General features: G+C 72.0%; 99 protein-coding genes (2 of these 99 only partly in view). 56 read left to right on the top strand and 43 right to left on the bottom strand.

From position 1 onward, the window contains the following. The 6 genes from QSK34_RS02575 to sucB all read left to right on the top strand — a co-directional run. On the top strand, positions 1-3 hold the 3' portion of the coding sequence (locus tag QSK34_RS02575) for an SCO2322 family protein (RefSeq protein ID WP_285579443.1). The gene continues 654 nt to the left of window position 1, outside the view; only the last 3 of its 657 coding nucleotides appear in the window; its start codon lies off the left edge, out of view; the stop codon is at positions 1-3. A 170-nt stretch (positions 4-173) separates the two neighbouring features. Further along, positions 174-1,145, top strand: coding sequence for a bifunctional adenosylcobinamide kinase/adenosylcobinamide-phosphate guanylyltransferase (locus tag QSK34_RS02570; RefSeq protein ID WP_285579440.1), 972 nt, complete (start codon positions 174-176; stop codon positions 1,143-1,145). Continuing rightward, entirely contained in the window at positions 1,142-1,912 is a 771-nt protein-coding gene (locus QSK34_RS02565) for an adenosylcobinamide-GDP ribazoletransferase (RefSeq protein WP_285579438.1), read from the top strand. The genes QSK34_RS02570 and QSK34_RS02565 overlap by 4 nt, the downstream gene beginning before the upstream one ends. A gap of 37 nt (positions 1,913-1,949) precedes the next feature. Then, positions 1,950-3,476 (top strand): leucyl aminopeptidase, encoded by a 1,527-nt coding sequence (locus QSK34_RS02560; protein ID WP_502875346.1) that lies wholly within the window; start codon positions 1,950-1,952, stop codon positions 3,474-3,476. 67 nt (positions 3,477-3,543) lie between these two features. Further along, the gene (gene lpdA / locus QSK34_RS02555; RefSeq protein WP_285579433.1) at positions 3,544-4,926 is read left to right on the top strand and encodes a dihydrolipoyl dehydrogenase; all 1,383 of its coding nucleotides are present in this window, start codon (positions 3,544-3,546) and stop codon (positions 4,924-4,926) included. A gap of 29 nt (positions 4,927-4,955) precedes the next feature. After that, complete coding sequence (sucB, locus tag QSK34_RS02550) at positions 4,956-6,446, top strand: 2-oxoglutarate dehydrogenase, E2 component, dihydrolipoamide succinyltransferase (protein ID WP_285579430.1); 1,491 nt, start codon at positions 4,956-4,958, stop codon at positions 6,444-6,446. Positions 6,447-6,666: 220 nt separating this feature from the next. On the opposite strand, the gene QSK34_RS02545 is transcribed toward sucB, so the two are convergent. Continuing rightward, positions 6,667-7,644: a PLP-dependent cysteine synthase family protein gene (locus QSK34_RS02545; RefSeq protein WP_285579428.1), complete on the bottom strand. Its 978-nt coding sequence runs from the start codon at positions 7,642-7,644 to the stop codon at positions 6,667-6,669. Positions 7,645-8,015: 371 nt separating this feature from the next. Here QSK34_RS02545 and QSK34_RS02540 point away from each other — a divergent pair, with 371 nt between their 5' ends. The 11 genes from QSK34_RS02540 to lipA all read left to right on the top strand — a co-directional run bounded on the left by QSK34_RS02540 (position 8,016) and on the right by lipA (position 19,167). Further along, complete coding sequence (locus QSK34_RS02540) at positions 8,016-8,909, top strand: TIGR01777 family oxidoreductase (protein WP_285579425.1); 894 nt, start codon at positions 8,016-8,018, stop codon at positions 8,907-8,909. 58 nt (positions 8,910-8,967) lie between these two features. Then, positions 8,968-9,717 carry a Type 1 glutamine amidotransferase-like domain-containing protein gene (locus tag QSK34_RS02535; RefSeq protein ID WP_285579422.1) on the top strand — a complete coding sequence of 250 codons (750 nt, stop codon included), beginning with the start codon at positions 8,968-8,970 and terminating at the stop codon, positions 9,715-9,717. After that, on the top strand, positions 9,714-10,382 hold the full coding sequence (gene lipB / locus QSK34_RS02530; protein WP_034382636.1) for a lipoyl(octanoyl) transferase LipB: 669 nt from the start codon (positions 9,714-9,716) through the stop codon (positions 10,380-10,382). The genes QSK34_RS02535 and lipB overlap by 4 nt, the downstream gene beginning before the upstream one ends. Positions 10,383-10,453: 71 nt before the next feature. Continuing rightward, positions 10,454-10,702 carry a hypothetical protein gene (locus QSK34_RS02525; protein WP_156045140.1) on the top strand — a complete coding sequence of 83 codons (249 nt, stop codon included), beginning with the start codon at positions 10,454-10,456 and terminating at the stop codon, positions 10,700-10,702. 46 nt (positions 10,703-10,748) lie between these two features. Further along, positions 10,749-13,529, top strand: a complete 2,781-nt coding sequence (locus QSK34_RS02520) for an NEW3 domain-containing protein (protein WP_285579414.1) — start codon at positions 10,749-10,751, stop codon at positions 13,527-13,529. 82 nt (positions 13,530-13,611) lie between these two features. Further along, positions 13,612-15,894, top strand: coding sequence for a sensor histidine kinase (locus QSK34_RS02515; RefSeq protein ID WP_285579412.1), 2,283 nt, complete (start codon positions 13,612-13,614; stop codon positions 15,892-15,894). Then, positions 15,887-16,288, top strand: a complete 402-nt coding sequence (locus QSK34_RS02510; RefSeq protein ID WP_285579410.1) for a roadblock/LC7 domain-containing protein — start codon at positions 15,887-15,889, stop codon at positions 16,286-16,288. The genes QSK34_RS02515 and QSK34_RS02510 overlap by 8 nt, the downstream gene beginning before the upstream one ends. Then, positions 16,278-16,637, top strand: coding sequence for a DUF742 domain-containing protein (locus QSK34_RS02505; protein ID WP_161480204.1), 360 nt, complete (start codon positions 16,278-16,280; stop codon positions 16,635-16,637). The genes QSK34_RS02510 and QSK34_RS02505 overlap by 11 nt, the downstream gene beginning before the upstream one ends. Beyond that, entirely contained in the window at positions 16,618-17,199 is a 582-nt protein-coding gene (locus QSK34_RS02500) for a GTP-binding protein (RefSeq protein ID WP_285579406.1), read from the top strand. Before QSK34_RS02505 ends, QSK34_RS02500 begins: the two co-directional genes overlap by 20 nt. A gap of 48 nt (positions 17,200-17,247) precedes the next feature. Next, positions 17,248-18,216, top strand: a complete 969-nt coding sequence (locus QSK34_RS02495; RefSeq protein ID WP_161480206.1) for a M48 family metallopeptidase — start codon at positions 17,248-17,250, stop codon at positions 18,214-18,216. 21 nt (positions 18,217-18,237) lie between these two features. Continuing rightward, entirely contained in the window at positions 18,238-19,167 is a 930-nt protein-coding gene (gene lipA, locus QSK34_RS02490) for a lipoyl synthase (RefSeq protein ID WP_161480207.1), read from the top strand. A gap of 111 nt (positions 19,168-19,278) precedes the next feature. On the opposite strand, the gene QSK34_RS02485 is transcribed toward lipA, so the two are convergent. Genes QSK34_RS02485 through QSK34_RS02460 form a run of 6 tightly spaced genes read right to left on the bottom strand, consistent with a single transcriptional unit; the run spans position 19,279 to position 26,480 of the window. Then, a complete protein-coding gene (locus QSK34_RS02485; protein WP_285579401.1) occupies positions 19,279-20,997 on the bottom strand; it encodes a GH39 family glycosyl hydrolase in 1,719 nt (572 codons plus the stop codon). Continuing rightward, positions 20,994-22,484, bottom strand: a complete 1,491-nt coding sequence (locus QSK34_RS02480) for a glucoamylase family protein (RefSeq protein ID WP_285579397.1) — start codon at positions 22,482-22,484, stop codon at positions 20,994-20,996. The genes QSK34_RS02485 and QSK34_RS02480 overlap by 4 nt, the downstream gene beginning before the upstream one ends. A gap of 11 nt (positions 22,485-22,495) precedes the next feature. Beyond that, positions 22,496-23,305 carry a carbohydrate ABC transporter permease gene (locus QSK34_RS02475; protein WP_285579395.1) on the bottom strand — a complete coding sequence of 270 codons (810 nt, stop codon included), beginning with the start codon at positions 23,303-23,305 and terminating at the stop codon, positions 22,496-22,498. Beyond that, a complete protein-coding gene (locus QSK34_RS02470) occupies positions 23,302-24,231 on the bottom strand; it encodes a carbohydrate ABC transporter permease (protein WP_285579391.1) in 930 nt (309 codons plus the stop codon). Before QSK34_RS02470 ends, QSK34_RS02475 begins: the two co-directional genes overlap by 4 nt. A gap of 3 nt (positions 24,232-24,234) precedes the next feature. Next, the gene (locus tag QSK34_RS02465) at positions 24,235-25,479 is read right to left on the bottom strand and encodes an extracellular solute-binding protein (RefSeq protein WP_285579387.1); all 1,245 of its coding nucleotides are present in this window, start codon (positions 25,477-25,479) and stop codon (positions 24,235-24,237) included. Continuing rightward, entirely contained in the window at positions 25,476-26,480 is a 1,005-nt protein-coding gene (locus QSK34_RS02460; RefSeq protein ID WP_285579385.1) for a LacI family DNA-binding transcriptional regulator, read from the bottom strand. The genes QSK34_RS02465 and QSK34_RS02460 overlap by 4 nt, the downstream gene beginning before the upstream one ends. Positions 26,481-26,630: 150 nt before the next feature. On the opposite strand from QSK34_RS02460, the gene QSK34_RS02455 reads away from it, so the two are divergent. Beyond that, positions 26,631-27,308: a DUF4191 domain-containing protein gene (locus QSK34_RS02455; protein WP_285579383.1), complete on the top strand. Its 678-nt coding sequence runs from the start codon at positions 26,631-26,633 to the stop codon at positions 27,306-27,308. Then, complete coding sequence (locus QSK34_RS02450) at positions 27,305-28,081, top strand: class I SAM-dependent methyltransferase (protein ID WP_285579381.1); 777 nt, start codon at positions 27,305-27,307, stop codon at positions 28,079-28,081. The genes QSK34_RS02455 and QSK34_RS02450 overlap by 4 nt, the downstream gene beginning before the upstream one ends. 92 nt (positions 28,082-28,173) lie before the next feature. On the opposite strand, the gene QSK34_RS02445 is transcribed toward QSK34_RS02450, so the two are convergent. Then, positions 28,174-28,626, bottom strand: coding sequence for an RDD family protein (locus QSK34_RS02445; protein ID WP_285579379.1), 453 nt, complete (start codon positions 28,624-28,626; stop codon positions 28,174-28,176). Between the two features lie 188 nt (positions 28,627-28,814). Between QSK34_RS02445 and glnA the strand changes: the two genes are divergently transcribed. Then, positions 28,815-30,239 carry a type I glutamate--ammonia ligase gene (glnA, locus tag QSK34_RS02440; protein WP_030450515.1) on the top strand — a complete coding sequence of 475 codons (1,425 nt, stop codon included), beginning with the start codon at positions 28,815-28,817 and terminating at the stop codon, positions 30,237-30,239. Here glnA and QSK34_RS02435 read toward each other — a convergent pair. From QSK34_RS02435 to QSK34_RS02425, 3 genes are all read right to left on the bottom strand, one after another. After that, positions 30,227-30,994 carry an NUDIX domain-containing protein gene (locus QSK34_RS02435; protein ID WP_285579374.1) on the bottom strand — a complete coding sequence of 256 codons (768 nt, stop codon included), beginning with the start codon at positions 30,992-30,994 and terminating at the stop codon, positions 30,227-30,229. The two genes, glnA and QSK34_RS02435, sit on opposite strands and share 13 nt — an antisense overlap. Positions 30,995-31,104: 110 nt before the next feature. Continuing rightward, on the bottom strand, positions 31,105-31,404 hold the full coding sequence (locus QSK34_RS02430) for a hypothetical protein (RefSeq protein WP_285579371.1): 300 nt from the start codon (positions 31,402-31,404) through the stop codon (positions 31,105-31,107). Then, entirely contained in the window at positions 31,401-32,576 is a 1,176-nt protein-coding gene (locus QSK34_RS02425) for a hemerythrin domain-containing protein (protein WP_285579369.1), read from the bottom strand. The genes QSK34_RS02430 and QSK34_RS02425 overlap by 4 nt, the downstream gene beginning before the upstream one ends. 49 nt (positions 32,577-32,625) lie before the next feature. Between QSK34_RS02425 and QSK34_RS02420 the strand changes: the two genes are divergently transcribed. Further along, positions 32,626-33,267 (top strand): TetR/AcrR family transcriptional regulator, encoded by a 642-nt coding sequence (locus tag QSK34_RS02420; RefSeq protein ID WP_285579367.1) that lies wholly within the window; start codon positions 32,626-32,628, stop codon positions 33,265-33,267. Here the strand turns inward: QSK34_RS02420 and QSK34_RS02415 are convergent. Together QSK34_RS02415 and QSK34_RS02410 are read right to left on the bottom strand one after the other, a co-directional pair. Beyond that, complete coding sequence (locus tag QSK34_RS02415; RefSeq protein ID WP_285579365.1) at positions 33,264-34,403, bottom strand: Fic family protein; 1,140 nt, start codon at positions 34,401-34,403, stop codon at positions 33,264-33,266. The genes QSK34_RS02420 and QSK34_RS02415 overlap by 4 nt on opposite strands. Before the next feature lie 38 nt (positions 34,404-34,441). Further along, positions 34,442-35,611 (bottom strand): hypothetical protein, encoded by a 1,170-nt coding sequence (locus QSK34_RS02410; protein WP_285579363.1) that lies wholly within the window; start codon positions 35,609-35,611, stop codon positions 34,442-34,444. A 173-nt stretch (positions 35,612-35,784) separates the two neighbouring features. Here QSK34_RS02410 and QSK34_RS02405 point away from each other — a divergent pair, with 173 nt between their 5' ends. Next, positions 35,785-36,273: a hypothetical protein gene (locus tag QSK34_RS02405; RefSeq protein ID WP_285579361.1), complete on the top strand. Its 489-nt coding sequence runs from the start codon at positions 35,785-35,787 to the stop codon at positions 36,271-36,273. Here the strand turns inward: QSK34_RS02405 and QSK34_RS02400 are convergent, their stop codons facing one another. Together QSK34_RS02400 and QSK34_RS02395 are read right to left on the bottom strand one after the other, a co-directional pair. Next, the gene (locus tag QSK34_RS02400; RefSeq protein WP_285582008.1) at positions 36,274-39,219 is read right to left on the bottom strand and encodes a bifunctional [glutamine synthetase] adenylyltransferase/[glutamine synthetase]-adenylyl-L-tyrosine phosphorylase; all 2,946 of its coding nucleotides are present in this window, start codon (positions 39,217-39,219) and stop codon (positions 36,274-36,276) included. A gap of 185 nt (positions 39,220-39,404) precedes the next feature. After that, positions 39,405-40,109 (bottom strand): type 1 glutamine amidotransferase, encoded by a 705-nt coding sequence (locus tag QSK34_RS02395; RefSeq protein WP_285579359.1) that lies wholly within the window; start codon positions 40,107-40,109, stop codon positions 39,405-39,407. Between the two features lie 43 nt (positions 40,110-40,152). Here QSK34_RS02395 and QSK34_RS02390 point away from each other — a divergent pair, with 43 nt between their 5' ends. The 8 genes from QSK34_RS02390 to QSK34_RS02355 all read left to right on the top strand — a co-directional run bounded on the left by QSK34_RS02390 (position 40,153) and on the right by QSK34_RS02355 (position 53,294). Next, entirely contained in the window at positions 40,153-41,016 is an 864-nt protein-coding gene (locus tag QSK34_RS02390; RefSeq protein ID WP_285579358.1) for an alpha/beta fold hydrolase, read from the top strand. Positions 41,017-41,095: 79 nt separating this feature from the next. Further along, the gene (locus tag QSK34_RS02385; protein ID WP_030450525.1) at positions 41,096-41,572 is read left to right on the top strand and encodes a nucleotide exchange factor GrpE; all 477 of its coding nucleotides are present in this window, start codon (positions 41,096-41,098) and stop codon (positions 41,570-41,572) included. After that, on the top strand, positions 41,572-43,155 hold the full coding sequence (locus QSK34_RS02380; protein WP_285579356.1) for an Hsp70 family protein: 1,584 nt from the start codon (positions 41,572-41,574) through the stop codon (positions 43,153-43,155). The genes QSK34_RS02385 and QSK34_RS02380 overlap by 1 nt, the downstream gene beginning before the upstream one ends. 7 nt (positions 43,156-43,162) lie before the next feature. Then, the gene (locus tag QSK34_RS02375; RefSeq protein WP_285579354.1) at positions 43,163-45,619 is read left to right on the top strand and encodes a fibronectin type III domain-containing protein; all 2,457 of its coding nucleotides are present in this window, start codon (positions 43,163-43,165) and stop codon (positions 45,617-45,619) included. Beyond that, the gene (locus tag QSK34_RS02370) at positions 45,616-46,710 is read left to right on the top strand and encodes a TRAFAC clade GTPase domain-containing protein (RefSeq protein WP_285579352.1); all 1,095 of its coding nucleotides are present in this window, start codon (positions 45,616-45,618) and stop codon (positions 46,708-46,710) included. The genes QSK34_RS02375 and QSK34_RS02370 overlap by 4 nt, the downstream gene beginning before the upstream one ends. A gap of 3 nt (positions 46,711-46,713) precedes the next feature. Next, the gene (locus tag QSK34_RS02365) at positions 46,714-48,891 is read left to right on the top strand and encodes a GAP1-N2 domain-containing protein (RefSeq protein WP_285579351.1); all 2,178 of its coding nucleotides are present in this window, start codon (positions 46,714-46,716) and stop codon (positions 48,889-48,891) included. After that, a complete protein-coding gene (locus QSK34_RS02360; protein WP_285579349.1) occupies positions 48,892-50,520 on the top strand; it encodes a TRAFAC clade GTPase domain-containing protein in 1,629 nt (542 codons plus the stop codon). A 413-nt stretch (positions 50,521-50,933) separates the two neighbouring features. Continuing rightward, positions 50,934-53,294, top strand: coding sequence for a protein kinase domain-containing protein (locus tag QSK34_RS02355; RefSeq protein WP_285579347.1), 2,361 nt, complete (start codon positions 50,934-50,936; stop codon positions 53,292-53,294). Between the two features lie 56 nt (positions 53,295-53,350). Here QSK34_RS02355 and glnA2 read toward each other — a convergent pair whose 3' ends face one another. Then, positions 53,351-54,712 carry a gamma-glutamylpolyamine synthetase GlnA2 gene (gene glnA2, locus QSK34_RS02350; RefSeq protein WP_161480232.1) on the bottom strand — a complete coding sequence of 454 codons (1,362 nt, stop codon included), beginning with the start codon at positions 54,710-54,712 and terminating at the stop codon, positions 53,351-53,353. A 142-nt stretch (positions 54,713-54,854) separates the two neighbouring features. Between glnA2 and QSK34_RS02345 the strand changes: the two genes are divergently transcribed. From QSK34_RS02345 to QSK34_RS02335, 3 genes are read left to right on the top strand one after another with little or no spacing between them, the layout of a single operon-like run. Next, a complete protein-coding gene (locus QSK34_RS02345) occupies positions 54,855-55,760 on the top strand; it encodes a terpene synthase family protein (protein WP_161480233.1) in 906 nt (301 codons plus the stop codon). 43 nt (positions 55,761-55,803) lie between these two features. Next, positions 55,804-56,565 carry an expansin EXLX1 family cellulose-binding protein gene (locus QSK34_RS02340; RefSeq protein WP_285579343.1) on the top strand — a complete coding sequence of 254 codons (762 nt, stop codon included), beginning with the start codon at positions 55,804-55,806 and terminating at the stop codon, positions 56,563-56,565. Between the two features lie 32 nt (positions 56,566-56,597). Beyond that, positions 56,598-58,484: a sensor histidine kinase gene (locus QSK34_RS02335; RefSeq protein WP_285579341.1), complete on the top strand. Its 1,887-nt coding sequence runs from the start codon at positions 56,598-56,600 to the stop codon at positions 58,482-58,484. 98 nt (positions 58,485-58,582) lie between these two features. Here the strand turns inward: QSK34_RS02335 and QSK34_RS02330 are convergent, their stop codons facing one another. Continuing rightward, positions 58,583-59,551, bottom strand: a complete 969-nt coding sequence (locus tag QSK34_RS02330) for a DUF5937 family protein (RefSeq protein ID WP_285579339.1) — start codon at positions 59,549-59,551, stop codon at positions 58,583-58,585. Positions 59,552-59,648: 97 nt separating this feature from the next. Here QSK34_RS02330 and QSK34_RS02325 point away from each other — a divergent pair, with 97 nt between their 5' ends. Genes QSK34_RS02325 through QSK34_RS02310 form a run of 4 tightly spaced genes read left to right on the top strand, consistent with a single transcriptional unit; the run spans position 59,649 to position 66,155 of the window. Beyond that, positions 59,649-60,869, top strand: a complete 1,221-nt coding sequence (locus QSK34_RS02325) for an MDR family MFS transporter (RefSeq protein ID WP_285579337.1) — start codon at positions 59,649-59,651, stop codon at positions 60,867-60,869. 22 nt (positions 60,870-60,891) lie between these two features. Next, complete coding sequence (locus QSK34_RS02320) at positions 60,892-62,889, top strand: sensor histidine kinase (RefSeq protein ID WP_285579335.1); 1,998 nt, start codon at positions 60,892-60,894, stop codon at positions 62,887-62,889. 24 nt (positions 62,890-62,913) lie between these two features. Continuing rightward, on the top strand, positions 62,914-64,350 hold the full coding sequence (locus QSK34_RS02315) for a BTAD domain-containing putative transcriptional regulator (protein ID WP_285579333.1): 1,437 nt from the start codon (positions 62,914-62,916) through the stop codon (positions 64,348-64,350). Positions 64,351-64,406: 56 nt separating this feature from the next. Beyond that, positions 64,407-66,155, top strand: a complete 1,749-nt coding sequence (locus QSK34_RS02310) for an NAD+ synthase (protein WP_285579331.1) — start codon at positions 64,407-64,409, stop codon at positions 66,153-66,155. Between the two features lie 20 nt (positions 66,156-66,175). Here QSK34_RS02310 and QSK34_RS02305 read toward each other — a convergent pair whose 3' ends face one another. Beyond that, complete coding sequence (locus QSK34_RS02305; protein ID WP_285579329.1) at positions 66,176-67,117, bottom strand: SDR family NAD(P)-dependent oxidoreductase; 942 nt, start codon at positions 67,115-67,117, stop codon at positions 66,176-66,178. Positions 67,118-67,220: 103 nt separating this feature from the next. On the opposite strand from QSK34_RS02305, the gene QSK34_RS02300 reads away from it, so the two are divergent. Together QSK34_RS02300 and QSK34_RS02295 are read left to right on the top strand one after the other, a co-directional pair. Further along, entirely contained in the window at positions 67,221-68,078 is an 858-nt protein-coding gene (locus QSK34_RS02300) for a helix-turn-helix transcriptional regulator (protein WP_285579327.1), read from the top strand. 198 nt (positions 68,079-68,276) lie between these two features. Further along, positions 68,277-69,650, top strand: coding sequence for a glycoside hydrolase family 43 protein (locus QSK34_RS02295; RefSeq protein WP_285579325.1), 1,374 nt, complete (start codon positions 68,277-68,279; stop codon positions 69,648-69,650). On the opposite strand, the gene QSK34_RS02290 is transcribed toward QSK34_RS02295, so the two are convergent. The 3 genes from QSK34_RS02290 to QSK34_RS02280 form a co-directional block, all read right to left on the bottom strand. After that, a complete protein-coding gene (locus QSK34_RS02290) occupies positions 69,620-70,243 on the bottom strand; it encodes a TetR/AcrR family transcriptional regulator (RefSeq protein WP_285579323.1) in 624 nt (207 codons plus the stop codon). The genes QSK34_RS02295 and QSK34_RS02290 overlap by 31 nt on opposite strands. Before the next feature lie 9 nt (positions 70,244-70,252). Next, positions 70,253-71,809, bottom strand: a complete 1,557-nt coding sequence (locus tag QSK34_RS02285) for a DHA2 family efflux MFS transporter permease subunit (RefSeq protein ID WP_285579321.1) — start codon at positions 71,807-71,809, stop codon at positions 70,253-70,255. A 90-nt stretch (positions 71,810-71,899) separates the two neighbouring features. Then, positions 71,900-73,102, bottom strand: a complete 1,203-nt coding sequence (locus tag QSK34_RS02280; protein ID WP_285579319.1) for an MFS transporter — start codon at positions 73,100-73,102, stop codon at positions 71,900-71,902. Positions 73,103-73,255: 153 nt separating this feature from the next. Here QSK34_RS02280 and panB point away from each other — a divergent pair, with 153 nt between their 5' ends. Next, positions 73,256-74,080: a 3-methyl-2-oxobutanoate hydroxymethyltransferase gene (panB, locus tag QSK34_RS02275; RefSeq protein WP_285579317.1), complete on the top strand. Its 825-nt coding sequence runs from the start codon at positions 73,256-73,258 to the stop codon at positions 74,078-74,080. A 250-nt stretch (positions 74,081-74,330) separates the two neighbouring features. On the opposite strand, the gene QSK34_RS02270 is transcribed toward panB, so the two are convergent. After that, positions 74,331-75,230 (bottom strand): threonine/serine dehydratase, encoded by a 900-nt coding sequence (locus tag QSK34_RS02270; RefSeq protein ID WP_285579316.1) that lies wholly within the window; start codon positions 75,228-75,230, stop codon positions 74,331-74,333. Between the two features lie 33 nt (positions 75,231-75,263). Next, on the bottom strand, positions 75,264-76,436 hold the full coding sequence (locus QSK34_RS02265) for a trans-sulfuration enzyme family protein (RefSeq protein ID WP_285579314.1): 1,173 nt from the start codon (positions 76,434-76,436) through the stop codon (positions 75,264-75,266). Between the two features lie 89 nt (positions 76,437-76,525). Here QSK34_RS02265 and QSK34_RS02260 point away from each other — a divergent pair, with 89 nt between their 5' ends. Continuing rightward, positions 76,526-77,971, top strand: coding sequence for an aminotransferase-like domain-containing protein (locus QSK34_RS02260; RefSeq protein ID WP_285579312.1), 1,446 nt, complete (start codon positions 76,526-76,528; stop codon positions 77,969-77,971). Positions 77,972-78,035: 64 nt separating this feature from the next. Then, a complete protein-coding gene (locus QSK34_RS02255) occupies positions 78,036-78,713 on the top strand; it encodes an alpha/beta fold hydrolase (protein ID WP_285579310.1) in 678 nt (225 codons plus the stop codon). On the opposite strand, the gene npdG is transcribed toward QSK34_RS02255, so the two are convergent. Both npdG and QSK34_RS02245 read right to left on the bottom strand, forming a co-directional pair. Next, on the bottom strand, positions 78,714-79,376 hold the full coding sequence (gene npdG, locus QSK34_RS02250; protein ID WP_285579308.1) for an NADPH-dependent F420 reductase: 663 nt from the start codon (positions 79,374-79,376) through the stop codon (positions 78,714-78,716). Between the two features lie 57 nt (positions 79,377-79,433). Then, positions 79,434-80,579: a lipase family protein gene (locus tag QSK34_RS02245; protein ID WP_285579306.1), complete on the bottom strand. Its 1,146-nt coding sequence runs from the start codon at positions 80,577-80,579 to the stop codon at positions 79,434-79,436. A 165-nt stretch (positions 80,580-80,744) separates the two neighbouring features. On the opposite strand from QSK34_RS02245, the gene QSK34_RS02240 reads away from it, so the two are divergent. After that, a complete protein-coding gene (locus QSK34_RS02240; RefSeq protein ID WP_285579304.1) occupies positions 80,745-81,323 on the top strand; it encodes a hypothetical protein in 579 nt (192 codons plus the stop codon). A 32-nt stretch (positions 81,324-81,355) separates the two neighbouring features. On the opposite strand, the gene QSK34_RS02235 is transcribed toward QSK34_RS02240, so the two are convergent. Beyond that, the gene (locus tag QSK34_RS02235; protein ID WP_285579302.1) at positions 81,356-82,306 is read right to left on the bottom strand and encodes a LysR family transcriptional regulator; all 951 of its coding nucleotides are present in this window, start codon (positions 82,304-82,306) and stop codon (positions 81,356-81,358) included. 75 nt (positions 82,307-82,381) lie between these two features. Here QSK34_RS02235 and QSK34_RS02230 point away from each other — a divergent pair, with 75 nt between their 5' ends. Beyond that, the gene (locus QSK34_RS02230) at positions 82,382-82,639 is read left to right on the top strand and encodes a CBU_0592 family membrane protein (RefSeq protein ID WP_161480255.1); all 258 of its coding nucleotides are present in this window, start codon (positions 82,382-82,384) and stop codon (positions 82,637-82,639) included. Further along, positions 82,636-83,265 (top strand): cyclase family protein, encoded by a 630-nt coding sequence (locus tag QSK34_RS02225; protein WP_285579299.1) that lies wholly within the window; start codon positions 82,636-82,638, stop codon positions 83,263-83,265. Before QSK34_RS02230 ends, QSK34_RS02225 begins: the two co-directional genes overlap by 4 nt. A gap of 171 nt (positions 83,266-83,436) precedes the next feature. Here the strand turns inward: QSK34_RS02225 and QSK34_RS02220 are convergent, their stop codons facing one another. Further along, positions 83,437-83,625, bottom strand: a complete 189-nt coding sequence (locus tag QSK34_RS02220; RefSeq protein WP_235966816.1) for a hypothetical protein — start codon at positions 83,623-83,625, stop codon at positions 83,437-83,439. Between the two features lie 43 nt (positions 83,626-83,668). On the opposite strand from QSK34_RS02220, the gene map reads away from it, so the two are divergent. Continuing rightward, a complete protein-coding gene (gene map, locus QSK34_RS02215) occupies positions 83,669-84,517 on the top strand; it encodes a type I methionyl aminopeptidase (RefSeq protein WP_285579295.1) in 849 nt (282 codons plus the stop codon). Here the strand turns inward: map and QSK34_RS02210 are convergent. The 5 genes from QSK34_RS02210 to QSK34_RS02190 form a co-directional block, all read right to left on the bottom strand. Beyond that, positions 84,504-84,923, bottom strand: a complete 420-nt coding sequence (locus tag QSK34_RS02210; protein WP_030450579.1) for a sensor histidine kinase — start codon at positions 84,921-84,923, stop codon at positions 84,504-84,506. The genes map and QSK34_RS02210 overlap by 14 nt on opposite strands. Before the next feature lie 103 nt (positions 84,924-85,026). Beyond that, positions 85,027-87,045, bottom strand: a complete 2,019-nt coding sequence (locus QSK34_RS02205) for a bifunctional copper resistance protein CopD/cytochrome c oxidase assembly protein (RefSeq protein WP_285579293.1) — start codon at positions 87,043-87,045, stop codon at positions 85,027-85,029. An 8-nt stretch (positions 87,046-87,053) separates the two neighbouring features. After that, the gene (locus tag QSK34_RS02200; RefSeq protein ID WP_285579291.1) at positions 87,054-87,605 is read right to left on the bottom strand and encodes a copper resistance CopC family protein; all 552 of its coding nucleotides are present in this window, start codon (positions 87,603-87,605) and stop codon (positions 87,054-87,056) included. A gap of 83 nt (positions 87,606-87,688) precedes the next feature. Beyond that, entirely contained in the window at positions 87,689-88,963 is a 1,275-nt protein-coding gene (locus QSK34_RS02195; protein ID WP_285582006.1) for a helix-turn-helix domain-containing protein, read from the bottom strand. A gap of 991 nt (positions 88,964-89,954) precedes the next feature. Next, complete coding sequence (locus QSK34_RS02190; protein WP_285579289.1) at positions 89,955-91,424, bottom strand: PucR family transcriptional regulator; 1,470 nt, start codon at positions 91,422-91,424, stop codon at positions 89,955-89,957. A gap of 108 nt (positions 91,425-91,532) precedes the next feature. Between QSK34_RS02190 and QSK34_RS02185 the strand changes: the two genes are divergently transcribed. Next, positions 91,533-93,761 (top strand): molybdopterin cofactor-binding domain-containing protein, encoded by a 2,229-nt coding sequence (locus QSK34_RS02185; RefSeq protein WP_285579287.1) that lies wholly within the window; start codon positions 91,533-91,535, stop codon positions 93,759-93,761. A gap of 342 nt (positions 93,762-94,103) precedes the next feature. On the opposite strand, the gene QSK34_RS02180 is transcribed toward QSK34_RS02185, so the two are convergent. Continuing rightward, entirely contained in the window at positions 94,104-95,018 is a 915-nt protein-coding gene (locus tag QSK34_RS02180) for a SecDF P1 head subdomain-containing protein (RefSeq protein WP_285579285.1), read from the bottom strand. A gap of 135 nt (positions 95,019-95,153) precedes the next feature. After that, a complete protein-coding gene (locus QSK34_RS02175; protein ID WP_030450586.1) occupies positions 95,154-95,885 on the bottom strand; it encodes a thioredoxin-like domain-containing protein in 732 nt (243 codons plus the stop codon). A gap of 97 nt (positions 95,886-95,982) precedes the next feature. Between QSK34_RS02175 and QSK34_RS02170 the strand changes: the two genes are divergently transcribed. Together QSK34_RS02170 and QSK34_RS02165 are read left to right on the top strand one after the other, a co-directional pair. After that, on the top strand, positions 95,983-96,618 hold the full coding sequence (locus QSK34_RS02170) for a DUF305 domain-containing protein (protein WP_285579283.1): 636 nt from the start codon (positions 95,983-95,985) through the stop codon (positions 96,616-96,618). A gap of 70 nt (positions 96,619-96,688) precedes the next feature. Then, positions 96,689-96,982 carry a DUF3467 domain-containing protein gene (locus QSK34_RS02165; protein WP_030450588.1) on the top strand — a complete coding sequence of 98 codons (294 nt, stop codon included), beginning with the start codon at positions 96,689-96,691 and terminating at the stop codon, positions 96,980-96,982. On the opposite strand, the gene QSK34_RS02160 is transcribed toward QSK34_RS02165, so the two are convergent. Both QSK34_RS02160 and QSK34_RS02155 read right to left on the bottom strand, forming a co-directional pair. Beyond that, positions 96,979-97,752, bottom strand: coding sequence for an MBL fold metallo-hydrolase (locus QSK34_RS02160; RefSeq protein WP_285579280.1), 774 nt, complete (start codon positions 97,750-97,752; stop codon positions 96,979-96,981). The genes QSK34_RS02165 and QSK34_RS02160 overlap by 4 nt on opposite strands. Beyond that, a complete protein-coding gene (locus QSK34_RS02155; RefSeq protein ID WP_285579279.1) occupies positions 97,749-98,729 on the bottom strand; it encodes a cyclic nucleotide-binding domain-containing protein in 981 nt (326 codons plus the stop codon). The genes QSK34_RS02160 and QSK34_RS02155 overlap by 4 nt, the downstream gene beginning before the upstream one ends. 125 nt (positions 98,730-98,854) lie before the next feature. Between QSK34_RS02155 and QSK34_RS02150 the strand changes: the two genes are divergently transcribed. The 6 genes from QSK34_RS02150 to QSK34_RS02125 are packed head-to-tail and all read left to right on the top strand — an operon-like array spanning position 98,855 to position 108,945. Further along, the gene (locus QSK34_RS02150) at positions 98,855-100,150 is read left to right on the top strand and encodes an adenylate/guanylate cyclase domain-containing protein (RefSeq protein ID WP_285579276.1); all 1,296 of its coding nucleotides are present in this window, start codon (positions 98,855-98,857) and stop codon (positions 100,148-100,150) included. Beyond that, the gene (locus QSK34_RS02145; RefSeq protein ID WP_285579274.1) at positions 100,150-100,824 is read left to right on the top strand and encodes an ABC transporter ATP-binding protein; all 675 of its coding nucleotides are present in this window, start codon (positions 100,150-100,152) and stop codon (positions 100,822-100,824) included. The genes QSK34_RS02150 and QSK34_RS02145 overlap by 1 nt, the downstream gene beginning before the upstream one ends. Further along, complete coding sequence (locus QSK34_RS02140; RefSeq protein ID WP_285579271.1) at positions 100,821-103,190, top strand: ABC transporter permease; 2,370 nt, start codon at positions 100,821-100,823, stop codon at positions 103,188-103,190. Before QSK34_RS02145 ends, QSK34_RS02140 begins: the two co-directional genes overlap by 4 nt. Beyond that, a complete protein-coding gene (locus QSK34_RS02135) occupies positions 103,187-105,526 on the top strand; it encodes an FtsX-like permease family protein (protein ID WP_285579269.1) in 2,340 nt (779 codons plus the stop codon). The genes QSK34_RS02140 and QSK34_RS02135 overlap by 4 nt, the downstream gene beginning before the upstream one ends. 37 nt (positions 105,527-105,563) lie before the next feature. Next, on the top strand, positions 105,564-107,528 hold the full coding sequence (locus tag QSK34_RS02130; RefSeq protein ID WP_285579268.1) for a sensor histidine kinase: 1,965 nt from the start codon (positions 105,564-105,566) through the stop codon (positions 107,526-107,528). Then, positions 107,521-108,945 carry a phytoene desaturase family protein gene (locus QSK34_RS02125; protein WP_285579267.1) on the top strand — a complete coding sequence of 475 codons (1,425 nt, stop codon included), beginning with the start codon at positions 107,521-107,523 and terminating at the stop codon, positions 108,943-108,945. The genes QSK34_RS02130 and QSK34_RS02125 overlap by 8 nt, the downstream gene beginning before the upstream one ends. Here the strand turns inward: QSK34_RS02125 and QSK34_RS02120 are convergent. Genes QSK34_RS02120 through QSK34_RS02100 form a run of 5 tightly spaced genes read right to left on the bottom strand, consistent with a single transcriptional unit; the run spans position 108,831 to position 113,710 of the window. Beyond that, positions 108,831-109,250 (bottom strand): response regulator, encoded by a 420-nt coding sequence (locus tag QSK34_RS02120; protein ID WP_161480274.1) that lies wholly within the window; start codon positions 109,248-109,250, stop codon positions 108,831-108,833. The two genes, QSK34_RS02125 and QSK34_RS02120, sit on opposite strands and share 115 nt — an antisense overlap. Before the next feature lie 42 nt (positions 109,251-109,292). After that, entirely contained in the window at positions 109,293-109,961 is a 669-nt protein-coding gene (locus tag QSK34_RS02115) for a response regulator transcription factor (protein ID WP_285579266.1), read from the bottom strand. Between the two features lie 14 nt (positions 109,962-109,975). Continuing rightward, positions 109,976-111,028, bottom strand: a complete 1,053-nt coding sequence (locus tag QSK34_RS02110; protein ID WP_285579265.1) for a threonine aldolase family protein — start codon at positions 111,026-111,028, stop codon at positions 109,976-109,978. Continuing rightward, the gene (locus tag QSK34_RS02105; RefSeq protein WP_285579264.1) at positions 111,018-111,680 is read right to left on the bottom strand and encodes an SDR family NAD(P)-dependent oxidoreductase; all 663 of its coding nucleotides are present in this window, start codon (positions 111,678-111,680) and stop codon (positions 111,018-111,020) included. Before QSK34_RS02105 ends, QSK34_RS02110 begins: the two co-directional genes overlap by 11 nt. A gap of 2 nt (positions 111,681-111,682) precedes the next feature. After that, positions 111,683-113,710: a DUF6421 family protein gene (locus tag QSK34_RS02100; RefSeq protein WP_285579263.1), complete on the bottom strand. Its 2,028-nt coding sequence runs from the start codon at positions 113,708-113,710 to the stop codon at positions 111,683-111,685. Between the two features lie 172 nt (positions 113,711-113,882). On the opposite strand from QSK34_RS02100, the gene QSK34_RS02095 reads away from it, so the two are divergent. After that, positions 113,883-114,584, top strand: coding sequence for a hypothetical protein (locus tag QSK34_RS02095; protein WP_161480278.1), 702 nt, complete (start codon positions 113,883-113,885; stop codon positions 114,582-114,584). Here QSK34_RS02095 and QSK34_RS02090 read toward each other — a convergent pair. Continuing rightward, entirely contained in the window at positions 114,527-115,192 is a 666-nt protein-coding gene (locus QSK34_RS02090) for a response regulator (protein ID WP_161480279.1), read from the bottom strand. The genes QSK34_RS02095 and QSK34_RS02090 overlap by 58 nt on opposite strands. Further along, positions 115,189-115,343, bottom strand: the final stretch of a protein-coding gene (locus QSK34_RS02085; RefSeq protein WP_285579262.1) for a sensor histidine kinase. 994 nt of this gene lie beyond the right edge of the window; 155 of the gene's 1,149 nt are visible here — the last part of the coding sequence; its start codon lies beyond the right edge, outside the window — the gene reads right to left on this strand; it ends in the stop codon at positions 115,189-115,191. Before QSK34_RS02085 ends, QSK34_RS02090 begins: the two co-directional genes overlap by 4 nt.

Raw genomic sequence — 115,343 nt, 5'->3', positions numbered from 1 at the left:
TGAAACCTGTTCCCCCAGCCCCGAACCCGCGCACGGCGACCGCCGCCCGGCCCTCTAGGGTTTCGGGCGGCGGTCTCGTTTCCGGTACGGATCGCGCCACCGCCCCAGGTCTCCAGGGCTGACGGAGTGCTCCGGGGTGGGCTCATGGGTTCACGCATGAAGGGGAGACGGGGTTGAAGGTCGAGCTGAGCGGGACGGGCGGGCCCGGGGGGTGGCCGTCCGACGGGTGCGCGTCGTGCCGGTCGGTGCGGCGCGAGCGGCGGCCCCTGTCCGTGGTCGTCGACGACAACGCCCCTCTCGACGGCTACGAGCTGACCCGGACCGACGACGGCGACATCGTCGTGGGGCCCGACGGGGGCAGTCTGCTGTTCGCCAACGGGCCCGGTGGAGCGGGTCCCGGGCCGGCGTTCGACCTGGTGCTGATCGATCTGCTCGACGACCCCTTCCGGCTCGGGGCGCTGCGCGCGCGGGGCCTGGTGAACCGGGCCACCCAGGTGGTGGCCGTGGGACTCGACCACCGGATCCGGTCGGAGGCCGAGCTCGACCGGCGGCTGGCCTACTGGGGCGCCGTCCAGGTGCCCGACGGGACGGTGCTGGAGACCTCCGGCCGGGCCGCCCACGACCCGGCGGGGCCGCACCGGGCGATCGTGCTCGGCGGGACCCGCTCCGGGAAGTCGGAGGAGGCGGAGCTGCGGCTCGCCGGTGAGCCGGACGTCCTCTATGTCGCCACCGGCGACGCCCACGGCGACGCGGCCTGGGCCGACCGGATCGCCGCCCACCGGAACCGCCGGCCGGCCCACTGGCGGACCAGGGAGACCCGCGACCTGGAAGACGTGCTGGCCGCCGAGGCCGGCGCGGTGCTGATCGACGGGCTCGGCACCTGGCTGGCCGGCGTCTTCGACGACCTCGCCGCCTGGGACGACCCGGGCCGGGTCCGCGGCGCCTGTGACGGGCTGGTCGCGGCCTGGCGGGCGACCCGGGCCAGGGTCGTGCTGGTCAGCGACGAGGTGGGCCTGGGCGTGGTCCCCGGCCACGCGTCGGGGCGGATCTTCCGCGACGCCCTCGGCGACCTGAACCGCCGCCTCGCCGACGAGTCGGAGGAGGCGGCCCTGGTCGTCGCGGGCCGCGTCACCCCGCTGCCATGACCCTGCGGAACTGGGGGAACGCCTGGTGGCTGGCCGTCTCCCTGCTGAGCGTGCTGCCGGTGCCGCGGCATTCGCCGGTCGACTCGCGGACCGCCGGGCGGGCGATGGTGCTCGGGCCGCTCGTCGGGGTGCTGCTCGGGGTGATCGCGGCGCTCGTCTTCCAGGGGGCCCGGTGGCTGGGGCTCGGGGGGACGACGGCCGGGCTGCTCGCCGTCGGCACCCTCGCATCGCTGACGCGGGCACTTCACCTCGACGGGCTCGCCGACCTGGCCGACGGCCTCGGGAGCCGGAAGAGCGCGCCCGAGGCGCTGGCCATCATGAAGCGGTCCGACATCGGGCCGTTCGGGGTGGTCGCGCTGATCTTCTGCGTGGGGCTCCAGGTCAGCGCGCTGAGTCAGGTGGGGCCCCATGCCCTGTGGACGTTGCCCGTGGCCGTGGCGACCGGAAGGCTGGCCGTCACGTGGGCGTGCACGCCCCGTTTCCGGGCAGCGAGAGAGGAGGGGCTGGGCAGCCTCGTCGCGGGAACAGTGCGGGTGCCGGAGGCGTTGGCGTCTACTGGCACCTTGCTGATCGTCGCTATGATCGCGTTTCGCGACGTTCCGGTGCTGGTCAGCGCGGTGCCCATCGGGCTGGCCGTCGCCTGGGTCATCCTCGCCACCGCCGTCGGGCGGCTCGGGGGGATCACGGGGGATGTGCTCGGAGCGCTCGCCGAGGTCGCGACCGCGGCGTGCTTGCTCGCCAGTGCGGTGACGTTCACCGACCTGTAAACATCCCCCAACCTATTGGTAGGACGAACCCGAGTTTATGAGTACGGAGAAAGCACAGCTAGCATCGGCTCACGTGACCACAGTGCGCGTCAATGCATCTGACACGGTCTCCATAGAGACCGATGCCCTCGTTATCGGCATCCACGCCACCCCGCAGGGCCCACAGGCCGCGGCCGGGGCCGCCGGGCTCGATCAGGCCCTCGGCGGACGGCTCGCCGCCACGCTGACCGCGATGGGTTTCGCGGGCAAGCCCGAGGAGATCGCCAAGTTCCCCACGTTCGGCGCGATCCCGGCGCCGCTCGTCGTGGCGGTGGGGCTCGGCGCCCCGCCCGCCGACGGCGAGTCCCTGGAACTGGAGACCCTCCGCCGCGCCGCGGGCGCCGCCGCCCGCGCGCTGGCCGGAACGGCGTCGGCCGCCGTCGCACTGCCCGCCACCACGGCCGAGGAGGTCGAGGCGGTGGCCGTCGGCAGCCTCCTGGGGGCCTACGTCTTCAGCCGCTACCAGACCAACGGGCAGCAGAAGGCGCCGCTGGCCGAGGTGGAGCTGGTCACCTCCGCCCCCGACGCCGAGAGCGCGGTCCGGCGCGCCGCCACGCTGGCCGACTCGGTCACCCTGGTCCGCGACCTGGTGAACACCCCGCCGTCCGACCTGTGGCCGGCCCGGTTCGCCGAGATCGCCGAGGAGATCGGCGGCAAGAACGGGCTGACCGTCGAGGTGCTCGACGAGATCGCGCTGAAGGAGAACGGCTACGGCGGCATCGTCGGCGTGGGCCAGGGCTCGTCCCGGCCGCCGCGGCTGGTCCGGGTGGCCTACTCCCACCCGCAGGCCGCCAAGACGCTCGCGTTCGTCGGCAAGGGAATCACGTTCGACTCCGGCGGGTTGTCACTCAAGCCGTCCGCGTCGATGGACTGGATGAAGTCCGACATGGGCGGCGCGGCCGCCGTGCTCGGAGCCCTGCTGGCGGTCTCGCGCCTCGGGCTCCACGTCAACGCCGTCGGCTACCTGTGCCTGGCCGAGAACATGCCCTCGGGCACCGCCCAGCGGCCCTCCGACGTGCTCCACACCTACAGCGGCAAGACCGTCGAGGTCCTCGACACCGACGCGGAAGGGCGCCTGGTGCTCATCGACGGCATCGCCCGCGCCGCCGAGGACTCGCCCGACCTGATCGTCGACGTGGCCACCCTGACCGGCGCGCAGATCGTCGCCCTCGGGTGGCGCACCGCCGGGGTCATGACCAACGACGACGACCTGCGCGGCGCCGTGGTCGAGCTGGCCGGGGCGCAGGGCGAGAGCGTGTGGGGCATGCCCCTGCCCGCCGAGCTGCGCAAGGGGCTCGACTCGCAGGTGGCCGACATCGCCAACCTCCACCCCGAGCGGTGGGGCGGCATGCTGGCGGCGGGCGTGTTCCTGCGCGAGTTCGTCCCCGACGGGGTTGACTGGGCCCACATCGACATGGCGGGACCGGCCTTCAACAAGGGCGAGCCCTACGGTTACACCCCCAAGGGCGGCACCGGAGCCATCACCCGCACGCTCGTCGCCATCGCCGAGCGCTATGCGGGCTGAGCGCACGATCATCAAAGACAAGTGAAAAGATGCCGTACCACGGCAGTATTCATTAGGGAGCTTTCCAGTGGCTGAAGGCAGCGGCCCCTTCGACATCGTTGTCCTAGGCGGCGGTAGCGGCGGCTACGCCTGCGCCCTGCGGGCGGCCGAGCTCGGCAAGAGCGTCGTTCTCATCGAGAAGGCCAAGGTGGGCGGCACGTGCCTCCATCAGGGGTGCATCCCCACCAAGGCGCTGCTGCACGCCGCGGAGCTGGCCGACCAGGCGCGTGAAGGCGAGTCCTTCGGCGTGAAGACCCGTTTCGACGGGATCGACGTGCCGGGCGTGCTCGCCTACAAGGACAAGGTGATCAGCGGGCTCTGGAAGGGCCTGCAGGGTCTCATCAAGAGCAAGAAGATCACCGTCGTCGAGGGCGAGGGCCGGCTCACCGGTCCCAACCAGGTCACCGTCAACGGCGAGGTCTACACCGGGCGCAACGTGGTGCTCGGCACCGGCTCGGTGCCGAAGTCGCTGCCCGGCCTCGACATCGACGGCCAGCGCGTCATCACCAGCGACCACGCCCTGGTCCTCGACCGGGTGCCGTCGTCGGTGATCATCCTCGGCGGCGGCGTCATCGGCGTCGAGTTCGCCAGCGTGTGGCGCTCCTTCGGCGCCGAGGTGACCATCGTCGAGGCGCTGCCCCACCTGCTCCCGCTTGAAGACGAGTCCAACTCCAAGCTGCTGGAGCGGGCCTTCCGCCGGCGCGGCATCAAGTACGAACTCGGTCAGCGCTTCGAGAGCGTCAAGACCACCGACACCGGGGTCGTCGTCACCCTGGAGGGCGGCAAGACCCTCGACGCCGAGCTCATGCTGGTGGCCGTCGGGCGTGGCCCGGTCTCCTCCGGGCTCGGCTACGAGGAGCAGGGCGTCTCGATGGACCGGGGCTACGTCCTGGTCAACGAGTTCTGCCAGACCAGCGTCCCGGGCGTCTACGCCGTGGGCGACCTCATCCCCACGCTGCAGCTGGCCCACGTCGGCTTCGCCGAGGGCATCCTGGTCGCCGAGCACATCGCGGGCCTGCCGGTCGTCCCGATCGACTACGACGGCGTGCCGCGCATCACCTACTCCGAGCCCGAGGTGGCCTCGGTCGGCATCAGCGGCGCGACCGCGCGCGAGCGCGGCCACGACGTGGTCGAGCTGAGCTACAACCTCGCGGGCAACGGCCGCAGCAAGATCCTGCAGACCCAGGGCGAGGTCAAGGTCGTCGCCGAGAAGGACGGCGGCCGCGTACTGGGCGTGCACATGGTCGGCGCCAGGGTCGGCGAGCTCATCGCCGAGGCGCAGCTCATCTACAACTGGGAGGCGACGACGGGCGACGTGGCGCAGCTCATCCACCCGCACCCGACGCAGTCCGAGGCCCTCGGCGAGGCCATGCTGGCCCTGGCCGGCAAACCCCTCCACGTCCACAACTAAGAGCCCTCTAAGGAAGACGAAGACTCACCATGCCTGTCTCCGTAACCATGCCCCAGCTCGGCGAGAGCGTGACCGAGGGCACCGTCACCCGCTGGTTGAAGTCGGAGGGCGACCACGTCGAGGCCGACGAGCCGCTGCTTGAGGTGTCGACCGACAAGGTCGACACCGAGATCCCCTCGCCGTCCGCCGGCTACCTGACGAAGATCCTGGTCTCCGAGGACGAGACCGTCGAGGTCGGCGCCGAGCTGGCCGTCATCGACTCCAACGCCGCCAACGGCGGCGCGCCGGCCGCGCAGGAGGAGCCGCCCGCGGCCGCTCCCGAGCCGGAACCCGAGCCGGAGCCGGAGCCGGAGCCCGTGCAGGCTCAGGCCGCCCCGGCCCCGCAGCCCCCCGCGCCCGCCCCGCAGCCCGCCCCGCAGCCGGTCCAGCAGCCGGCCCCGCAGAGCGCGCCGATCTCCTCGATCCCGCAGCCCGCTCCCCCGGCCCCGCCGCAGAGCCCGCAGCCGGCCCCGGCGGCCCAGCAGGCCCCGGCCGCCCCGGCGCCGTCGGGTGACACGCCCTACGTCACCCCGCTGGTCCGCAAGCTCGCCACCGAGCACGGCGTGAACCTCGAGGAGCTCAACGGCACCGGCGTCGGCGGCCGCATCCGCAAGCAGGACGTCATCGAGGCCGCCCGCGTGCAGCGCGAGCGCGCCACCGCCCAGGCCCCGGCGGCCCCCGCCGCCGCTCCGGCCGCGCCGGCGCAGCAGGCCCCCGCCGCGGCGGCCGCCCCCGCGCCGGTCCAGGTCGACACCACCCTGCGCGGCACCACGCAGAAGATGTCCCGCCTGCGCAAGGTCATCGCCGACCGCATGCTCGACTCGCTGCAGACCACGGCCCAGCTCACCACGGTCGTCGAGGTCGACGTGACCCGCATCGCGCGGCTGCGCGACCGGGCCAAGGCGGCGTTCGAGGCCCGCGAGGGCGTCAAGCTGTCGTTCCTGCCGTTCTTCGCGCTGGCGGCGGTCGAGGCCCTCAAGGTCCACCCCAAGCTCAACGCCGTGATCAACGACGAGACCAGCGAGGTGACCTACCACGACGTCGAGAACCTCGGCATCGCGGTCGACACCGACAAGGGCCTCATCGTCCCGGTCGTCAAGGGCGCCGGCGACCTCAACATCGCCGGGCTGGCCCGCAAGATCGCCGACCTGGCCGAGCGCACCCGCACCAACAAGATCAGCCCCGACGACATCGCCGGCGGCACCTTCACGCTGACGAACACGGGCAGCCGCGGCGCCCTGTTCGACACGCCGATCCTGAACAAGCCGCAGGTCGGCATGCTCGGCACCGGCGTCGTCGTGAAGCGCCCGGTCGTCGTCGACTCGCCCGAGGGCGAGGTCATCGCGGTCCGCTCGACGGTCTACCTCGCGCTGACCTACGACCACCGCCTGGTCGACGGCGCCGACGCCGCCCGCTTCCTGACGACGGTCAAGCGCCGTCTCGAAGAGGGCCGCTTCGAGGGCCAGCTCGGCCTGGCCTAGCCACCTGTCGGAACCCCCGTTCGGCCTCGTGGCTGAGCGGGGGTTCTCGCGTGTACGGGGAAACGCCGGTCCCTGGAGGGCCACGGCCATCACGGTTCACTCGACGTGCGCAGTGCGGGGCGGGATGAGGCCGAGCACCGGGTGAGACGGCCGGTCGTCCGCCTCGGCACCCCCCGCCAGAGCACCGCTACGCGGGTCAGCCCCCGAGCGCCGATGCGGGTCACCAGCCGGTGCGCTGCCGCAGAGTGCCCGTGTGCCGTCCGACGTCCAGTCCCCTCCCCGCTGCCCACCCGTCGTCGTGACAGGTCGCCAGATGCCGGTGGGCCGCGTCGCCGAGCAGCGACACCACCGTGCCCGTCTCTCCCCTGGCCCGCATGCGCTCCACCAGCTCCAGCGCCGCCCACAACGCGGTGCCCGAGGAGGCGCCGACCGGCAACCCGGTCACCTCGCGGATGTGCCGGGCCGCCGCCACACTGGCCGCGTCGGGCACGGGGACGACCAGGTCCACGAGGTCGGGCCGGAAGCCCGGCTCCACGCGTGGGCGTCCGATGCCCTCGATCCGTGAGGGCATCCCGGTGCCGTAGCCGGGCACGTCGAGGGTCCATCCGGGGAAGTAGGCCGAATTCTCGGGATCCGCCACCGCGACCCGGCAGTCCGCACCGTGGGCCCGGATCCACTGGCCGAGGGTGGCCGAGGTCGTTCCGGTGCTCGCGCCCGTCACCACCCAGTCAGGCCGCACCTGCCCGAACAGCTCCTCGGCCAGGTCGTGCGGCGCGGCCCGCCCGAACTGGTCGAGGAAGTGCCCGTCGATCGCCCGGGCGGCCTCGTAGATCGCCGGCGGCGGCGTCACGAATCGGCATTCTCCGCCGAGTTCCTCCACCGGACGTGCCCGCGCCTGGCTGCGCTCGCCCGGCATGACCACGACGTACGGCAGCCCGAGCCGCCGCGCGAACCAGGCCTGGGCCACGGCCGCGTTGCCACCGGTCGCCTCCACCACGGTCACGCCCTCGGTGACCGACCCGTCGAGCACGGCCTGGCGGAACAGCGCCCTGGCGTGCCGGTGCCGCAGGCTCCCCGTCGGCTGCGCCGACTCGTCCTTCAACAGCAGCCTGATCCCGGGCGCCGGCACCGGTAAGTCGATCAGCGGTGTGGGGTCGCCGATCGCCAGCGTTTCGAGTGCTCGCGTGGTCCAGTTCACCGTTTCACCATGTCAGGCGCGACTCGGAGGACGGCGCCCATTCGCTGCCGGCGATCGCGTCACTGCGTGGATCCAGCGCGCCCTGACGACGGCCACCTCGCCCTTTCCGTGGGGCGTTCGGTGGTCGTGGCGGCGGGGGCGGGAGCGGGGGTGGGCGCCGGTTGCGGTGAGCAGGCGGGGGCGGTGGTCGGGGCCGGGGTGGGCGGGAGCCGTAACGGAGGGAGAGGTGTCGTCTCTTGGTTTTGTCTCGACGACCTTGCGCCGGGGGGTCTCGGGGCTGGTCGCTCCGGTCACCGTCCATCAGGGAACACGTTTGAACGAGTCCGCGTCCGGTACGTCACCGAACGGGGGCGTGCTACGAAGGGGTGGTTATGAAGATCGCGGTGACGGGGGCCTCGGGCCTCATCGGGACGGCGCTGACCGCCTCCCTGCGGCAGTCGGGCCATGAGGTGCTCTCGCTGGTCCGCAGACCGCCCACGGGCCCCGGACAGGTCCAGTGGGACCCTTCGGGCGGGGTGCTCGACCCGGCCGACCTGGCGGGCGTCGAGGCGGTGGTCCATCTCGCGGGGGCGGGCATCGGCGACCACCGGTGGACCGACGCGTACCGGAAGACGGTCATGGAGAGCCGCAGGAAGGGCACCTCGACGCTGGTCAGGGCGCTCAACGCGATGGACAAGCCGCCGTCGGTGCTGCTGTCGGGGTCGGCGGTCGGCTACTACGGCGACACCCGCGACCGGGTCGTCGACGAGACCTCGCCCCGGGGGGCCGGGTTCCTGGCCGACGTCTGCGGGGCCTGGGAGGAGGCCGCGCAGCCCGCCCGCCAGTCGGGCATGCGGGTGGTGACCATGCGGACGGGCGTGGTGCTGTCCAAGCGGGGCGGAATGCTGGGGCAGATCCTGCCGATCTTCCGGATCGGGCTGGGCGCTCCCCTGGGGTCGGGCAAGCAATACCTGTCGTGGATCTCGGTGCCCGACTGGGTGAGCGCCGCGCGGTTCCTGCTGGGGGCCGACATCGACGGCGCGGTCAACCTGACGGCGCCCGAGCCGGTGACCAACAGGAGGTTCACCAAGGAGGTCGCGGCGGCGGTGAAGCGGCCCTCGATGCCGCTGGCCGTGCCGGGGTTCGTGCTGAAGACCGCCGTCGGCGGGTTCGCCGAGGAGGGCATCCTGATGGGGCAGCGGGCGGTGCCGGCGCGGCTGACGGCGGCCGGGCACCACTTCTCCCATCCCACGATCAAGGAAGCCCTGGCAGACGCCCTGCGGTGAGGGGGCGTCTCCCGTAGCATGGGCCCCCTCATTTGGCCCGACGAGACGGGAGTGAAGCATGGGACGCAGCGGGCAGTCGCACATCGTCGCCATCGGTGGCGGGTCGTTCCGCCAGACGGAGCGCTTCGGCACGATGGAGGCCACCGGCCTGCTGCGCTACGTGCTCGACCTGACCGGCGTCGACCGGCCCCGGCTGGGCCTGATCGCCACGGCGGTCGGCGACTCCTCCGAGTGGCTGCTGAAGATGTACGAGGCCTTCCGGTCCTTCGACGTCGACCTCAGCCACCTGGCGCTGTTCCCGATGCCCAACGTCGACGACCCGCGCGAGTGGCTGCTGGAGCAGGACGCCGTCTACGTCAGCGGCGGCAGCGTCGCCAACCTGATGGCGCTGTGGCGGCTCCACGGCCTCGACGAGGCGATGACCGAGGCCTGGGAGAGCGGCGTGGTGTTGTCGGGCCAGAGCGCGGGCGCGCTGTGCTGGCACGTGGGCGGCAACACCGACTCGTTCGGGCCGGAGCTGCGGCCGTGGGCCGAGGGGCTCGGGCTGCTGCCCTACTCGTGCGGGGTCCACTACAACAGCGACGTCCAGCGCCGTGACCTGCTGCAGCGCTCGGTCGCCTCGGGCGAGTTGCCCGACGGTTACGCCGCCGACGAGGGCGTCGCGCTCCACTACGTCGGCACCGAGTTCATCCAGGCCGTGACGGTCGATCCCGACGGATACGCGTACCGGATCGAAAGAGATGGTGAAGAAGGGGTCAAGGAGTTCCGTATCGAACCACGGCGACTCGCGTCTACAGTTGACGTGTGAGGCTGGCGATCGTCCGACTTGGTGTCGATGTCCCCTATGAACAGGCGTGGAGCCTGCAGCGGGTCGTCCATCGGCGCCGGGTCGCCGACGAACTGCCCGACACGGCCCTGCTCCTGGAGCACGCGCCGGTCTACACGGCCGGCAAGCGCACCCGCCCCCACGACCGGCCGTCCGACGGCACCCCCGTCATCGACGTCGACCGGGGTGGCAGCGTCACCTGGCACGGCCCCGGCCAGCTCGTCGGCTACCCGATCGTGAAGATCGACGACGTGATCCCCTACGTACGCCTCCTCGAAGAGGTCCTGATCCAGGTGTGCGCCGACTTCGGCGTGGTCGCCGGGCGGGTCGAGGGGCGGCCCGGGGTCTGGGTGCGCGGCGAGGCCCACCACGGCATCCCCGACCGGCGGCTGGGCGCGATCGGCATCCGGGTGGAGCGCGGCGTGACGATGCACGGCTTCGCGCTCAACTGCGCCAACGACCTGAGCTGGTTCAACCGGATCGTGCCCTGCGGCATCCCCGACGCGGGCGTCACCTCGTTGTCGGCCGAGACCGGCCGGCGCATCACGGTCGACGAGGTCATCCCGTTCGCCGAGAAGCGTCTCGGCGACGCGTTCGGGGCCGAGCCGGTGTCGATGTTCGAAGAGGAACTGCTCGGGCGCCGCTGACGCGACCCGCGACGGATAACGCATCGGAATTGGAACACCAGGCGGCCGCATTCCATGCCTAGACTGCGATCATGACGAACGGCGGACCTCGTCCGGACGCGATGCTGGACCACCTGATCGCCGTGCTCTCCCAGCTCACCACGGAGGCCCCGCCGAGCGACCCGCAGGCCGCCGAAGCGCGGGCCATGCTGGAACTCGGGATCGACGTGGCCTACCTCGACGACCCGGAGGGCGCGGCGAAGGCCGCGGAATGGCTGCAACAGCGGGTGAAGCTCATTCTGGGGCAGCTGGAGGAATGCCGGATGGGATTCGTCGAGTAGAGGGGTACTCAAGCCTTCCGGCCGGAAGACCACGACCGTCGGAGGCATGCCGACCCGTACCCTCCGGGTGGTCCTGGCCCTCCTCCTGACGGTCTCCGGGATCACCCTTCTCACCGCACCAGCACGAGCGGCCACCACGCAGCCGCTCACCGTCCGGGTTCTGCTCGTCTCCTGCGTCGCCGACTGCGACGAGGCGGGCCTGGAGGCCCTGGGCGAATCCACCCCCGACTTCTACGCCGAGATCACCTACGCCGGGTTCCCGGTGCACACCACGCCCCGCGCCCCCGACGACCGGTCGCAGATCGCGCCGTTCTGGACGCTCACCCAGCAGATCCCCACGACCGTCGTCGACCAGGAGATCTCGGTCCTGATCAAGGACCACGACTCGACCAGCGGCGACGACTGGGCCGACACCTCGCCGCGCGCGGGCGACCCGTTCACCCGGTTCACGGTCAACATGATCGACGGCGAGGTCACCGGCGACCTGACCGGCACCGGCTGCGTCGCCGGGAACGGCGAGCCCGGCGGCGGCGTCTTCGGCGCCGACCCCAAGCCGTCGGTGCAGCTCTGCCTGGAGATCAGCCCCGGCCCCGGATTCGACTCCGACGCGGACGGGTTCTCCGACTGGGAGGAGTACCGGGGCCGCGACTTCGACGGCGACGACGTCGTCGACATGACGCTCCCGGACGCCGACCCGAACCGCCGCGACCTCTACGTCGAGCTCGACTACATGGCCGGCCACAAGCCCCTCGACGACGCGGTCGCCGACGTCGAGAACGCCTTCGACGTCGCCCCGGTGACCAACCCGAACACCGGCGCGACCGGGATCAACCTCCATCTCCTCGTGAACGAGGAGGTGCCCGCCGCCGACGAGCTCGACTTCGCCGACTACTCCGATCCCGGCGACCGGCCATCGGGGACCTACGACGACTTCGACGACCTGAAGTCGGGCAACCCGGCCAAGCCGTGCGGCGACGGCAACACCGCCCGCTTCATGACGGCGGCCGACCGGTCGAGCCCCCACTGCCAGGACATCCTGAGCTTCAAGCGGCAGAAGTTCCGCTACGGCGTCTTCATCGACGAACTGCTCGGCGGCGGCACCGTCTCGGGCCGGGCCGAGCTGCACGAACGCGGCGGCAACGACTTCGTCGTGTCGCTCGGCGGCTGGGACGGCTTCGGCGACGTCGGCGGTCAGCGGGCGGCCGAGGCGGGCACCCTCATGCACGAGCTGGGCCACACCCTGGGCCTGGCCCACGGCGGCCGGCGCGACAACGGCACCCTCGACGAGGTCAACTGCAAGCCGAACTACCAGAGCGTCATGAACTACATCTGGCAGTTCCCCCGCTACGACTCGGGCCGCCCGCTGAGCTACTCCCGGCTCACCGGTTCGACGCTGGTGGAGAACCAGCTCGACGAGACGCGCAACCCCGGCATCAGCGGCCTGGTCAGGGACGTCTTCTTCACCACCCCCGACCCCCGGGGCGACGTCGACCGCAACGGCGTCCTCGACGACATGGTGTGGAACCGCGCCAACCCGCAGTTCAAGATCGACTGGAACATGGACGGCGACACGAACGACAACCCCGTCACCATGAACGTCAACCGGTTCCCGTGGCTGGGCGGCGACTGCGGCTTCGCCAAGGTCGACGAGACGATGGTCGGGCACACCGACTGGGACCGGCTCGTCTACGACTTCACGAGCAGCCCGCGCTTCTCCGACGGCGCCCACGGCCCGATGCCCGACGAGCTCGACTACACCGAGATGACCCGGAGCGCCTCCCCCGACCTGAAGGCGGCGCTGGCCTTCGACAAGGCCCAGGCCGCGCCCGGCGAGACGGTCACCGCGACCGCCACGCTCACCAACCAGGGCGCGGTGGCCTCGGAGAACGCGACGGTGACCGTCGACGGCGCGACCCGGCAGCTCCCGCCGCTCGGCTGGGCGGCCGAGGCGCTCACCTCGACGGTGCCGTGTGAGGCCGCCGACGGGACGACCCGCCAGAGCACCGCGACCGTGACCGCCTCCAACGAGAACGCCGCGCTGCGCGCCGACAACACGGCCACGGCGGCCTACACGGTCAGGGCGCCCAAGGTGACGACGTCGGTCGCCGCCACGCCGTCGGTCAAGGCGGGCGAGACCGTCACCTACACGGTGACGTACAAGAACGAGGGAGGCTCCGCCGCGAGCGGCGCGAGCCTGACCTTCACCCCGCCCCCGGGCGTGCACACCACCGGGTCGCTGACCCGCGACCTCGGCACGCTGGCCCCCGGTCAGCAGGGCACAGTCACCTTCACCGGGCGGCCGAGCCTGCTCACCGAGGCGGGCACGCTCCAGGCCGCGGCGAAGATCGCCTACGGCTCCAACGCCTGCGCCTACGAGGCGTCGGGGTCGGCGGCGACCACGGTCACGGTCCAGGCGCCGAGCCGCGACCCGATGCCGCCCGCCCTGTGGGCGCTGCGCGGCGACCTGCAGACGGCCGAGGTCCTGGCCCGGGTGCACGCCACCGACCAGCGCTTCGACACCGGCGGCGACGGCACGCTCAGCCGCCAGGAGACGGGGTCGGCGTTCCTGCTCCCGGTGCTGCAGCCCCGGCAGCTGCGGGCCGAGATGCTGGCCACGCTGCTGAACCTGGGCACCCGGCGGATCAACGCCGGCACCCGGGTGGAGACCGTCACGATCAGGAGGCTGGGCCTGAAGACGGTCGGCGACGCCGTCCGGTACGCCCAGGCCACCCTCACCCAATCTCCATCGCTGCAGAACGTGATCCGTTACACCGACGCCACACTGGCGCTCACGGAAATCAACTCGGGTATCGCCGAGCGTTATTGACGCCGGAGGACGCGGGCGCCCCATGGGTGCCCGCGTTTCCCTTTGTTTACATCACGCCGGAAAGTAACTATCTTGCTCCCACATGGGCGGCGCCATGGAGCGCACCCGCATGCGTTCGGGGGCGCTGAACGTCGCTCTGAACGAGACGAGAGCCATGGGTTTCAATCGTGACACGATCAGGTCTAAGGCGTTCTCCCTGCTCGTCGTGCCCCTGCTGGCCCTGACCGCCGTCTGGGCCTACGTCGCCGTCACCTCGGTCGCCGAAGCGACCGGCCTGTTACGGTCCGGCGAGCGCTACACGGCCTATCTGCGGCCCGTGGAGGCCCTGCGCGACGCCCTGCGGCAGGAACGCCGTTTCAGCGTGGCCGCGCTCCGCGACGCGCGCGTGAGCGCGCGCGAGTACCTGTCCCAGCGGCGCGCCGACACCGACCGGGCGGTGGCCGACTTCCGGGAGGCGACGGCGCGACAGGACCCGGCCGACCTGCCGAGCACGACCCGGCTGCTGCTGGCCCGGCTCGACGGGCTGACGGCCGTGCGGGGCTCCGTCGACGGAGGGGTCTCGACGGCGGTGACCACCATCGGCGTCTACAGCGACCTCGTCGACGAGATCTACAACTTCACCTCCAGCCTGGCCAAGGACGGCGGGCTCACCCCCGAGCAGTACTCGCAGGTCCGGTCGCTGAACTCGCTCGACTTCGGGCTCGACCTGCTGGCCCGCGAACAGAGCCTCATCGGTTACGCCATCGCCGACGAGAACCTGGCCCCCTCGATGCACGCCACCTTCGTCGAACTGGTCGTCAGCCGCCGGTTCCTGCTGCGCAACGAGGCGGCGGCGCTCGACCCCGGCGTGCGGGCCGGGCTGGAGGAGCTCTTCGCCAGGCCCGTCTACAGCGCGCTGACCGAGGGCGAGAACCGCATCGCCGCCTTCGTGCCGACCGACGGCGAACTGCCCTACGGCCTGCAGCAGTGGCTCAGGAACGGCACCGAGGTCACCGGCGAGGTCGAGCGCCTGACCGGCGCGGCGATGGACCGGGCACTCGGCGCGGCCGACCAGCGGGTCGGCACGATCCTGTGGCGGACGGCGATCATCACGGGCGTCGGCCTGCTCATCGTCGTCGTGTCGGTGCTGATCTCGGTCCGCTTCGGCCGCCGCCTCGTGCGCGAGCTGGGCGACCTGGAGACCTCCGCCACCGACGTGGCCCGGTCGCGGCTGCCCGACCTGGTCCGGCGGCTGCGCGCCGGCGAGTCGGTCGACCCGGTCCAGGAGACCCCGCGGGTGGCCGAGGGCCGCACGGTCGAGGTCAGGAACGTTTCAGGGGCGTTCAACCACGTGCTCGGAGAGGCCGTGCGGGCCTCGGTCGGGCAGGCCGAGCTGCGGCGCAGCGTCGGCCAGGTGTTCCTCAACCTGGCCCGGCGCAACCAGTCGCTGCTGCACCGCCAGCTGGCCCTGCTGGAGGTCATGGAGCACCGCGTCGACGACCCGGCCACGCTGGAGGACCTGTTCCGGCTCGACCACCTCTCGACCCGCATGCGCCGGCACGCCGAGAACCTGATCATCCTGTCGGGCGCGGCGCCGTCCCGCCGGTGGCGGGAGCCGGTGCCGATCCTCGACCTGGTGCGGGGCGCCGTCACCGAGGTCGAGGACTACACGCGGGTCGTGGTCCAGGAGATGCGGCAGGCGCCGACCGTGCAGGGCTCGGCGGTCAACGACCTGATGCACCTGGTCGCCGAGCTGATCGAGAACGCGACCGTGTTCTCCCCGCCCGGCACCCGCGTCTACGTGCGCGGCGAGATCGCCGCCAACGGCTACGCGCTGGAGATCGAGGACCGCGGGCTCGGCCTCGACCACGCCAAGCTGGAGGCGCTCAACCGGCGGATCGCCGAACCGCCGGAGTTCGACCTGGCCGACAGCGAGCGGCTCGGCCTGTTCGTGGTGGCCCGGCTGGCCGCCCGGCACGGCGTGCGGGTGCTGCTGCGCAAGTCGCCGTACGAGGGCGTGACCGCGATCGTGATGATCCCGCCGGGCCTGCTGGCGGTGCCGGACCAGCGGCAGGTCGGCTACTTCTCCTCGCCCCCGCCGGCGCCCGTCCAGGCGCCCCCGGCCCGGCACACCCCGGCGCCGCCGTCCGCGCCGCCGGTCGTCGTCCCGGACGACCTCGACCTGGAGGGACTGCCGCAGCGCGTCCCGCAGACCCATCTGGTGGCGCCCCTGCGCGGGGAGGCGCCGCCACCAGAGGCACCACAGCAGACCGGCGCGGAAACGGGCTCCGCCGAACGGCGGGCCGGTCTGATGACGTCCATGCAGCGCGGCTGGGAACGCGGCCGGCGCGAAACGGGGATATGGAAGGACAGGACCGATGGCTGATCTCGCCAGGGAACTCGACTGGTTGCTCGACGACCTCGTCCGGCGGGTGCCGGGGGTGCGGCACGCGGTGGTGCTCTCGGCCGACGGGCTCGCGATGGGCGGCTCCCAGGGGCTGAACAGGGAGGACACCGAGCACCTGGCCGCCATCGCGGCCGGGAGCCACAGCCTGGCCCAGGGAGCGGGCCGGCGGTTCGGCGTCGGCAACGTCCGTCAGACGATCATCGAGCTCGACGGGGCGTTCCTGTTCGTCACCGCCGCCGGGGACGGCGCGCGGCTGGCCGTCATGACCAGCCCCGACACCGACCTGGGCGTGGTCACCTACGAGCTCACCATGCTCGTGAAGCGGGTCGGGGAGCACCTGAGCTCGCGGCCAAGGGCGGTACATGGCCGCTGACGAGGACCCGGAGCCAGGACCCCTGGTCCGGATGTTCGCCGTCACCGGCGGACGCGCCCGCCCGGTGGGCGAGGCCTTCGACGTGATCGCCGTGGTGACCACGATCGGCATGCCGTACGACCCGGCCGGCCTCTCCCCCGAGCACCTCGCCGCCCTCCGGGTCGCCACCCGGCCCACCACGGTGGCCGACATCGGCACCCGGTTGCGGCTGCCCCTGAACATCACCCGCGTGCTGCTCAGCGACCTGCGGCGCGAGGGACTGGTGTCGATCGACCCTCCGGCGGCCACGGCCGGAGTCCTGAACGAGCGGATCTACCAGGAAGTGCTCAATGGACTACGCGCGCTCTGACGGCCGGTCCGGCGCGCTCGCGATCAAGATCCTGATCGCGGGCGGGTTCGGCGTCGGCAAGACGACCATGGTGTCGGCGGTCAGCGAGATCCAGCCGCTGTCCACCGAGGAACTGCTCAGCGACCGCGGCGTCCGGGTCGACGACACCAGCGGCGTGGAGACCAAGACGACGACCACGGTCGCCCTCGACTTCGGCCGGATCACCCTCCGCGAGGGCCTGTGGATCTACCTGTTCGGCACGCCCGGGCAGGACCGGTTCTGGTTCATGTGGGACGAACTGGCCATCGGGGCGCTGGGCGCGGTCGTGCTGGCCGACACCCGGCGCCTCGGCGACGCCTTCCCCGCGGTCGACTTCTTCGAGCAGCGGCGGATCCCGTACATGGTGGCGGTCAACCTCTTCGACGGCGCCCGGCGCCACGATCCGGCCGTGATCCGCCGGGCGCTGGCGGTGCCCGAGCACGTGCCGCTCGTGCCGTGCGACGCGCGCGAACGGGAGTCGGTCAAGGAGGTGCTGCTCACGCTGGTGCGCCATGCCCGGGAGATGTCCCGGGTCGGGGCCTGACGCGTATAGGGAATGACAGCACGGCGCCCGGATCCTCACAATGCTGACATGTCTCGTGCGCCGGCCGTTCTGGTCGCCCTCGTGGTGCACCTGTTCACCCTCGCGTTCGTGGCGGTCGGCGTCGCGCTGATCGCCGCGGCCCCCGGTTTCCTGCCCGCCTGGCTGCTCGGCCTCTTCCTGGTCGCGGTGGGGGTCATGCTCCGGCCCCGCCTGGGACGGGTGCCGCCCGACGCCGAGGTCCTCCCCGAGGAGCAGGCCCCTTTCCTGTACGGCCTGGCCGCGCGCGTGGCCGCCGAGGCCGGGGTGCCCCGGCCGCTGGTGGCGGTCCACGACCTGGGCCTGGGGGCGACCTACGAGCGGGTCGGCCTGCGGCGGCGGCCGGTGCTGACGATCGGCCTGCCCGTCTGGCTGGCCCTGTCCCCCTCGTTGCGGGTGGCCCTGCTGGCGACCGCGTGCGCCCAGGACCGGCTCGACGACGGCGTCGTCGTGGGCGGGGCGAAGGCGACGCTGGCCGAGGTCAGGGTGGCCCTGTTCGGGCTCGGCGCCAACGAGGTGCGGCAGCGGGCCCACCTGGAGATGGCCATGACGCTGGGGGCGTGGGCGCCCAAGACGGCCTACGAGACGGCCGGCTGGTTCGGGCGGATGCTGGGCTGGATCGTGGGATGGCCGGCGGTGGTCGCGGGAGCCCTGCTGGACCGGCTGACCCGCGCCCGCACGGCCCGCGCCGAGGCCGGGATCGCCGCCACGGCGGCGGCCGTCGCGGGCCCGGACGCCATCGCCGAACTCGCCGAGGTGATCACCTCCCGGAGCTACCTGGCCCCGATGCAGGCCGCCGCGCTGCGCGGCGAGGACGTGACGACCATCCGCCGGGCCGCCCTCGACCGGGCGGCGGTGCGCGAGATGACCACCGGCGACCCCGGCCCTCCGGTGGCCGTGCTGACCGAGTCGGAACACGTCGATCAGGAGCTGCGCACCCACTACGAACGGGCGGTCAGGGGGCTTGGCCTGCTGTCCTGAGCGAGGGCATAAGCTGTCAAGGTGAGTGTTGCCCCTGACGGCCGTAAGCTCCTCCGCCTGGAGGTGCGCAACAGCCAGACCCCGATCGAACGCAAACCAGCGTGGATCAAGACCCGGCTGAAGACGGGCCCTGAATACACCGAACTGAAATCCCTCGTCCGCCGCGAGGGCCTGCACACGGTGTGCGAAGAGGCGGGTTGCCCGAACATCTACGAGTGCTGGGAAGACCGCGAGGCGACCTTCCTGATTGGCGGCGACCAGTGCACCCGGCGCTGCGACTTCTGCCAGATCGACACCGGCAAACCCGCCGAATACGACCGCGACGAGCCCCGGCGCGTCGCCGAGTCGGTCCGGCAGATGGGCCTGCGCTACGCGACCGTGACCGGCGTGGCCCGCGACGACCTGCCCGACGGCGGCGCCTGGCTCTACGCCGAGACCGCCCGGCAGATCCACGAGCTGCTCCCCGGCTGCGGCGTCGAACTGCTCGTGCCCGACTTCAACGGCAACGCCGACCAGCTCGCCGAGGTCTTCTCGGCCCGGCCCGAGGTGTTCGCCCACAACATCGAGACGGTGCCGCGGATCTTCAAGCGCATCCGCCCCGCCTTCCGCTACGAGCGCTCCCTCGGCGTGATCACCATGGCCCGCGAGGCCGGCATGGTGACCAAGTCGAACCTGATCCTCGGCATGGGCGAGGAGCGGGAGGAGGTCGTCCAGGCGATGCGCGACCTCCACGAGGCGGGCACCGACCTGCTGACCATCACCCAGTACCTGCGCCCCAGCCCGCGCCACCACCCGGTGGAGCGCTGGGTCAAGCCCGAGGAGTTCGTCGAGCTCCAGGCCGAGGCCGAGGCGATCGGCTTCGCCGGGGTGCTGTCGGGCCCGCTGGTCCGGTCGTCCTACCGGGCCGGGCGGCTCTACCAGCAGGCGATCGAGCAGCGCGCCCGCGCCTGACGAGGCGGTTCACGGAACGGCCGGGGGAATGATCCCCCGGCCGTTCGTATGGGCGGCGCAGGGGCGATCCGCGTCGTTGTCAGGGTCCGCCGGCCGATCCCGCCGAGAGGCTCATGGGGTCGTGATCTCCAGGTAGGAGACGCCCGGCATCGGCAGGTCGAAGGCCACCCTGATCTCCCGGCCGCTCGTGGTGACCGGCGGGGTGAGCTCCTCCAGGACGTCGGCCGCCCGCAGCCGCTCCCACTCCTCGCCGGTCGGCCAGTCGGTGGTGCCGTGCCAGTGGGCGCGGATGTTGGAGTGGCGTTCGTCGATGCGGTGGTGGGTGACCGTGTGGTCGCCGTCGGCCAGGTCACTGATGGTCAGCGTCACCGTGCGGGCCAGGTCGGGGTCGCCGTCGGCCTTCGCCTGGTTGAGGGTGCCGTTCCAGAGCAGGACGCCGACCGTGCCGTCGGCGCGGCGGGCGGCCCAGACCTCCACTCCCCCGGCGTCGCCCCCGACCTTTGCGGCCAGTTCCTCGTCGCCCAGGCGGTTGGCGAGTTCGAGCGCCCACCATCGGGGTTTGCGCAGGTTGCCGACGCTCAGCAGGCCGAAGCCGCCGTGGAAGAGCCGGGGTGGGCGGCCGAGTTCCTCGAAGTGGTCGGAGGCCACCCAGTGCGACAGCGCCTCCAGCCGTCCCGCCGCCGACTTCATGCCGTGCAGGAGGAAGGACGCGCCGAAGGGGCCGTCGCCGATGCCGTGGAAGTGGGTGGGTGTCGGGCCCCATTCGGTCCACCAGATCGGGGTGCCCTCGCGGCCGTGCCGGGCCAGCGCCGGGCGCCAGTCGAGCGGGGCGTTGCCGTAGGTGTGGGTGGAGACGAAGTCGACCGGCAGGTCCCGGGCGATCAGCTCCTCGACCCAGCCGTTGGCGGCCGACGAGGGGCCTCCCACCCGCAGGTCAGGGTGCACGTCCTTCACGGCGGCGGCGCTGATCTCGTACAGGCGGAAGTACTCCTCCGGGGTGCCGGACCAGAACACCTCCAGGTTCGGTTCGTTCCAGACCTCGAAGGCCCAGTTGTCGACCAGCTCCTCGAGGCCGTAGCGGTCGGCGCAGTGCTGGGTGAGGGCGCGGACGAGGTCGCCCCAGGCGTCCCAGTCCTTCGGGGGGCTGATGATCGCCTCGTAGCCGAAGACGGTCTTCGACGGGTCCGACGCGAGCTCCTCCGGCATGAACGACAACTCCACGACGGGCCGCAGGCCGATCTCCATGAGGGTGTCGTAGATCTGGTCGACCCGGGAGAAGTCGTAGCCGTCGTCGAGGATCCTCACCTCGTCCAGGATCGCGTGGGCCCGCACGGTCGCCACGCCCAGTTCGGTGTGCGCGAGTCTGAGGGCCTCGACGAGCTCCTTCTCCTCGAACATGTACGACAGATGCTCCGACCCGATCATGAACCGCCACGGCCGGGGCAACTCCCGGGCGACGGTCCCGGAGACCTCGACCGTGGCCACGCCCGAGCCGCCCGGCGACCCGTGCACCGGCGAGCCCGCCGGGCCGCCGACCGCCGACACGCGGTACCAGCACGGGTCCTGGCCCGTGTCGACGTAACGGCACGACGGCACCGCCGCGACGTCCACGTCGGGCTGGCTCGTCACCCCGTAGGGGCCCTCGCGGAACGGCGAGCGTTCGACCGTGTAGCCGGTCGCTCCCGGGACCGGCTCCCAGGTCAGGGTCACGCAGCCGCGGCCGGGGGTGGCGCGCAGGCCCCCCGGCGGGGGGAGGTCCACGGGCGGGACCGTGGTCACCTCCCCCGACGAGCGATGGATGCGCGCCTGCCAGTCACGACGGGCCTTCACGAACGGACCTCCCAGGTCTCCTGCGACAACACCGGCTTCAGGGCCCTCTCGACGTCGCGGGAGGCGAAGTAGCCCCGCAGCCTGTCCCCGGTCAGCCGGTTGCCGAGCGCGATCATGATCATGCCCTGGTCGAGGGCGAGGTACTGCTTGGCGACGGTCCCGCTCTTCACGGCCACCGCGTCGTAGAAGCCGCCGGGGCCGTAGGAGTCGAAGTCCTTCTTGATCTTGGCGAGGTTGGCGAGGGCGTCCTTCTCGGCGTAGCGCAGCGCCAGGAAGGAGGCGTGCGGGGTGACGACGCCGTCGCCGTAGGACGTGGGCTCGGGCTTGGCCGGGCGGCAGTCGCCGTAGCCGTAGTCGACCGAGGTGCGCTCCTGGTCGGAGGCGTAGCCGTCGGTGTCCATGCCGATCGCGTCGACGCCGTACTCGCGGTAGCCGCCGGCCGGGTTGTTCGACGGGGAGAAGCCCCAGTAGCCGTACTTGGCGTCGTCGAGCCCGTGGACCTTCTGGGCCTTCACGTAGACCGGGTGGTTGCGGCCCCACGACTTCGCGCCCCAGACGTCCTCGGGTACGAGCTGCGGCACCATCAGCGCCTCGAACATGCTGCCGCCCCACGTGGGGACCAGCCGCATGCCCTTGTAGCCGTAGGTGCCCTCGAAGACCCGGACCCCCTCGAACGTCTGCCACGACCCCTCGGCCCGCTGCTCGGCCCAGCCGAAGTCACAGTTGTCGTTGGGATGGGTGCGCAGCATGCCGAAGTAGTGCGCGCGGGGGATCTGGCCGAGGACGATGCCGACGTAGGAGGTGATCCGGGTCTCGGTCATCGCGCCGTAGTGGTGGCAGGTCGAGTAGACGGTCGTGCCCGAGTCGTTGTAGTCGCTCGGGGTCGAGCAGCCCTCGGGCCTGTCCGGCCAGAAGCCGCCGCGCAGCAGCCCGGTGCCCTGGGCGGCGGCGCCCTGCGGGTCGTAGTAGGACGAGAAGTCCATGCTCCGCACCAGCTTGTCCGCGTCGCGGGCGACCGACGGCACGGCCGAGCGGATCATGAGTAACGCCGCGCCGAGCCAGCCGTTGTCGACGCTGGAGGCGAACGGGGCGACCGGGTCGCCGCTGTCGGGCCAGGTCGTCACGAGCGCGAGCGTGTGGGGGTCGTACCAGTTGAAGAACTGGCCGGTCGGCTCGTGGCGTTCCAGCTTCTGGACGTTCTGGAGCACCTTCGCGACCCGCTGCTCGGCCTCCCGCTTCGAGATGATCCCGGTGTCGCGGGCGGCGACCGTGCTCCACAGGTAGGTCGCGATGTTGGTCGGCGAGGTCACCTTGGCCCGCGTCGCGGGGTCGAGGGTGCCCTCGATCTTGTCGGCCGGCAGGCCCGTCGCCGGGTCGACCATGGCCACCATGGACATCCAGGTGTCCTTCGCGTAGGTCGTCAGGGTGTTCTCCGCGGGTGCTGCCACCGGGGATACGGCCAGCAGCACGGCCAGCGCCATTCGCATGCGCGGGTTCCTTACTTGAGTCCGGTCGAGGCGATGCCCTGCACGAAGTAGCGCTGCAGGAACAGGAAGAGCAGGAGGATGGGCGCGACCACCACGACGGCGCCCGCGATGAGCAGGCCGTACTGGGTCGCCTGGGCGTTGCTGAAGATGGCCAGCGCGACGGGCAGGGTGTACATGTCCTCGCTCTGGGCCACCACGGCGGGCCACAGGAAGTTGTTCCACGAGGTCATGAACGTGATCAGGCCCAGGGTCGCGAGCGCCGGCCGGCACAGCGGCAGCACGATCGAGAAGAAGACGCGGAACTCCCTGGCCCCGTCGACGCGGGCGGCCTGGATGAGCTCGTCGGGGATGTCGGCGATGAACTGGCGCATCATGAAGATGCCGAGCGGCGCCACCACGAACGGCAACACGATCCCCAGGAACGTGTTGACCAGCCCGAGCTTGGCGATCAGCACGAACTGCGGCACCATCACCACGATCGCCGGCACCATCATCTGCACCATCACCAGGCCGAACAGGGTGTTCCTGAACCGGAACCGCAGCTTGGCGAAGGCGTAGCCGACCATCGAGCAGAACAGCAGGTTCGCCACCACCAGGGCGATCGCGATGACCGCGCTGTTGAGGAACGCGGTGCCCATGTTCATCCGCTCGAACAGGCCGGCGTAGTTGCTGGTCGTCCACTCGGCCGGCAGCAGCGTGGGCGGGTTGCGCCGGATCTCGCTCTCGGGCTTGAACGAGGCGAGCATCGTCCACAGAAACGGGAAGACCACCACCAGCAGGCCGGCGGCCAGCAGCACATAGGTCGACGCACGACGTCTCACGACCGCCTCCCGATCCGGAACTGAAGGAACGCCAGCGCGACGATCACGGTGAACAACACGGTCGCGGCGGCGCCCGCGTAGCCGTAGGCGCCCGCGCCGAACTGGTTGTAGATGGCCAGCGAGGCCGAGGTGGTCGCCCCGGCCGGGCCGCCCCTGGTCATGACGAGGGGCTCCTCCATGAACTGGGCGAACCCGATCGACGAGTAGACGGTGCAGAACAGCAGCGCGGGCTTCAGCATCGGCACGGTCACCGACCGGAACCGCTGCCAGCGCCCGGCGCCGTCGATGTCGGCGGCCTCGTAGAGCTCCTTCGGGATGCCCTGGAGCGCCGCCAGCAGCACGACCATGTCGAACCCGAAGCTCCGCCAGGCCGTCATCACGATGATCACCGGCAGGGCGGTGCGCTCGTCGGACAACCAGGCCGGGCCGTCGATCCCGATCCAGCCGAGGAACTGGTTGACCGGCCCGGCGTCCGGGTCGAGCAGGAACCGCCAGGCCACGGCGATGCCGATGATGCTGGTGATGTACGGGGTGTAGTAGCCCAGCCGGAAGAACGCGGCGGGCAGCCGGGCGATGCCCGAGTTGAGCGCGACGGCGGCGGCCAGGCCGAGCGCGATCGTCAGCGGCAGCGTCGTCACCACGAAGATCAGCGTGTTGAGCGCCGCCTTGCGCATCAGCTCGTCATTGAACAGGCGCAGGTAGTTCTCCACGCCGACGACGTCGACGGCGAGCGGGTCGCGGACGTCGGTGCTGCGCATGTCGGTGAAGCTCATGCCGAGGCCGGCCAGCAGCGGACCGGCCCAGAACACGACGAACACGACGAGGAAGGGCAGCACGAAGATCCACGCCACCCAGGAGTTCCGCGGCTTCCCGATCTTCGGCGCCGGCGCCTTCACGGCGACCGGCCGTTCCAGGGTGGTCGCCATGGCTCAGGCCCCGGTGCCGATCTGGTCGGCCTGCTCCTGCATGCGCTTGGCGGTCGTGGCGGAGTCCTGCTTGCCGAGGGCGTACTTCTCCAGCTCGGTCTCCATCACCCGGGCGACCTGCTCCCACGTCGGCACGGCCGGGGCGGGTTTGGCGTCCTCGAGCTGGGCGCCGAAGACCTTGACCCGCTCGTCGGCGGTCAGCGCGGGCTCCTGCCAGGCGGCCTGGACGCTGGGCAGCGACGACGCCGTGGTGTACCACTCGGCCTGCACCTTCGGGTCGGTCAGCCAGGTCAGGAACTTCCAGGCGGCGGCGCGGTTCGGCTTGTCCTTGAAGACGACCATGTTGCTGCCGCCGACCAGGCTGGTGCCGCCGGACGGGCCCTTCGGGTAGGGCGCGACGGCGAACTTGTCCTTGAAGCCGTCGCCGCCCTCCTGCTCCATCGTGGTGATCATCCACGGCCCGGAGTAGAAGGCGCCGACGCGGCCGGAGACGAACGTCTGCGGGAACGCGCCCGCCGGCTGGTTCGTGGCGGCGAGGCCGTCCTTGAAGAAGGAACCCCAGTGGTCGAGGGCCTGGATCATCTGCGGGGTGTCGAGGGTCCACTTGCCGTCGGCCTGGAAGTCGCCGCCGGCCTGGTAGAGCAGCGGGGCGATCTCCTGCCAGGAGCCGGTCCGGAAGTTCTGCTCCACGCCCAGCTCGGCGCCCTCCTCCCGCAGCCGCTTGACGAAGCCGGTGACCTCCTCCCAGGTGGCGGGGGCCTTGGCGTCCTTCACCAGGTCGGTGCGGTAGTAGAAGGCGCGGGTCTCGACGTACCAGGGGATGCCGTAGGCGGCGCCGTCGACGACGCCGGTCGCCCACGCGCTGGGGAAGAAGGCGTTCTGGTCGACCAGGTCGGTGGGGGTGGGCTCGATCGCGCCGGTCTTCACCATCTCGCTCAGCCAGGTGTTGCCGATCATCGAGACGTCGGGGGTGGCATCGCCGGCGATGGCTGCGGTGATCTTGTCGTGCGCGACGTCCCAGCCCAGGGCCGTCACGTTGACCGTGATGCCGGGGTTGGCCTGCTCGAACTTCTGGGCGAAGGCGTCGAGCTTCTCCCCCTCGGTGCCCATCGCCCAGACGGTGACGGTCCCGCTGGCCTTGGCGGTGTCGACGGCCTCGGCCTCCTCGGCGGCGCCGCCGGAGTCCCGGCCGCAGGCGGTGGCGGCGAGGGCGACGGCGAGCAGTCCTATGGCGTACTTCTTCTTCACTGTTCCTCCGGGGGGTGCACTTGATGGGCGCCACAACTCGCCCGGATGACGAGTTCGGTGGCGAGAACGCGTGTGGTGTCCGTCGGCTCCGCCCCGGCGATCAGCTCGTCCAGGAGGCGGGCGGCGGCGGCGCCGAGCTCCCGCAGGGGCTGGCGCACGGTGGTGAGGGCGGGCCGGGAGTGGCGGGCGGCCATGATGTCGTCCCAGCCGGTGACGGCGACGTCGCCGGGGACGTTCAGCCCGAGCTCCTCGGCGGCCAGGATCACGCCGAGGGCGACCTGGTCGTCGGCGCACATGACCACGTCGGGACGGTCGCGCAACAGGATGAGCCCGGCCTCGTGACCGCCCTCGACCGTGTACGGGCACTCCACCGGCCGCGGCACGGGGATCCCGTGGTCGCCGAGGGTGCGGGCCACGGCCGTCCACCGCCGACTGACGTCGCCCTCGTCGTGGCCGCCGGCCAGCGCGAACCTCCGGTGGCCGTGGGCGATCAGGTGGACCGCGAGCGCCTCGGCGGAGCCCGCGTTCTCACTCCGCACGGCCTCGGTGCCGGGGTGGGCCTCGCGGGCCAGCATGACCATCGGCAGCCCCGAGTCGGCCAGCTCGGTGAGCAGCGCGTCGGGCAGCGTCTGGCCGAACACGACCAGCCCGTCGACCCGGGTGGCCAGGTCTTTGACCGTCTCGGGCACCCCGGCCCGGTCGCGCGTCGACAGGATCAGCACCGACCGGCCGAGTTCGGCGGCGACCTCCTCGTAGCCGAGCAGGACCTCGCCGAAGTAGGGGCCGGACAGGTCGGGGAACACGATCCCGTTGGCGGCGTGGCGGCCCTCGGCCAGCGACACCCCCAGGCGGCTCGGCGTGAACCTGAGCTGCTCGACCGCCTGCCGCACCTTCTCGCGGGTCGCCGCCGACACCGGCCCGGTGCCGCGCAGCGCCCGGGAGACCGTGGCGATCGACACCCCGGCCAGACGCGCGACTTCGTAGATCGTGGAATCGGACACCCGTGGCCCCTCCGCTCTGGGCTGTAAGCGCTTCCACTGCCCGTGCGAAGGGGGATCACACCGAGATTTATTACGGTTTTATAACTACGGCCCCGGCCGGGTCCGGTCTCGTTTTCACGATTGGAGCCCGGGATTTGTATCCTTCAGGGCATGGCGAAGGACTCGGCGAACCCAGGCCGCATCAAGCAACTCCGGATGGTCGCTCAGATCATCAAGAAGGCCAACCCCAAGGGGATGCCGATCGTATACGCGACGGTCGTCGCGGTCATCGCGCTGGCGGTCGTCATCGGCCTGCTGACCGGCGCGTTCTGGTATGCGCTGATCCTCGGCATCCCGGTCGCGCTGCTGGCCGGCATGCTGCTGTTCGGCCGGTTCGCGCAGCGTGCGCAGTACTCGCTGCTCGACGGCCAGCCCGGCGCGGTCTACGCGATCCTCCAGGGCATGCGCGGCAACTGGATGGTCGAGGAGAAGCCGGTCGCGGTCAACCGCGAGCAGGACCTGGTCTTCCGCCTGGTCGGCTACCCCGGCGTGATCCTCGTCTCCGAGGGCCCCGGCACCCGCGTCCAGAAGATGCTGGTGGCCGAGAAGAAGCGGGTCCAGCGGGTCGCCATCGACGTGCCGGTCTACGACGTGCAGTGCGGCGACGGCGAGGGCCAGGTTCCGCTGGCCAAGCTGCAGCGTCACCTGATGAAGCTGCCGCGCAACCTGAAGAAGCCGGCCGTCTCCGAGGTCAACAACCGCATGCGCGCGCTGACCCCGTCGATCCCGATGCCGAAGGGCCCGCTGCCCAAGGGCGCCCGGTTGCCGAAGGGCGTCCGCCCCCGGTGACCACTCCGGACAGCCTCACCTCGTCCCGGGCCAACCGGGGCTACTGGGACTCCGCGGCCGACGACTACCAGGCCGAACACGGCGCGTTCCTGCGTGACGACGGGTTCGTGTGGTGCCCCGAGGGCCTCGACGAGGCCGAGGCGGGGCTGCTCGGCGACGTGCGCGGGCTGACGGTCCTGGAGGTCGGCTGCGGCGCGGGCCAGTGCGGTCGTCACCTCGCCGCCCGGGGCGCCTCGGTGGCGGCCTTCGACGTCTCGCACCGGCAGTTGCAGCACTCCCGCCGCATCGACCTCGATCTCGGTACGGCCCTGCCGGTCGTGCAGGCCGACGCCGAGAAGATCCCCTTCCTCGCCGGCACCTTCGACCTGGCCTGCTCGGCCTTCGGGGCCATGCCGTTCGTCGCCGACGCCGAGAGCGCGCTGCGCGAGGTGGCCCGGGTGCTGAAGCCGGGCGGGCAGTTCGTCTTCGCCGTGTCCCACCCGATCCGCTGGGCCTTCCCCGACGACCCGGGCCCCCGGGGCCTGACCAGTGACCGCTCCTACTTCGACCGCACGCCCTATCTGGAGCGCGACGACGCGGGCGAGGTGACCTACGTGGAACACCACCGCACGATGGGCGACTGGATCGCGGCGATCACCGCGGCGGGGCTGCGGCTCGACGAGCTCATCGAGCCCGAGTGGCCCGACGGTCACGACCGGGTGTGGGGCGGCTGGAGCCCGTTGCGGGGCCGGCACTTTCCGGGGACGGCCATCTTCCGGGTCACGTCACCCTGATCACCGGGCGCGGCCGGTCGGCGCCGCTCGCGGTGACCGGCCCGGGCGGCGGGCGGTGCCAGGGTAGGCGGAGCCGTAACGGAAGAAAGAATTTACTTCTCTTTGAGGACGACGGTTCCGGCGGCGCGGTCGTGGAGGCCGCGCTGGTCCTTGTCGAAGATCAGGGCCGGCACCGCCAGGATGAGCAGGACGGTCCGGATCAGCACCGCCTTCGGCGACGGCTGGCCGCCGTCGAGCGTCGCGACCCTGATGTTGAGCAGGCGCATGCCGAAGGTCATGCCCATCGTGCCGACGAGCAGGACGTATTCGAGGGCCAGGATGCCGATGGTGACCAGGGCGGCGTCGGTGCCGGTCAGCCGGAGCAGCCCCTGACTGATCGCCCACGCGCAGATCAGCCAGTCGATGAACAGCGCCCCGAGGCGTCTGCCGAATCGGGCAATGGAACCTTTACCCTGCTCAGGCAGGCCCAGTCGCTGTCCCGGATAGTCTTGAACGGCAGGCGTGCCGCTCAGCCAGGTCTGCGTCCAGCGGGGTTCTCTGCTCATGACTCCAGAGTAATGGCCGCCCTATTCGGTCGTAACGATGACCTGCGGCGACGCCGGTAGTTACACCCTGCGGTCAGGTTTCGACAGCGTGCTTCCCATTAACACGTGTGAAACAAACGAGACATGGGACGGAAACGGCACAGTCCTACTTTCAGTCTGCTAAGCCAGTGCCCCTGGGAGGTTCGAGAGTGTTTAACTCCGCCGACGACGTCCTGTCGTACATCCGGGACGAAGGCGTGCAGTTCGTTGACGTCAGGTTCACCGACCTGCCGGGGACGACGCACCACTTCACTTTCCCCGTCGAGAACTTCGGCCCGAACGTCTTCTCCGACGGCCTCATGTTCGACGGGTCGTCCATCCGAGGTTTCCAGGCCATCCACGAGTCGGACATGCTGCTGCTGCCCGACCCGTCCACGGCCGTGCTCGACCCGTTCCGCCAGCACAAGACGCTCAACATCAACTTCTTCGTGCACGACCCGCTGACCGGCGAGGCCTACAGCCGCGACCCGCGTAACGTGGCGCGCAAGGCCGAGGAGTACCTCAAGGGCACCGGCATCGCCGACACGGTCTACTTCGGCCCCGAGGCCGAGTTCTACATCTTCGACGACGTGCGCTTCCAGACCAACCAGCACTCGTCGTTCTACTACATCGACTCGATCGAGGGCGCCTGGAACACCGGCACCGCGACCGAGGGCGGCAACCTGGGTTACAAGCCGCGCTACAAGGGCGGCTACTTCCCCGTCCCGCCGATGGACCACTTCACCGACCTGCGTTCGGAGATGGTCCGCCGCCTCATCGACTCGGGCATCGAGACCGAGATGCAGCACCACGAGGTCGGCACCGCCGGCCAGGCCGAGATCGACTTCCGCTTCGGCACGCTGCTCAAGACCGCCGACAAGCTGATGCTGTACAAGTACATCATCAAGAGCACGGCGCTGGAGTTCGGCCACACGGTCACCTTCATGCCCAAGCCCATCTTCGGCGACAACGGCTCGGGCATGCACTGCCACCAGTCGTTGTGGAAGGACGGCGAGCCGCTGTTCTACGACGAGGTCGGCTACGCCGGCCTGTCGGACATCGCCCGCTACTACATCGGCGGCCTGCTCAAGCACGCCCCCTCGCTGCTGGCCTTCACGAACCCGACGGTGAACAGCTACCACCGTCTCGTGCCCGGCTACGAGGCCCCGGTCAACCTGGTCTACTCCCAGCGCAACCGGTCGGCGTGCGTCCGCATCCCGATCACCGGCTCGAACCCGAAGGCCAAGCGCATCGAGTTCCGGGTGCCCGACCCGTCGTGCAACCCGTACTTCGCGTTCGCGGCCATGCTGATGGCCGGCATCGACGGCATCCGCAACAAGATCGAGCCGCCGGAGCCGGTCGACAAGGACCTCTACGAGCTTCCTCCGGAGGAGGCGCGTTCGGTGCCGCAGGTGCCGGGCTCTCTGCCCGAGGTGCTCGACGCCCTTGAGGCCGACCACGACTACCTGCTCGAGGGTGGCGTGTTCACCCCCGACCTGATCGAGACGTGGATCGCGTACAAGCGCGAGAACGAGATCGACCCGATCCGGCTGCGCCCGCACCCGCACGAGTTCGAGCTCTACTACGACGTCTGATCGTCGACTCGGGACAGGCCACCGGTGTCCGCCGGTGGCCTTTCTCTTTTCCTCGCGAACCAGGTGGCGATCGAGCGTTTGTAGTTCTCCGGCATCCGTAGCGCGGCGGCCTCCGGTTCGGTGAACAGGCCGATCTCCCGGTGTTCGTGGCTGAGGACCGGGGGCTGGTCGGTGGCGACCGTGACGCCGTAGGTGACGATCAGGACGTCGGCGCCCTCGAAGACGTGGTACTGCCACGAGTCGAGGATCGGGCCGACGTCGGCCTGCCAGCCGGTCTCCTCCCCGATCTCCCGGGCCAGGCAGCCGGCCGGGTCCTCCCCCCGTTCGAGGCGGCCGCCGGGGAGTTCCCATTCGTCCCGTTCGTTGCGGAGCAGCAGGACCCGGTCGTCGCGGACGACGACGCCCTTGACCGAGACGGGGAACCTCGGCGGGCGCTGCCGGGCCGGTATCCCGGCCCGTTCCGCGACCTTCGCCACGTGGGACTCGTAGTCCCGCCGGGGGTCGTCGCTGAAGGAGGCGAGGGCGATGAGGGCGGTGACGGCGACGTCGCACAGTTCGTCCACGACGTCCTGGCGGGTGTGGGCGCGGGCCTTGCGCGGGTTGTGGCGCAGCAGGCCGATCACGGCCTCGGCGGCCTCGCCCGCCTCTTCGGTGATCTTGAGGACGCGGAGCAGCGGGCGTTCCGGGCCGTCGGGGCTCGACCGGTCGAGCCACTCCACCAGACCGGCCAGCCGCTCCCACGAGATGTCGCTCATGCACCGTCTCCCCTCGACGCTTCGTCGGTCACGGTCACCAGGGTGCCCGGCATGAGCGTTGGGGACGATCTCCTTTCCGGGTGTGCGGTTGCCGCCGAGCCACCGCTCGTTCAGCCGAACTGAGTTCCGGCCATCAGCGGCGTGCCCCCGCACGTCGCCGCTGAGCCCGTGCCGGGACCGGGCGTGGCCCAGGGGCCGTAGGTGGTGGAGCGCCAGACCATCCCGCCCGGCCCGGCGACGGTCATGCAGGTGATCCAGGCCCGGTAGGAGCCGTCGCCCGTCGTGCAGGCGACGATGTAGGTCTTGTGGTCGTAACGGCCCGTGCAGCCCGAGGGGGCCGCGGCGGCCGGGGTGGCGGCCAGGCCGAGCACGACCGCGGCGACGGCGAGGCCGGTCAGCGCGTGTCTCACGACGCCCACCTGAAGGCGACGCGGTGCTCGCGCAGGAAGCGGCGGCGGGTCAGGGCCAGGAGGAGCCGGAGGATCGGCCCGCCCTCGGCCAGCGCCTCGCGGAAGGTGTCGGGGGGCACCTCCAGCGCCGTCCACGGCAGGGTGAAGCTCAGGTCGGCGAGCTTGAACTCGGCCTGCGCGGCCTTCTCGCTGTCCTGCCAGGCCGCCAGCGACAGGTGGCGCTGGATGAGCGGCAGCGCCTCGGTCTCCTCGTGGGCGAGGTGGTCTTCGAGCACGTCGCGGAAGCGGGTGACGTCGGCGGCCAGGGTCTCGCGGGTGCGGGCGTCGGGGATCAGGGCCATCCCCCGGAAACCCTCGGCGCACCTGTCGAGCAGCGGGTCGATCAGGTCGTGCTCGGCTTCCATCGCGGCCATCGTCGCCGCCACGTCGGCGCGTTCCCGGACGCGGGGCCAGATCGCGGTGTCCTCGATGGTGTGGTGGTGGTGCAGCGTGGTGGCGAAGGCGGTCCAGCGGCGGGCGAGGGCGGCCCAGGCCTCGTGGTCGGTGAGCGGGGTGGCCGGCACCGCGCGGGACAGGTCGCGCATGTCCCGCCGGAAGGCGTGGTGCATCACGTACATGTTGCCGAGAGGGATCGGGCCCTCGGCCGTGCATGCCTGACCCAGCGAAGGCTGGCGGGCGTCGGCGCGGCCTTCGACGAGGTCGGCCATGCGGTCGAGCGAGCGGGCCATGTCGGGGCGGCGGTCGCGGTGGCGGGGCAGCATCAGGGCGGCCGCGCGCTGCTGGCCCCGCGTCATGCGGCGCACCATCTCGTAGGCGTGGGTGACCCGGGTGCCGCCGTCGGCGGGCTCGAAGCGGTAGCTCCAGATCGTCGAGTCGGTGATCCGGCCGGTCGGGACCGTGCGGAAGGCGAACTCGCGTCCGGGGTCGGCGGCGACGACCTCGCACTCGCGGGTCCAGCGCCATAAGCCGTACACATTGAGCCCCTGGAACCGCGCGCCCACCCCGCGCCCGTCGCCGAGCCAGTCGCACCGGCGGGTCTCGGGGCTCCATTCGGGTGTACGGGTGACGTCGGCCACCCATTCGTAGAGATGCGCGGGGTCGGCCGCGATGACCCGCGACACGCTTCCCTCCGGACGCAGGGCCTGGGGCGGTTCGGTGGTCGTGGCCGCCATCACGTCTCCTTTGCTACAGTATTCGAACCAGTCGAACTTGATTGGATACATGATGACTGTAGCCAAAAAACCCGACGCGTCAAGGCGCTACCGCTCGCCCCTGCGCGAGGAACAGGCCCGGCGCACCCACGCCGCCGTGATCGAGGCCGCCACGGCGTGCTTCGTCGAGAAGGGCTATGCCGCGACGACCATGAAAGACGTCGCCGCCCGGGCCGGGGTGTCGGTGGAGACCGTCTACGGCCAGGGCGGCAAGGCCTCACTGCTGCTCGCCGCCGTCGACCGCACCCTCGCCGGCGACGACACCCCCGTCCCCGTGATCGAGCGCGCCCCGCTGCGCGAGGTCATGGAGTCACCCGACGCGCACGCCGCCCTGCGCCGCTTCCGCGACGTGGTGGTCGAGGGCATGCCGAAGGCCCTGCCGCTCATGCACGCCTTCCACGTCGCGGCGGGCGGCGACGCGGAGATCGGGGCGGCGTACCAGGTCTACGAGCAGCGCCGCCTGACCGACATGACGAAGATCGCCGAGTCGCTGGAAGCGGGGCTGCGTGTGCCGACGGCGGAGGCGGCCGACGTGATCTGGGCGCTGTTCAGCACCCCGGCGATCCACGCGCTGATGGTCGACCGGGGGTGGGGCGTGGAACGCTGGGCCGACTGGGTGATCTCGGTGCTGGAACGGACGCTGCTCGACTAGGCCTGCCGGTAGGGGTCGATGAGCGTGAACGGCTCGCGGGCGATCTCGCGTACCTCCTCGGGAAACCGGGGTCCCACGGTGTAGAAGCGGGCCCTGGTCCGCCCGACCGACTCGATGACGCCCGCGACCGTGAGGTCACGGAGATCCCGCTGCGCCTGCTGCACGCTCAGGGCCTCGGCCTGTTCGTAGCGGCTGCGGCGCACCCGGCCCTCCATGGCGACGTCGTGCAGGGCCGTGGCCATGCGGGAATCGAGGCCCAGCGCCCGGACGAACGCCTCAAGCGCCTCCCACACCCGGCCCGACCGCTCGATCCGCTTCGCCACGGTCTGCGCCTGCTGGTGATAGGCGACCAGGTTGAACCGCACCCACGACGAGACGTCCTGGTCAGGCCGGTAGTCGGCGCCTCGGGCGGCCAGCTCGCGATAGTAGTCCCAGGTGTTTCCCGGGCGGCCCAGCCACGCCTCGATGGAGGAGAACTCCGGCGCCAGCACCCCCTCCCGGCCGATCATGAGCGTCTGCAGCGACCGCGACAGACGCCCGTTGCCGTCGGCCCATGGGTGGATCGAGACGAGATGCAGGTGCGCCATCGCGGCCCGGACCAACGGATGGCTGCCGTCGGGGGTGTTCAGCCAGTCGACCAGCTCGGCCATCAACGCGGGCACGTCCGCCGCGCCGGGCGCCGTATAGGCGGCGATGCTGGGGTCCCGGGCGTCGCTGACGTAGACCGGCCCGCGCCGCCACTGGCCGGCGGGCGAGCGCGGGGTGTGCCGATGGCCCTGCAACATCCAGTGCAGTCCGTTGAACAGCCCTTTTCCATAGCGGAAGTCGGCGGCGTCGTGCAGCGTCTGGACGTAGGTCATCATGCGCTGGTAGGCGAGAGTCTCCTCCCGGTCGACGGCGGAGACGTCGACGTCGCGCTCCCCCGCGAACAGGTCTTCCACGTCGACCGTGGAGACCCGGAACCCTTCGATGGAGTTCGACGCGGCCACCAGATCGGCGGTGAGGTACTTCCGCATCCCCGCCGTCCATTTGGCGGGGGCGGCCCGCACCTGGTGCCGCAAAGCCTCCCGCATCTGGTCGATCTCTTCCAGCACCCTCTCGTCGGAGCCGGTCGGTCGCGGGGTGGGGTACAACATGCGTCCATAATAGGGTGACGCAATCACCGCGTCATGGCTTAGCCCTGGGAGGTGTTCGGGACCTTCGACTTCAGGCCGGTGAGGCGGCGGAGCATGTCCCACCAGAACGACGAGCCGAACAGCAGCGCCACCAGCGTCAGCAGGAAGCCCGGCCAGTGGCTCGGGCTCTTGAGCCGGTCCCACCAGTCGCCGCCGCCCCATTTCCACACCGGGGTTCCCGTGCCGGGGATCTCCACGCTCACCGGGGCGTGAGTGAAGATCTTCACGAAGGCCGGGGTGCTCAGCACCTCGGTCACGCACTCGTAGGTGTCGGCTCCGGGCGCGCACTGGTCTTTGATCGGGGCCAGGGCCTCCTCGCCCTGTTCGGCGAAGGCGGCGATGGCCGAGCGATAGGCGCTGTCGTTGAGCAGGGTCTTGCCGTATTCGAGGGAGTCCATGCTGAACAGCAGGGTGACCAGGAGCGACAGCATGCCGACCGCGACGCGCACGTAGCGGCGGTAGAGCACGGTCAGGCGTGCCATCTCGCCGTCGAACCACTCTTCGACGCCCTTGCGGAACGTCTCCAGGTCGACCCCGGCCTTGGCCCACAGGCCGGCCAGCGGGCGGTAGAGCGGGGAGTCGAGGCGCTTCAGCTCGGCCAGCAGGGCGTCGACGCCGCCGCGTTCGCTGGCGATCTCCAGGAGGGCGACGCTGAAGCGGGACGGGGGGATCTCGGCGATCGAGGTCTTGCCCTGTCGGGCCTCGTCGATCTCCTGGAGCCGCTCGTGGAGCAGGTCGGTGAAGGGTTCGCCCTGGTGGGCGGGGGCCTGCTCGGGGGTCGCGGGGGCGATGTCGACCGGGGCGGGGCTGGGGCTGAACTTGGGGCGGGGGTCCTTGCCGAAGGGGAGTTTCACGAAGACGCCCAGGACGGTCGCCGGCAGGCGGGACCGCGTGGAGTTGCGGACGGGCGGCAGCAGATCGGCGAGGGTGCTGCGGAACCGGCGGCCCAGCACGGTGACCCCGCGCAGGCGGCGGTCGAGCCACCGGAGGAACCCGTTCACCCGGTGGATCTGCTCGCCGCCGTCGAGGGTGTCGCGCAGGTAGGCCCAGAGGAATTTGCTCCGGATGCCGAGTAATCGGACGATGCCCTCGTTCAATCCGCTGACGAGCAGGGATAAGAGCAGGAACGCCAGGATCAGGCCGATGGCCAGATCTACGTAGTACGACACCACTGGACCGTGATACACCCCTGCGGGCGGCACCGCAACCGGGTGATCACCCTTCGTGCCCGCGAAATACGGTCCCCCACCGGAGCCGAACGCCGGACCTGCGGATTTACCCGGTCCTATTCTTGGTCGCCGTTCATTCCCGGGAAACTCCGGGTGGCGATTCGGGGGAATCCATGACGTATTCGGAAGAAACGGCGCGCCCTTCTTCGATTTCCATCACTGTCGACGCCGACCGCGAGACCGTCGGGCCCGGCGACCGGGTCACGTACACCACGACCGTGCGCAATCTCGGCACCGGTGACACCCCGGCCCTCGACGTCAGCCACGCCCTGGCGCCCGGCCTGGTGCTCGTCTCCGCGCGTCCCGAAGGACGGCTCGTCGCCGACGGCGTGCACTGGACGACCCGGATCCCCGCGGGTGCGGACGCCCGGTTCACGGTCACCGTCGACGTGGGCGGGCAGGCGGGGGCCCGCCCGCTGACGGCCGTGGCGTGCGTCGCCCGGGCGGGTGACGACACGCCTCTCGTGTGCGCGACCGGCGCGGCCACGGTGCGGGCCGAGGTGCCGTTCTGGTGGGGGGCCGTCGGGGTGCTGGGGGTGCTGCTGGTCGTCGCCGTGCTGGTCGCCCTGCGCAGGCGGTATCCGTTCGACCGTTTCCGGTGATCAGTCTTCGTAGAAGACCCGCTCCACCACGGCCCGCGCCCGGCGGGTGGTGCGCCGGTAGTCGTCGATGAAGTCCTCCGACCCGTCCGGCGGGTAGCCCAGGGCCCGCGACACCAGGGCCCGTTCGCGCACCAGGCCGGGGATCGAGTCGGCCGACCGGCCCTTCACCAGCATGATCGCGTCGCGGACGCGGGAGGCGAAGCGCCAGGCGTCCGCGAGGGTCTGCTCGTCGGCCGCGTCCAGCAGTCCCTCGCCGACCGCCGAGCGCAACGTGTCGAGGGTGCGCGTGGTGCGCAGGGCGGGGACCGTGCCCGCGTGGCGGAGCTGGAGGAGCTGGGCCACCCACTCCACGTCGGACAGGCCGCCGCGTCCCAGCTTCGTGTGGAGGGTCGGGTCGGCGCCGCGGGGCAGGCGTTCGGCCTCCATCCGGGCCTTCAGCTTGCGGATCTGCAGCAGCGCGTCGGGGGCCAGGCCCTCTTCGCGGTAGCGCAGCGGGTCGATCAGGGCCGTGAACTCGGTGCCCAGGTCGAAGTCGCCGGCGCAGAAGCGGGCCCGCAGGAGCGCCTGGGCCTCCCACGGCGACGACCAGCGTTCGTAGTAGGCGCGGTAGGAGGAGAGCGTGCGGACCAGCGGGCCCTGGCGGCCTTCGGGGCGCAGGCCCGCGTCGACGGCCAGCGGCGGCTCGGGCGTCGGGAGGATCAGCAGGCGGCGCAGCTCCTCGGCGACCGCGTGGGCGGCGTCGGTGGCGTCCTTCTCCTCCGCGCCGGGGAGCGGGGCGTGCACGAACATGACGTCGGCGTCGCTGCTGTACGAGCACTCGAAGCCCCCCAGCCGCCCCATCGCGATGACCGCCATCCTGGTCGGGAACTCGCCCCGGCGTTCCTCGGTCACCTTGCGGACGGCCGCGTTGAGCGCGCCTTCGATGGTCGCGTCGTTGAGCTCCGACAGCGCCTGCCCGACGCCCTCGATGTCGAGGTGGCCGCCGAGGTCGGCGCAGGCCACCCGGAACAGCTCGCGCCGGCGCAGCGCGCGGACCGCCGCCACCGACGACTCGGCGTCCTGGCCGTAGCGGGCGACGGCCGCGTTGGCCTCGGCGTGGAGGGCCTCGACCGGGCGGACGGCCAGGTCGGAGGCCGAACCGAGCATGGCCACCGCGTCGGGTGAGTGCTGGAGCAGGGTCGTGACGTAGCGTGAGGTGCCGAGCAGCCGGGCCAGGCGTTCGGCCACGGCCGTCTCGTCGCGGAGCATGCGCAGGTACCAGGGGGTGGCGCCGAGCTTGTCGCTGATCTGGCGGAAGCCGAGCAGGCCCGCGTCGGGGTCGGGGGCGTCGGCGAACCAGCCGAGCATGACCGGCAGCAGCGTGCGCTGGATCGCCGCGCGCCGGGAGACGCCGCTGGTCAGCGCGCTGATGTGGCGCAGGGCCCCGGACGGGTCGGCGTAGCCGAGCGCCTCCAGCCGCACGTGGGCGGCCGACGTCGACAAGCGGGCCTCCTCGGAGGGCAGCCGGGCGGCGGCCTGGAGCAGCGGGCGGTAGAAGAGCTTCTCGTGCAGCCGCCGCACTTCCAGCGCGTGGCGCTTCCAGGTCGTGGTGAACTCGCCGACCGGGTCGGTCACCATGCCCAGGCCCCGGCCGATCCGGCGCAGGTCGGCGCTGTCGGACGGCACGACATGGGTGCGCCGCAGCCGGTGGAGCTGGAGCAGGTGCTCGACGTGGCGCAGGAACGAGTAGGCCTCGGCCAGCGCCTTGGCGTCGTCGCGCCCGACGTAGCCGCCGCGCGACAGGGCGGCCAGCGCGGGCAGGGTGGCCTTGCGGCGCAGCAGCGGGTCGGTCCGGCCGTGGACGAGCTGGAGGAGCTGCACCGCGAACTCGATGTCGCGCAGCCCGCCGGGCCCGAGCTTGATCTGCCGCTCGGCCTCCGAGCCCCGTACGTGGGCCTCGACCCGGCGGCGCATGGCCTGCACGTCCTCCACGAAGTTCTCGCGGGCGGCCGCCTCCCACACCATGTCGTTGACGAGCTCGACGTACTCCGCGCCGAGTTCCATGTCGCCGGCGACCGGCCGCGCCTTCAGCAGGGCCTGGAACTCCCAGGTCTTGGCCCAGCGGCGGTAGTAGGTGAGGTGGCTGTCGAGGGTGCGGACCAGCGGGCCCATCTTGCCCTCGGGGCGCAGCCCGGCGTCGACCTCCCACAACGAGCCCTCGGGGGTGCTGGTCGAGCAGGCCCGCATCATGGCCTGGGCCAGCTTGGTCGCCGACTTCAGGGCCAGCGCCTCGTCGACGCCCTCCTTCGGCTCGGCCACGAAGACGACGTCGACGTCGGAGATGTAGTTGAGCTCGCGGGCGCCGCACTTGCCCATGCCGATGACGGCCAGCCGGGCCTGCTCCCAGCCGGGGGTCTCGGCGCGCGCGATGGCCAGGGCGGCGTCGAGGGCGGCGGCGGCCAGGTCGGACAACTCGGCGGCGATCTCGGCGAGGGTCAGCACGCCGGTGACGTCGAGCCCGGCGAGGTGCAGCAGGCGGCCCCGGTAGGAGGCGCGCAGGGCGTCGAGGGCGTGCTCGCCCGAGGCGACCGGCTCGGGCCGCGCGGGGTCGGCGCCGACGGCGAACAGCAGCTCCTCGCGGTGGGTCAGCGGTTCTTCCGGGTCGGGGCCGGTGACGTGTTCGGGGTGGCGGACCACGTGGTCGCCGAGGGCGGCGCTCAGGCCGAGCACCCGCAGCAGGCGGCGGCGCAGGCCGGGGTCGGCACGCAGCGCGCCGAGCACGCTCGGGTCGCGTTCGACCAGCCGGCTCAGCGAGGTCAGGGCGAGGTCGGGGTCGGCGGCGGAGACCAGGTCGTCGAGGAGGTCGAAGTCGGCGACGGCCTCGGGGCCGAGCGCGTCCAGCAGCCGTTCGGCCCTGGCGCCATCGGCGAATCCGAGGCGGGCCAGGCGCCCGGCGGTGGTCTGCATCCGGAACGCGGCGTTCACCGGTCCTTCCTCCGCCTCGATGTCCGCGACGTCAATGCGCAATGGTCTTCCTTTTCCAGGAGGAATCCTCGCGACATGACCACTTGACCTGTTACCCCGCGTTTCTCAGTTTCATGGCCGTGTCGCAAACTTTCGCACACGGTAACCCCACGGCTTGTGCGACGTCGTTAGTGGTTTCGGACCGTAATCGAGCCACTACGCGCGTTTTCCGCGACGACCGCCGCGAACGCCTCGGCCAGCGGCCTCCATGCGGCCACCAGACCAGCTTCGGCCGCACTGACCTGCTCGTTCAACTCTTCGGCGGGGTGTGTTGTCAACTCCGTCGTCCATTGCGCGAAAATGGCCGGAGTGGCCTCCGGGTGGAATTGCACCCCCCACGCGTTATGCCCTATACGGAACGCCTGGTGGGGATACTGGGCGCCTGTGGCGATCAGCACCGCTCCGTCCGGAAGGACGGTCATCGCGTCCTGGTGATACTGGATCGCCGGGGCCGGGCCGGTCAGATGGCCGAGCAGCCGGTCGTCCGCCACCGGCACGATCTGGCCGAGCCCGACTTCGAGGCCGTTTCCGCCGCGCGTAACCTGGCCGCCACATGCGAGGGTCATGAGCTGGGCGCCCAGGCAGACGCCGAGGGTCGGCACCTCGTGCTCGACCGCGGCGCGCAGCAGCGCCCGGGTGGCGGGCAACCACGGGTGGTTCTCGTCGTCCCACGCCGACGCCGCGCCGCCGAGGACCAGCAGGCCGTCGCCGGGGTCGTCGGGCAGGGCGTCGCCCAGGTAGGGCCGGTGGACGACCACGTCACCGAGCCACCCGGCGAAGTAGCCCAAACCGGCTTCGGCCTCGTGTTCGATCACGGTCACGCGCGCACTCACCCCCCGAGCATAAACAGGCGCGTTCGTGGGACAGGATGGCGGGATGTACGTAGAGAACGTCCCCGTGCCCGGCGGCGAACTCCGCCTGGCCCGGTTCGGCGCCGGCCCCCGCCTGATCATCGCCGTGCACGGCATCACCGCGTCGCTGATGGCCTGGGCGGCCGTCGGAGAGTCCCTCCCCGAGGGCTGGACGCTGGCCGCGATGGACCTGCGCGGCCGGGGCCACAGCCGCGACGTGCCCGGCCCCTTCGGGCTGCGGGCGCACGCCGACGACGTGGGGCGCGTCGCCGAGCATCTGGGCGCCGACGAGACGACGGTGCTGACCGGCCACTCGATGGGCGCCTATGTGGCCGTGCTGCACTCCGTCCAGCGGACCTACGCGAAGACGGTGCTGGTCGACGGCGGCCTGCCGCTCCCCCTGCCGCCCGGCCGGGACGTCGACCAGACGCTGGAGGCGACCCTCGGCCCGGCCCTCACCCGACTTAGCCAGATATTTCCCGATGAAGATTCTTATGTCGCCTTTTTTCAACAACACCCTGCCTTGCAGGATTGGTCGCCGGCCGTCGAGCGCTATGTCCGTTACGACGTCCTGCCGGTCGAGGGCGGGGTCCGGTCGCGCGCGGTCGAGGAGGCGGTCCGCACCGACGGCCGCTGGTTGTTGTCGGAGACGGACGCCATCAGCGCGGCCCTGCACGCCATCGCCCACCCGTTGTCGCTGATCAGAGCCCCTCGCGGGCTGCTGAACCAGGAGGTGGGCCTGCTCCCCGACCCCCTGACGGAGGCCTGGCGCGCGGAGTTGCCCGCGCTCACCGACGAGGTGGTGCCCGACTGCAACCACTACACGATCGCGTTCGATCCGCGCTGTGTACGGGTTCTGGTCGAACGTCTCACCGATATACGGCAATAGCCATTTCTGTTGCGCGCCGCAGGAAATTTCCTGAAACTGTGGACGGCGCCAGGCCTCCGGATCACATGACGGGATTCGCATGCTTCCTGAGCACGACCTCACCTCCGATCTCGCGGCGACCCTGGCGCGACTCACGGAGGAGGTCGGACGGGAGCACGAACGCGCCGCCCACCGCGAGCAGATCATCGACCGGCTGCACGCCGAGAACCAGGAACTGCGCCACGGTCTGCTCCAGGAGGCGCTCACCCCGGTCCGCAACGGCCTCTACCGGCTCCACGACACGGTCACCCGCGAGGCGGCCCGGCTGGAGCCGGGCCATTCGCGCGCCCTGCTGGAGGCCATCGCCGAGGAGGTCGCCGAGGTGCTGGCCCGGACCGGCGCCGACCGGATCGAGGTGGCCGAGGGGGACGCCTACGACCCCGCGCTCCACCGGCCCGCGGGCACGGCCGAAGGTCCGCCGAACACGGTCGTGAGCGTGGTCAGCGAGGGGTTCCGCTCCGGGGAGCGGGTGCTGCGCAAGGCGGGGGTCGTCATAGGAAAAGAGGAGATCGACTGATGGCCGTGCACGGCATCGACCTGGGCACCACCTACTCCTGCATCGCGAGCGTCGACGACGTGAGCCGGCCGACGGTCCACCGCAACGCCGAAGACGCCGACACGACCCCCTCGGTGGTGTTCTTCGAGACCCCCGACAACGTCGTGGTCGGCCAGACCGCCAAGGACAGCGCGGTCCTCGAACCCGATTTGGTGGTCAGCCGGATCAAGCGCGACATGGGCCTCGACGTCACCCGCACCATGCACGGCCGCCCCTACACGCCCGAGGAGATCTCGGCCTTCGTGCTGCGCAAGCTGGCCGCCGACGCCGAGATGGCCACCGGCTCCCGCGTCGAGGACGTCGTCATCACCGTCCCGGCCTACTTCGGCGCGGCCGAGCGCGACGCGACCCGCAAGGCTGGGCGGATCGCCGGGCTCAACGTGATCGACATCATCTCCGAGCCGATCGCCGCCGCGATCACCTACGGCGTGCTCAACCCGGGCGAGGACTGCCGGATCCTCGTGTACGACCTGGGCGGCGGCACCTTCGACACCACCGTCATCACCCTGACCGGCGGCGACATCGAGGTCGTCTGCACCGACGGCGACCACGAGCTGGGCGGCGCCGACTGGGACGACCGCCTGGTCGAGCTGCTGGCCGAACGGTTCCGGCTGGAACACCCCGACGTGACCGACCCGCTCGACGACAAGCAGACCGAGCAGCAGTTACGCCGCGACGCCGAGGAACTGAAGAAGTCCCTCACCTCGCGCACGAAGCACACCGTCCGGGTCATGCACGACGGCCGGGTGGCCAAGGCCGAGGTGTCGCGCGAGGACTTCGAGCGGCTCACCCGCGACCTGCTCGACCGCACGGTCGAGATCACCCGCCGGACCCTGGCGACCGCCCGGACGAAGGGCGTGGAGTCGTTCGACCACCTGGTGCTGGTGGGCGGGTCGGCGAAGATGCCGTCGGTGGCCGAGACGCTGGCCAAGGAGCTCGGGGTGCAGCCCCGGTTGCAGGACCCCGACCTCGCGGTGGCCAAGGGCGCGGCCCTGTACGCCTTCGAGGAGACGTACCGGCGACTGCTGGCGGGCGGAGCCCGCGAACAGGCCGAGGAGATGGCCGCCCGCGCGGGCCTCAGCTCGGGCGAGCGGCAGCGCATCGCCGGGCGCACGATCAAGACCGTCGCGTCGCGGGCCTTCGGCATCAAGGCCGTCTCGGTGAACACCCGCCGCGAGTACGTCGCCCACCTGGTCCAGGCCAACGACCCGCTGCCCGCCGACGTGACCGAGGGGTTCGCCACCCTCGACGACTTCCAGACCCGGGTCGCCATCGAGGTGATGGAGCAGGCCGGGGCCGAGGCGTCGGAGGCGGTCGAGGACAACAACCGGATCGCCGAGGGCGACCTGGCCATCCCGCCGGGCAAACCGGCCGGGTTCCCGATCGAGGTGACGTTCACCCTCGACACCTCCGGGCTGCTCCACGTGACCGCGCGCGAGCACGAGACCGGCCGGCAGCTCGACCTGAACGTGCAGATCGGCGGCATGACGGAGGAGGACGTCGCCGAGTCGCGGGCGAGCCTGTCGCACCTGACGGTCAGCTGACCCGCCGATGCCCTTCGACGAGGCCCGCTACGTGCGGGAGGTGCTCGATCCGGCCCGCGCGGCGGGCGCTCCGCCTGAGGACCTGCTGGTCCGGTACGCCCTGGGCCACGACCTCGCCGACGTCGGCGACACGGTCAGGGCCGTGCGGCAGTGCTGGCGGCGGCAGCGCGGCCAGCTCAAGTTCCGGCGGCTCGTCGACCGGCTCGAAGCCGACCACGCCCGGCTGGCCCCCGTCTTCGACGCGGCGGCGGGCGGCGACCTCGGACCGCTGCGCGGCGCGCTGGCCGAGGCCGGGGCCCGCGACCGCGCCAGGCTGGAGGAGGCCCGGCGGCGGCTCGACGACGCGGCCGGGCGGTTGCGGATGGTCACGCCGGAGGTGGCCGACGGCATCGCCCGCTCGACCGGCTGCGACCTGGGGCCGCTGGCCCGGGAACTGGGCATCGCCGTCGGCGCACCGGAGGCGCTGCCGGCCGTCTCGCCCTATGCCGCCTACGACCGGGTCAGGGACGCGCTCGACACGCTGGGGGTGCGGCACCTGGCCGCCTTCGTGCTCGGCGAGGCGGGGCCCTACCGGGTGCTGCGGCCGGCGAGCCTGCCGCTCGCGGCGGTGGAGGCCGACTGGCGGCGGCGGACGCGGGGCCCGTGGACGACGGCGGCCGACACGCTGCTGACCGCGCTGAGGTCCGACCCGGCGGCGCTGATCCGCTACGACCTGGTGACCCGGTTGCGCGAACGGGTGCGCGAGCACCCCTACGACGACACCCTGCTCCGCCACGCCGTCGACGACCTGGGGCTCGACGCCGCCGAGGCGCGGCGGCTGGTGTTCGCGGTCCGGCAGGAGACCGGCGTCGCGGGCGGCCCCTTGGCCAGGCTGCGGGAGCTGGCCGACGCCGGGGAGATCCACGCCGCCGCCGACCTGGCCGCGACCCTGACCGGGCTCGACGGGCCCGGCGCGGAGCTGGCGGCCGAGATCCGGGCCCGGCTGGCCGCCGCCGAGGCGCTGCGGGACAAGGCGCTGGCCGCCCGCGACCCCGACGAGGCCTGGCTCGCGCTGGCCGACGCGCTCCGCCGGGTGCCCGACCTGCCCGGGGCGGCCGACCTGCAACGGAGGCTGGCCCCGCTGCCCGCCGAGGACGTGAGCGCCACGGCCGACGACGCGTCGGTGGTCGTGACGTGGCGGCCGTCGAGGTCGAAGGCGGGCGAAATATCGTACGAAATCCTGAGAAATGGTGTTCCCATCGACGGCGGCGAGCCGTTCCGCGTGACCGACCCCGCGCCGCCGGTCGACGAGCCGGTCGTCTACGGCGTGGTGGCCCGCCGGGGCGCCGCCGCCGCCCGCGTGACGACCGCACCGCCCGTCACGGTGCGGCCCGAGGTCGCCGACGTGCACGTGCGGGCGGGCGACGGCGTGGTGACCGGCCGCTGGACCCGGCCTCCCCTGGCGGCCGGAGTCGTGGTGACCCGCGACGGGACGCCGATCGACATCGACGGCGACGGCTTCGCCGACCGGAGGGTGCGCAACGGCACCGGATACGTCTACCTCGTCAAAGCGGTCTATTCGGGCGGCGTGACGACGGCCGGGGTCCGCGCCCGCGCCACCCCGCACGCCCGGCCGGTGCCCGTCGAGACGTTCACCGTCGAGCCCGCGCCCGACGGCCAGGTGCTGCTGCGCTGCGCGCCGCCGCCCGCCGGGCACGTGGAGTTCCGGCTGCTGGAGACCGCTCCGCCCTGGCCCTACGGCACCACGGTCTCCCTCGCGGAGGTCCGCGCCACCGGCCGCCCGCTGGCGGTGCTGCCCGCACCCGACGGCCACCTGGTCAGGGCGGGGTCGGGGGTGCTGCTGGCGGTGACCGTGGCGGGCGACCTGGCGACGATCGGCGGCGCCAGGGAGCACGTCAACCTGACCCCGCCGCGCTCGGTGACCGCCGAGCGCCTCGGCCGGACGGTCCACGTCGGGCTCGACTGGCCGGCCGACGTGCCCGAGGTCGAGGTGGTGGTGAACGGCACGGCGACGCTGGTCAGCGCGGCGTCCTACCGGGCGCAGGGCGGCATCCGGGTCGACGTGGCCGAGGACGAGCCGGTGACGGTCGAGGTGGTGCCGACGGCGCTGGTGGGCGGGGTGCGGCTGCGCGGGCCGGGCCTGTCCCGGTCGCTGGAGGCCGCCACGCCGGTGCGGTACGACCTGTCCCGGACCGGGCCGTTCTGGCGGCGGCGGCTGGTCGTCGAGGTCGACGCGGAGCGGCCGGTCACGCTGGCCCGGCTGGCGCTGGTGCTGCGGCCGGGGCGGGTGGAGCCGCTGTCGGAGGACCAGGGCACAGTGCTGGCCGAGTGGACGCAGGTGCGCACCCCCGCCCGGTTCGAGATCGCCGCGCCCCGGCGGGCGAAGCCGTACTGGCTGAAGTGCTTCGCCCCCGGCGTCGAGCTGGTCGGGCCGCCGGTGCGACGGCTCAAGGTGGGGTCATGATCACCTGCCCCTACTGCTTCGCCCGGGTGGCCGAGGACCGGATCGCGTTCCGGTGCTCCGGCGGCTGCGAGCCCGTGGCCGACGAGCTCCTCGGACGGCTGCGCGGCGGCGCTCCCCCGTCGTTGCCGCCGGTCTTCCAGGTGCAGCGGCCGGGACGGCGGGCCGACTGCCCCACGTGCGGGCGCGACACCGGGCGGCGGGTCTGCCCCGAGTGTCACAGCGGGCTGGCCGCCGAGTACTGCGCCAACCCCGGCCGGATCGTCGCCCTGGTGGGCGCGAAGGGGTCGGGCAAGAGCACGTACATCGCGGTGCTGCTGCACGAGCTGATGAACCGGGTCGGCGCCGAGCTCGACGCGTCGCTGGTGCCGTGCGACGACCGGACGATCGAGCGCTACCGCCGCGACTTCGCCCGCCCCCTCTTCGGGGAGCACCGGCTGTTGCGGGCCACCCAGTCGGCGGTCACCGACACCCTGCGCGACCCGCTCGTCTACCTGCTGACCCGGACCGTGAAGGGCCGGTTCCGGAGCCGCCGGGCGGCGCTGACGCTGGTGCTGTTCGACACGGCCGGCGAGGACCTGCGCAGCCGCGAGGTGACCGAACGGCATCTGCGCTACCTGCGGGCCGCCGACGCCGTGGTGTTCCTGGTCGACCCCTCCTCGTTGCAGAAGCCGTCGGACGACCCCGACAGCGACCCGGTGAACGTGATCGCCCGGGTGACGGAGCTGCTGCGTACCGGAGACGGGCCGTTGAGGATCCCCGTGGCGGTGGCGCTCAGCAAGATCGACGCACTGCGGCGCGAGACGTCCTCGGCGCTGCACCGGTCGCGGACCCCCTCCGGGGCCTTCGACCTCGACGACCACGAGGGCGTGCACGAGCAGGTCCGGGCCCTGCTGGAGAGCTGGCAGGCCGGGGGGCTCGACCGCTACCTGCGGCAGAACTACGCCGACTTCGCGTTCTTCGCGTTGTCGTCGCTCGGCGAGGTGCCCGGGGAGGCCGAGGTCGGTCCCGGCGGCATCCGCCCCTATCGGGTGGAGGATCCGCTGCTCTGGCTCCTGCACCGGTTCAAGATGCTCGACGGCGTGCGGAGGTAGGTCATGGCCTGGCAGCTCCACTACACGTCGGCCGAATCGGGGCCCTCGGGCCGGTCGGGGTTCCAGGTGACCGCCGAGACCCCCGGCCTGCCGCCCGTCCTGCGGGAGCGCAGCGCGCCCTACCTGGTCTACCAGCCGCCGCCGGACGCCCCGCTCGCGCCGACCCCCGCCGAGATCGCCGCGCTGCCGGTCGCGATGTCCTACGGGTCCGGGGTGCTCGCCCGGTGCGTCTACCTGGGCCAGGACTATTCCGGACGATATGGGAACTTCCTGGCGCACGCGGTGGTGCCGGGCGAGGGAGAGCTGGTCGGGCTGCGGCCCATCGAGTGCTGGGAGGCTGATTGGTGGGCCTCCGCGCCTGCCGAAAGCTTCGAACTGCCGGCGCTGGAGCCGTCCGCCGGTCCTTTCCTCGACCCCGAGGGGCTGGTGGCGTGGCTGGCCGCCCTCGGCCCTGACGCCTATGTGCGGCTCGGCGGGCTGCTGGAGGCGGTGCGGCTGTTCCTCACCCGGGGGCACGGGCGGCTGGTGCTGGTCAGCGCCGACGTGGCCGAGGTGGTGCGGTGGATCGCGGTGATCTCGTTCTCGTTGCCGTGGGCGTCGGCGATCCGGTTGTCGTTCACGACGTACACGGCCGACCCCGCCTCGTCGGGGCAGGTCATCGCCGGGACCACCCCCGGCGTGTGGATCCCGCCCGACGTCGACGCGACCGTCGTCCGGCTCGACGAGCCGCCCGCGCCGGTGCGCACCGGGCGCTTCGCCGGGACGGTCGCCGGGTTCTGGCGGCGCGGCGACCTCGACGGGCTCGACGCGCTCGGCGAACTGGGCGACGACCCCGAGACGGCGGCGGCGCTGCTGGCGCTCTGCCGGGGCGACCACACGGTCTCCCCCGAGGAGCAGAGCGCGATCGCCCGGCTCTCCGCGCCCGGCCTGCCCGACTGGGCGTGGCAGCGGCTGGCGTCCCAGGCCGGGCTGCTGACCTACGACCTGGCCGCCGCGGTGGCCGTGCACGCCGCCGAGGGCGCGGCCCGGTGCGTGTCGCTCGCGCTGCGCGACCCGGCACTGCCGCTGCCGGTACGGCTCCCGCCCCCCGGCCACGCGTCCGCGCTCGGAGCCGAGGCCACCGCCGCGTTGCGGTCGGCCCTCACCCCCGCCCAGGTGGCCGGGATCACGCGGGTGGCCGACGCCTGCGACCTGCCGGTCGACCCGGCCGAGGTCGAGTCGGCGGCGGCGCGGGCCGTGCCCGGAAACCAGGAGGAGGCGGCGGCCGAACTGGCCCGCGTGCCCTCGTCCTGGCGCGAGGTGGTGATCGCCGGATACGTGGCCGGGCTGGAGGCCGCCCCCGGCGAGGTGAGCACCACCCTGTGCGGCCTGCTCGCCGGGGCCCGCCGCGACTGGCGCCGCGCCCCCCGCACCGGCGTCGCCGTGCTGCGCTGGCAGACGCTGCACGGTGGCCGCGACCGCGTCGAGACCACGGCCGAGCTCATGGACCGCGCGTTCGACGGCTTCCGCGAGCAGGTCCTCCCGTCGCTCTGGACCACGCAGCCGACGCCGGGCGAGATCGGCCGCCTGGTCGACCTCCTCGGCCCCCGCATGGACGCCAGCCCGACCCTGGGCGAACTCCCCGGCCGCGCCTTCGTGAAGGCGGGCCTGTCCAGCGGCGAGACCCTGGCGCTGGCCGAACGGGTCCGCGACGGCCTGCCCGGCTACCCCGCCGACGACGCCGAGGCCACCCTGATCGCCGCCCGCCTGCCGTCGGCCCCCACCCCGGTGGACGCCGCGAGCGCGATCGACCGCCTCACCGACCTGACCCGGGAGGGCAACGCCGAACTCGCCGAACTGACCCGGGCGACGGCGGCGAAGGTGCTCGCCACCCGCGACCCCCGCTTCCGCTCGACGGTCGCCAAGGCCGTCACCGACGCCACCCGCCGCTGGCTGATCCCCGAATGGCTCAAACCCCGCCGCAACCGCGACCAGCAGATGGCCCTCCTGGAGATCGCGATCAGGATGCGCGTCGCCGGGGTGATCGAACCCCGCCTGGACGCCTGGGCCCGCTCGGAGGTCAACAACTGGGGCCGCTTCGGCTCGATGGAGGCCCGTTTCAAACAGGACGCCGAACTGGCCGCCGGCCTGCGGGAACTGGCCGGCCAGCGGCGACGGCTGTTCGGGCGCGGAGAACGGTAGATGTGGTGGCTCGTCCTCGCCGGCTTCTGGCTCCTCGCCATGTGGGCGGCCTTCGCGTTCGTCTTCCCGGTGGTCTTCGCCGTGACCGTGGCGGTGGCGGTGCTGGGGGCGCTGGGGGCGTACTTCACGACGGCGGCCCGCGTCCTGCTGCCCGACCGGGGGGTGCGCGCCCCGCCTGAGGGCGCCGAACCCGCCTACCGGCACTACCTGGTCTCCCAGGTCTGGCAGGACTGGTGGTCGGTCCTGTCCGGGGCGGTCCCCCTCGTCGACGGGCGGGTCCGGCGGCTCGTCCGCGCCCTGACCAGGCTGCTGATGTCGGACGAGCGCCGCTACGTGCTCTTCCCCCTCTGGCTCGCGGTCATGGCCGGCCTCCTGGCGGCGCTGCTGCCGCTGACCGTGGTGGCGCTGCTGGTCACGGCCGCCTACCTGGTGACGGTGGTGACCGGCCTGCTGGCCTGGCTGGCGTTCGCCGGCGTGCTGCGCGGCCTGGAACAGTCGGTGATGCTGCTGCGGCGCATCCTCCAGGCCTGCCCCTACCCAGGCTGCTACGCCCGCATCGACCGGCCGGTCTACGCGTGCCCGTCGTGCGGCGCCCGGCACCGGGCACTGCGCCCCGACCGCAACGGCGCGTTCCGGCACGTCTGCCGCTGCGGCGCCCGGCTGCCCACCACGATCCTGCTCGGCCGCCACCGGCTGCGGGCCCTGTGCCCCCACTGCGGCCGGACGTTGCCCGGCAAGATCGGAAAAGTCCGCGTGGAGCCCGTCCCCCTGGTGGGAGGACCCGACGCGGGCAAGACGACCTTCCTGGCGGTGGCGGTCGACGCCCTGCGGGAGACGGCCGGGGCCCGGTTCGTCGACCACGGCGACGAGCAGACCTTCCTCCGCCTGCGTGACCAGCTGGCGGCCGGGACGATGACCAAGACCGGCACCCAGCTGCCGAAGGCGGTCATGCTCGACGTCTCGGCCCGCATCCTGTACCTGTTCGACCCTTCAGGGGAGCACTACACCGGGGCAAGCCGGGTCGAGGCGATGGGCTACCTGGCCCACGGGGAGACGATGGTCCTGCTGATCGACCCGTTCGCGCTGCCCGCCGTCCAGGACAGCCTGGTCCCGGCCGACCGCGACGTCCTGACGGCCGGCGGCGTGGTGCCCTCACGGGAGGACCCGGCCGACACCGTCCACCGCGTCCGCAACGAGCTGTCGACGCGCGCGGACGGGGGCCGTCAGCGGCGGATCGCCGTGGTGGTGACCAAGGGAGACCTGCTGGACCGGACGACGACCGGGCAGGGGGCGTCGGAGGACCCGCGGGCGTGGCTGACGACGATGGGCATGGGGAACCTGGTCCGCGACCTGTCGAACCGGGGGTCGGAGGTGCGCTACACGACCTCGGGCCTGCCCCCGAAGCCGGACGAGATCGCGGGCCTGCTGACGTGGCTGACCGGCCTGAACGGCGAACGTCGAGCCGACGGGGCGGCGGGGGAACCGTGGCGGCCCCACGCCAGGCCTGAAGGGCGGCCGCCGCTGAGCTACACGGTGGTGCGACGGCTGCTGTTCGCGGCCAGCGCGCTGCTCAGCGTAGGCACGGTCGCCGGTTCGATCCTCTGGTATATCAGCACGATCAGAGCGTGAACTATCCCTATGCGAGGGCCTGAGGGTCTGGCTGGCCGACCGAGGGCGTCTCGCGGACGTAGGCAAAAGGGCTCCCCGCCGGTGTCCCGTCACCGCGAACCAGGCACTCGACGCAGCCCTCTGCTAGGCCGCCCACGACACGGTCCCGTTCTTGCTTTGGATGGCATGATCTCGGCCTCACCTCAGGTCACCCTGTCTACCGAATGGATCGCCACCCGTAGCCATTACTTGAATACCCAGCCCCATAGCCAGCGTGCCATTCTTTTCGGCCTGCACATAATCACAAAATTGCCCATAGCGTCACAACGCCGACAACACTGAGTACTGCCACCCCTGTAGCCTCTCGAGCAAACCTAAATGTATCATTTGGGATATTTTCTGCCATCTACCCATCGGACAACAAAGAGAAAAGTATGCCTTTTGACACCGACCAAAAATCGTATATAGCACTGAGAAACATTATCAGCGAGCGCACTCGCCCCATCATCGCCTGGGTCGGAGCCGGACTGAGCGTCGAAGCCGGCCTTCCTTCTTGGGACGGCCTGAAGGAATTACTCATCGAAGCGGGAAGAAGCAAGGCCCGGGACCTAACACCCGACGATGACGCCAACCGCCTGCGTGACCTTCTCATTTCCGTCGAACGCGAGAAGAGTCCATGGGTGGCGTTTCAGCAATTGGAACAAATTCTGGGCCCCACCACCTATCGAGAAGTGATCCGAGACGCACTTCAACCAAGCCAGAACGCCCCCACACCCGAAGCCTACAGATACCTTTGGCAACTTCCGATCCGTGGAATATTCAGCCTTAACATCGATGGGCTCGCAGCACGCGCGGCGGTCGAGAAATCGATCAACGCCACCGAGTTCTCCGCCAGTCAGGCCGGAAACATCATGAACCTCCTCGCGACGAAACGTCGTTTCGTCGCGAACCTGCATGGCACCGTCGATGACGTCAAGACATGGGTCTTCACACACAAAGAACTAAAATACTTGATGAAGAGCGGCTCCTATCAGCTGCTTCTCAAGAGCACACTCAGTATGTTCACGAACCTGTTCATCGGAATGTCCGCCGACGACGTCGCCGTCGGCGGACATCTGGAAACCTTGGGTAAGTTGGGAATCGAAGCACCCAGCCACTTCTGGCTTACCTCCCGCAGGGATGCCCAGACGGACGCATGGGCCGAGTCCGCTGGGATACGTGTCATTCGCTACAAGGACGACGACGGTAAGCATGGCCAGGTCCGAGAGTTCTTCGAGGACATCATTGGGCACGTCCCGGAGGAGCCGAAAGAGGCTCCCCCAGTGTTGCTCGACCGCGGAAACCCCGGCGCCACCGGAGAACTCCCCACCCCGCGCGACATGGCCCGCTGGGACTCTGAGAACGCGCGGAAGACCCTGAACTCCCATGCCCTGGAACTGGTGAACTCAGCAGGCGGGGAGATAACTAAGGAGTACGAGACTTTCCTACGTGAATACGAAGAGGCCATTCATCGTGCCTGGTTCGTGACTCACCGGGAACCGAACAACAAACTCTTCGGATACACGATCACGGGCAAGCTGACACGCGGCGCGTTCGGCAACGTCTTCACCGCTCACGACCCGGAAGGAAACCTCGTCGCCATCAAGGTCCTCCTGGAGGACATCCGGGACGAAAGTGAACTCCTCAAAAGTTTTCGCCGGGGCGTCCGTTCCATGTCGATCCTCCGGAAGCGGGGAATCCGTGGCATGGTCGGCTACATCGAAGCCTCGGAGATACCGGCGTTCGTCGTGATGGACTTCATCCCCGGGGCCAACCTTGCGCAAGCGAAAAGTTCGGGTGGGCTGGAGGAGTGGTCCGATTGCCTGAAGTTCGCCTCGCAGCTCACTGGGGTCATTCTCTCGGCACACCGACTTCCTGAACGGGTACTGCATCGGGACCTCCGTCCGGCGAACATCATGCTGAAGGATTTCTGGGACGGCGACGGACAGTGGGAGGTCGTGGTCCTCGACTTCGACCTGTCCTGGCATCGAGGCGCCGGGTCCGACGAGAAATCCGTTCTGCATGGCAGTACATCGGCGGGCTACCTGGCACCGGAGCAGATCGAGAAGATCGCATCCACCAGGCACGCCGGGGTCGACGCCTACGGCCTGGGGATGACCTTTCTCTACCTCTGCTCAGGAAACGATCCGTTACCCGGTGCCCACCAGCACAGAGACTGGCTGGAGCGAGTGCACGCGGCGACCAAGGAGATCAGAGCGCCACACTGGAAATCCATTCCCAATCGATTCGCACGGCTGATCATCGGCTGCACGCGTCACACCCAAGGAGAACGCAACGACATAGCGCAGGTCAGCCTCGAACTCCACCAGCTCTGGGAAGCGGAGCTGAACCCCGATGCCGTCACCTCGGTCGAGCTTCTCGTCGAGGAACTCGCCATAAGAACCGACTACCTCGCCAATTACACCTGGGACGAAGACAAGTCGTCGGCCTTCCGCGAGATGCCCAACGGCCTTCGGGTCCAACTGTCCGCGCAGGACGCGGAGGATCGGATCTCTCTCGACATCGAGTGGATGAGCACGGGCATCGAAGAGCGGCGAACGCTCCGCAAGAACGCTTACGAAGCCGGAAATCGGGTGAAGGACAAGCTCAAGCGATACGGCTGGACCGTGGTCAACACCTCGTACGAGGCGGGCGCCTTCCTGGTCAGCGCCAACATCCACTCCAGAGCGATCGCGGGCGACGTCGCGTCCAACGCGAAACAGCTCGACGACGTCCTGAGCCAGCTCCGGATCTAAGGTGTCGGGCGGGACAGGTCTCTCCCACCCGACACCATACGACGCGGACCGGCCTGCTACAGCACCGGCAGGTAGCGCCCCAGCTCGAACTCCGTCACCTGGCGCCGGTACTCCCGCCACTCCGACCGCTTGTTCCGCAGGAAGTAGTCGAACACGTGCTCCCCGAGCGTCTCCGCCGCGAGCTCCGAGTGTTCCATCGCCGAGATCGCCTCGTCGAGCGACTGCGGCAGGGGGTGGATGCCCAGTGCCCGCCGCTCGCCCGAGGTCAGCGCCCACACGTCGTCTTCGGCCCCGGCCGGGATGTCGTAGCCCTCTTCGATGCCCTTGAGGCCGGCCGCGAGGATCATCGCGTACGCCAGGTAGGGGTTGCAGGCCGAGTCGAGCGAGCGGAACTCGATGCGGGTCGAGCCGCCCTTGTGCGGCTTGTACATCGGCACCCGCACCAGGGCCGACCGGTTGTTGTGCCCCCAGCAGATGTAGGAGGGCGCCTCGCCCCCGGCCCCGGCGATGGCCTCGGTGTCGCCCCACAGCCGCTTGTAGGAGTTGACCCACTGGTTGCACACGGCGGTGATCTCGGCGGCGTGCTTCAGCAGGCCGCCGATGAAGGAGCGGCCGACCTTGGAGAGCTGGTAGTCGGAGCCGGGCTCGTAGAAGGCGTTGCGGTCGCCCTCGAAGAGGGACATGTGGGTGTGCATGCCCGAGCCGGGGTATTCGGTGAACGGCTTCGGCATGAACGAGGCCCAGACGCCCTGTTCGAGCGCGACCTCCTTCATGACCAGCCGGAACGTCATGATGTTGTCGGCGGTCGACAGCGCGTCGGCGTAACGGAGGTCGATCTCCTGCTGGCCGGGGGCGCCCTCGTGGTGGCTGAACTCCACGGAGATGCCCATGGCCTCCAGCATCATGATCGCGTTGCGGCGGAAGTCGTGGCCGGCGCTGTGGGGGGTGTGGTCGAAGTAGCCGCCGTCGTCGATCGGCTCCGGACGCACGCCCTTCTCCGGGCGGTTCCTGAGCAGGAAGAACTCGACCTCGGGGTGGGTGTAGAAGGTGAAGCCCATGTCGGCGGCCCGGGCCAGGGTGCGCTTGAGCACCCAGCGGGGGTCGGCGTGGGACGGGGAGCCGTCGGGCATCAGGATGTCGCAGAACATCCTGGCCGCGCCGGGGGTCTCGCTGCGCCACGGGAGGATCTGGAAGGTCGACGGGTCGGGCTTGGCGAGCATGTCCGACTCGTAGACGCGGGAGAACCCCTCGATGGCGGAGCCGTCGAAGCCGATGCCCTCCGCGAACGCGCCTTCGAGCTCGGCGGGCGCGATGGCGACGGACTTCAGGAAACCGAGGACGTCCGTGAACCAGAGCCGGATGAACCGGATGTCGCGCTCTTCTAGCGTGCGGAGGACGAATTCCTGCTGGCGGTCCAAGGCGACTACCTCACGAAAGTTCCAAGTCTGGGCACCTACCAGTGTGCCCCTTGTGTGTTTCACATACGTTACGCACCTGCCGTGAGGACACCCCGTCGCGCCTCAGGGACAAGTGCCCAACCCTCACCTACCGTGTCATCTTATGACCCCTGAGCTGCGCATACCTTCGGCTGCGGCCGTTCTGGCCCCGCTCGCGTACGCCCTGCCGCCGGCCCATGGAGAGCCGGTCGAGTGCGACACGCGCGCGCTGGGGGCCTGGGCCGGGCTGTACGGGTTGTCGATCTCCGCCCGTCCGCAGCGGCTGGCCGCGCGGGTGCTGCCGGGCAACGAGCTGCTCGCCCGCTGGGTCACCTGGCAGCTCGCCTACGACGACTGGTGCGACGAGGGCAGCGGCAGCCGGGACACCACCGTGCTCGACCAGATGCAGGGCCGGCTGCGCGACGCCGCCCGGACCGGCCGGGCGACCGACGAGCCGCTGGTGGCGGCGTTCGGCGACCTGTGGCGGGTGACGGCGCCCGCCATGAGCCCGGCGTGGGAGCAGCGGTTCGCGGCGCGGATGGAGGCGCAGGCGCAGGCGTGCCGGATGCAGGCGGTGAACCGGTCGATCGGGCGGGTGCCGTCGGCCGGGGAGTACCCCTCGCTCCGGCGGGACGTCTTCGCGGGCCCCGGCGCCGAGATCGTCGAGGGGTGCCTGCGGATCGAGGTGCCGGGGCGGCTGCACACCACACCTCCGTGGCGGACGCTCGTGGAGGCCGTGGTCGACGTGACGGCCTGGTGCAACGACGTGGCCTCGCTCGGCAAGGAGCGCGGCGACCCGCACAACTACCTGCGGGTGGCGGCCTCGCGGATCGGGGTGCCCGCCCCGGCCGAGTGGGTGGCCGACCGGATCGTGGAGCGGGCCGAGGACCTGACCGACGCGGCCAAGGCGCTGCCGGAGGCGTACGCGGAGCTCGGGGTGCCCGACGACGTCGAGAAGGTGGCCGCGGCGCTGTTCGGGGCGCCCCGGGGATATCTGGAATGGCTGCTGGAGTCCCCGCGCTACCAGTGAAGATCTACGTAACGTAATCACCGCGTGTCTCTATGTATCCGACATGAGGCACGCGAGACGCCGTAAGAGGCCCTGGGTGGCGGCCGCCGTGGCGGCGCTGGTGGCGGCGGTGGTGTTCGTCCAGCTCACCGGCCCGGTCTGCGCCTCGCCCGACCGGCGCGGGCGGGCCTACTTCTACGAGGCGCGCACGCCGGGGAACTGCTCACTGCCCCGCCACGGCATGTTGTTCGCCTCGGTGTCGACGGCCGAGTACGCCGGGTCGGCCGCCTGCGGCGGCTATCTCGACGTGACGGGGCCGACCGGCACGGTCCGGGTGCTCGTGGTCGACCGCTGCCCGGCCTGCGGGCCGGGCGACCTCGACCTGTCGGAGGAGGCGTTCGTCAGCATCGCCGACCGCGGCGACGGCAGCGCCGCCATCGCCTACCGGGAGGTGCGCGACCCCGAACCGGCCCGGCGGCTGGCCTTCCGGCTCAAGGCGGGCTCGACCGCCCACTGGGCGGCGCTGCAGGTGCTCGACCACGGCAACCGGCTGGCGCACGTGCGGGTGCGCAGCGGCCCCCACTGGCGTGATCTGCGCCGGGGGGCCGACAACTACTGGGTGTTCCCGGAGGAGCCGGGGCCGGGACCGTACACGATGAGGATCTCCGACGTGTACGGCGGGGAGGCCACCGTCACCGGCGTGCGGCTGCGGCCGGGCGCGACCCAGCGGTTCCCCCAGCGTCTCTACGGCACGCCCCCGCCGATCGTCCGGGCCATCACCACCCCGTCTGACAAAGCGTCACCCGAAATGCCGGAAGTCTGCTGAACTTTCCCTCACCAGGCCCCGTCTCAGAAGCCGTGGAGCTGCCCGAGGAAGAGACCCGGCCCCGATGGATGCGGCTGCCCGACCGGGCGGCCCGGATCCTGGCGGCGGGCATCGCGGGCGCGGCGATCCTCCTGGTCGTGGCCGACCTGGTGCTCGGCGAGCGGCTGCCGCGCCCGGCCGACCAGCCGCTGCCGGTCGCCCCGGAGGACGTGATGGGGGTCGCCTTCTCCGTCTTCGGGGCGCTGCTGGTGCAGCGGCGGCCGAAACTGGTGATCGGCTGGTTGCTGACGCTGGGCGGGCTCGGCGCGGCGGCCAGCGTCGCGTCGGTCACCCTGGCCGCGCTGCTGGTCCAGACGGGCGACCCCGCCCCGGCCGCGCCGCTGGGCCTGTTCTCCCACGGGGTGTGGAACCTGACCACCTACGCCCTCGGCGTGCTGCTGCCGATGCTCTACCCGACCGGGGCGCTGCTGTCGAAGACGTGGTGCTGGCCGGGCGGCTTCGCGGCCGCCGTGCTGGCGGCCGACTGGATCGTGCCGGGCACCGGCGTGCTGCCGCCCCTCATCACGGTGGCGCTGCTGGTGGCGTTCTCGTCGCTGGTGATCAGGTTCCGGCGGGCGGAGGGCGACGAGCGGCGGCAGATCCTCTGGCCGCTGCTGGCCATCGCCTGCCTGAGCGTGCCGTGGATCATCGGGGGGTCGGTCTGGTGGATCACCGCGATCACGATCCCGCTGATCCCCGCCGCGATCACCCTGGCCGTGCTGCGCTACCGGTTGTTCGGCATCGACACCCTGATCACCCGCGCGCTGGTCGGCGCGGGGATGGTCACCGTGTTCGCCTGCGCCTACGTGCTGGCGGGCACCGCCTCCAGCCTGTTCCTGGCCGAGGTCGACCGCTACTTCGGGCTGGTCGTGGCGCTCGGGGCCGGGGTGTTCTTCCACCCGATGAAGCGGGTGCTGCACCGGCTGGCCGACCGGGCCCTCTACGGCACCCGGGGCGACCCGGTCTCCCTCGCGGCCGACCTGCGGCGGCGGCTCCAGCAGAGCGACCCCGTCCACGGCCTGCTGGCCACCCTGGAGACCATCAGGGAGGGCCTGGCGGTGACCGGCGCGGCCCTCGACCTCGACGGCGCCCGCACCCAGTGGGGCGAGTTGCCCGTGGTGGCCCGCCGGGTCGATCTCGTGTGGCACGGCGAACCCGTCGGCACGCTGCTCATCGGCCCGCCCGGACGCCGCCGTTTCCCCGCCGCCCACGACGAGCGGGTGATCGCGGGGCTGACCCCGTACATCGCCGACGCCGCCCACACCATGCGGCTGACCACGGCGCTGCGCCGGTCGCGGGAGCGCATCCTGACCGCCCGCGAGGAGGAGCGCCGCCGCCTCCGCCGCGACCTCCACGACGGCCTCGGCCAGACGCTGAGCGCGATGGCGATGCGCATCACGATGGCCCGCATGAGCCTTGCGGGCAGCCCCGAGACCGCCGACACCCTGCTCGCCGACCTGCGCTGCGGCATGGACGCCGTCTCCGGCGACATCCGCGAACTCGTCTACGGCCTGCGCCCGCCCGCCCTCGACGAGCTCGGCCTGGCCGGCGCGCTCAAGGACCTGGGGCCCGACGAACTGGTCGTCGACGGCGACCTGACCGGCCTCCCGGCGGCGGTCGAGGTCGCCGCCTACCGCATCACCCAGGAGGCCCTCACCAACATCCGCCGCCACGCCGCCGCGACCCGCGCCACGATCACCGTCAGACGCGAGGAGGACCTGGTCCTGGAGATCCGCGACGACGGCACCGGCCTGCCCGCCCGCACCCGCCCGGGCGTCGGCCTCGCGTCGATGCGCGAACGCGCCGCCGAACTCGGCGGGACGTGCGAGGTGCGGAGCTCCCCCGGCGGCACCACGGTCACCGCCCGCCTCCCCCTGTGAATCTCCTTCCGTTACGCTCCGCCCCCCGGCACCGTCCGCCGCCCCCGGCCCCCGCCGCATCCGGCGCCCAGCACCGCTCCCGGCCCGCGCCGCGACGACTAGTGGTGGCCACCCACCAGGGCGTCGCCGATGGCCGTGCGCTGATAGAGCACCTCGCGCCCCAGCCGCCGGCGCGACACCAGCCCGCCGTCCGACAACACCGTCAGGTGCTGCGAGACCGCCCCCGGGGTCAGCTCCATCACCCGGGCCAGCCCCGACGTCGACGCCGGCAGCTCCAGCGCCGTCAGGATGCGGGCCCGGGTGCGCCCGATCAGGGCCGACAACGCGCCGGGCACCTCCTCCGGGTCGCGCTGCCAGAGGTTGCCCATCCCCCGGGCCGGATAGACGAGCATCGGCCGGTAGGGCTCGTGCATGACCGACACCCGGTCGAGCGGCTGGAACACGCTGGGCAGCAGCACCAGCCCGGCGCCGCCCAGCTCGCCCCAGTGGATGCAGCCCTTGTCGGCGATCAGCCGGTCGCCGTGCCAGGTCACCGACGGGTGGAGGGCGGCGAACAGGTCGCGCACCCCGCCCTCGGCCAGCCGCCGCGACCGGTAGAGCACGTCGGCCTCCAGGATGCCGCGCACCTTCGGCCAGAAGTCCTGGAAGACCAGCGTCCAGTACGCCTCCAGCGCGTCACTCACCCACGCGAGCGTCCCGGCCGGGTCGTGGTCGAAGCGGGCGGCCATCCCGGCGCTGCGCGGCGCCGAGCGGGCCACCTCGGCCCGCGCGACCCGGGGGTCGGTGGCCCGGACCCGGGCGAGTTCGGCGGCGAAGTCGGGCTGGTGGGTGTCGGGCGTGGGGGTGAGGAAGTCGGGCACGTATCCGGCGGCCGGCACCAGGCCGGTCAGCTCGCCCAGGCCGAGCGCGCCGAGCCGGTCGCGCACCGCCCGCGACCACGGCGCCTGCGCGGTGTGCAGCGCGGCGCCCTGGACGGCCCGGAGGCTGGCGACCACCTCCCACATGGGCGAGAAGGCGAACCGCGACCGCGCCACGTCACCGGGCGTGAACAACCACTCCACGGCCATGTGTCCCCACCCCCGAAAGTTTGCCCATTTCAGACCATGTTTTAGCAGAGCCTAAATCGATCGCGCCCGCCCGTCCCCGGTCACGACCCTTGTCCCCATGGCCGCACCTCCCGTCCACCGCTCCCCCGTCCGTCAGTTCGTGCACTCCCGCGTCGGCGGGCTGCCCCGAGAGTTCTGGGTGCTGTTCGCCGGGACGGCCGTCAACAAGCTCGGCGCGATGGCGCAGCCGTTCATGGGCATCTACCTGACCCAGTCGCGCGGCGTCTCGGTCGCCATGACCGGGTTCGTGCTCATGTTGTGGGGCTGCGGGTCGCTGCTGTCGCAGCCGGTGGCGGGGTTCCTGGCCGACCGGATCGGGCGGCGGGCGACGCTCACGGGCGGGATGGTCGCCACCGCCGCGACCATGATCTTCCTCGGCTACGCCCGCGACCTGACCGCGATCGCCGCCGGTATGTTCGTGCTGGGGATGGTCGTGGACACCTATCGGCCGGCCTCGCAGGCGATGCTGGCCGACCTGGTGTCGCCGGAGGACCGGCCGCGGGCCTACGGGCTGCTCTTCTGGGCGATCAACCTGGGCTTCTCCGTCGCCATGGTGGCCGGGGGGCGGCTCGCGTCGGGCGGGTTCCTGCTGCTGTTCTGGATCGACGCGGCGGGCTGCCTGATCTTCGGCTTCCTGGTCTGGCGGCTGATCCCGGAGACCCGGCCGCCCGCGGCGGAACGGCTGCCCGGCGGCTACCACGACGTGCTGCGCGACCGGACCATGGTCGCGTTCGTGCTGATGAACCTGGCCTACACGTGCACCTATCTGCAGGCGTTCCAGACGCTGGCCATCGCGATGACCCAGCGGGGGCTGCCGCCGGAGGCGTTCGGCACGGCCATCGCGGTCAACGGCGCGCTGATCATCGTCGTCCAGCCGGTCACCACGGCCTGGCTGACCCGGTTCTCGCCGAGCCTGGTGCTGGCGTCGGGCTTCGCCGTGGTCGGCGTGGGGTTCGCGCTGCAGGCCTTCGCCACCACGACCCTCCAGTACGCCCTGGCCGTCGCCGTCTGGACGTGCGGCGAGATCCTCACCGCCGGGATGCCCCTGGCGATCACCTCGGCGCTGGCCCCGCCCCATCTGCGCGGCCGGTACAACGGCCTCTACGGCCTGTCGTGGTCGGTCGGCGCGGCGGTCACCCCCGTGCTCGGCACCCGGCTGCTGGAGCTCGGGCACGAGGCGCTCTGGCTGACCACGGGCGCCCTGGGCCTGGTGGCCGCGGCGGGGCAGGTGCTGCTCGTACGATCGATCCGTAATAGGACCAGGACACAACAGTCATAATTCGGCAATACCCTGGCCCGAAATGGGAGACAGAGGTTCGGGTCCGGCACTGGTGATCGCGGCCGTCGTCGGCGTGGCCTCCGCCGCCGCCGTCGCCGCCGCGCTGGCGATCCAGTTCGGGCTGCCGCCGCAGAGCCAGGTCGCCTTCGAGCCGACGCCCGACTACACGGCGGGGGTGATGTTCCCCGCTCTCGGCGCCTACATCGCGGCCCGGCGGCCCCGCCTGCCGATCGGCTGGCTGATGATCGCCGGCGGCGTGTTCGAGGCGGTCAGCGTGCTCACCTCCGCGTTGCTGGTGCAGGCCGAGAACGGCGGTGACCTGGACACGGCGGCCCTGTACCGCATCGTGGGCGCCGGCACCTGGTCGCTGGGCGGCGGCTTCCTCGCGATCCTGGTGCCGTTGTTCGCCATCGGCGGGCGGCGGCCCTCCAAGGGCTGGGGCGTCTTCGGTGTCGTCGCCGCCGTGATCATCGCAGCGCAGACGGCGCTGCGGGTCGGCCGCCCCACCCCGCCCGCGCCGACGCGGGGCATGTCGTCGGTCATCCCCAACCCGCTCGACTTCGGCATCCCGCGCGAGGTCTGGGTGCCGGTCACCGACACGCTGTGGCTGGCCGAGCAGGGGTGCATCCTGCTGGCGCTGGTCTCGATGGTCGTCCGGATGCGCGGCGCCGACGCGGAGACCCGGCGGGCGGTCGCCTGGCCGGCGCTGACCTTCGCGGTCTACGCCGTGCTGGTGGTGACCGGCGACCCGGCCTTCCACGCCTTCCTCGTGGGCTGGGTGGCGCTCATCCCCGTGTCGATCGCCTTCTCCGTGCTGCGCCACGGCCTGTTCGGCATCGACGACGTGCTCAGCCGGACCGTGGTCGTGGCCGGGACGGTGGCCGGGGTGAGCGCCGTCTACTTCGCCACCGGCGCGGTCTTCAGCCTCATGGCCGCCGAGTACGACATCCTCGCGGGCCTGGCCGCCGCCCTGTTCGCGGGCGCGTTCTACCAGCCGCTGCGCCGCCTGATCCAGCGCGGCATGGACCGGCTCCTCTACGGCCCGGTCGGCGACCCGAGGTTACTGACCGCGCGGCTCGTCGAGGAGGTGCGCAACGCCGACCCGGCGGAGGCGCTGGCCGCCGTGGTCGACGTGGTCCGCGACGGCCTGGCGGTCGGCGGGGCCGCCGTCGAGGTCGTCAACGGCCTCCACGTCACGTCGGGCCAGGTCGGCGCCGCCCCCCGGGAGCTGCCGCTCGTCTGGCACGGCGAACCGGTCGGCCGCCTGCTCCTGGGCGCGCCCGGGGGCGGCAGGTTCGGCGCCGCCCACGACGAACGGGTGGTCGCCACCCTGCTCCCCTACGTCGCCGACGTCGCCCACGCCGTGCGCATGGCCAGCGACCTGCAACGCTCCAGGGAGCGCATCCTGGCGGCCCGCGAGGAGGAGCGCCGGCGGCTGCGCCGCGACCTGCACGACGGGCTCGGCCAGACGCTCGGCGCGATGGCGATGACGCTCAACATGGCCCGGCTCAACATCAAGGGCTCCCCCGCCACGGCCGACCACCTGCTGCGCGACCTGCGCTCGGGCATGGACGCGGTGGCCGGCGACATCCGCGAGCTCGTCTACGGCCTGCGCCCGCCCGCCCTCGACGACCTGGGCCTGGTGGAGGCGATCCGCACCCTGGCGGCCGACACCCTCGACGCGGGCACGGCCACCCACGTGAGCGCCGCCGGGCCCATGGACGACCTCCCGGCGGCGGTCGAGGTGGCGGCGTACCGGATCGCGCAGGAGGCGCTCACCAACGTGCGGCGGCACGCCCACGCCAAGCGGGTGTCGATCACGCTGGCGCTGGAGGGCGGGCTGCTGACGGTCCGGGTCGCCGACGACGGGATCGGGCTGCCCGAGGTGCGCCGGGCCGGGGTCGGCACCGCGTCGATGCGGGAGCGGGCGGCCGAACTCGGCGGCTCGTGCGCGATCACCGCGCCCGACACCGGCGGCACGGTCGTGGCGGCCCGGCTGCCGTTGACCGGCGCCATGTGACGTTGCTCTACGCTTACCACCACCATGGTGATTCTTCGGGCCCTGGGGCCGTTCCAGGCCATTTCCGACGGGCGGCCGCTCGACCTGGGAGGTCAGCGGCAGCAGGCCGTCCTGGCCCGCCTTCTGGTGGCGGGCGGGCGGGCCATTCCCGTCAGCACGCTGATCGACGAGTTGTGGCCGGGGCGTCCGCCCGCCCAGGCCCTGTCGACGATCCAGGGCTACGTGTCCCGCCTGCGGCGGGCGCTGGAGCCCGGCCGGGCGCCCCGTGAGGAGGCCGGGGTGCTGGTCTCGGCCCCGCCCGGCTACGCGCTGCGCGCCGACGTCGAGAACGTCGACGCCTGGCACTTCGAACACCTGGTGAAACGCGACGACGGCGACGACCTGGCGGCCACGCTGACCCGGCTCGACACCGCGCTCGCGTTGTGGCGGGGCCCGGCGCTGGCCGAGTTCGGCGACCTGGCCTGGGCCCAGGCCGAGGCGCAGCGGCTCGACGACCTGCGGCTGATCGCGGTCGAGCGGCGGGCCGACGCGGCCGTCCGGCTGGGCCGCAGCGCCGCGCTCATCCCCGACCTGGAGGCGCACGCCTCCGCGCACCCGCTGCGCGAGGAGGCCTGGCGGCTGCTCGCCCTGGCCCTCTACCGGGCCGGCCGCCAGGCCGACGCGCTCGGCGCGCTGCGCCGGGCCCGCGACGTCCTGCGCGACGAGCTCGGGCTCGACCTGGGCCCCGCCCTCCAGCGGCTGGAGCAGGACATCCTCGGGCAGGCCGCCCACCTCGACGGGCCGGTCGCGCCGCCCGTGTCCGCGCCGAGGCCGGCCGAGGTGCTGCGGGTGGTCGTGGCCGACGACCAGGCCCTGGTGCGCACCGGACTGAAGGTGGTGCTCGACAGCGAGCCCGGCCTGGAGCTGGTGGCCGAGGCCGAGAACGGCGAGCAGGCGATCCAGCAGGTCCACCTGACCCGCCCCGACGTCGTGCTGATGGACATCCAGATGCCGCGCCTCGACGGCCTCGCGGCGGCCCGGCGCATCCTGGCCGAGAACGACCCGCCGAAGGTGATCATGATGACCACCTTCGGCACCGACGACAACCTCTACTCGGCGCTGCGCGCCGGGGTCAGCGGCTTCGTGCTGAAGACGTCGGCCCCCGAGCAGCTCATCGCCGCGATCCGGGCCGCCGTGGCGGGCGACGCGCTGATCGACCCGGCCGTGACGACCCACCTGATCGCCGCCTTCGCGGGCCGCCACAACCCGGCCGCGCCCGGCGGGCTCAGCGACACCGAGGTCGACCTGGTCCGGCTCATCGCGCGCGGCTTCACCAACCGCCAGATCGCGGTCACCCTGGCCGTCGACGAGCCGGAGGTCGCGGCCGAGGTGACCGGCCTGCTCAAACGCCTCGACCTGATCGACCGGGCCCAGCTCGTCGTGCTCGCCTACGAGACGGGACTCGTCAGCCCCGGAACGTGACAGGGGTGCTTATCGTCACATTGATGAAAATTGGGGGCGCCCCGTAGGCTGGTGCCGTGGCCCAACTCCGCATCGCACTCGCCCAGACCAACCCCGTCGTCGGAGACCTCGCCGGGAACGCCGACCGGCTCGTCGAATGGACCGGCAAGGCCCACGCGGGCGGCGCCCACCTGGTGGTCTTCACCGAGATGTTCCTGACCGGCTACCCGGTCGAGGACCTGGTGCTGCGCGCCTCCTTCGTCGACGCGTCCATCGCGACCCTGGAGAGCTGCGCCCGCCGCCTGGCCGACGCCGGTTACGGCGACCTCCCCGTCGTCGTCGGCTACGTCGACCGCGCCGACCGGGTGGCCCGGGTGGGCCAGCCCAAGGGCGCGCCCCTCGACGCCGCCGCCGTGCTCCACCGGGGCCGCGTGGTCGTCCGCACCGCCAAGCACCACCTGCCCAACTACGGCGTCTTCGACGAATACCGCTACTTCGTGCGCGGCGACCGCCTGCCGGTCTTCCGCCTCCACGGCGTCGACGTGGCCGTCGCGATCTGCGAGGACCTGTGGCAGGAGGGCGGCCCGGTGTCGGTGGCCGGCGCGGCCGGCGCGGGCCTGCTGGTGGTGCCGAACGCCTCGCCGTACGAGCGGGAGAAGGACGACGTGCGCCGCGACCTGTGTGCCCGCCGGGCCCGCGAGGCGGCCTGCGCCCTGGCCTACGCCAACCAGGTCGGCGGCCAGGACGAACTGGTCTTCGACGGCGACTCCCTCGTGGTCGGCGCCGACGGCGCCCTGATCGCCCGCGCGGCCCAGTTCACCGAGGAGCTCCTCTTCGCCGACCTCGACCTCCCCCTGGGCTCGGGCGAGCCCGGCGAGTCGGTGTACGACGCCGGCGACGGCACCACGATCACGGTCGAGCGGGTCGTGCTCTCGGAGGAGCCGGTGACCTTCGAGCCGCAGGAGCCGGTCGTCGCCGACCGCCTCGACGACGCCGCCGAGGTCTACGGCGCGCTCGTGCTCGGCGTGCGCGACTACGTGGAGAAGAACGGCTTCCGCTCGGTCATCCTGGGCCTGTCGGGCGGCATCGACTCGGCCCTGACCGCCACCATCGCCGCCGACGCCATCGGCGCCGACCGCGTCCACGTGGTGCTGATGCCCTCGCGCTACAGCTCCGGCCACTCGATCGCCGACGCCGAGGAGCTGGTGCGCCGCCAGGGCGTGCACTCCCGGATCCTGCCCATCGCCGACACGGTCGCCGCCTTCGAGAAGGAGGTCGAGCTGACCGGCCTGGCCGCCGAGAACCTCCAGGCCCGGGTCCGCGGCATGTTCCTCATGTCGCTCTCGAACCAGCACGGCCACCTGGTGCTGACGACCGGCAACAAGAGCGAGCTGGCGGCGGGCTACTCGACCCTCTACGGCGACTCGGCGGGCGGCTTCGCGCCGATCAAGGACGTGCCGAAGACCCTGGTCTGGGAGTTGTCGCGGTGGCGCAACACCCAGTCCGACCCGCCGCCGATCCCGGAGAACTCGATCACCAAGGAGCCCAGCGCCGAGTTGCGCCCCGACCAGCGCGACACCGACTCGCTGCCGCCCTACGAGGTGCTCGACCGGCTGCTCGACGACTACGTCGAGAAGGACATGGGCCGCGACGCGCTGATCGCGGCCGGCCACGACCCCGAGCTGGTGCTGCGCGTCATCCGGCTGGTCGACTTCGCCGAGTACAAGCGGCGGCAGTACCCGCCGGGCCCGAAGATCAGCCCGAAGAACTTCGGGCGCGACCGCCGCCTGCCGATCACCAACAAGTGGCGCGAGATGCCGTCATAACGTCTCCGTCCCGGGCTCCCTCAGGCCTTGGACGTGCCCGCGCGTTCCAGCAGCTCGGCGGTCGCCTCCCATAGGCGCCGCTCCCGGCCCGGGTCGCAGGCGACCGGCCGCACCTCGGCCGGCCGGGTCTTCACCACGAACGCGCCCTCGCGCAGGTGCGCCCATCTGTCGTCGAGGGCCAGCGCGGCCAGCAGCGGCCCCGAGCGTCGCGGCGTCGACACGCCGGGCACACGGCCCAGGACACGGCTCATCACCCGAAACGCCCTGGGCGCGCCGCGGCCCAGCGCGGTGCCGGGCATCCAGCCCGGTTCGAACACCGACACGTTGATCCCGTCGCCGACGCGTCGCTGCAGCTCATGGGCGTAGTACAGGATCGCCAGCTTGGCGTTGGAGTAGGCGACGCCGGACGCTGTCATGCCGGGGGCCCGCTCGCCGGCGGCCGGGCGGGCGAGCTCGACGGGATCGGCCCACTCGGCCTCGGGCACGCCCAGCAGCCTGCGCCAGAAATTGGCGTGATAGGTGTTCGAGCCGAGCAGCACGACCCGCGCCGGGGTGGTGAACGAGCCGAGCAGGTCGCCGATGAGCTGGGCGTGGGCGAGGTGGTTGACGGCGAAGGTCATCTCGTAGCCGTCGGACGAGGCCCGCCGGGTGTCGGCCGACATGGCGCCGGCGTTGGCGACGAGCGCGCGGAGCGGCCGGACGGCGCCGGCGGTGAGCAGGGCGCGCACGGTGGCCGCGGCGGCCCGGACGTCGGCCAGTCGCGACAGGTCGCAGCCGATCTCGTGGACGACGGCGCCATGCGCGCGGGCCTCGTCGGCGACCGCGGTCAAATCCGGCCCGGCGCGGCCGACCAGCAGCAGGTCGGGCCGCCGCCCGGCCGGGCGTCGAGCCATGGCCAGCACGGCGTGCCGGCCCAGGTTGCGGGTCGGGCCGGTGATCAGAACGGTTCCGGGTTCGGTCATGGCCCCAGCCTGCGAGGCCGGCCGGGCCGCAGCCATTCGTCCGGTTCTCGTAGGACTACCAGGGCCAGGACAACCCCGCGCGGGCAGGCGGAGAATGGAGGGCGTGGAAGCGTGGGAGTTCGGCCCGACGGTGCGCCGCTGGCGCGACCGGGTGTCGCCGTCGGCCGTCGGCGTGCGGGCGGGCCCACGGCGCCGGGCCACCGGGTTGCGCCGCGAGGAGCTGGCCACGCTCGCCGGCATCTCGGCCGACTACCTGACCCGCCTTGAGCAGGGGCGCGCGACCGCGCCGTCGGCGCAGGTAGTGGAGTCGCTGGCCCGGGCGCTGCGCCTGTCCGACCCCGAACGCGACCTGCTCTACCGGCTGGCGGGGCACGCCGCGCCCGGTCCGGACGTCGTGCCGTCGCGAGTCACCCCGAGCGTGCAACGGCTGCTCGACCGGCTGGCGAACACCCCGGTCGTCGTGTACGACGCGAGCTGGACACTCGTGCTGGCCAACGAGCCCTACGACGCGCTCATGGGCGAGACGGGCACCTGGCGCGGCCTGGAACGCAACGCCGTCTGGCGCAACGTCGCCCGGCTGCCCACGCGGGTCGTGCACACCCCGCGGGAGCAGGCCGAGCACGAAGCCCGGCTCGTGGCCGACCTGCGCCTGACGGCCTCGCGCTACCCCGCCGACCGCGACCTGCGGCGTTTGATCACCGATCTGGCCTCCGGCAGCCCGCGCTTCGCCGAACTGTGGGACGCCGGGACACCCCCGGCCCCGGCCGACACCTCCCGGCAGAAGACCATCGACCATCCGGCGACCGGCCCGATCACCCTCGACTGCGACACCCTGTTCGTCTCCCGCGACGACCTGCGCATCACCGTCTACACCGCCGAGCCCGGCACGGAGGACGCCGACCGCCTGGCCCTCGCCATCGTCCTGGGCACGCAGTCGCTACAGCCGGACGCGCCCGTGTAAGTTTCACCGGCGCGGCGCACACGACCCGGCCCGCTTCCCCGCGAGTCCAAGGCAGCGGGGCCTCGTGTCCGCGACCGCCGGGGTGCGCCGGGACGGCGCGTTGACGCCCGGTCCGGCGGCCGGATACTCACCGGTACACCCCCAGGGGATCGCTCACCCGCGAATGTTAGCGATAACATCCCCAGAAAGGACGCTCCCGTGTCCCTCAGCCGCAGGCAGTTCGGCAGAACCGCCCTCACGACCGCCGCCCTGGCCACCGGCGTGGCCGCCTTCCCCCGCGCCGCGTGGGCGGCCAACACCGCCTACGTCTTCGCCTACTTCACCGAGACCCCCAACCAGTCGGCCTCCAACTACGGCCTGCACCTGGCGGTCAGCCGCGACGGGCTCAACTGGTCGCCCCTCAACCAGAACAACCCCGTCGCCACCCCCACCGCCGGAGAGCAGGGGTTACGCGACCCGCAGGTCTACCGCAAGGCCGACGGCGCCTTCGTGGTGATCGCCACCGATCTCAAGGGCACCGACTTCAGCTCGGTCAGCCAGTATCTGCACGTCTGGGACTCGGTCAACCTGACGGCCTTCACGAACTACCGCCGCCTGCGCATGCACACCACCGGCGGCCACACCTGGGCCCCCACGGTGTTCCGCGACGACTCGCGCGGCCAGTACGGCATCGTCTACTCGTTCAACACCGGAGGCCGCGACGTCCTCGCGGTCAACTACACCGCCGACTTCCAGACGGTCGGCGCCCAGCAGACCTTCTTCAGCCCGAGCTTCAACGTCCTGGACGGCGACATCGTCGTGGACGGCAACACGACGTACCTCTACTACAAGAACCTCAACGACGGGCTGCTCTACGGCGCGCGGTCGTCGACCGGCCAGCCGAACAGCTTCACCACCTACACGAGCGGCCTGCGGCAGGGCAACGCGATCGAGGCGCCGCTGCTGCTGAAGACCAACGAGGGCGGCTGGCGGCTCTGGGGCGACTCCTTCAGCCCGGTCAACAACGACTACTACCTCTGGACGTCGTCGACCATCGGCGCCAACGCCTGGACCGCCGCGAACCAGCGCGACTACACCCCGCCGCTCAACGCCAAACACGGCTCCATCGCCGGCATCACCGACGCCGAGTACACCGCCCTGGTCTCCCGGTGGGGCCTGCCCGGCTGGGTCAGGCTCAAGTCGTACAACTTCCCCGACCGCTTCGTGCGGCACGCCAACCTGGTCGGGCGCATCGACGCCTACCCGTTCGACCCGCACCAGGACCAGCTGTGGCGCATGGTGCCCGGCCTGGCCGACTCGGCGGGGGTGTCGTTCGAGTCGGTGAACCGGCCGGGCAGCTACCTGCGCCACTGGGACTACGCGATGCGCCTGGACGCCAACGACGGCACGGCCGTCTTCCGGGCCGACGCCACCTTCCACCGGGTGGCCGGGCTGGCCGACGGCAGCTGGTCGTCGTTCCGGTCGTACAACTTCCCGACGCGGTACCTGCGGCACTACGACTACCTGCTGCGCATCGACCCGATCAGCACGGCGACCGAGCGTCAGGACGCCACGTTCCGGGTCACGTCGTAGCGGAAGCCGCGCAGCGCCTCGTCGACCAGCCGCTCCGGAAGGTCGCCGGGCACCGGGTAGTCCGGGCCCGACATCTTCGTGTGGAAGAGCATCGCCCCGACCAGCATCGACATCGCCACCTCGATGTCGAGGTCGGGGCGCAGCTCGCCGGTCGCCACGCCGCGCCGCAGGACCTGCCGGAAGGCCTCGCGGCGCGGCTCGATGACGAGTTCGCGGAAGCGGCGGTAGAGGTCGGGGTAGCGGTCGGCCTCGTTGAGCGCGATGTTGGTGATGCACCGGTTGCGCAGCTCGCTCGACTCCGACCGCATGATCTTCAGATATTCGATCAGGTCGGCCCGCACGTCGGTGCCGCCGGGCTCCGGCATGGGGAGCCGGAGCGTGGCCAGTGAGTCGACCACCAGGTCTTCCTTGTTCGCCCAGCGCCGGTAGATCGTCGTCTTGCCGACCCCGGCGCGGTTCGCGACCGCCTCGATCGACAACTCCGACACCGTGACGCCCTCGCCGATCATGTCGAGGGTGGCGTCGACGATCGCCTTCTCGGCGCGCTCACTGCGGGGACGCCCCCGCCCCGCGGATTCCTGAATGGTCGTCATGGCAGTCTTCTATCCTACGGCGCTTTCGGCCTTCACAAGGTCGGGGACGACCGTGGGCGCCGACTTCCCGGGCATCCAGCGGGCCACCACGAAGACGCCGATCAGGGTCATCAGCGCGGCCCCGCCCGACGCCCAGTGGACGCCCGTCACGAACGCCTCGTTGGCGGCGTGCAGCAGCGAGGTGCCCTGCGGGCCGAGGGCCGAGGCGACCCCGGCCGCGCCGGCGATCGACTCCTGGGCCACGTGGCCCACGTCGCCGGGCAGCGCGGCGGCCACGCCCTCCATGTCGCTGCGGTAGCTGGCCGACAGGATCGCGCCCAGGACCGCGATGCCGAGGCACGAGCCGACCTGGCGGAACACGTTGCTCATCGAGGAGCCGACGCCGGCCTTCTCGCGCGGCAGCGCGTTCATGATGGCGGTCGTCGCGGGCGGCAGGATGTTGGCCATCGCGCCGCCCTGGACGAAGCCCAGCACGAGCAGGATCCAGATCGGGGTGTCGACGCCGACGAAGACGTAGGCGCCCAGCACCAGCGTGATCACGGTCATCGCGACGGTGCCGACGAGCTTGGCGCCGTAGCGCTCGACCATGGCGGCGCTGCGCGGGGAGAAGAGGAGCTGGCCCGCCGCGAAGGGCAGCACGAGCGCGCCCGACTGCAGCGGGGAGTAGCCGCGCACGATCTGCCAGTAGAAGGCCATGAAGAACATCACGCCGATGGCGGAGAAGAACGTCAGGCCGACCGTGGTGATCGCGGTGGTGAAGGCCGGGTTGCGGAAGTGGCGCACGTCGAAGGCCGGGTGGTCGGTGCGGGCCTCGTACCAGACGAACCCCGCGAGGATCGCCACGCCGACCGCGACCGGCACGATGACGGTCACGTCGGCGACGGTGCCGAGGTCGCTGATCCGGACGATGCCGTAGACGAGCGAGATCAGGCCGAGGATCGACAGCACCACGCCGATCGGGTCGAGCCTGGCCTTGTGCGGGTCCTTGGAGTCCGGCACCAGCACGGCGTTGAGGACCAGTCCGATCAGCACGATCGGCACGTTGACCAGGAAGACCGAGCCCCACCAGAAGTGCTCCAGGAGCAGGCCGCCGGTGATGGGGCCGATGGCGACGGCGATGCCGACCCCGGCCGCCCAGATGCCGATGGCCCGGCCGCGCTCGTGGAAGGGGAAGACGTTGGAGATGATCGCGAGGGTGGCCGGCATGATCGCCGCGCCCCCGACGCCCATGAGGGCCCTGGCGGCGATCAGCTGGTTGGGGTCCTGCGCGTACCCGCTGGCCACCGAGGCCAGCAGGAACAGGGCCATGCCCGCCATCAGCATGCGCTTGCGGCCGAGCCGGTCGCCGAGCACGCCGAAGGTGAACAGCAGGCCGGCGAAGGCCAGGGTGTAGGAGTTCATGGCCCATTCGAGCTCGCTCTGGGTGGCGCCCAGTCCGTGAACGGGATCGGCGATCGTCTTGATCGCCACGTTCAGGATCGTCTGGTCGAGCACCACCGCGAGCAGCGAGAACACCATCACGCCGAGGATCTGCCAGCGGCGCGGGTGTCCCGAGTGTGCATCCACGGATGCCCCCGATAACTTTCGATACGATGTCGTTTCGTATCGAAATGTACACCCGGCGAATAACGATACGCAACGGTCGCGTTTCGAAAACTAGGCGGGCACCTCAACGGGTTCCGCCGCCTTGACCGGCATCCGCCAGAACGGCACCGCGACCAGCACCAGCACCAGCCCGATGAGCCCCGCCCCGGTGAACGCCCACTTCGGGCCCCAGGCGTCGATGATCAGGCCGGCCACCGGGCCCGCCAGCGAGACGCCGATGGTGAGGAACGTCCCGTGCATGCCCATCGATTCCCCGCGCGCGGCGGCCGGGACCGATTTGTTGACGTAGTCGACCGTCGTCGACAACGACGGGGCGCAGAGCAGGCCGCCGGGGATCAGCGCCGGGATCAGCCACCACCAGCCGCCGCCGACGAAACCGACCGGGATGGTCAGCGCGCACAACCCGCCGATCATGACGAGCGGGGAGAAGCCGCGCGGCAGCACACCGTAGACGAACCCGCCGACGAGGGAGGCGAAGCACCACAGGCCGATGACGAGCCCGATCCAGACGGTGTCCCCGGAGCGCTGAAGGGTGGCGACGATCGCCAGGTCCGTCGCGGTCAGCACGAAGGTCAGCGCGGCGGTCACCCCGAAGATGGTCAGCACCCGCACGTTCAGCCAGTGCCGCGTCGGCACCTTCCGCTGAGGCCCCTCGGCCAGTTCCTCGGCCGACCGGCTCGGCGGGTCGAGCAGGTAGAGCCCCAGCCCCGCCAAAGCGAACCCGACGCCGACGGCCCGCATGGCCACTGTGCTCGACAGCAGGCTCACCGCGGCGGCCCCGACGGCCGGCCCGATCATGTACGACAACTCGACGCACATCGAGTCGAGCGCGAACCCCGTCCGGTGCTGCTCCTTGGGCACCATCGCGGCCACGCACTGCCGGATCAGCCCGAAGACCGGCAGCATCAGCAGCCCGCCCACGAAGGCCGCAGCCACCAGCGCCTCATAGGGCAACGAGGGCGCGGCCAGCCAGAACACCACCTGCGCCAGAGTGGTCACCGCCACGACCGGCCGGACGCCCCGGCGGTCGACCACCCGCCCGAGCAGCGGCGACCCCACCGCGATGCCGACGGTGGAGGCGGCGCTCACCACCCCCGCCTGCAACGCGGAGACCTCCAACGTGTCGGCCGCGTGCAGCCAGATGGTGAGCCCGGTCGCGGTCGCCGGGATGCGGGTGACCAGCCCCAGGGCCACCAGTGAGGGGACGCCCGGGAGCCGGAAGAGCCTCCGGTAAGGTTCAATCGCCGTTTTCATTACTTACGACCTCCGCACGGCATTGTGCCAAGCGGCGGGCTTCTGACAGAACCGGATTACGGGTAGTGGGCGGGGTGTTCTATCCCGATGTCGCATGCGATGATGCGACTGTCCGGGGACGCCACAGGGGCGCCACGAGACCAGGAGGTAGCCATGTCCTCTGCACTTTACGGTGGGGCCGCCGGCCGCCGGGTGACCGTACGCGACATCCAGGCAGCGAAGTCGAGCGGCGAGAAGTGGCCGATGGTGACGGCCTACGACGCCATGACCGCCCGCGTCTTCGACGAGGCCGGCATCCCGGTCATGCTCGTCGGCGACTCGGCCGCGATGGTCGTCTACGGCTACGACTCGACCCTGCCGGTCACGGTCGACGACCTCATCCCGCTCACGGCGGCGGTGGTCCGGGGCTCCTCGCGCGCCCTCGTCGTCGCCGACCTGCCCTTCGGCTCCTACCAGGCGAGCCCCGCCCAGGCGCTGGAGACCGCGGCCCGCTTCATGAAGGAGGCCGGCGCCCACGCGGTCAAGCTCGAAGGCGGCCACCGGGTGCTCCCCCAGGTCGAGGCCCTCGTGTCGGCCGGCATCCCGGTCATGGGCCACCTGGGCCTGACCCCCCAGTCGGTCAACGCGTTCGGCGGCTACCGCGTCCAGGGGCGCGGTCAGTCGGGCGACGAGCTGATGGCCGACGCCAAGGCGCTCGAACACGCCGGGGCCTTCTCGCTGGTCCTCGAATGTGTGCCGACCGACCTGGCCGACCGCGTGACCGCCGCCCTGTCGATCCCCACGATCGGCATCGGCGCGGGGCCCGGCACCGACGCGCAGGTGCTCGTCTGGCAGGACCTCATGGGCCTGACCGAGCGCCCGGCGAAGTTCGTGAAGAAGTACTTCGACCTCCACGGCGAGATGGACCGCGCGGTCCGCGCCTTCGCCGACGAAGTGAGCTCCGGGGCCTTCCCGGCCAAGGAGCACAGCTACAGCTAACCTCACCGGTCACCCCCGTCGCGACACAGACTCCGCCGGGGGTGACCGGGAGGTCCCTTCCTCCGTTACGGCTTCGCCTACAGCGGCCCCGGCCGCCGTAGGCCCGCCACGCCGTATCCGGCGCCGACCACCCGCTTTCGCAACCGCCGCCACGACGGAACACGTCGGCGTCAAACCCGTCTGGCCCGCTCAGACCGGCTTCGAGCAACGACAGGGTCTTGAGCGGCCACGAGGCTGGGCTGGCGCCGAGTTAGGCCAGTGTCGCCGGGTCGGTGTTCGAGCCGCACACCACGATCGCCGTCGTGCTCCCCGGCGGGGGCGTCCACCGGCCCGACAGCAGCGCCGCGTAGGCCGCCGCGCCCGCGTGCTCGGCCGCGACGCGGTGGTCCCGCCACAGGGTGCGGCGGGCCTCGGCGATCGCCTCGTCGCTCACCAGCACGCTCGTCACCCGATCCTGGAGCACGTCGAGCGCGATCTGACCGGCCCTGCTGGCACCCAGCGCGTCGGCACCGAGGCCGGAGACGTTCACCTGGACGGGCTCTCGCGCCGCGAGCGCCTCGTGGATCGTCGGGATGAGTTCGGGTTCGACCACCACGACCTCGCCGCCGAACGCCGCCCGCACTCCCCCCGAGAGGCCGCCGCCGCCCGCCGCGACCACGATCGTGTCCAGGCCCGGGACCTGCTCCTCCAGTTCCAGGGCCAGCGTCCCCTGACCGGCGACGACCTCGTGCTGGTCGTAGGCGTGCAGTTCCAGGGCGCCGGTCTCGGCGGCGCGCTTGCGGGAGGCGCCGAGGGCGTCGGCGTAGATGGCGCCGGTCACCACGACCTCGGCGCCGAGCGCGCGCAGGCCGGCGATCTTGACCGGCGCGCAGACCTCGGGGACGAAGATCTCCGCCCTGATCCCCAGCGCCCGCGCCGCGTGGGCCACCGCCAGGCCGTGGTTGCCGCCGCTGGCGGCGATCACCCCGGCCGCCGGGAGGTCGGCGGAGAGCATGCGGTTGAAGGCGCCGCGGACCTTGAACGAGCCCGCGTGCTGGAGGCACTCCAGCTTGAGCCAGACCCCGGGGGCGGCCTCGACGACCGGCGTGCGCCGGACGCGCCCGCCGATCACCGAAGCGGCCTCGATCACGTCGTCACGGGTGAGCGTCATCGGCCCATCATGGCGCAGCTCCGGACGGACCACTCAGCCGAGGGCCTGGGCGAAGTCGGCCCACAGGTCCTCGGGGTGTTCGATGCCGACCGCGATCCTGACCGTGCCGGGGTTGATGCCCGCCGCCGCCAGCGCGGCGTCGGAGACCGAGCGGTGGGAGGTGGACGCGGGGTGCAGGACCAGCGTCTCGACGCCGCCGAGCGAGGGCGCGAGCAGCGCCACCTTCAGCGACTTCATGAACCGCACTCCGGCCTCCCGGCCGCCCGCGAGGTCGATGGAGAAGACGCCGCCGAAGTCGGGCAGCAGCTTGACGGCCAGGGCGTGCGACTTGTGCGTGGGCAGCCCCGGCCAGTGGACCGCCGCGACGGCCGGGTGCTCGGCGAACCGGGTGGCCAGCAGGCGGGCGTTCTCGTTGTGCCGGGCCATCCGCAGCGGCAGCGTCTGGAGGCCGCGCAGCGACAACCACGACGCGAACGGGTCGGGCGCCGCGCCGAGGCCGCAGTGGAACTTCCAGACCTTGCGGTGCAGCTCGTGGTCGGCGAAGACGGAGATGCCGCCGACGATGTCGGCGTGGCCGGACAGGTACTTCGTCGAGGAGTGCACGACGATCGAGGCGCCGTGCTCGATGGGCCGGCACACGACGGGCGAGGCGAAGGTGTTGTCGACCATTACCGGGACGCCCGCCTCGCGGGCCACGGCGCACATGCCCGGCAGGTCGGCGACCTGGGTCATCGGGTTGGCGATGGTCTCCAGGTAGAGGAGCCTGGTCTCCGGGCGGAAGGCCGCGCGGGCCGCCTCGGGGTCGTCCTCGGGCACGTACGTGACCGAGATCCCGAACCTGGCCTCCAGTTCCTCCAGCATGTGGCCGGTGCCCCCGTACAGGGAGTGCTGCGCGACCACGTGGTCGCCGGGGCTGAGCAGGGCCAGGAAGACGGTGTTGATCGCGCCCATGCCCGTCGCGGCGGCGACGGCGGCGACGCCGCCCTCCAGGCCGGCGACGGCCTCCTCGAACACCCGGGTGGTGGGGTTGGAGTAGCGGCCGTAGACGAAGGCGCCGTCGGGGCGGTCCATGCCGTCGGCGAACACGGCCGGGTCGTCGAACAGGAACCCGGAGGTCTGGTAGATCGGCGTCGAAATCGGCGCACTACCTTCTGGCTGAACCTTGGGAAGGTGGACAACTCGTGTATCCGGTCGCAAATCAGTCACACAGCTAAGGATGACGGGTCACGCGGACTGGTTGGAGAGCCAATCACGGTGAATTGGCTCGCATCGCGATCCAATGTCACCATGGCGGCATGACGGAGGAGGATCGCCTCGTCGGCTGGCTCGGGCGCTGGGCGTCCGGGCGGGGCCCGCTCTATCTGCTGCTGGCCGCCCGATTACGCGGCCTCGTCGACGACGGGCTGCTCGCCCCCGGCTCCCTGCTGCCGCCCGACCGGGTGCTGGCCCGGCGGCTGGCGGTCGGGCGGGGGACGGTCGTCGCGGCGTACGACCTGCTCCAGCAGGAGGGCCGCCTGGTGCGGCGGCGCGGCAGCGGCACGCGTGTGGCCGAGGCGCAGCTGCCGGTCAGCCGCTCGTCCGGCGCGGTCGCCAACCCGCTGCTGCTGCACGTGCTCGACCCGCCCGACGGGGTGACGCTGCTGACCTGCGCGGCCCCCGTCGAGCCGCCGCCGGAACTGGTCGAGGCCTACCGCGAGGCGGCGACGCGGCTGCCCCGCGACATCGGCTACCACCCGGCCGGGCTGCCGGAGTTCCGGCGCGCGGTGGCCCGCCACTTCACCCGGCTCGGCCTGCCGACCGAGCCCGGCCAGATCCTCGCCACCAACGGCGGCCAGCAGGCGATCTCCCTGCTGGCGAGCCAGTTCGTCAGCCCCGGCGACACGGTACGGCTGGAGTCGCCCACCTACACCGGGGCGTCGGAGATCCTGCTCGACGCCGGGGCCAGGATCGACGCCTGCGACCTCGACGAGCTGCACGAACGGGGCGTGTTGTCACCCCGTGGCCGGTCGGCGCCGGTGCGGCCCGCGCTGGCGTACACGATCCCGACCGCCCACAACCCCACCGGCCGGGTGATGCCGCCCCTGGCCCGGCGCCGCCTGGTGGCGTGGGCCGAGGAGGCCGACGTGCCGCTGATCGACGACGCGGTCCCGGCCGAGTTGTGCTTCGACGGCGAGCGCCCGCTCCCGCTGGCCGCCTACGCCCGGGGCGAGCAGGTCCTCACGGTGGGCTCGCTGAGCAAGCTGGTGTGGGGCGGCCTGCGGGTCGGCTGGATCAGGGCGGCGGAGCCGGTGATCTCCCGCCTGGCCCGGCGGCGGGCCGTCCACGACCTGGGCGGCGACGCCGTCGGCCAGCTCGCGGCGGCGATCCTGCTCGACCGGGCCGACGAGGTGCGGCGGGCCCGGCTGGAGACGCTGAAGCGCCGCCACGACCACCTGGTCGCGCTGCTGCGCGAGCACCTGCCCGAGTGGTCGGCCCGGCCGGTGGCGGGCGGGCAGACGTTGTGGGTGCGCCTGCCCCGGGGCGACGCGGGTGCGTTCGCTCAGGTCACCGCCCGCCACGGGGTCGCGGTGCCGCCCGGAACGGCCTTCGACCCGGCCGGGACCGGCTACGAGATCATGTTGCGCCTGCCGTTCGTGCACCCCGAGCCCGAGCTGACCCGCTGCGTCGAGGGCCTGAGATCGGCCTGGCACGACTACGACGGCACGCGCCGCCGGCCGGCTCTCCCGACGCTCGTGGTCTAGAAGATTGTTCACGGGCAGCGGACAAGCCATCCAAAATCGCCGCCGCGGGTGAATGCTTGTGCTCATGGACGCCACCTTCCTCCTCGTGCACAGCCCCGCGGTCGGACCGGCCACGTGGACCCCGGTGGCGGCCGAGCTCCGCGCCCGCGGCCGGCACGCCGTGGTCCCGTCGCTGACCGACGTGACGGCGGGCCCGCCGCCCTACTGGCCGCGGGTGGTCGACCAGGTGTCCGTGGCGGCCCCCGACGGCCCGGTGGTGGTCGTCGCCCACAGCAACGCCGGCCTCTACGTGCCCCTCGTGGCCGAACGCCTGCGCGGCCAGGTGACGGCGGTGCTGTTCGTGGACGCCGCCCTCCCGCCCCGGCGCGGCTCGATCCCGGCGGCCGAGTCCGACCACCTGACGTTCCTGGGCGCGATGGCCGACGAGAACGGCGTGCTGCCGCGCTGGACCGACTGGTGGCCCGAGGAGATGGTGTCGGCGCTGGTCCCCGACCGGCGCACCCGCGACGAGATCGTGGCCGAGCAGCCGCGCCTGCCGTTGCTCTACTACAGCCAGCACATCCCCGTCCCGCACACGTGGGACCACGTGCGCGGCGCCTACCTGTGGTTCAGCGACCCCTACGAGCGCCCGGCCAAGGAGGCCGACGAGCGGGGCTGGCCGGTGACCCGGATCCCGGGCGACCACCTGCACCAGGTGGTCGCGCCGGGAGCGGTGGCCGACTGGCTCGTCGCGAACGCCTGACTAGACGTCGGTCACCCGGATGCCCGCGTGCGCCTTGTAGCGCCGGTTGATCGACACCAGGTTGGCCGTGAACGCCTCGACCTGGTGGGCGTTGCGCAACCGCCCGCCGTAGATCCCCCGCACCCCCGGGATGCGGGCCGCGAGGGCCTGCACGAGGTCGGTGGCCTCGCGGTCGTCGCCGAGCACCAGCACGTCGAGGTCGATCGCCTCGACCGCGGGGTCGAGCAGCAGCTTGGCCGACACGTGGTGGAAGGCCCCGACGACCCGGCTGCCGGGCAGCACCGCCGCGGCCTGCTGCGCCGCGCTGCCCTCCTCGACGGGGAGGGCGTAGGCGCCCTGCTTGTCGAACCCGAGCGGGTTGACGCAGTCGACCACGATCTTGCCCGCCAGCACGTCGGCCAGGTCGGTGAGCAGCGCCTTGTGGCCGTCCCACGGGACCGCGACGATCACCAGGCCGGCCTCGGCGGCGACGTCGGCGTTGGCGCCGCCCTCGACGCGGCCCGCGTCGGCCAGCGCCTCGGCCGCCGCCTGGGCGCGCTCGGCGCTGCGGGAGCCGATGAGCACGCGGTGCCCGGCCAGGGCGAACCGGCGAGCCAGGCCGTTGCCCTGGTCGCCGGTCCCGCCGAGGATCGCGATCGTCACATCTTCAAGTCGGTCGGCCATGTTCTCGATCATGCCAGGGACAACACCCGGTCCGGCGCACGTCATCCCCGGCACGGGTCAGCAGTTGCCGAAGGCCGGCAGCCCGAGCACCCGCCCGGCCAGCCACGCGACGGCCAGCGGCCCGCCCTCGACCGCGCCGAGCACGTGGCTGGGCGCCGGGACGCTCGTCCAGGTGACCGTGCCGCCCTTGGCGCACCACTCGGAGCGCAGTGTGCGGCCGACGGCGATCGGGATGATCTCGTCGCCGGTGCCGTGCCAGACGAACACGGGCACGGCGGGCCGGGTCGCGCCGAGGCGGTTCTCCTGGAGGCGGGCGCTCCAGTCGGGCCGGTTCATGACGTCCTGGGTGGTGAGGTCGGTCAGGGTACGCCCGGCGAGCTTGTCGCGCAGCTCGTCGACGCAGTCGTCCCGGGCGTCGGCGAACAGGGCGGCCCCTTCGGGGGTGAGGTAGTCGGCCAGGCGCAGTTCGGGGTAGGCCGCGTCGAAGCCGAGCCCGGCCGCCGCGGCCAGGCCGAAGTCGCCGCCGCCGTCGACGTTCTCGGCGACCTTCCTCAGGTCGGCCGGCACGCCGCCCGCCGCCACCCCGCGCAGCCGCAGCTCGGGGGCGTACGACGGCTGGAGCTGGGCCGCCCACCCCGCCGACGCGCCTCCCTGCGAGTACCCCATGATCACCACGGGCCCGCCGGCCGCCAGCCCCGCGTCGGGCACCCGGGTGGCCGCCCGGATCGAGTCGAGCACCGCGTGCGCCTGGGATCTCCCGGCCATGTACGTGTGGTCTCCCGGCGTCCCCAGCCCCTCGTAGTCGGTGACCGCCACGGCCCAGCCCTTGAGCAGCATCAGGCTGACGAAGGCCAGTTCGAGCTCGGTCCCGTTCGCCATGGCGGCGCTGGGCGCGCACTGGTCGCCGAGGCCGTGGGTGCCGACGGCGTACCCGACGATGGGCCGTTTACCTGAATATCCGGACTTGGGGACGAGCAACGTCCCGGAGACGACGTTCGACCCCCCGATCGCCGAGGTCGACCGGTAGCGAAGGTGCCAGGCCCGGACCGGCACCTCCAGGAGCCGGCCGGGCGCGAGGTAGACGGTGGTCGGGGTGGCCTCGACGACGTCGCCCGGCGCGGCGGCCTGAGCACCCGACGGCACGAGGAGAGGGAACACGAGGGCCGCGATCGCGAGCACGGTCGCACGGACTCGAAGACGCATGGGGACATGCCGCCCTTCACGGGATCACTTCTCGGGGGACGGCGCCGTGAGCCGATGGTTACCCGCGAGTAGACGCGAGTCAAGTACCGAGTCAGGCGAATTGTCCCGTGCCGGAAAAACCGAAGCCCCCGGTGCGCCCCCACCCCCTGGGGCACGATGAACACCATGGACGCCGAAGCGGTCAGCCTCCTCCGCGAGGCCCTCGACTCCACCGAATGGCCCGACCGGGCCCGCGCCCTCGGCAGGGCGATGCGCACCACCCGCTCTCCCGGAGGCCTGCTGATCGCCGGCACCCCCGACGACGAACCCTGGCACCTGACCGCCCACCTGGCCGACGAGGCCCGCTTATCGGGCCTGACCCAGCTCACCCCGACGCTGGTCCGCTGGTCCCCCGACCTGACGGCGCCGCCGCACCTACGGGTGGGCGTCGACCGCCTCTCGGAGGCGCGGCGGGGCGAGACGCTGGTCGTGGTGGCGGAGAGCCAGGCCCCCGTGCCGCTGCTCGAACGGGTCTCCGACGCCCGCAAGACGGGCGCGACCATCCTCGCCATCGACGGCGGCGACCCGGAGCTGGAGGCCCTGGCCCACGACGCCTTCGCGGTCCCCCGGCTGACCGCCCCGCTGACCTTCGACGGCGCCCAGCACCTGGTCAGCATGGCCGCCGGGGAGGCCCCCCGGAAGGGCCTGCGGGAACGTCTGGCCAGACTGGCCGACCGGATCACCGGCCCGCGCGTGCCGGATTGAGGGAACCGGCCCGCACCCGGGCGGCCTGGGGTTCAGTGGGCCTCCAGGGAGGCGCTCAGCACCGCCACCCGCTCGGTCAGTTCCTCGGCCGCCTCCCGCAGGACCTCGATCACCACCGCCTGGACCGGGTCGGGCTCCCCCGACCGCGTCCGGCTCACCCGGGTCAGGGCCTCGATGCGCCGCGACCCCACCCCGTGGATGCCGGTCACCACGACCTCGCCCCGGGGGAAGTCGAGCAGCGCCAGCGACGGCACGATCGCCACCCCGTGGCCCGCCGCGACCAGGCTGAGCACGGGCGGGAACTCCGAGATGATGTGGGTGCGCCGCGGCTCGAAGCCGTGGAGCTGGCTGAGCCGCTCCAGGGCGGCGCCGCAGGCCTGGAACGGCACGCCCGCCACCCACGGCAGGTCGGCCAGCTCGCCGACGTCGGCGGGGATGCGGTCGAGGGTGGGCGGGGCCACGATCCGGTATTCGTCGTCGTAGAGGCGGTGGCGGGTCATCGACGGGAGCGACGGCGCGGGGGTGCTCATGTCGCGCTCGGTCACCACCAGGTCGACGGCGCCCAGGCGGAGTTCCTGGAGGGCGTCGCTGCCGTACACCTCGTGGATCACCGGGACGATCCGGGGATGCCGCTCGGCGAGCACCCGCAGGGCCGGCACCAGCAGGTGCCTGATCACCGTGGGGAAGGCGGCGATGGTCACCGGACCGGACAGGCGTTCGGTGAAGCGGTTGAGCTCGTCGCGCGCCTCGGAGAGCTGTTCCTCGATGCGCTCTGCGTACGCCGACAGCACCCGCCCCGCCGGGGTGAGGGAGATGCGGCGCTGGGAGCGGTCGAGCAGGGCCAGGCCGACCTCGCGTTCGAGCTGGGCCAGTTGCTGGGAGACGGCCGACGGAGTCAGGTGGAGCGCTTCGGCCGCCTTCATCACGCCACCGCGACGGGCGACCTCATGGAGGATCCGCAACCGCCGGGGATCGATTTCCATGTAGAGAAGCTTATTGGCCGATTAAGTTTTCTTCACTTGCCCTTCAAATGGACATACCGCGAACATGAGGGGCAAATGTCAACGTTCATCACCGCGATCGGCACACTCGGCGCGATCGCCCTGCTCATCGCCTACGGCCTCGTCTCGGCGTCCAAGATGTCCGGCGACAGCCTCGCCTACCAGGCCATCAACCTCGGCGGCGCGGCCGCCCTGGCCGTCAACAGCGGGTATCACGGCGCCTGGCCGTCGGCGATCCTCAACATCGTGTGGAGCGCCATCGGCGTCCTCACCCTCAGCCGGTTCATCGCACGGAAGGCGGCACGGAAGTCATGAGCCTCATCGAACTGAGCCACCGCATCGTCGAAGGGATGATCACCTACCCGGGCATCCCCGCGCCGGTCATGGGGGTGCACCTGAGCCGGGAGGCCTCCCGCGACCTCTACGCCGAGGGCACCGAGTTCTTCATCGGCACGATCACCATGGCCGCCAACACCGGCACCTACCTCGACAGCCCCAACCACCGCTTCGCCGACGGCGCCGACCTGTCGGGGCTGCCGCTGGAGAAGCTGGCCGACCTCGACGGCGTGGTCGTGAAGGGCGTCGACCTGCCCGGCGACCTCGACGTCGCGGGCAAGGCCGTGCTCTTCCACACCGGCTGGGACGCCAACTGGGGCACCGACGCCTACTTCACCGGGCACCCCCACCTCACCGCCGAGACCTCGGCGGCCCTCGTGGCGGGCGGCGCGGCCCTGGTCGGCATCGACTCGTTCAACATCGACGCCACTCCCCCGAAGGGCGAGCGCCCCGCCCACACCACCCTGCTCGGCGCGGGCGTCCCGATCGTCGAGCACCTCACCAACCTGGGCGCGCTCCCGGCGTCGGGCTTCCGCTTCCACGCGGCCCCGCCCCTGGTGGCGGGGATGGGCACCTTCCCGGTCCGGGCCTACGCGGTGGTCTGACCTTCCGTTCCCCGTACGCCCACACGTGACGTGCGGGATCGGCCGTCGCGGCGGCGACGCGGCGCGGCCGGGGAGCGCCGGGTGCGGTGTTGCGGATGGACGGCGGCCGGGGCCGAGGTAGGCGGAGCCGTAACGGAGATTCGGCTTCGAGAACGATCCCGCGCCGCCGATCTAGTCGTCGTCCCAGTCCTTGTCCTGGTCCTTCCAGGCCTTGTTGCGGGCCGAGGCCGTGGCCAGCGCGTTGGCCGCCTCGGCCTCGGTGTCGTAGGGCCCCATGCGGTCCTTGTTGGGGCACCCCTGGTCGCCCTCGACGCGCATGTGCTTGAGACAGAACCACCAGTGTCCAGTTTGCTCGCTCACAACGGCCATCTTGCCCCTTCCGCGCGCACATAGACTTGCGCGCATGACGACACTGCTCCGGCCCGGGCGGATCTCGCCCACCCGCAAGGTTCCCGCGCACATCGAGCGTCCGGAATACGTGGGGAAGAAGGAGCCGAAACGCGGCGCGTCAGACGTGCAGACCCCCGAGACGATCGAGAAGATGCGGGTCGCCGGGCGCATCGCCGCCCAGGCCCTCGAAGAGGTCGGCAGGCACGTCGCGCCGGGCGTGACGACCGACGAGCTCGACCGGATCGGCCACGAGTTCCTGCTCGACCACGGCGCCTACCCCTCGACGCTCGGCTACCGCGGCTACCCCAAGTCGCTCTGCACGTCGATCAACGAGGTCATCTGCCACGGCATCCCCGACGACACGGTCCTCAACGACGGCGACATCGTCAACGTCGACATCACCGCCTTCATCGGCGGCGTCCACGGCGACACCGACGCGACCTTCCTCTGCGGCGACGTCGACGAGGAGTCGCGGCTGCTCGTCGAGCGCACCCGCGAGGCCACCAACCGCGCGATCAAGGCCGTCGCGCCGGGCCGGCAGCTCAACATCGTCGGCCGGGTCATCGAGGCCTACGCCAAGCGCTTCGGCTACGGCGTGGTGCGCGACTTCACCGGCCACGGCATCGCCGAGTCCTTCCACAGCGGCCTGATCGTCCCCCACTACGACGACCCGTCGCTCACGGTGACCCTGGTGCCGGGCATGACGTTCACGATCGAGCCGATGCTGACGCTCGGCACGATCGACTACGAGATCTGGTCCGACGGCTGGACGGCCGTGACGAAAGACGGCAGGCGCACCGCCCAGTTCGAGCACACGGTGCTGGTCACCGACTCGGGCGTGGAGATCCTCACGCTCCCCTGAGCGCCCGCTTCGGCACGACGCCGCTCAGCGTCGTGCCGGAGCCCAGCACGCTGTTGATCGACAGGGTGCCGCCGATCTCGACGAAACCGGCCTTCATGGCGGCCAGCCCCCGGCCGGTGGTGCCCTCGGAGAAGCCGACGCCCTCGTCGCTGACGGTCATGCGCAGGCCCGTGTCGCCGACCGTGACGGCGATGGCGACGTGGCGGGCGCCGCTGTGGCGTTCGACGTTCGCGAGCGCCTCGGTCACCACGGCGTAGACCCCCCGCACGACGGCCGACGGCAGCGGCGCGTCGGGCAGCGCCCACGTCTCGACCGCGATGCCGGTCCGGGCCGACCAGTCGCCCAGGTATTCCTCAAGGGCGGGCTTCAGCCCGGTGCCCTCACGCAGCCGCAGTTCCTCGGACAAAGCTCTCCAACTCCCCTGATCTTCACCGGCGACGCTAATGGGTGAGGCTCAAGGAACGGTTGCCGTTTGCTTAGGGTTTGCCGAACCCAGAAGATGATGCCCGTTACCGCTTTTGGTCACGCTTGTTGAGCTTTGCCAGATAGTCGTTGTAGGCGTCGAGCTCGGTGTCACCGGTGCCGCCCGTCCGGGCCGCGACCAGGTCGGCCTTGCGGTCCTGGCGGCGGGCCACCCGCTCGTCGGCCCGCCACCACTGGATGGCCAGCGCGATGAGCACGATCAATGTCGGGATCTCGCCGAAGCCCCAGGCGATGGCCCCGCCGGTGTTCTGGTCGGACAACGACGACGCGCCCCACGTCCGGCCGAGCTGCTCGTACCAGTCGGCGGCCAGCACGCTGCCCATGCTCATGATCGCCATCGCGAAGAACGCGTGGAACGGCATCGTGACGAACAGCAGCAGCAGGCGGCCGAAGTAGGGCAGCTGGTTCGGCGCCGGGTCGACCCCGACGATCACCCAGAAGAACAGGGTGCCGACCAGCAGGAAGTGCAGCGACATGGCGATGTGCCCGAGGTGCTCCTCCATGGCCGACTCGAACAGCGGCGTGAAGTAGAGCGCGTACGTCGACACGACGAACAGGGCGGTCGCGATGGCCGGGTGGGCGACGAACTTGGCGACCCGGCTGTGCAGGACGACGGTGATCCACTCACGCGGCCCCCGGTCGCCCCGTCGCGCGGCGGGCTTCAGCGCCCGGAGCGCCAGCGTCACCGGGGCGCCCAGCACCAGGAAGATCGGCACCAGCATCGAGAGCACCATGTGCTCGGTCATGTGGACGCTGAACAGCACCGGCGCGTAGCGGGCCACGCCGCTCTGGGTGGTCAGGACGAGGATCAGGATGCCCAGGCCCCACGCGATCGACCGCCCGATCGGCCACTTGTCGCCGCGGCGGACGAGGCGGACGACCCCGGCGACGTACAGGCCCCCGAGGACCGCCGCGATCACCGCGAAGAAGAGGTCGAACCACCAGAGCCTGAGCAGGTTGGTGAACGAGATCGGCGGCGGCATGACGTAGCCGAGCAGGTCGAACGCCCGGTCGGTGGGCAGCGTCTCGACGGGCGGCGGCGCGGTCTGCGCCAGCGCCACCGCGATGCCGACGGTGCCGGCCATGAGCATGATCTCGCCCAGCGCCAGCCTGACGAACGCCCCCGGCTTTCCGGCGGCCAGGTCGGGCAGGGTGCGCCTGCGGTGCCACCAGCCGACGCCGCCCAGCACGCCATAGGCGACGATCTTGAGGAGCAGGATCACCCCGTACGCGGAGGTGAACAGATCCGACACCGACGCGAGCCGGGCCGCGACCGACGCCAGCCCCGACAGGCCGACCCCGACGAAGCACCAGAACGCCATGCGGGAGAACCGGTCGGCGGCCGTCGGGAGCCGGTCGTGGCCACGCAGGGCGTGGTAGCAGAGCAGCCCGAGCCCGCCGACCCACAGGGCCAGGAAGAGCAGGTGGAAGGCGACCGACGTGGTCGCCAGCCCGTGGTTGGGCGCACTGGAGGAGTGTCCGGTCAGCGCCGGCGGCAGCAGCGTGGCCAGCGAGAACACCAGCAGCCCGCCGGCCGCGCCGACGGTGATGGCCCCCCGCGCGAACAGCGCGATCGAGACCGAGAAGAGCACGACGAGTGTCAGCGCGATGCCCTGCGGCGTCTGCCCGGCGTAGCTGGTCAGCTGATTGCCGTCGAGCACGACGCCGACCGGCTGGCCGAGCGACTGCGACAACCCGAAGACGAGGTTGAGCGCCGCCGCCCCGCCCCAGACCAGGGCCGACCAGCTGGCCGCCTTGGCGTAACCGAGGGCCGTCTTTCCGAGCAGCCCCTTGTCGGAGGGCAGCAGCGCGGCGGCCATGAGGAGGAGCCCGACGGTGACCAGCCCGGCGACGTCCATGCCGAGCTTGGAGACCGGGACCATCCACCGGGTGAGCGTGCCCTCGTCGGGCAGCCCCGGGATGACCCGCGGCGTGGCCGCGCCTCCCGCCACCATGCCGACCACCAGCGCCCCGGCGGCGGCACACCCGCCCGCGATCGCGAGCCGGACCGTACGGTTCATCCGGGCGGCCTTCCCATCGGACATTCCGGCCATTATGGCTTCTTACGCATGCTGAAGGCCATGCCGATCCCGATGCCGGCGATCCCGAAGACCACGATCCAGACCCAGGCGGGGATCTGCCTGCTCTCCTCGGGCCCGTCGGGGTTCGCGGTGGCGCTCGGAGTGGGCGCGGCGGCGGCCTGCACCACCGGCTGAGCCGGCTGGCTCGGCGCGCCCGGCTGGGCCGGCTCGTAGGTGAACGGGATCTCCCCCTCGACGGGGTGCCCGTCACGGGAGACGACGCGGTAGGCGATCGTGTAGGCCCCCGGGGGCAGCGCCGACGGAGGACCGACGTCCTGGACGATCTTGCGGCCGTCGACCCGCGGCTTCCCGTTCTCGTAACGCTCGCCGTCGGGCCCGGTCAGCACGACGGCCGGGAACCGCACCGACTCGCTGAACTCGAGCGTCACCTTGGGCAACGCGGTGACCTGCGCGTTCTCGGCGGGGTCACTGCTCCGCAGAGAGGTGTGCGCGGCGGCCGGCGCGGAGGGCAGCAGAAGGGCCGCGACGACGGCCAGAACGGCGACGATCGGTGAACTCTTCATGGCGCCCTAAGGCTACCGACGCGAGCCGGTGGTCTCACCGCGAGCCCGTTCCCGGGCCGCGGGGACCACCGGTCTCGCCGGGGTCACAGGCCGACGCAGGCCAGGGCCTTCTGGGCGGCGAGGATGCTCTGGTCGTGGTCGTGGAGGCGGTCGTAGGCCTCGGCCACGGTCATCCAGCTCTGGGCCCTGCGGCGCATCGGGGCCGGGTCGAACGACTCGTTGGCGTTGCCCAGCGCCACGGCGGCCTCTTCGTCCTCGTGGAGGAGAAGGAGGGCCTGGCCCTGGACGAGGTTGGCGTCGGCCCAGTGTTCCCCGCCCGACTCGCGCAGCGCCTCGTCGGCGACGCGGGCGTACTGGACGGCCTCGCGCGGGTGGCCCAGGGCCAGTTCGGCGCGGGCAAGCTCGATGTTGCAGCGGGCCTTGTCGAGCACCGAGGCCGACGACTCGCCCAGCTCGCGCAGGGCGCGCAGGAGCAGGTCGCGGCCCACCTCGACGTCGGTGGCGCGGGTGCGGACGATCATGGTCGCGTAGGCCACGCGGAGGCGGGCCAGGTTGCGGGGGTCGCCGCCGTTCTCGGACTGGATGGCCATGGCCCGCTCCAGCAGGCTCATGCCCTCTTCGCCCCGGCCGGTCTCCTGGGCGACGAACGCCGCGTTCCACGAGGCGGCCACGATGGCGCGGGGGGTGCCCAGCAGCTCGGCGGCCGACAGCAGCTCGGAGGCGAAGTGGCGGGCCCGCAGCAGGTCGCCGCGGGTGCGGTAGACCGAGAGCAGGGTCGAGCCGAGCTCGATCAGGGCGTCGGTCCAGGCGGGGCGGGAGTTGCCGCCGAGCAGCGCCTCACCCACCCGCACGGCCTCGCCGAGCTCGCCCTCGTCGCGGTAGCAGCGGCAGAGCGCGACCGCGACGGCCACCTGCCACTCGACCGACATCGGCCGCTCGGTGTCGGCGCGCAGCCCCTTGAGCAGCCGGATCGCCTCGGCCCGGTCGCCGCACGCCTCGGTCGCCAGGGCGCAGCCGTATTCGGCCTCCTGGCGGAGCTGGGCCAGGCCGGTGAGACTGGTGTCGGTGAGGAGCTCGGTGTAGCGGCGGCGGGCCTCCTGCGCCTCGCCGTTCTCCAGCGCCAGCCGCGCGAATCGCAGGCCGACCTCGATCTCTTCCATCTGTTCGGCGGTGACGCCGTTGACCAGATAAGTGAGAGAACAGTCGAGTTTTTGAGCCAGGAGCTCCAGAACTGCCGGAGTAGGGGTACGCTTACCGCTCTCAATTAGGGAAACATAGCTGTCGGACAGCTCAGGATGTGCGAGTTGCGCTTGAGAGAGCCCCCGCTGTCGGCGGATGGTCTTGATGCGCTGACCCACTAGATCTTGACCGGTCACCAGCACCCCCTGGAAAAATGCAAGAACCTCTAGACCCGACGGGAGCCCCACCGTGCGACGCCGCCTGATCATGCTTGCTCTTACGACCCTAGTTGCGGTTACCACCGCCGCAGGGATCAATGCTACGGCCGCCAGCGCCGCTTCGTCCCCCTTGCGCCCTTACAGCCTGGAATGCTGCTGACTCGTTACGTGAGTCAGGAAAGTCAAGGGAAATTTCCTAGCGTGAACCCCATGTGAGCCTCCCCCACCCACTCCCAGGCACCGGGAGCGGATCCCCCCGGCCACAGCATGTACTCGGAATCGCGGCACTGGCCAGTGCCGCGATTCTTTCTATTTCACCTGCGGTCATCACCTAGCGCTTGCATATCATCACGGAATGCGATCTCCGGAAACCGGAGTCCCGGCAACCATCCGACCGGCCGGCCACTGAAGCCACCTCAATTACTCGCGTCGCAGGTCGATCGCCTCCAGAGGCATGGTGAGAGACACATCGGACAGTCCTGACATCGTGGGTGCGGAGTGACTGGGGTGACGCCAGATGCACGTGCAGATGAAAGGGAGCACCCCCGACGCGAGGAACCTCCCTTGAAGACCGTTCTGTCCCGATCGACACTCACGGCCGATCGCGAAACCCTCGGGCGAAGGGAGGACAGATGATCAATGAGGCGCCGGTTCTTCCGTCGGACGCCGCCGCGAGCCCTATCGGCGCACAAGGTGATTCATCGGAAAGCAGCGCAAGGGTCGATTCCGAATGTCCTCCCGTGCGTGAGTGAATCGATTCACCGAGAGAATGGCCGGAAAATCCGGTCTGCCAATTCCGTCGATTTCGCCGGGCGCCCACGACTCACGTGCTCCGGTGACCCTTTTCACCAGTGGATTCGGCGACCGCGCCATCGAGACGGAGTTCCGCGGCGCCGGTTCAGAAAAGGCGCGCGGGCCTCACCCGACTGTTTCCGCTGACGGCCAGGTGCGATCACGAGGCACGGAGGGCCAAATACAAATCCACACGGTCGGCCATCGTGGTCAGATTCCGCCCCGTCAACTCCTCCACCCGCCTGATGCGATAGCGCACCGTGTTCACGTGCACGTGCAACCGCTCGGCGCAGACGTTCCACGAGCCTGCACAGTCGAGGAAAGTCGACAGGGTCCGCACCAGGTCGGCCTGATGCCGCCGGTCATACCCGAACAGCGGGTCGAGCAGCCGTGAAGCGAACCCCCGCCGGATGTCGTCGGGCACCGTAGCCAGCAACAATGCGTGGGTGTAGATCTCGTCGCTGGTCACCAGGCCGCCGTCGCGGGCCTCGGCCATCCGCCGGGCGTACCCGGCCTCCTCGATCCCGCCCCGGATCGCCGCCGGACCGGTCAGGGCGGCGCTGACGCCGAGCGAGAGGCGGACCCCCGGGGTCGCCACGACCGAGAGCCGCGCCGTCAACCGGCCGGTCAGCTCCTCGACGGAGCCGGGCAGGGGCACCACGGCCAGTCCGGTGTCGGCGGCGGCCACGGCGACGACCGAGCGGTCGAGCATCTCCTCCAGGACCAGCCCGCCCAGGGTCGCGGCGTCCGGGCCGTCGGAGGCGCCGGCGCGCAGGGCGGTGCAGGCGACGATCGCGAACGGCGCCGCCACGTCGAGGCCGCAGGTGCGCATCCGGGCCGACAACTCCGGCAGGTCGGCGCTGCCGGCCAGGCCGATGAGCTGCTCCAGCAGCCGCCGTTCGACCCGGCGGCCCTCTTCCATGCGGGTGCGTTCGAGGGCTGCGCACGCGGCCAGCTCGTAGCCGATCTCGGGGTTGACGTCGCCGTCCAGGACCAGCGCCCAGCCGGCCACGCGGGGGCTGCGGTCGACGGTGAAGATCGTGCGGGGGTCGGCGGTGACGTGCGGGAGGCGGACGGCGCGGAGGAACTCGGCGGCCATCCTGGAGGCGTCGGGGACCTCCCCGGCGATCACCCGCCCGGTCGAGGAGACGACGCCGCCGGTGACGCCGAGTTCGTCGTGGGCCATCCGGAAGAGTTCCGGGAGGCCGGCGCCCTCGGCCACGGCGGCGAAGATGCGGCGGTGGCGGCCGAGGGCCAGGCGCTGTTCCCCGGCCATGCGGCGGTCGACCACGTCGATGACCGCGCCGAACGACACCTCGATCGGCACCTCGATCAGGGCCAGGCCGCGTTCGCGGCAGGCGTCCACGAGGTCGTCGGGCACGTGGCCCAGCCGGGCGTCTCCGGCGGCGAGGGCGGTGACGCCGGCCTCGACGAGATGGTCGACGAAGACCTCCGAGTCGGACGGCCGGTGCCGCCACATCATGCCGGTGAGCACCAGTTCGCCGCCGGTCAGATAGCGGCCCGGCCGGGGCAGGTCGGTCACCACGACGCCGGTGATCTCGCCGACCGGCTCCCCGGTCAGCAGGATGAGCCGCAGCGTCTCGTGGGCCAGCAGCTCACTTATCTGCACAAGACCCACCTTATTTGGATGAATCTACAAGCGCCGCCCTCTACGGCCCCGGCGTTTCATGGGTCAGCCGATAGGTCCGGAAACAAAAGGTTGGTCTACTGGGCGTCTATGAGCATCGCCACCGGACGCACCCAGGGAATCGGCCAGGGAATCGGGCAGAGCCTGCTCCGCCCCGACGGCACGCTGAAGGTCACCGGGGAGTTCGCCTACTCCTCCGACCTGTGGCTCGACGGCATGCTCTGGGGCGCGACGCTGCGCAGCCCCCACCCCTCGGCGTGGATCAGGTCGATCGACGTGGGGCCCGCGCTGAAGGTCCCGGGCGTGTACGCCGTGCTGACCCACGAGGACGTCCCCGGCGAGAAGTTCTACGGCCTCGAACACAAGGACCAGCCCGTCCTCGCCATCGACCAGGTCCGCTACCAGGGGGAACCGGTGGCGCTGGTGGCCGCCGACCATCCGGAGACGGCCCGCCGGGCGGCCGATCTCATCGAGGTCGTGTACGAGGCCCGCGAGGCCGTCACCGACCCGCGCCGGGCCGCCTTCGACCCGGAGTGCCCGCAGGTCAGCGTGCACGGGAACCTGGTCAGACACCAGCCCGTCAGGGTGGGCTCGACCTTCACCGCCGACGTGGTCGTCACCGGCGAGTACGAGGTCGGCATGCAGGACCAGGCCTTCCTCGGCCCCGAGTCGGGCCTCGCGGTCCCGGCCGAGGACGGCGGCGTCGACCTCTACATCGCCACCCAGTGGCTCCACGTCGACCAGGACCAGATCGCGCCCTGCCTGAACCTCCCGAAGGACAAGGTCCGCCTCACGCTGGCGGGCGTCGGCGGCGCGTTCGGCGCCCGCGAGGACCTGTCGATGCAGATCCACGCCTCGATGCTGGCCCTGCGCACCGGCAAGCCGGTCAAGTTCGTGTACGGCCGCGAGGAGTCGTTCTTCGGGCACGTCCACCGCCACCCGGCCTGGATGCGCTACGAGCACGGCGCGACCCGCGACGGCAGGCTCGTCTACGTCAAGGCGGAGATCGTGCTCGACGGGGGCGCGTACACCTCCAGCTCGCCGGCAGTGGTCGGGAACGCCGCGTCGCTCGGCGTCGGCCCCTACGAGGTGCCCAACGTCTTCATCGACGCCTACGGGACCTACACCAACAACCCGCCCTGCGGGGCGATGCGCGGGTTCGGGGCGGTCCAGGCCTGTTACGCCTACGAGTCGCAGATGGACCGGCTGGCCGAGGCGTGCGGTCTGTCGCCGGTCGAGATCCGGATCCGCAACGCGGTCTCGCAAGGGTCGCTGCTGGCCACCGGCCAGGTGATCGACACCCCCGCGCCGCTCGCCGACATGCTGCGGGAGCTCGACGCGATGCCTCTTCCGGGGCCGTCGTCGCGCGACCTGCGCGAGCTGCCGGGCGGCGTGGCGCAGACCACCCACGGCGAGGGGGTCAGGCGCGGCGTCGGCTACGGCGTCGGGATCAAGAACATCTGCTTCTCGGAGGGCTTCGACGACTACTCGACCGCCCGGGTGCGGGTGGAGCTGCTCGGCGACGAGCCGCACGTGCTCGTGCACACGGCGGCGGCCGAGGTCGGGCAGGGCCTGATCATGGTCAAGACCCAGATCGCCCAGACCGAACTGGGCATCGACCGGGTCACCATCGTGCCCGCCGACACCACCGTCGGCTCGGCCGGCTCGTCGTCGGCCTCCCGGCAGTCCTACGTCACCGGGGGCGCGGTCCGCGCCGCGAGCCTGGCGGTGAAGGAACGCCTCGACGCGCTGACGGCCGACGGCCGGAGCGTGGCCGAGGTGCTGGCCGCCGAGGGCCCGATCGAGGAGACCCGCGAGTACCGGCACCGCCGGACGTTCCCGATGGACCCGCTGACCGGCCAGGGCGACTCGCACACGCAGCTGGCGTTGTGCGTGCACCGGGCGGTGGTGGACGTCGACGTGGAGCTCGGCTTGATCAAGGTGGTCGAACTGGCCGCCGTCCAGGACGTCGGGAAGATCCTCAACCCGCTCGCTCTGGAAGGCCAGATCCACGGCGGCACGGCCCAGGGTCTCGGGCTGGCGCTGATGGAGGAGATCCAGGTCCGCGACGGGAAGGTGCTGAACCCGTCGTTCACCGACTACCTGATCCCGACCATCCTCGACATGCCGCCGATGAAGTTGTCGATCCTGGAGAACCCCGACCCGCACGCGCCCTACGGGCTGCGGGGAGCGGGCGAACCCCCGACGTTGTCGTCGACCCCGGCCATCGCGGCGGCGGTCCGAGCCGCGACGGGCCTTCCCTTGTCGCGGGTGCCGATCAGACCCGACGACATCGCCTTGAGCACCGTCCCGGCCTAACCGGCCATCACGGCGCCGACGGGACCCCTGTCACGCGTGTCTATCCAGCCCAAGGACATCGCCCTGAGCGGCGTCCCGGCTAACCGGCCATCGCGGCGGCGAGGGATCCTTGCCACGCGTGTGGATCCCGCTCGGCGGCATCGCCCTGACTAGGATCCGGCATAACCGGCCATCGCGGCGGCGACGAGACCCTTGTCGCGCGTGTCGGTGCCGCCCCGAGCATGGTCCCGGCATAAAGCGAAATAGCCGGCCGAGGTTCGAGTCTCCCTCGATCACCTCGATCGCCGCGTCACCCTCTGCGAGGGTCGCCTGCGGCGTCGCCCAGGTCGTACACGACCGGAATCAGGACACGTCGTCGCGGTCGCACGCGACGCCGTCGTTGTCGACGTCGATGTACCACTCGTATTCCTCGTGGATGCCCTTCGTGTATGGGCCGGCCGCGGCCGCGATGGCCGCCGCGCAGGTCGGGTAGCGCTGGGAGGTCGTGCCGCCCTGGTTGTTCGCGGAGGGCTGCTGGTTGGTGCCCGGCTGCTGGTTGGTGCCTGGCTGCTGGTTCGGGTCGGTGCCGCCGGGCTGCTGGTTGGGATCGGTCACGCCGGGCTGGTTCGTGGCGGCCGGGTCGCTCGTGGGCTGGTTCGCGGGCGGCTGGGCGGGCGGGGCGCCGGTGCCCTTGAGGCGGGCGAGGAAGGCGTCGGCCTCGTCCTTGGTGAAGCCGCCGACGATGCTCAGGCTGTCCTGGGTGATCTCCTGGGCCACACGCGGGGTCGAGACGACCTTGTCGCCGACCACGATCGCCAGCAGGCGCTTCACGGTGTCGCGGGTCAGGTCTTCGATCTGGGCCCGGTTGTCGGGGGCCAGGACCACGCGGATCGAGTAGCTGCCGTCGGACTCGGTGAAGGTCTCCAGCTTCTGCACCGACGTCAGCGTCACGCCCGGTTCGAGCTGGTAGCAGGTGGTGCCGGCGTCGTCGAGGACGGCCTCGGTCTCGGCCGGGCAGGGGGCGGTGCCCGACGCCTCGACGGGCGCGAAGTGGATGGGCACCGCGAGCTTGGTCACGACCGGCTGGGTCAGCGGCGGCGAGTCCTGGTTGTTGGTCATCAGCACCGCGACGGTGCCGAGCACCCCGGACATGATCACCACGAAGACCAGCGCGACGCTGAGGGCGATCGTGGCGCCCTTGGTCGCCTGCGGCGGCTGCGGCGGACCCGGCTCCTCCGCAACGGGGGTGTTCTGCATCCCGGCCTCAATCCCTGACATCGCCCGCAGAGCCTATCGACATGGGACGGCCCGTGGCCCAAGCGAGACACGGTCGGCCGAAGGCTGACCGTGTCTCGCGCCCTGAATCTTCCTCAGGGACGGGCGCACGGGCCGTCCTGAATCTCAAACCGGTTGTTACTGGGCGGGCGCGTCCGTCGACATGGACGGCGCGCCCGACGGCTGCGGGGCCGGCTGGGAGCCGGCGGGGGGCAGCGGGGCGTCGGCCGCGGAGCGGGTCTCGCCGCCGTCGCAGCTCGCGCCGAGCTCGGGGGTGTCCTCGCCCTGGCGGAACTTGAGGATGAAGGCGTTCAGGTCGGGGGACGAGGCGCTGTCGAGCTGGATCTGGTGGTTCCACGACGAGGCGACGATCTTCGACGGGAGGCCGGGGTAGGGGCTGAGCAGCATGTAGGGCTCGCCCGCCAGCGCCTTCAGCTTGTCGACCTCGGCGGCCGGCAGGTCGGGCTGGTAGGTGATCCAGACCGCGCCGTGCTCCATCGAGTGGACCGCGTTCTCGTTGTTGATCGGCTGGTCGTAGATGCCGCAGGTCTGCCAGGCGGGGTTGTGCTCGCCGCCGGCCGGCGGGGTCTCCTTGTAGGCGACCTTCGTGTTGACGTGGCCGGCGCCCTTGTACTCGAAGTTCTTGACCTTGGGCAGCATCGCCTCCTGAGCGGCGAGCGCGGCCTTCTCGGCCTCCGACTTGTCCATCTCCTGACGGATGATGTAGAAGGCGACGCTTCCGACGAGAAGCAGGATGACCAGGCCGCCGATACCCCACATGAGGACAGCGGCCCGCCGTTCCTTGGCCCGCTGCTGCGCCCTCATCTGGGCGATGCGGTCACGCCGTGCCTGCGCTTTCTCCTTGGTCATCGACCCTCCATCACGCGGTCACATATGGACAAGGAGAATAGTGGGTATAGATAGCCGTTTGGCCCATCGCGTCCCGGCGGGAAGTAATCTGAGGGCGATGAAGAACCCCCGTTCGCTTCTGCTCCCGGTCGCCGCGGCCGTCGTCGTGGTCGTCGCGATCGTCCTGCTGCTGGTCAACCTCACCCGGCCGGGCACCCCCGGCGACCTGTCTCCCGAGGCCGGCTTCGCCCGTGACATGGGGGTTCACCACGCGCAGGCGGTCGAGATGTCGTTCGCGGTGCGCGACGAGAGCACCGACGACAAGGTGCGCACGCTGGCCTACGACATCATCACGACGCAGTCGGCGCAGCGTGGAATGTTCATCGGCTGGCTGCAGCAGTGGGACCTGTCGCAGGCCTCCAGCGTGAAGCCGATGACGTGGATGGCGGGGCACGGCCACGCGGCGGCGGCCGGGGTGACGCCGGGCGTGATGCCCGGAATGGCCACCGCCGAGGAGATGAAGCGGCTCGCCGACGCGAAGGGGCAGGCGGCCGAGGTGCTGTTCCTGCAGCTGATGATCCGCCACCACGAGGGCGGCGTCGAGATGGCCAAGGGCGCGCTGGAGCTGGCCGAACGTCCGGAGGTCCGGAACATCGCCCAGCACATCGTCGACGGCCAGACCGCCGAGATCGACCTGATGAAAGAGATGCTCGCGACGCGCGGCGCCCAGCCGCTTCCGTCGATCCTCAAATGAACAGGACGTGTCGGACGCGGGAACGCTCCCCCGACAGGGCACCATGGAGGCGACCCGGAGGGATGAGGATTTGACCAACGAGCCCGAGAGCCGACTCGAAGTGAGCATCACCCCCGAAGTGGAGGCCGGCCAGTACGCCAACTTCGCCTCCGTCTGGCATACCCAGGACGGGTTCGTGCTCGACTTCGCGGTGATCACCCGCCCGCCCGGCCTGGCCGACAACGGCGACGGCCAGCAGTACATCAGCGTCCCCACGCGGATCGTGAGCCGGGTGCGCATTCCCCCGGCGCAGGTCTTCGAGCTGATGAAGGCGCTGGAGCAGCAGCTCACCGCCTATGAGAACGAGGTCGGCCACAAGATCTAGACGGTCACGACGTCGCCTTCGCGGGCGAACCGCACGTCGGGCCACTCCTTGGCGAGGGCGTCGAGCTGGTCGTCGGTCCGGCCGGGCGCGTGGTGGGTCAGCAGCAGCCCCCGCGCGCCGCAACGTTCGGCGAAGGCCAGCGCGTCGGTGACCGAGGCGTGCCCGTAGTCGTCGGCCAGCGCCTGCTCCTCGGGCCGGAACTGGCCGTCGTGCACGATCAGGTCGGCGTCCCGGCACAACTCCTCGGCCGCCGCCGAGCCGAGCTGGGGTGCGTGGTCGGGCAGGTAGACGACGGCCACGCCGTCGCACTCGACCCGGGTCCCGACCGTGGTCCCGCCCTTGTGGGTCACCTCCGCCTGGATCAGCTCGAAACCGTCATATTTACGGCTCCCGCCGGAAGAGGTCACCGACACGGCTCCTCGCAGGCCTCCCGGCTCGATCGGGAAGTGCGGCGGCGAGAAGGCCCGGGTGAGCAGCGCGAGGGGCTGCGCACCGGGCACGATCAGCTCCACCGACGCCTCCGGGTGGTCGACCGCCCGGCTGAACGGCAACCCCTGCACGTGGTCCCAGTGCAGGTGCGACAGCGCGATCACGCCCCGGAAGGGGACCGGCGCGAGGTTCCTGATCCCGGTCCCCGCGTCGAGGACCAGCGGCGGCGCCGCGTACCCGTCGGGGAGCACGGCCACGCACGAGGTGTGGCCGCCCCACCGGGTGAACTCGGCGCCGGGCGCGGGCGTCGACCCGCGTACCCCCAGGAAGTGCAGTCTCACGCGAACTCCTCGCGGCGGTGGCCCTGGGCCAGGTGTTCCAGGGCGGCCCGGTCGATGGTGTCGGCGCCGGCCTCGGCCACCCTGATCGGGGTGAGCGCGGTCAGCGTGGCGGTGCGGTGGCCGTTCTCCAGCAGGGCCCGCTCTCCCAGCACCGCGCCCGGACCGACCCGGCCGAGCTCGCGGCCGTCGACGTCGACGGTGACGACGCCGTCGAGGAGCAGGAACAGCGACGCGCCGGGCTCGCCCTGGCGGACCAGCGCCGTGCCCTCCTTGAGCTCGCGGACGACCGGCTTGCGGGTGCCCCGCATGATCAGCCGGGACAGTTCGCGTTCGAGGGCGGTCTCGGCGGCCGTGACGACGACCGGGGAGTCCTCGGCGCCCCACGGGGTGGCACGCTGGGCGGCCCACGCCCGGAAGTCGGTGACGCCCGCCTTGAGGATGAGCTGCCCGTCGGCGTCGTACACCCAGTGGCGCGGGAACGGGCTGGCCCCCGTCAGCGTGACCTCGGAGGTCCCGTCGGCGCGCACGGTGATCGAGAGCGTGGTCCAGACGAGCGGGGAGCGCCAGCGCGGGATCCCGGCGGTGGCGCGCGGGAACGGCAACGAGGTACGGCCGCCGGCCGACCGGGTGACGGTGACGAAACCGTCGCCGACCGTCTCGGTGAGCAGGTCGGGCAGGCTGATCGCGGCCAGGGTGAGGCCGAGCGGGCCCAGGCGGACCGTGGTGGAGCCCATCACCCCGCCTCCTCCGGCGCCGTGGGCGAGCACCCGGCCATCGTCGCCGAAATCGGCCCAGACGCGAAGCACGTTGGCGAACCGGAACCGGTCGGCGCGGCGCAGCGCCTCCAGGTCGTCGACGCGCCCGGGGGGCGGCTCGTCGTAGTGGGAGATCCCGACCTCGAACATCGGCCGGGTGTACCCCTTGACCGCCTCCGAGGGGATCCAGGAAAGGGACGTGGCCTGCGTCTCGACGCGCATGTCGGCCTCCTCTGGTCGTATCCGACGCTAGGAATCGGGGGCCGGGAGACACAGGGGGATGTCCATCCGGGTGCAGGAGGGCTAACCCTCTGTTCCCCGCCACGCGCGGGAGGGACATTTACAGCGTGGACCGCATCACCGACCGCATCACCGTGCTGCTCGCCGACGACAACCTGATCGTCCGCGAGGGCGTGCGCGCGCTGCTGGCCCGGGATGAGGCCCTGGAGGTGGTCGGCGTGGCCGCCGACTACGACGAGCTCGTCGCGCGCGCCGAGGAGCTGCGCCCTCAGGTGCTCGTGACCGACATCCGGATGCCCCCGACCTTCCAGGACGAGGGCATCGACGCCGCCCGGGAGGTACGGGGGCGCCTCCCGGGCACCGGCGTCGTGGTGCTGAGCCAGTACGACGACCCCGACTACGCGGTGAAGCTGCTGTCGGAGGGGGCCGACGGGTACGCGTACCTGCTGAAGGACCGGATCGCGGACGCGCGGCTGCTGGGCCGGGCGATCCGTGAGGTGGCGGCGGGCGGGTCGATGGTCGACCCCCAGATCGTCCAGGACCTGCTCTCCCCGGCGCGGTCGCCGGAGCTGAGCGCGGCCGAGGAGGCGCTGCTGCGGCAGGTCGCGGAGGGGCGGTCGGTGAAGGCCATCGCGGCGGCGGCCAGCGACAGCCCCGAGAAGGTGAACGCCCTGGTCGAGCAGCTCTTCCTCAAGCTGGCGCGGGGCGCCTCGGCCGGGCGGCAGGGCGCGCTCAAGCGCCTGCGCATGCTGCACACCGCGATCCTGCGCCGCGACGAGCAGGGCGAACGCCTCTCGCGGCTGTTACCGGGCGGCCTGGCCGACAAGCTGCTGGCCGACGGGCTCGACCGGACCGAACGGCTCACGGTGACCGTGCTGATGAGCGACGTGCGCGGTTACTCGGCCATCGCCGAGCACACCGACCCGGCGGTGCTGGCCGGTCGGCTCAACGCCCACCGCCGGGCCATGAACGCGGCCATCCTCCGCGAGGGCGGCACCGTCATGCAGTACGTCGGCGACGCCGTCATGGCCGTCTTCGGCGCCCCCGACCCGCGCCCCGGCCACGCCGCCTCGGCGGTCGCGGCGGCCCGGCAGATGCACGCCCGCCAGCGCCGCCTCAACGACGAGTGGGAGACCCCGTTCCGGCTCGGCATCGGCCTGTGCACGGGCGAGGTGGCCGCCGCGCTGCTCGGCAGCGAGGAACGCGTCGAGTACACGCTGGTCGGCGACACGGTCAACCTGGCGGCCCGGATGCAGGACCTGGCCCGCCCGGCAGGGACGGTCGCCGCCGCCAGCACCCTCGGCGCGCTGCCCGAAGGGCTGCCCTGGATCCCCCTCGGACCCCGCGCCGTCAAGGGCCGGTCCACCCCCGTCACGGCCTTCCACCTCCCGGAGGAACACTGATGTCCGACACCGCCGTCCGGGTGCGCGGCGCCCGCCGCACCTTCGAGGCCGAACTCGCGCCGGTACGCGCCCTGCGGGGCGTCGACGTCGACGTCGCGGAGGGCGAGTTCGTCGCCGTGATGGGCCCCTCCGGGTGCGGCAAGTCGACCCTGCTGAACGTCATCGCCGGGCTCGACGGCGTCGACGACGGCACCGTCGAGGTCGCCGGGGAACGCGTCGACGGCCGCGACGAAGACTGGCTGGCCCGGTTCCGCCGCCACCACATCGGCTTCGTGTTCCAGTTCTTCAACCTCCTCGACGGGGTGTCCGCGCTCGACAACCTCGTGCTGCCCGGCGTGCTGGGCGGCATGAAGCGGCGGGCCGCCGAGGCGCGCGCCCGGGACCTGCTCGACCTGCTGGGACTGGGTGACAGGTTGCAGCAGGTCCCGGCCGTGCTCTCCGGAGGTCAGCGGCAGCGCCTCGCCATCGCGCGGGCGCTGGTCAACCAGCCGAGCCTGCTGCTGGCCGACGAGCCGACCGGCGCGCTCGACAGCGAGGGCGGCCTGGAGGTGCTCGAGCTGTTCCGCCGGCTGCACGAAGACGGGCAGACGATCATCATGGTGACGCACGCCGCCGAGGTGGCGGCCGGGGCGTCGCGGTCGATCCGGATGCGTGACGGCCGGATCGAGTCATGACCGGGATGTGGCTGCGCCTGGAGTGGCGCCGCCGTGGGCGTTCGGCCGTCGTGCTGGCGCTGCTGATCGCGTTCGCGCTGGCGACGGTCCTGACGGCGGTCGCGGGGGCGCGCCGTGGACTGTCGGCCTACGACCGCCTGTCGGCGCTGACCCGGCCCTCGACGATCACGGTGCTGCCCAACGAGCCGGGCTTCGACTGGGACCGGGTCAGGGCGCTGCCCCTGGTGGAGGCGGTGACCACCTTCGTGGTGACCGGGTTCTCCCTCGACGACCCCGCCTCGTCGGCCGAGGTGTCGGCCTTCCCGCCCGGCGACGACCACATCTTCGAGGGCATCGAGGAGCCGGTCGTGCTGGCCGGACGCCTCTACGACAAGACCCGGGTCGACGAGGTGCTGGTCAGCCCGGCGTTCTCCCGCCACTTCGGCCGCGGCGTCGGCGACCAGGTCACCCTGCGGCTCCCGACCCCCGAGGAGGCGCGGCCCGACTCGGCCCCCGTGCCGTTCACCGGCCCCCAGATCCGGGCCACCGTGGTGGGCGTCATCCGGTCGCCCTGGTACGTCGACCCGGCCGGCTCCAGCCGGGGCGGCGTGCTCGTCACCCCGGCCCTGTTCGAGGCGTACGAGAAGAACTTCGTCGGCCCGAACCAGGAGGGTTACGTCAACGCGCTGGTGCGGCTGCGCGGCGGCACCGGCCAGATCGAGCCGTTCAAGAGGGACCTGGCCGCGCTCACCGGGCGGCCGGACATCGACGTGTGGAACAACGTGGCCGAGGGCGACCGGCTGCGGCGGCTGATCGCCTTCGAGTCGGTCTGCCTGCTGCTGTTCGGGCTGGCCGCCTTCGTCGCGGCGGTGGTGCTCATCGGCCAGTCGGTGGCGCGCTACACGGCCGCCGCGGCGGGTTCGCTGAAGACGCTGCGGGCGCTGGGCCTGACGCCGCGCGAGGCGCTGCGCGCGCTGCCCGGCCTGCCGGTGTCGTCGGCCGCCGCGGGGGCGGCCGTCGCCGTGGCGGTGGCGCTGGCGGCCTCCTGGTGGACGCCGATCGGCTCGGCCTCCCTGGTCGAGCCGGCGCCCGGGTTCGACGCCGACTGGCCGGTGTTCGGCGCGGGCGCCGCGCTGACGGTGCTGCTGGTCGCGGCCGGGTCGGCGGCGTCGGGATGGCTGGCGCTGCGGCGGACCCGGGTACCGGCGGCCCGCTCGTCGCTGGTGGCCGCGGCGGCCCGGATGGGGCTGCCGGTGCCGGTCGTGGTCGGCGCCCGGTTCGCCCTGGAGCGCGGCCGCGGTCCCGACGCGCTGCCGGTGCGGCCCGCGCTGGCCAGCGCGGTCGTGGGGGTGCTCGGCGTGGTCGCCGCGTTCACGTTCGCGAACGGCGTCCAGGACGCCGGTTCCCATCCCGAGCGCTACGGCCAGAACTTCCAGCTCATCGGGTACCTGGGCTACTCCGGGCAGGTGTTCGCCGACCCGGCCGCCACGCTCCGGGCGGTCACCGCCGACCCCGGCGTGACGGCCGGGACCACGGCGACCGTCGGCGTGGCCCAGGCGGGCGCCACCTCGATCACCCTGTTCGGCCTGCACGACAGCGACCGGCCGTGGCGGCCGGTGATGACCGAGGGCAGGGGGCCCCGGGCGCCGGGTGAGATCATGCTGGCCGTCAGCAGCGCCCACCGCGCCGGGGTGGGTGTGGGCGACGTCCTCGCCCTGGCCGGGCCGCGCGGCGAGCACGGGTTCCGCGTCGTCGGGCTGGGCTTCATCCCGGCCGGGCCGCACAACGACTACGACGAGGGCGGCATCGTCACCGCCTCCGGGTACGAACGGCTCCTGCCGCCCGGCGGGTTCAAGTTCCTGGTCGCCTTCGCCGCCGTGACCGGCGACCCGGCCGCCGTGATGGCCCGCGTCAACGCCGGCTTCCCCGCGGGCATGGGTCTCCTCCCGCCCGATCCGCCCGTCCAGCTCGCGCAGATGCTCGACGCCGAACCGCTGCCGCTCGCGCTGGCCGTCTTCCTGGGCCTGCTGGCGGTCGGAGCCGTCGCGCACGCCCTGGTCACCGCCGTCCGGCGGCGCAGGCACGAGATGGCGGTGCTGCGCGCCTGCGGCATGACACGCGGGCAGGCGCGGGGGGTGGTGCTCACCCAGGCGACCATCCTGGCGCTGACCGGGATCGTGGCCGGGGTTCCGCTCGGTTTCCTCGTCGGCCGGGCCCTGTGGGGCGTGGTGGCCGACACGATGCCGTTCTTCTACCGGCCGCCGCTGGCGGTGCTCGCGCTGCTGCTGATCGGCCCGGTCACGCTGCTGGCCGCGAACCTGCTGGCCGTCTGGCCGGCCCGGCTGTCCACCCGGTCGCGGGTGGGCCACGTGCTCAGGACCGAATGATGATCGCCGTCCAGTGGCTGAGGCTGGAGACCCGCTCCCGGTGGCGGGCGCTGGTCGTGCTGGCCCTGCTGGTCGCGGTCGCGCTGACGGCCACCCTGGCGGCGGCGGCCGGGGCCCGGCGCGGGGCCGGGGTGGTCGACCGGCTGCTCGCGGTCACCCTGCCGGCCGACGCCATGGTGCTGCCGAATGAGCCGGGCTTCGACTGGGACACGATCCGCGCGCTGCCCTCGGTGGAGGCGGTGTCGGTTTTCCCGGCGACCGGCATGTGGTTCTTCGAGGACCCGCCCGGCATGACGGGGAGCCTGCCGCCGCCGGCCGACGACGACATCTGGCACACCGTCGAGAAGCCGGTGGTGCTCGCGGGCCGGCTGCCCGTGGCCGCCGACGAGGCCGCCGTCACCGCCGCGTTCACCGAGAACTGGGGCAAGGGCGTCGGCGACACCGTCACCATCCGGCTGTTCACGCCCGAGGAGGTCGACCGCGGCATCGGCGACCCGACCCTGTGGGACCGGCTGACCCCGACCGGCCCCCGGCTGGTGACCAGGATCACCGGCGTGATCAGGTCGGGCTGGTTCTCCGACTCGATCGAACGGCCGACCGGCGACGTCTTCCCCTCTCCCGCGTTCTTCCGGGCCCACGAGCACAACCTCGCGGGCGGGCGGGACGTCGCCTTCTACAACGCGATGATCCGCCTGCGCGCGCCGCTGCCCGAGTTCACCCGGCAACTCGCGGGCGCGACCGGGCGGACCGACATCGACGTCTGGGACATGCGCCAGTTCGCCGACCACCAGAGGGAGCTGACCCGGTTCGAGGCGATGTCGCTCCTGGCGTTCGGGGTGGCGCTCTTCGCCGCCTCGGCGGTGCTCCTCGGCCAGACGATCTCCCGGCACGCCGCCGCCTCGGCCGGCGCGCTGGCGGTGCTGCGCCCGCTCGGGCTGACCCGCCGCCAGGGCGTGACGGCGGCCGCGGCCGGGCCGGTGCTCGCCGCGTCGGCCGGCGCGCTGCTCGGGGTGGCCGGCGCGGTCGCGCTGTCGCCGCTGCTGCCGATCGGCGCGGCCGCGTTCCTCGAACCCGCCCCCGGCCTCGACGCCGACTGGGCGCTGCTCGTCCCCGGCGCGCTGCTGACCGTGCTGCTGACCGGGCTGGCGGCGGCGTTCCCGGCCTGGTGGGCGCTGTCGCCGCGCCGGGTGAGGGAGGGCCGGCCCAGCGTGCTCGCGACCGCCGCCGCGCGGGCCGACCTGCCGCCCGCCGTCGTGACCGGGGCCCGGTTCGCGCTGGAGCGCGGGCCGGGGGTGCCCACCCGGCCCGCGCTGCTCGGCTCCGTGGTCGGGGTGCTGGGAGTGCTGGCGGCGTTCACCTTCCACGCCGGGGTCACCGACGCCGGCTCCCACCCCGAGCGGTTCGGGCAGACCCACCAGGCCGAGATCTTCCTCGGCGGCGACGGCGCGGCCGTCGACCCGTCGGCCGCGCTGGCGGCCCTGCGCGCCGACCCGAGGGTGACCGGCGTGACCGACGACCGGACCGCCGTCGCGGAGACCGGCCAGACCCGCGTCGCCCTGCACACGAGGGGCGACCTGCCGCTCGTCCTGCTGTCGGGACGCCCCCCGGACGCTCCCGGCGAGATCGCGCTCGCCCTCAGCACCGCCCGGGACCTCGGGATCGGCGTCGGCGACGAGATCCCGCTGGCCGGCGAGCCCGGCACGGCCACGTTCACGGTCACCGGCGTCGGCTTCACCACGATCGGCAGGCACAACGCCTACGACCGGGGCGGCACGGTCACCCCCGAGGGCTTCGCCCGGCTGTTCGGCACGGGCTACAAGTTCCGCTCCATCCTCATCGGCCTGCGCCCCGGCGCCGACCCGGCCACGCTCGCCAGCGCCGGCCTGCCGGCCTGGCCCGCCACGCCGCCGGTCGAGGTGGCCGAGCTCGACGAGCTGGCCGTCCTCCCGGTCGCGCTGGCCGCCTTCCTGGCGCTGCTGGCCGTCGGCGCGGTGGGGCACGTGCTGGCCACGGCCGTCCGCCGCCGGACCCACGAGGTGGCGGTGCTGCGCGCCCTCGGGCTGACGCCCCGCCAGGCCCGCCGGATCGTCGTCACCCAGGCCGGGGTGCTGGCCGTCGCCGGGCTGGCGTTCGGGGTGCCGATCGGGGTCGCGCTCGGCCGGGCGTTGTGGCGGGTGGTCACCGACCTGTGGCCGATCCACCACCAGCCGCCGGTGGCGTTCTGGGCGCTGGTGCTCGCCGCCCCGGTCGCGCTGCTGACCGCCGCCCTGCTGGCCGTGTGGCCGGGCCGGGCGCTGACCCGGCTGCGGGTCTCCGACGTCCTGAGAGCGGAGTGATCGACATGAACCGCGTCCTGAGAGCGGAGTGATCGACATGAACCGCGTCCTGACCGCGACGATCGGGGGCGCCGCCGCCCTCGTGACGCTCGGCGCCGGGTTCAACGACGCCGCCGACACCGCCAGCGCCGTGGTCGCCGCCGGATGGGTGATCGCGGCCGCCGGGTGCCTGGCCTCCGGACGGCCCGCCGTCGCCCGCTGGGCGGGCCTGGTGGCGGTGCTCCAGGGCGCGGCGGCGATCTGGCCGCAGGCGGTGCCGCTGGCCATCGCCGGGTGGCTCGGGTTCGCCCTCGCGCTGCCCGACGGCGACCTGAAGACGCTCCCGAGAAGAATCGTCACGGGCCTGGGCACGCTGGGCGGGCTGGCGCTCACCCTCCTCGTCGAGGTCTCCCCCGGCGCTTACGCCACCGCCGCCGTCGTCGCGGCCGGGACCGGCACCGTCGCGATCGTGGCGCGCTGCGGCCCGGCCTCGCCCCGGCAGCGGGCGGCTTTGCAGTGGACCGGCGCCGCGCTGCTGCTGGCCGCCGCGGCGGGCGCCGTCATCATCGGGCTCTACCTGCTGCTGGGGGTGCCGCAGACGCCGATGGCGTGGCTCGTCGGGGCGCTGGTGATCGTGCCGGTGGGGGCCCTGTTCGGGCATCTGCCGCCGACCGCGCACGTCGGGGAGAAGGCGCTGCTGGAGGCCGTGGTGGTGGCCGGGTTCGCGGTGATGATCGCGAGCGTCTACCTGGTGGTGGTGCTGGGCCTGGGCCGCCTCCCGGCCGAGAGCGAGCGCGACCTGCTGGTCTCCTCGATGGCGGCGGCGCTGGTGGTGGCGATCCTGGCCATCCCGGTACGCAACCGCCTCCTCCACACCGCCCGCGCGATCACCGGGCGGGGCGGCGTGCCGCCGGAGGAGATCCTGGCCACCTTCGGCGCCCGCATGAGCCGTGCCGTCCCCTTCGACGAGCTGCTGCTCCAGCTCGCCGAGTCGCTGAAGGCGGCGATGGCCCCGGCGGGCGCGGAGATCTGGGTCGGCTCCGACGGTGTGCTCCAGCGCACGGTCAGCGTGCCCGACCTGCCGCCCGAGCGCATCACCCTGAACGACCGCGAACGCGTCATCGTCGGCCGCACCCGGATCGGCGGCCCGTCGTGGCTGGCCATCTGGTTGCCCGGCATGCTCCCCGAGGGCGGCGGCCTGGTGCGCGTCGCGCCCGCCGCCCACCTGGGCGAGCTGCTCGGCATGATCGTGGTACGCCGCCCGCCCGACGCCCCGCCCTTCTCCGAGAACGACGACCAGGTGCTCGTGCAGCTCGCCCGCCAGGTCGGCCTGGCCCTGCACAACATGCGGCTCGACTCCGCGCTCCAGGCCAGCCTCGACGAGCTGCGCCGCCGCAACGAGGAGCTCCAGGCCTCCCGGCTGCGCATCGTGACCTCGGCCGACGCCGCCCGCCGCGCCATCGAACGGGACCTGCACGACGGCGCCCAGCAGCACCTGGTCGCCCTGTCGGTCAAGCTCAGCCTGGCCGGGGAGATCATCGCCGAGGACCCCGACGTCGCCCGCACGATGATGGGCGAGCTCCGCGAGGACGTGCAGGGCACCATCGGGGCCCTGCGGGAGCTCGCCCACGGCGTCTATCCGCCGCTGCTGCGCAACCACGGCCTCGACCAGGCGATGCGCTCGGCGGCGCGGCGGTCGGCGCTGCCGTGCGCGGTCTCCGTCGACCTGCCCCGGCGGTTCTCCGAGGAGACCGAGGCCGCCGTCTACTTCTGCTGCCTGGAGGCGATCCAGAACGCGGGCAAGCACGCCGGGGCCGACGCGGCGATCGATGTGGAGATCACCGCCGACGACAAGGTGCTGCGGTTCACCGTGACCGACGACGGCGCCGGGTTCGAATCCGCTGGTGAGGGGCACGGCTTCGTCAACATGCGCGACCGGCTCGGCGCGATCGGCGGCACTCTGACCGTCGACTCGGCGATCGGCGCCGGCACCACGATCCGCGGGGAGATCCCACATGCCTGAGTTCGATGCCGTCGTCGTCGGTTCGGGCCCCAACGGCCTGACCGGCGCGCTGGAGCTGGCCGAGTCGGGCCGCCGCGTCCTGCTGCTGGAGGCGGCCGGCGCCTTCGGCGGCGGCCTGCGCAGCGCCGGGCTCACCCTGCCCGGCTTCACCCACGACGTCTGCGCGACCGTGATCGCGACCGCGCTGGCCTCCCCCGCGCTCCGCGACCGGCTGCCCGGCCTGGGCGTCGAGCCGCTCCACCCGGAGATCCCGGCCGCCCACCCGCTCGACGACGGCCCGGCCGTGCTGTTCCACCGCTCGGCCGAGCGGACGGCGGCGGGCCTGGGCCGCGACGGCGCGGCCTACCTGGCCACCGTCGGCGCCGCCGCGAAGGCGGGCTTCCCCCTGGTCGACAGCCTGCTCGCGCCCCTCGGCCTGCCGAAGGCCCCCCTCTCCCTGATCCGGTACGGCCTCACCGGCGCCCTCCCCGCCACGACGGCCGCCGGCCTGCTGTTCCGCGGACCCCGGGCCCGCGCGGCGCTCGCCGGGATGGCCGCCCACTCGATGCTCGACCTGGGCGGCCCCATCTCCGCCGGATACGGCGTGCTGCTGGCCGCGACGGCCCACCTGGTCGGCTGGCCGGTGGTGAAGGGCGGCTCCCAGGTGATGGCCGACGCGATGGTGGCCCGGCTGCGGGACCTGGGCGGCGAGGCCGTCACCGGCCACCGGGTGACCGCGCTGAAGGAGCTCCCCGACGCCGAGACGGTCCTGCTCGACGTCACCCCGCGCCAGTTCCTGGAGATGGCCGACCTGCCCGAGGCCTACGCCCGGAAGCTGCGGCGCTACCGCTACGGGCCCGGCGTCTTCAAGGTCGACTGGGCGCTCGGCGGCCCGGTCCCCTGGCGCGACCCGGAGGTCGCGAAGGCGGGGACGGTCCACCTCGGCGGCACCCTGGAGGAGATCGCCGCGAGCGAGCGGGCCGCCGTGCGCGGACGGGTCTGCGACCGCCCCTACGTCCTCCTGGTGCAGCCTCCCGACCCGTCGCGGGCCCCCGAGGGACACCGCACCCTGTGGGCCTACTGCCACGTCCCGAACGGCTACGACGGCGACATGACCGACGCGATCGAGGCCCAGATCGAACGGTTCGCCCCCGGCTTCCGGGAGGTGGTCCTGGCCCGCCACACCATGGGCCCGCGCGCCCTGGAGGACCACGACGCCAACTACGTCGGCGGCGACATCGGCGGCGGCGCGGCCGACCTGCGCCAGTTCCTCGGCCGGCCGGTGGTGTCGCCGCAGCCGTGGCGCACCCCTCTTGAGGGCGTCTACCTCTGCTCGTCGTCGACCCCGCCGGGAGCGGGCGTCCACGGCATGGGCGGGTTGATGGCGGCCAGGTGCGCCCTCAGGCGGGCGGGCGTCAGGTCCTCCTTGCGGATGTAGCCGGCCGCCCCGCAACTGCAGGCGTCGGGCGGCAGGTCCTCGGCCGCGTACGTGGACACCAGCACCACGGTGACGCCGGGTTGCCCGGCCAGGATGCGCCGGGTGGCCTCGATGCCGCTGATGCCGGGCAGGTTGATGTCCATGACGACCACGTGGGGCCGCAGGCGGGCGGCCGCGGCGACGGCCTCCTCCCCCGACTCCGCCTCGCCGGCCACGCGCCAGCCGGCGACCAGCGCGACCAGCCGCCGCGCGACGGCCCGGAACGGCGCCTGGTCGTCGACGATGAGAACTTCGACGGACCCCATGGCACTCCATGGTGCCGGGTGGGACGCCCGTCGCTAAGGGTGTTACCCCTCCTGTTCCGACAGGTAGAGCAGCACGGCCAGCACCCGCCGGTTCACGTCGGGGGCGGCCTCCAGCCCGAGCTTGGCGAACACCACGCTGATGTGCTTCTCCACCGACTTCTCGCTCAGGTAGAGGGTCTCGCCGACGGCCGCGTTGCTCTTGCCCTGGGCGATCTGGGCCAGCACGTCGCGCTCACGGGGAGTGAGCGCGGCGAGCGGAGAGGCACGCCGCCGCAGCGAGTCGGCCAGGATGCCCTCGACGACGACCGGGTCGATGACCGACCCGCCGCGCGCCACCGCGCGGACCGCCTCGACGAGCTGGCCGGGCTCGCCCACCCGCTCCTTGAGCAGGTAGGCCCGCCCGGCGCTGCCGCCCGCCAGCAGCATCGTGGCGTAGGACGGCTCGGCGTACTGCGAGAGGACCACCACGCCCGTCGAGGGCGACCCGGCGCGCAGCTTCGTGGCGGCCTGGATGCCCTCGTCGGTGGACGTCGGCGGCATGCGGACGTCGGTGACCACGACGTCGGGCCGGTGGTCCGCGACGGCGGCGAGCAGCCCGCCGAGGTCGGCGCACGCGGCCACGACGCTCAGATCGGGATCGCGCGAGAGCACACGTTCCACGCCCTCGCGCATCAGCAGGTTGTCTTCGGCGATCACGACCCGTAACGGCACGGGGACAAGGTTATCTACCCGTCGGCGAGCGCCGCGACGAAGGCGTCCACGTCCTCCTCGGTGGTGTCGAACGAGCACATCCACCGCACCTCGCCCGTCTCCTGGTTCCAGGTGTAGAACGGGAAGTCCTTGCGGACCCGGTCGGCGACCTCACCGGGCAGGGTGGCGAAGACCGCGTTGGCCTGGGGCCGCCGCGACAGCGTGACGTGGGGGATCTCGGCGGCCTTCTCCGCCAGCCGCGCGGCCATGGTGTTGGCGTTGCGGGCGTTGCGCAACCATAGGTCGCCGGCGAGCAGCGCCTCGAACTGCGCCGACACGAACCGCATCTTGGAGGCGAGCTGCATGCTCGTCTTCCGGATGTACGGCAGCCCGCGCACCGCATCGGGGTTGAGCACGACCACGGCCTCCCCGAGCATCAGCCCGAGCTTGGTGCCGCCGAACGACACCACGTCGACCCCCACGTCGGTGGTCAGCGCCCGCAGCGGCACGTCGAGCGCGGCGGCGGCGTTGCAGAGCCGCGCCCCGTCGACGTGCACGACCATGCCGCGCGCGTGGGCGTGCTCGGTCAGCGCGGCGATCTCGTCGGGCGTGTAGACGGTGCCGAGCTCGGTGGCGTTGGTGATCGTCAGCACCCGGGGCTGGGCCCGGTGGACGTCGCCGAACCCCCACGCCTGGGTGCCGACCAGGTCGGGGGTGAGCTTCCCGTCGGGCGTGCGGACGGTGTGCAGCTTGAGGGAGCCGGTGACCTCGGGCGCGCCGCCCTCGTCGACGTGGACGTGGGCGGTGTCGGCGCAGACGACCGACTCCCACGGCTGGCACATGGCGCGCAGCGAGACCACGTTGGCGCCGGTGCCGTTGAAGACGGGGTAGGCCTCGGCCCGCTCGCCGAAGTGGCGGCGGAACACGTTCCGCAGCGCGGAGGTGTAGACGTCGTCGCCATAGGCGACCTGGTGGCCGCCGTTGGCGAGGGCGATCGCCTCCAGGATCTCGGGGTGGACGCCGGCGTAGTTGTCGCTGGCGAAGCCCTTCAGCGCCGGGTCGTGCCGCCGCACCGCGTCAGTTCCCATGGGCCGTCAGGTCCACTCTGAGGCCGTTGGCCTCGGTCACGGGCAGGTCCCACAGACCGGCCAGGGCGTCGGCGAGGTCGGCGACGTCGGTGAAGCCGCGGAACGGCTTCTCCGGCGCGGCCCGCCGCATCGCGTCGTGCACCAGCGCCATGACCACGACGATCGAGGCGGCCGCGTTGCTGCCCTTGAGCGCGTCGGCGAAGGCCAGCGTCCACGCCTCGGCGGCGGCCTTGGCGGCGGCGTAGCAGGCGTTGCCCTGGGTGGGGGCCTCGGCGGCCTTGGCCGACACGATCGCGAAGCGGCCGTCGTCGCCGGCCTTCAGCAGCGGCTCGAAGGCGAGCGTGACGTGCTGGAGGGTGCGGACCAGCAGGTCGTTGAGGTCGGCCCAGTCGTCGAGGCGCGTCTCGGCGAACGTCTTGGCCCCGCGCCAGCCGCCGACCAGGTGGAGGATCCCGTCGACGCGGCCGTGCTCGGCGCGGACGCGGGCCGCCAGGTCGCGCACCTGGTCGAGGTCGAGGAGGTCGACCTTGAGGCAGCCCTCGGCGCCCGAGCGGTCGACCCCGATGACGGTGTCGCCGAGGTCGGTGAACTTGCGCACCACGGCCCGCCCGGCGGGACCGCCCGCGCCCAGCACCAGAATGACGCGGCTCATCGTCAGCGCACACCCTTCGTCGATTCGATCACGTCGGCGAGCTTACGGCGCAGCGCCTCGTAGAACATGCTCAGGGGGAACTCGTCCGGCAGCACGGCGTCGACCATGGCCTTCTGCTCCTCCGGCAGGTCCCGCACGGCCCACTTCGAGGCCGGGTGGGGCGCGACGTAGGCGGCGACGAGGTCGTGGGCGGCCATCCAGTGGGCCAGCTTCGAGCGGTCGATGCCGTCGCGGTAGAGCTTCTCCACCTCGGCCCGCAGGTCGGCGACGCCGCCCGCGACCCGGTCCCAGGCGATCGACAGGCGGTTGTCGGTCCACCGGACGATGTCGTTGCGGTGCAGGTAGGCGAACAGGAGCTGGCCGCCGAGCCCGTCGTAGTTGCGCACCCGCGCGCCGGTGATCGGGAACCGGAACAGCCGGTCGAACAGGATCGCGAGCTGCACGTAGCGGGCGTGCGGCACGCCGTCGGCCTCCAGCTTCACGGCCTCGCCGAACGCGGTCAGGTCGCAGCGCAGCTCCTCCAGGCTGTAGAGCCAGTAGGGCATCCGCTGCTTGATCATGAACGGGTCGAACGGCAGGTCGCCGTGGGAGTGGGTGCGGTCGTGCACCAGGTCCCACATGGTGAAGGTCTCCTGGGCGAGCTCCTGGGAGGCGACCAGCCGGGCGGCGTCCGGCGGCAGGTCGAGTTTCAGGGTCGTGGCGGCGGCGCCGGTCACCATGCGGAAGCGGGCGGCCTCGCGGTCGCAGAAGATGCCGCCCCAGGTGAAGCGCGGCGGGGTCTCCCGGACCACCACGGTCTCCGGGAACAGCACGGCGGAGTCGGTGTCGTACCCGGCGGTGAAGTCGACGAAGGCGATCGGCACGAACATCGGGTTGTCGTAGCCCCCGGCCTCCAGGTCGGCCAGCCACTGCGGCCAGACGGTTCTGATCCAGACCGCCTCCAGGTGGCGGTTGGGGTTGCCGTTCTGGGTGTACATGGGGAACACCACGAGGTGCTCCAGCCCGTCGACGCGCTGCTCGTCGGGGTGGAAGGCGTTCAGCGAGTCGAGAAAGTCGGGTCTGCCGCCGGTCTCGGCCCACTTCGCCAGGTCCTTGCGCACCTCGGACAGGTAGACCTCGTCGTGCGGGAACCGGGGGGCCAGGGCGGCGACCTCCTCGGCGACCCGGGTGATCAGCGCGGTGTCGCCGGTGAAGGTGCCGTCCTTCTCCGTGTACGGCCTGAGCGCCTCGACGGCCTCCTTGAGCGCGGCGAACTCCGGCCGTCCGGCCGCGGCGGCCGTGCCGGCCTCGGGCGAGCGGGCCGCCCAGGTCACCAGGTTGCCCCACAGGCGGGCGTGGTCGAGGTCGCCGATCGAGTCGTCGCCGAACAGGTCGGAGTCGGCGACCACGACGACCCGGCCCTTCTTGAACGGCAGCGCGACGGCGAGCGCCGCGTTCGCCGGGGTGGCGCTGCCCGAGGTCCGGAACAGGGCGCTCGCCTCGGGGGCCTCCAGCACGCCGGCCCGGTAGAAGCAGGCCCGCTGAACCCCCGCCAGCACGTCGGCCCCGTCGATCGAGACGCGCACCGGCTCGCCGAGCACCCAGGAGGCCACGTTGTTGAACCGGTTGGCCGGGTCCTGGACGGTCGTATGCACGACGCTCACGCCGAAGCGGGACAGCAGATCACCCAGATTGGTGCCGTACTTCTCCTGCTCCTCCTCCGCGAGGACGACGAGCCCTCCCCCGGCCGCCACGAAGGCCTCGACCGCGTCGATCTCCTCGGTCGTGAACACAGGGCTGCCCAGACCGGTGGTGCGTTCCCAGCGCTGCGCCGACGGGTGGGCGATGACCAGCACGTCCTGCCCGTCGAGGACGAGCGGCCCGTCCGTGTGGGCGGAAACCTGGTGTCCCAGCCGGCGGAGAAGATCGGCCGCCCGGGCGTAGGAGTTGTCGTCGGGGTGGCCCGGGTTCATCGCCTGGGCGACGTCGCGCCGGATCGTCCATGCCTCGCTGTGACCCTCGTCGAACAGCACCTTAGGGAACGCAGTCATGAAGATTCTCCTGCTATCGATACCTCTTGACGAAAAATATATGCCAATGTCCGGATGTAACCGCAAGTCACTCTACGGAGTGACGGCGGATCACCCGCCTGACGGACGAAACCCCCGCCCCCGCGTCCGTAACGTCCGCCCCGTTGAGAGATACCCGAGGGGGAGACGAGAGATGTTCACGAGTTCCACCGGCTTCCGGCGCTGGGCCACCGGCCTGCTGCTGATCGTTTCGCCGTTGCTGCAGTTCGTCGCCGTCGTGGTCGACCCCGGCACCTGGGGCGACATCCGCGAGTCGGTCAGCTACCAGGACAACCCGGCCATGGCGCAGCTCCAGTCGGCGCTCTACCACTGGTCGTGGATGCTGCTCCCGGTCGCGCTGATCGGCGTGCTGCACTTCGCCCGCAAGCGGGGTGCGGTGCTCGCCCACATCGGCGGCACGATGGCCGTGGTCGGCTTCCTGGCGCTGTCGGCGCTGCTGATGGTCGACCCGGTCGAGTGGTACCTGGGGCAGCACAACACCCCCGAGCAGGCCGCGAAGATCTTCGACGAGATGTTCAACCTGCCCGGCGTGGTCTTCGGCTTCCAGATGCCGTGGTTGTTCTTCGGCCCGATCGGGGCCGGCCTGGTCGCCATCGCCCTGTGGCGGGCGAAGTTCGCCCCGCTGTGGACGACCATCCTGATCCTGATCGGCTGGTGGATCGGCTTCGTCCTGGAGTACGGCCCGGTCACGCTCGTCACCTGGGGCGTTCCGGTGATCGCCTTCGGCTACTGGGGAGTCAAGATCCTGCGCATGTCGGACGCGGAGTGGATCTCCTACTACCCGACCGCGCCGGGCGTCACCACGCCCGACTCGTACGCGAACACGACCGCCTGAGCGCGGTCGCGCAGGTTCAGCTTCATCAGCACCCGCGCCACATGGGTCTTGACCGTGGCCTCACCGACGAAGAGCGCGCTCGCGATCTCGGCGTTGGTGAGGCCCTTGGCGAGCATGCGGAGCACTTCCAGCTCACGCGGCGTCAGCTCGGCGAGCTGCGGCGGCCGGACCGGCTCGTGGCGGCCGGCGAAGGAGGCGATCACCCGCGTGGTGACCGCCGGGTCGAGCAGCCCGTCGCCGGCGGCGACCACCCTGATCGCCTCCACGAGCTGCTCGGGCGGCGACACCTTGAGCAGGAAGCCGCTGGTCCCGGCCCGCAGGGCGGCGTAGAGGTTCTCGTCGGTGTCGAAGGTGGTCAGCATGATGACCTTGGGCGGGCTGGGCGCGTCGAGCAGTTGGCGGGCGGCGGTCAGGCCGTCCATGCGCGGCATCGAGATGTCCATCAGGACGACGTCGGGCCGCACCCGGCGGGCCACCGCGACGGCCTCCACGCCGTCGGCGGCCTCGCCCACGACCTCCATGCCCGGCTCGCTCTCCACCACCATGCGGAGCCCGGCCCGGATCATGGCCTGGTCGTCGGCGAGGACGATCCTGATGCTCTCGCTCATACCAGGACGACCCCGGGAGACGTGGGCAGCACCGCGCAGACGCGGAACCCGCCCTCTTCGCGCGGCCCCGCGTCGAGCGTGCCGCCGAAGAGCTCGGCCCGCTCGCGCATGCCGATGAGGCCGTTGCCGGTCGACAACCCGGCGGCGCCGG

Origin of the sequence: Herbidospora sp. NBRC 101105 (assembly GCF_030269205.1) — a bacterium.
Classification (GTDB): Bacteria; Actinomycetota; Actinomycetes; order Streptosporangiales; family Streptosporangiaceae; genus Herbidospora; species Herbidospora solisilvae.
Note: the sequence above shows the minus strand (reverse complement) of the source record. Positions and strands in the feature narration are given on the sequence as shown.

Excerpts from the sequence above, each read along its gene's own strand:
- QSK34_RS02385 (WP_030450525.1), top strand. The coding sequence starts at position 41,096 with ATGCTTCCTGAGCACGACCTCACCTCCGATCTCGCGGCGACCCTGGCG.
- QSK34_RS02125 (WP_285579267.1), top strand. The coding sequence starts at position 107,521 with ATGCCTGAGTTCGATGCCGTCGTCGTCGGTTCGGGCCCCAACGGCCTG.
- QSK34_RS02140 (WP_285579271.1), top strand. The coding sequence starts at position 100,821 with ATGACCGGGATGTGGCTGCGCCTGGAGTGGCGCCGCCGTGGGCGTTCG.
- QSK34_RS02360 (WP_285579349.1), top strand. The coding sequence starts at position 48,892 with ATGTGGTGGCTCGTCCTCGCCGGCTTCTGGCTCCTCGCCATGTGGGCG.
- QSK34_RS02100 (WP_285579263.1), bottom strand. The coding sequence starts at position 113,710 with ATGACTGCGTTCCCTAAGGTGCTGTTCGACGAGGGTCACAGCGAGGCA.
- QSK34_RS02135 (WP_285579269.1), top strand. The coding sequence starts at position 103,187 with ATGATGATCGCCGTCCAGTGGCTGAGGCTGGAGACCCGCTCCCGGTGG.
- QSK34_RS02495 (WP_161480206.1), top strand. The coding sequence starts at position 17,248 with ATGTCTCGTGCGCCGGCCGTTCTGGTCGCCCTCGTGGTGCACCTGTTC.
- QSK34_RS02260 (WP_285579312.1), top strand. The coding sequence starts at position 76,526 with ATGACGGAGGAGGATCGCCTCGTCGGCTGGCTCGGGCGCTGGGCGTCC.
- QSK34_RS02105 (WP_285579264.1), bottom strand. The coding sequence starts at position 111,680 with ATGAGCCGCGTCATTCTGGTGCTGGGCGCGGGCGGTCCCGCCGGGCGG.
- QSK34_RS02290 (WP_285579323.1), bottom strand. The coding sequence starts at position 70,243 with ATGACGACCATTCAGGAATCCGCGGGGCGGGGGCGTCCCCGCAGTGAG.
- QSK34_RS02315 (WP_285579333.1), top strand. The coding sequence starts at position 62,914 with ATGGTGATTCTTCGGGCCCTGGGGCCGTTCCAGGCCATTTCCGACGGG.
- QSK34_RS02390 (WP_285579358.1), top strand. The coding sequence starts at position 40,153 with ATGTACGTAGAGAACGTCCCCGTGCCCGGCGGCGAACTCCGCCTGGCC.
- QSK34_RS02110 (WP_285579265.1), bottom strand. The coding sequence starts at position 111,028 with ATGGGAACTGACGCGGTGCGGCGGCACGACCCGGCGCTGAAGGGCTTC.
- QSK34_RS02520 (WP_285579414.1), top strand. The coding sequence starts at position 10,749 with ATGCCGACCCGTACCCTCCGGGTGGTCCTGGCCCTCCTCCTGACGGTC.
- QSK34_RS02235 (WP_285579302.1), bottom strand. The coding sequence starts at position 82,306 with ATGGAAATCGATCCCCGGCGGTTGCGGATCCTCCATGAGGTCGCCCGT.
- QSK34_RS02365 (WP_285579351.1), top strand. The coding sequence starts at position 46,714 with ATGGCCTGGCAGCTCCACTACACGTCGGCCGAATCGGGGCCCTCGGGC.
- QSK34_RS02380 (WP_285579356.1), top strand. The coding sequence starts at position 41,572 with ATGGCCGTGCACGGCATCGACCTGGGCACCACCTACTCCTGCATCGCG.
- QSK34_RS02480 (WP_285579397.1), bottom strand. The coding sequence starts at position 22,484 with ATGCGAATGGCGCTGGCCGTGCTGCTGGCCGTATCCCCGGTGGCAGCA.
- QSK34_RS02500 (WP_285579406.1), top strand. The coding sequence starts at position 16,618 with ATGGACTACGCGCGCTCTGACGGCCGGTCCGGCGCGCTCGCGATCAAG.
- QSK34_RS02415 (WP_285579365.1), bottom strand. The coding sequence starts at position 34,403 with ATGTTGTACCCCACCCCGCGACCGACCGGCTCCGACGAGAGGGTGCTG.
- QSK34_RS02180 (WP_285579285.1), bottom strand. The coding sequence starts at position 95,018 with ATGTCAGGGATTGAGGCCGGGATGCAGAACACCCCCGTTGCGGAGGAG.
- QSK34_RS02540 (WP_285579425.1), top strand. The coding sequence starts at position 8,016 with ATGAAGATCGCGGTGACGGGGGCCTCGGGCCTCATCGGGACGGCGCTG.
- QSK34_RS02330 (WP_285579339.1), bottom strand. The coding sequence starts at position 59,551 with ATGGCCGTGGAGTGGTTGTTCACGCCCGGTGACGTGGCGCGGTCGCGG.
- QSK34_RS02200 (WP_285579291.1), bottom strand. The coding sequence starts at position 87,605 with ATGAAGAGTTCACCGATCGTCGCCGTTCTGGCCGTCGTCGCGGCCCTT.
- QSK34_RS02435 (WP_285579374.1), bottom strand. The coding sequence starts at position 30,994 with ATGAGCGACATCTCGTGGGAGCGGCTGGCCGGTCTGGTGGAGTGGCTC.
- QSK34_RS02515 (WP_285579412.1), top strand. The coding sequence starts at position 13,612 with ATGGGCGGCGCCATGGAGCGCACCCGCATGCGTTCGGGGGCGCTGAAC.
- QSK34_RS02355 (WP_285579347.1), top strand. The coding sequence starts at position 50,934 with ATGCCTTTTGACACCGACCAAAAATCGTATATAGCACTGAGAAACATT.
- QSK34_RS02470 (WP_285579391.1), bottom strand. The coding sequence starts at position 24,231 with ATGGCGACCACCCTGGAACGGCCGGTCGCCGTGAAGGCGCCGGCGCCG.
- QSK34_RS02425 (WP_285579369.1), bottom strand. The coding sequence starts at position 32,576 with ATGGCGGCCACGACCACCGAACCGCCCCAGGCCCTGCGTCCGGAGGGA.
- QSK34_RS02230 (WP_161480255.1), top strand. The coding sequence starts at position 82,382 with ATGTCAACGTTCATCACCGCGATCGGCACACTCGGCGCGATCGCCCTG.
- QSK34_RS02245 (WP_285579306.1), bottom strand. The coding sequence starts at position 80,579 with ATGCGTCTTCGAGTCCGTGCGACCGTGCTCGCGATCGCGGCCCTCGTG.
- sucB (WP_285579430.1), top strand. The coding sequence starts at position 4,956 with ATGCCTGTCTCCGTAACCATGCCCCAGCTCGGCGAGAGCGTGACCGAG.
- map (WP_285579295.1), top strand. The coding sequence starts at position 83,669 with ATGACGACACTGCTCCGGCCCGGGCGGATCTCGCCCACCCGCAAGGTT.
- QSK34_RS02455 (WP_285579383.1), top strand. The coding sequence starts at position 26,631 with ATGGCGAAGGACTCGGCGAACCCAGGCCGCATCAAGCAACTCCGGATG.
- QSK34_RS02225 (WP_285579299.1), top strand. The coding sequence starts at position 82,636 with ATGAGCCTCATCGAACTGAGCCACCGCATCGTCGAAGGGATGATCACC.
- QSK34_RS02375 (WP_285579354.1), top strand. The coding sequence starts at position 43,163 with ATGCCCTTCGACGAGGCCCGCTACGTGCGGGAGGTGCTCGATCCGGCC.
- QSK34_RS02525 (WP_156045140.1), top strand. The coding sequence starts at position 10,454 with ATGACGAACGGCGGACCTCGTCCGGACGCGATGCTGGACCACCTGATC.
- QSK34_RS02255 (WP_285579310.1), top strand. The coding sequence starts at position 78,036 with ATGGACGCCACCTTCCTCCTCGTGCACAGCCCCGCGGTCGGACCGGCC.
- QSK34_RS02560 (WP_502875346.1), top strand. The coding sequence starts at position 1,950 with ATGAGTACGGAGAAAGCACAGCTAGCATCGGCTCACGTGACCACAGTG.
- QSK34_RS02155 (WP_285579279.1), bottom strand. The coding sequence starts at position 98,729 with ATGCGCGTCGAGACGCAGGCCACGTCCCTTTCCTGGATCCCCTCGGAG.
- QSK34_RS02170 (WP_285579283.1), top strand. The coding sequence starts at position 95,983 with ATGAAGAACCCCCGTTCGCTTCTGCTCCCGGTCGCCGCGGCCGTCGTC.
- QSK34_RS02120 (WP_161480274.1), bottom strand. The coding sequence starts at position 109,250 with ATGGGGTCCGTCGAAGTTCTCATCGTCGACGACCAGGCGCCGTTCCGG.
- QSK34_RS02240 (WP_285579304.1), top strand. The coding sequence starts at position 80,745 with ATGGACGCCGAAGCGGTCAGCCTCCTCCGCGAGGCCCTCGACTCCACC.
- QSK34_RS02510 (WP_285579410.1), top strand. The coding sequence starts at position 15,887 with ATGGCTGATCTCGCCAGGGAACTCGACTGGTTGCTCGACGACCTCGTC.
- QSK34_RS02505 (WP_161480204.1), top strand. The coding sequence starts at position 16,278 with ATGGCCGCTGACGAGGACCCGGAGCCAGGACCCCTGGTCCGGATGTTC.
- QSK34_RS02270 (WP_285579316.1), bottom strand. The coding sequence starts at position 75,230 with ATGACGCTCACCCGTGACGACGTGATCGAGGCCGCTTCGGTGATCGGC.
- panB (WP_285579317.1), top strand. The coding sequence starts at position 73,256 with ATGTCCTCTGCACTTTACGGTGGGGCCGCCGGCCGCCGGGTGACCGTA.
- QSK34_RS02405 (WP_285579361.1), top strand. The coding sequence starts at position 35,785 with ATGACGTATTCGGAAGAAACGGCGCGCCCTTCTTCGATTTCCATCACT.
- QSK34_RS02535 (WP_285579422.1), top strand. The coding sequence starts at position 8,968 with ATGGGACGCAGCGGGCAGTCGCACATCGTCGCCATCGGTGGCGGGTCG.
- QSK34_RS02175 (WP_030450586.1), bottom strand. The coding sequence starts at position 95,885 with ATGACCAAGGAGAAAGCGCAGGCACGGCGTGACCGCATCGCCCAGATG.
- QSK34_RS02095 (WP_161480278.1), top strand. The coding sequence starts at position 113,883 with ATGTTCACGAGTTCCACCGGCTTCCGGCGCTGGGCCACCGGCCTGCTG.
- QSK34_RS02345 (WP_161480233.1), top strand. The coding sequence starts at position 54,855 with ATGACCCCTGAGCTGCGCATACCTTCGGCTGCGGCCGTTCTGGCCCCG.
- QSK34_RS02130 (WP_285579268.1), top strand. The coding sequence starts at position 105,564 with ATGAACCGCGTCCTGACCGCGACGATCGGGGGCGCCGCCGCCCTCGTG.
- QSK34_RS02205 (WP_285579293.1), bottom strand. The coding sequence starts at position 87,045 with ATGTCCGATGGGAAGGCCGCCCGGATGAACCGTACGGTCCGGCTCGCG.
- QSK34_RS02090 (WP_161480279.1), bottom strand. The coding sequence starts at position 115,192 with ATGAGCGAGAGCATCAGGATCGTCCTCGCCGACGACCAGGCCATGATC.
- QSK34_RS02280 (WP_285579319.1), bottom strand. The coding sequence starts at position 73,102 with ATGAAAACGGCGATTGAACCTTACCGGAGGCTCTTCCGGCTCCCGGGC.
- QSK34_RS02400 (WP_285582008.1), bottom strand. The coding sequence starts at position 39,219 with ATGCAGACCACCGCCGGGCGCCTGGCCCGCCTCGGATTCGCCGATGGC.
- QSK34_RS02320 (WP_285579335.1), top strand. The coding sequence starts at position 60,892 with ATGGGAGACAGAGGTTCGGGTCCGGCACTGGTGATCGCGGCCGTCGTC.
- QSK34_RS02420 (WP_285579367.1), top strand. The coding sequence starts at position 32,626 with ATGATGACTGTAGCCAAAAAACCCGACGCGTCAAGGCGCTACCGCTCG.
- npdG (WP_285579308.1), bottom strand. The coding sequence starts at position 79,376 with ATGGCCGACCGACTTGAAGATGTGACGATCGCGATCCTCGGCGGGACC.
- QSK34_RS02305 (WP_285579329.1), bottom strand. The coding sequence starts at position 67,117 with ATGACCGAACCCGGAACCGTTCTGATCACCGGCCCGACCCGCAACCTG.
- QSK34_RS02185 (WP_285579287.1), top strand. The coding sequence starts at position 91,533 with ATGAGCATCGCCACCGGACGCACCCAGGGAATCGGCCAGGGAATCGGG.
- QSK34_RS02445 (WP_285579379.1), bottom strand. The coding sequence starts at position 28,626 with ATGAGCAGAGAACCCCGCTGGACGCAGACCTGGCTGAGCGGCACGCCT.
- QSK34_RS02370 (WP_285579352.1), top strand. The coding sequence starts at position 45,616 with ATGATCACCTGCCCCTACTGCTTCGCCCGGGTGGCCGAGGACCGGATC.
- QSK34_RS02565 (WP_285579438.1), top strand. The coding sequence starts at position 1,142 with ATGACCCTGCGGAACTGGGGGAACGCCTGGTGGCTGGCCGTCTCCCTG.
- QSK34_RS02325 (WP_285579337.1), top strand. The coding sequence starts at position 59,649 with ATGGCCGCACCTCCCGTCCACCGCTCCCCCGTCCGTCAGTTCGTGCAC.
- QSK34_RS02145 (WP_285579274.1), top strand. The coding sequence starts at position 100,150 with ATGTCCGACACCGCCGTCCGGGTGCGCGGCGCCCGCCGCACCTTCGAG.
- QSK34_RS02340 (WP_285579343.1), top strand. The coding sequence starts at position 55,804 with ATGAGGCACGCGAGACGCCGTAAGAGGCCCTGGGTGGCGGCCGCCGTG.